The organism is Butyricimonas sp. Marseille-P3923 (genome assembly GCF_900184685.1).
Taxonomy (GTDB): Bacteria; Bacteroidota; Bacteroidia; order Bacteroidales; family Marinifilaceae; genus Butyricimonas; species Butyricimonas muris.
Genome location: NZ_FXXL01000006.1, coordinates 288357 through 403699 on the forward strand (window position 1 = coordinate 288357; position 115343 = coordinate 403699).

85 protein-coding genes, 1 tRNA gene and 1 pseudogene (2 of these 87 cut by a window edge) are annotated in these 115343 nt (G+C 45.6%); 38 read left to right on the forward strand and 49 right to left on the reverse strand.

The features are described from left to right. From CS948_RS07135 to CS948_RS07185, 11 genes are all read right to left on the reverse strand, one after another. Positions 1 to 897: the beginning of a hypothetical protein gene (locus CS948_RS07135; RefSeq protein ID WP_099291028.1), read on the reverse strand. 2445 nt of this gene lie to the left of the window's left edge; the window shows 897 of its 3342 coding nt (coding positions 1-897); the start codon lies at positions 895 to 897; its stop codon lies off the left edge, out of view. Between the two features lie 133 nt (positions 898 to 1030). Further along, the gene (locus CS948_RS07140; protein WP_141560903.1) at positions 1031 to 4063 is read right to left on the reverse strand and encodes a hypothetical protein; all 3033 of its coding nucleotides are present in this window, start codon (positions 4061 to 4063) and stop codon (positions 1031 to 1033) included. Between the two features lie 321 nt (positions 4064 to 4384). Beyond that, the gene (locus CS948_RS07145) at positions 4385 to 4750 is read right to left on the reverse strand and encodes a hypothetical protein (protein ID WP_141560904.1); all 366 of its coding nucleotides are present in this window, start codon (positions 4748 to 4750) and stop codon (positions 4385 to 4387) included. Between the two features lie 328 nt (positions 4751 to 5078). Further along, positions 5079 to 7439: a Gldg family protein gene (locus CS948_RS07150; protein ID WP_099291031.1), complete on the reverse strand. Its 2361-nt coding sequence runs from the start codon at positions 7437 to 7439 to the stop codon at positions 5079 to 5081. Between the two features lie 24 nt (positions 7440 to 7463). Next, positions 7464 to 8384: an ABC transporter ATP-binding protein gene (locus CS948_RS07155; RefSeq protein WP_099291032.1), complete on the reverse strand. Its 921-nt coding sequence runs from the start codon at positions 8382 to 8384 to the stop codon at positions 7464 to 7466. Between the two features lie 62 nt (positions 8385 to 8446). Then, a complete protein-coding gene (locus CS948_RS07160) occupies positions 8447 to 10132 on the reverse strand; it encodes a PKD-like family lipoprotein (protein ID WP_176554964.1) in 1686 nt (561 codons plus the stop codon). A gap of 20 nt (positions 10133 to 10152) precedes the next feature. Then, a complete protein-coding gene (locus CS948_RS07165; protein WP_099291034.1) occupies positions 10153 to 10899 on the reverse strand; it encodes a DUF4843 domain-containing protein in 747 nt (248 codons plus the stop codon). An 18-nt stretch (positions 10900 to 10917) separates the two neighbouring features. Beyond that, complete coding sequence (locus CS948_RS07170; protein ID WP_255301897.1) at positions 10918 to 12558, reverse strand: RagB/SusD family nutrient uptake outer membrane protein; 1641 nt, start codon at positions 12556 to 12558, stop codon at positions 10918 to 10920. A 20-nt stretch (positions 12559 to 12578) separates the two neighbouring features. Next, positions 12579 to 15941, reverse strand: a complete 3363-nt coding sequence (locus CS948_RS07175; RefSeq protein WP_255301898.1) for a SusC/RagA family TonB-linked outer membrane protein — start codon at positions 15939 to 15941, stop codon at positions 12579 to 12581. 148 nt (positions 15942 to 16089) lie between these two features. Further along, positions 16090 to 17298, reverse strand: coding sequence for a FecR family protein (locus tag CS948_RS07180; RefSeq protein ID WP_099291036.1), 1209 nt, complete (start codon positions 17296 to 17298; stop codon positions 16090 to 16092). Between the two features lie 160 nt (positions 17299 to 17458). Continuing rightward, the gene (locus tag CS948_RS07185) at positions 17459 to 17995 is read right to left on the reverse strand and encodes an RNA polymerase sigma factor (RefSeq protein WP_099291826.1); all 537 of its coding nucleotides are present in this window, start codon (positions 17993 to 17995) and stop codon (positions 17459 to 17461) included. Between the two features lie 403 nt (positions 17996 to 18398). On the opposite strand from CS948_RS07185, the gene CS948_RS07190 reads away from it, so the two are divergent. From CS948_RS07190 to CS948_RS07220, 7 genes are all read left to right on the forward strand, one after another. Continuing rightward, the gene (locus CS948_RS07190; RefSeq protein WP_255301899.1) at positions 18399 to 19295 is read left to right on the forward strand and encodes a TatD family hydrolase; all 897 of its coding nucleotides are present in this window, start codon (positions 18399 to 18401) and stop codon (positions 19293 to 19295) included. Between the two features lie 3 nt (positions 19296 to 19298). Continuing rightward, complete coding sequence (locus tag CS948_RS07195) at positions 19299 to 20339, forward strand: asparaginase (RefSeq protein WP_099291037.1); 1041 nt, start codon at positions 19299 to 19301, stop codon at positions 20337 to 20339. A 127-nt stretch (positions 20340 to 20466) separates the two neighbouring features. Further along, positions 20467 to 21276, forward strand: a complete 810-nt coding sequence (locus CS948_RS07200) for a MotA/TolQ/ExbB proton channel family protein (protein WP_099291038.1) — start codon at positions 20467 to 20469, stop codon at positions 21274 to 21276. A gap of 3 nt (positions 21277 to 21279) precedes the next feature. Continuing rightward, entirely contained in the window at positions 21280 to 21726 is a 447-nt protein-coding gene (locus CS948_RS07205; RefSeq protein ID WP_099291039.1) for a hypothetical protein, read from the forward strand. A 5-nt stretch (positions 21727 to 21731) separates the two neighbouring features. Continuing rightward, positions 21732 to 22319 (forward strand): biopolymer transporter ExbD, encoded by a 588-nt coding sequence (locus tag CS948_RS07210; RefSeq protein ID WP_176554965.1) that lies wholly within the window; start codon positions 21732 to 21734, stop codon positions 22317 to 22319. Further along, on the forward strand, positions 22319 to 22783 hold the full coding sequence (locus tag CS948_RS07215) for a biopolymer transporter ExbD (RefSeq protein ID WP_099291041.1): 465 nt from the start codon (positions 22319 to 22321) through the stop codon (positions 22781 to 22783). Before CS948_RS07210 ends, CS948_RS07215 begins: the two co-directional genes overlap by 1 nt. An 87-nt stretch (positions 22784 to 22870) precedes the next feature. Then, positions 22871 to 22942 (forward strand) — tRNA-Arg (locus CS948_RS07220). Positions 22943 to 22982: 40 nt separating this feature from the next. Here the strand turns inward: CS948_RS07220 and CS948_RS07225 are convergent. After that, on the reverse strand, positions 22983 to 23543 hold the full coding sequence (locus CS948_RS07225; protein ID WP_255301900.1) for a flavodoxin: 561 nt from the start codon (positions 23541 to 23543) through the stop codon (positions 22983 to 22985). A gap of 398 nt (positions 23544 to 23941) precedes the next feature. Here CS948_RS07225 and CS948_RS07230 point away from each other — a divergent pair, with 398 nt between their 5' ends. After that, positions 23942 to 26413: an ATP-binding protein gene (locus CS948_RS07230; RefSeq protein ID WP_141560905.1), complete on the forward strand. Its 2472-nt coding sequence runs from the start codon at positions 23942 to 23944 to the stop codon at positions 26411 to 26413. A 142-nt stretch (positions 26414 to 26555) separates the two neighbouring features. Here the strand turns inward: CS948_RS07230 and CS948_RS07235 are convergent, their stop codons facing one another. From CS948_RS07235 to CS948_RS07270, 8 genes are all read right to left on the reverse strand, one after another. Beyond that, positions 26556 to 27887 carry a sigma-54 dependent transcriptional regulator gene (locus CS948_RS07235; protein WP_099291043.1) on the reverse strand — a complete coding sequence of 444 codons (1332 nt, stop codon included), beginning with the start codon at positions 27885 to 27887 and terminating at the stop codon, positions 26556 to 26558. A 354-nt stretch (positions 27888 to 28241) separates the two neighbouring features. Then, positions 28242 to 29579 carry an argininosuccinate lyase gene (gene argH / locus CS948_RS07240; RefSeq protein ID WP_099291044.1) on the reverse strand — a complete coding sequence of 446 codons (1338 nt, stop codon included), beginning with the start codon at positions 29577 to 29579 and terminating at the stop codon, positions 28242 to 28244. A 224-nt stretch (positions 29580 to 29803) separates the two neighbouring features. Further along, positions 29804 to 30859, reverse strand: coding sequence for a M20 family metallo-hydrolase (locus tag CS948_RS07245; protein WP_099291045.1), 1056 nt, complete (start codon positions 30857 to 30859; stop codon positions 29804 to 29806). Next, positions 30859 to 31635: an acetylglutamate kinase gene (gene argB / locus CS948_RS07250; RefSeq protein WP_099291046.1), complete on the reverse strand. Its 777-nt coding sequence runs from the start codon at positions 31633 to 31635 to the stop codon at positions 30859 to 30861. The genes CS948_RS07245 and argB overlap by 1 nt, the downstream gene beginning before the upstream one ends. Before the next feature lie 27 nt (positions 31636 to 31662). After that, complete coding sequence (locus tag CS948_RS07255) at positions 31663 to 32775, reverse strand: aspartate aminotransferase family protein (protein WP_099291047.1); 1113 nt, start codon at positions 32773 to 32775, stop codon at positions 31663 to 31665. Between the two features lie 10 nt (positions 32776 to 32785). Beyond that, on the reverse strand, positions 32786 to 33748 hold the full coding sequence (argC, locus tag CS948_RS07260) for an N-acetyl-gamma-glutamyl-phosphate reductase (protein WP_176554966.1): 963 nt from the start codon (positions 33746 to 33748) through the stop codon (positions 32786 to 32788). A 157-nt stretch (positions 33749 to 33905) separates the two neighbouring features. Next, positions 33906 to 35090 carry an argininosuccinate synthase gene (locus CS948_RS07265; RefSeq protein ID WP_099291048.1) on the reverse strand — a complete coding sequence of 395 codons (1185 nt, stop codon included), beginning with the start codon at positions 35088 to 35090 and terminating at the stop codon, positions 33906 to 33908. 11 nt (positions 35091 to 35101) lie between these two features. Beyond that, complete coding sequence (locus tag CS948_RS07270; protein WP_099291049.1) at positions 35102 to 35794, reverse strand: GNAT family N-acetyltransferase; 693 nt, start codon at positions 35792 to 35794, stop codon at positions 35102 to 35104. Between the two features lie 356 nt (positions 35795 to 36150). Between CS948_RS07270 and CS948_RS07275 the strand changes: the two genes are divergently transcribed. Then, positions 36151 to 37500, forward strand: a complete 1350-nt coding sequence (locus CS948_RS07275; RefSeq protein ID WP_099291050.1) for a S41 family peptidase — start codon at positions 36151 to 36153, stop codon at positions 37498 to 37500. On the opposite strand, the gene CS948_RS07280 is transcribed toward CS948_RS07275, so the two are convergent. From CS948_RS07280 to CS948_RS07345, 14 genes are all read right to left on the reverse strand, one after another. Next, on the reverse strand, positions 37487 to 38203 hold the full coding sequence (locus CS948_RS07280) for a head GIN domain-containing protein (RefSeq protein ID WP_099291051.1): 717 nt from the start codon (positions 38201 to 38203) through the stop codon (positions 37487 to 37489). The genes CS948_RS07275 and CS948_RS07280 overlap by 14 nt on opposite strands. 166 nt (positions 38204 to 38369) lie before the next feature. After that, the gene (locus CS948_RS07285) at positions 38370 to 39782 is read right to left on the reverse strand and encodes a TolC family protein (RefSeq protein WP_099291052.1); all 1413 of its coding nucleotides are present in this window, start codon (positions 39780 to 39782) and stop codon (positions 38370 to 38372) included. Between the two features lie 12 nt (positions 39783 to 39794). After that, positions 39795 to 42926, reverse strand: a complete 3132-nt coding sequence (locus tag CS948_RS07290; RefSeq protein ID WP_099291053.1) for an efflux RND transporter permease subunit — start codon at positions 42924 to 42926, stop codon at positions 39795 to 39797. A gap of 220 nt (positions 42927 to 43146) precedes the next feature. Next, complete coding sequence (locus CS948_RS07295; RefSeq protein WP_099291054.1) at positions 43147 to 44226, reverse strand: efflux RND transporter periplasmic adaptor subunit; 1080 nt, start codon at positions 44224 to 44226, stop codon at positions 43147 to 43149. Positions 44227 to 44286: 60 nt separating this feature from the next. Further along, the gene (locus CS948_RS07300; RefSeq protein ID WP_099291055.1) at positions 44287 to 47799 is read right to left on the reverse strand and encodes an ABC transporter permease; all 3513 of its coding nucleotides are present in this window, start codon (positions 47797 to 47799) and stop codon (positions 44287 to 44289) included. Between the two features lie 199 nt (positions 47800 to 47998). Further along, the gene (locus CS948_RS07305; protein WP_099291056.1) at positions 47999 to 49411 is read right to left on the reverse strand and encodes a TolC family protein; all 1413 of its coding nucleotides are present in this window, start codon (positions 49409 to 49411) and stop codon (positions 47999 to 48001) included. After that, on the reverse strand, positions 49408 to 52539 hold the full coding sequence (locus CS948_RS07310) for an efflux RND transporter permease subunit (protein ID WP_099291830.1): 3132 nt from the start codon (positions 52537 to 52539) through the stop codon (positions 49408 to 49410). Before CS948_RS07310 ends, CS948_RS07305 begins: the two co-directional genes overlap by 4 nt. A gap of 141 nt (positions 52540 to 52680) precedes the next feature. After that, positions 52681 to 53748, reverse strand: coding sequence for an efflux RND transporter periplasmic adaptor subunit (locus CS948_RS07315; RefSeq protein WP_099291057.1), 1068 nt, complete (start codon positions 53746 to 53748; stop codon positions 52681 to 52683). Between the two features lie 42 nt (positions 53749 to 53790). Beyond that, a complete protein-coding gene (locus CS948_RS07320) occupies positions 53791 to 54981 on the reverse strand; it encodes an ABC transporter permease (protein ID WP_099291058.1) in 1191 nt (396 codons plus the stop codon). Positions 54982 to 55080: 99 nt separating this feature from the next. Next, positions 55081 to 56253 (reverse strand): ABC transporter permease, encoded by a 1173-nt coding sequence (locus CS948_RS07325; protein ID WP_099291059.1) that lies wholly within the window; start codon positions 56251 to 56253, stop codon positions 55081 to 55083. Positions 56254 to 56326: 73 nt separating this feature from the next. After that, positions 56327 to 57322 carry an HlyD family secretion protein gene (locus CS948_RS07330; RefSeq protein ID WP_099291060.1) on the reverse strand — a complete coding sequence of 332 codons (996 nt, stop codon included), beginning with the start codon at positions 57320 to 57322 and terminating at the stop codon, positions 56327 to 56329. 42 nt (positions 57323 to 57364) lie between these two features. Then, a complete protein-coding gene (locus CS948_RS07335) occupies positions 57365 to 58816 on the reverse strand; it encodes a TolC family protein (RefSeq protein WP_176554967.1) in 1452 nt (483 codons plus the stop codon). A gap of 75 nt (positions 58817 to 58891) precedes the next feature. Then, on the reverse strand, positions 58892 to 59494 hold the full coding sequence (locus tag CS948_RS07340) for a TetR/AcrR family transcriptional regulator (RefSeq protein ID WP_099291062.1): 603 nt from the start codon (positions 59492 to 59494) through the stop codon (positions 58892 to 58894). Then, entirely contained in the window at positions 59491 to 60090 is a 600-nt protein-coding gene (locus tag CS948_RS07345; protein ID WP_099291063.1) for a TetR/AcrR family transcriptional regulator, read from the reverse strand. The genes CS948_RS07340 and CS948_RS07345 overlap by 4 nt, the downstream gene beginning before the upstream one ends. Positions 60091 to 60312: 222 nt before the next feature. Between CS948_RS07345 and CS948_RS07350 the strand changes: the two genes are divergently transcribed. Beyond that, entirely contained in the window at positions 60313 to 60933 is a 621-nt protein-coding gene (locus CS948_RS07350) for an ORF6N domain-containing protein (protein WP_099291064.1), read from the forward strand. 91 nt (positions 60934 to 61024) lie between these two features. Here the strand turns inward: CS948_RS07350 and CS948_RS07355 are convergent, their stop codons facing one another. From CS948_RS07355 to CS948_RS07375, 5 genes are all read right to left on the reverse strand, one after another. Beyond that, entirely contained in the window at positions 61025 to 61384 is a 360-nt protein-coding gene (locus CS948_RS07355) for a hypothetical protein (RefSeq protein ID WP_099291831.1), read from the reverse strand. 8 nt (positions 61385 to 61392) lie between these two features. Continuing rightward, a complete protein-coding gene (locus CS948_RS07360; protein WP_099291065.1) occupies positions 61393 to 61794 on the reverse strand; it encodes a VOC family protein in 402 nt (133 codons plus the stop codon). A 223-nt stretch (positions 61795 to 62017) separates the two neighbouring features. Continuing rightward, on the reverse strand, positions 62018 to 62815 hold the full coding sequence (locus tag CS948_RS07365) for a hypothetical protein (RefSeq protein WP_099291066.1): 798 nt from the start codon (positions 62813 to 62815) through the stop codon (positions 62018 to 62020). Between the two features lie 1122 nt (positions 62816 to 63937). Then, positions 63938 to 65320, reverse strand: coding sequence for an MFS transporter (locus tag CS948_RS07370; protein WP_099291832.1), 1383 nt, complete (start codon positions 65318 to 65320; stop codon positions 63938 to 63940). Between the two features lie 132 nt (positions 65321 to 65452). Then, the gene (locus CS948_RS07375) at positions 65453 to 66016 is read right to left on the reverse strand and encodes a cysteine dioxygenase (RefSeq protein WP_099291067.1); all 564 of its coding nucleotides are present in this window, start codon (positions 66014 to 66016) and stop codon (positions 65453 to 65455) included. A gap of 154 nt (positions 66017 to 66170) precedes the next feature. On the opposite strand from CS948_RS07375, the gene CS948_RS07380 reads away from it, so the two are divergent. Next, complete coding sequence (locus CS948_RS07380) at positions 66171 to 66707, forward strand: TlpA disulfide reductase family protein (protein WP_099291068.1); 537 nt, start codon at positions 66171 to 66173, stop codon at positions 66705 to 66707. Positions 66708 to 66757: 50 nt separating this feature from the next. Here the strand turns inward: CS948_RS07380 and CS948_RS07385 are convergent. Then, positions 66758 to 67570 (reverse strand): annotated as a pseudogene (locus CS948_RS07385) (KilA-N domain-containing protein). 167 nt (positions 67571 to 67737) lie between these two features. Beyond that, positions 67738 to 70092 carry a DPP IV N-terminal domain-containing protein gene (locus CS948_RS07390; protein WP_369689226.1) on the reverse strand — a complete coding sequence of 785 codons (2355 nt, stop codon included), beginning with the start codon at positions 70090 to 70092 and terminating at the stop codon, positions 67738 to 67740. Positions 70093 to 70335: 243 nt separating this feature from the next. Here CS948_RS07390 and CS948_RS07395 point away from each other — a divergent pair, with 243 nt between their 5' ends. Both CS948_RS07395 and pckA read left to right on the forward strand, forming a co-directional pair. Beyond that, the gene (locus CS948_RS07395; RefSeq protein ID WP_099291069.1) at positions 70336 to 70908 is read left to right on the forward strand and encodes a DNA alkylation repair protein; all 573 of its coding nucleotides are present in this window, start codon (positions 70336 to 70338) and stop codon (positions 70906 to 70908) included. Positions 70909 to 71041: 133 nt separating this feature from the next. Next, a complete protein-coding gene (gene pckA / locus CS948_RS07400; RefSeq protein WP_099291070.1) occupies positions 71042 to 72649 on the forward strand; it encodes a phosphoenolpyruvate carboxykinase (ATP) in 1608 nt (535 codons plus the stop codon). Positions 72650 to 72724: 75 nt separating this feature from the next. On the opposite strand, the gene lpxA is transcribed toward pckA, so the two are convergent. Genes lpxA through lpxD form a run of 3 tightly spaced genes read right to left on the reverse strand, consistent with a single transcriptional unit; the run spans position 72725 to position 75995 of the window. Further along, positions 72725 to 73504 carry an acyl-ACP--UDP-N-acetylglucosamine O-acyltransferase gene (gene lpxA, locus CS948_RS07405; protein WP_099291071.1) on the reverse strand — a complete coding sequence of 260 codons (780 nt, stop codon included), beginning with the start codon at positions 73502 to 73504 and terminating at the stop codon, positions 72725 to 72727. 53 nt (positions 73505 to 73557) lie between these two features. Next, positions 73558 to 74961 carry a bifunctional UDP-3-O-[3-hydroxymyristoyl] N-acetylglucosamine deacetylase/3-hydroxyacyl-ACP dehydratase gene (locus CS948_RS07410; RefSeq protein WP_099291072.1) on the reverse strand — a complete coding sequence of 468 codons (1404 nt, stop codon included), beginning with the start codon at positions 74959 to 74961 and terminating at the stop codon, positions 73558 to 73560. 2 nt (positions 74962 to 74963) lie between these two features. Beyond that, complete coding sequence (lpxD, locus tag CS948_RS07415; RefSeq protein ID WP_099291073.1) at positions 74964 to 75995, reverse strand: UDP-3-O-(3-hydroxymyristoyl)glucosamine N-acyltransferase; 1032 nt, start codon at positions 75993 to 75995, stop codon at positions 74964 to 74966. Between the two features lie 276 nt (positions 75996 to 76271). Between lpxD and rimP the strand changes: the two genes are divergently transcribed. The 24 genes from rimP (at position 76272) to CS948_RS07530 (ending at position 111075) form a co-directional block, all read left to right on the forward strand. Further along, entirely contained in the window at positions 76272 to 76736 is a 465-nt protein-coding gene (rimP, locus tag CS948_RS07420; RefSeq protein ID WP_099291074.1) for a ribosome assembly cofactor RimP, read from the forward strand. 15 nt (positions 76737 to 76751) lie between these two features. Then, positions 76752 to 77990: a transcription termination factor NusA gene (gene nusA / locus CS948_RS07425; protein ID WP_099291075.1), complete on the forward strand. Its 1239-nt coding sequence runs from the start codon at positions 76752 to 76754 to the stop codon at positions 77988 to 77990. Positions 77991 to 78031: 41 nt separating this feature from the next. Further along, a complete protein-coding gene (gene infB, locus CS948_RS07430) occupies positions 78032 to 80920 on the forward strand; it encodes a translation initiation factor IF-2 (protein WP_099291076.1) in 2889 nt (962 codons plus the stop codon). Positions 80921 to 81020: 100 nt separating this feature from the next. Then, positions 81021 to 81482, forward strand: a complete 462-nt coding sequence (locus CS948_RS07435) for a protein-disulfide reductase DsbD domain-containing protein (RefSeq protein WP_227216927.1) — start codon at positions 81021 to 81023, stop codon at positions 81480 to 81482. 43 nt (positions 81483 to 81525) lie between these two features. Further along, positions 81526 to 82632, forward strand: a complete 1107-nt coding sequence (locus tag CS948_RS07440; protein ID WP_099291835.1) for a CapA family protein — start codon at positions 81526 to 81528, stop codon at positions 82630 to 82632. Positions 82633 to 82838: 206 nt separating this feature from the next. Beyond that, a complete protein-coding gene (locus CS948_RS07445; protein WP_099291077.1) occupies positions 82839 to 83216 on the forward strand; it encodes a methylglyoxal synthase in 378 nt (125 codons plus the stop codon). Positions 83217 to 83302: 86 nt separating this feature from the next. Next, positions 83303 to 83731 (forward strand): DUF6769 family protein, encoded by a 429-nt coding sequence (locus CS948_RS21450; protein WP_141560906.1) that lies wholly within the window; start codon positions 83303 to 83305, stop codon positions 83729 to 83731. Between the two features lie 102 nt (positions 83732 to 83833). Next, complete coding sequence (locus CS948_RS07450) at positions 83834 to 85102, forward strand: efflux RND transporter periplasmic adaptor subunit (protein WP_099291078.1); 1269 nt, start codon at positions 83834 to 83836, stop codon at positions 85100 to 85102. 124 nt (positions 85103 to 85226) lie between these two features. Then, positions 85227 to 88331: an efflux RND transporter permease subunit gene (locus CS948_RS07455; protein ID WP_099291079.1), complete on the forward strand. Its 3105-nt coding sequence runs from the start codon at positions 85227 to 85229 to the stop codon at positions 88329 to 88331. A gap of 17 nt (positions 88332 to 88348) precedes the next feature. Then, positions 88349 to 89536: a TolC family protein gene (locus tag CS948_RS07460; protein ID WP_099291080.1), complete on the forward strand. Its 1188-nt coding sequence runs from the start codon at positions 88349 to 88351 to the stop codon at positions 89534 to 89536. Positions 89537 to 89648: 112 nt separating this feature from the next. After that, a complete protein-coding gene (locus tag CS948_RS07465) occupies positions 89649 to 90215 on the forward strand; it encodes a sigma-70 family RNA polymerase sigma factor (protein ID WP_099291081.1) in 567 nt (188 codons plus the stop codon). A 90-nt stretch (positions 90216 to 90305) separates the two neighbouring features. Continuing rightward, positions 90306 to 91469 carry a FecR family protein gene (locus CS948_RS07470; protein WP_099291082.1) on the forward strand — a complete coding sequence of 388 codons (1164 nt, stop codon included), beginning with the start codon at positions 90306 to 90308 and terminating at the stop codon, positions 91467 to 91469. 80 nt (positions 91470 to 91549) lie between these two features. Continuing rightward, positions 91550 to 95032 (forward strand): SusC/RagA family TonB-linked outer membrane protein, encoded by a 3483-nt coding sequence (locus tag CS948_RS07475; RefSeq protein WP_099291083.1) that lies wholly within the window; start codon positions 91550 to 91552, stop codon positions 95030 to 95032. Between the two features lie 4 nt (positions 95033 to 95036). Further along, positions 95037 to 96665, forward strand: coding sequence for a RagB/SusD family nutrient uptake outer membrane protein (locus CS948_RS07480; RefSeq protein WP_255301901.1), 1629 nt, complete (start codon positions 95037 to 95039; stop codon positions 96663 to 96665). Between the two features lie 10 nt (positions 96666 to 96675). After that, a complete protein-coding gene (locus CS948_RS07485; RefSeq protein WP_099291084.1) occupies positions 96676 to 97305 on the forward strand; it encodes a fasciclin domain-containing protein in 630 nt (209 codons plus the stop codon). Positions 97306 to 97326: 21 nt separating this feature from the next. Next, positions 97327 to 97755: a hypothetical protein gene (locus CS948_RS07490; protein WP_099291837.1), complete on the forward strand. Its 429-nt coding sequence runs from the start codon at positions 97327 to 97329 to the stop codon at positions 97753 to 97755. 15 nt (positions 97756 to 97770) lie between these two features. Continuing rightward, positions 97771 to 99051, forward strand: coding sequence for a thioredoxin family protein (locus CS948_RS07495; RefSeq protein ID WP_099291085.1), 1281 nt, complete (start codon positions 97771 to 97773; stop codon positions 99049 to 99051). A 450-nt stretch (positions 99052 to 99501) separates the two neighbouring features. Then, complete coding sequence (locus CS948_RS07500; protein ID WP_099291086.1) at positions 99502 to 100062, forward strand: RNA polymerase sigma-70 factor; 561 nt, start codon at positions 99502 to 99504, stop codon at positions 100060 to 100062. A 531-nt stretch (positions 100063 to 100593) separates the two neighbouring features. Next, positions 100594 to 101736 (forward strand): FecR family protein, encoded by a 1143-nt coding sequence (locus tag CS948_RS07505; RefSeq protein WP_099291087.1) that lies wholly within the window; start codon positions 100594 to 100596, stop codon positions 101734 to 101736. A 95-nt stretch (positions 101737 to 101831) separates the two neighbouring features. Beyond that, positions 101832 to 105422: a SusC/RagA family TonB-linked outer membrane protein gene (locus CS948_RS07510; protein ID WP_099291088.1), complete on the forward strand. Its 3591-nt coding sequence runs from the start codon at positions 101832 to 101834 to the stop codon at positions 105420 to 105422. Between the two features lie 18 nt (positions 105423 to 105440). Next, positions 105441 to 106826 carry a RagB/SusD family nutrient uptake outer membrane protein gene (locus CS948_RS07515; RefSeq protein ID WP_099291089.1) on the forward strand — a complete coding sequence of 462 codons (1386 nt, stop codon included), beginning with the start codon at positions 105441 to 105443 and terminating at the stop codon, positions 106824 to 106826. 24 nt (positions 106827 to 106850) lie between these two features. After that, positions 106851 to 107045 (forward strand): hypothetical protein, encoded by a 195-nt coding sequence (locus CS948_RS07520; protein WP_099291090.1) that lies wholly within the window; start codon positions 106851 to 106853, stop codon positions 107043 to 107045. 27 nt (positions 107046 to 107072) lie between these two features. Beyond that, positions 107073 to 108323: a Calx-beta domain-containing protein gene (locus CS948_RS07525; RefSeq protein WP_099291091.1), complete on the forward strand. Its 1251-nt coding sequence runs from the start codon at positions 107073 to 107075 to the stop codon at positions 108321 to 108323. Between the two features lie 142 nt (positions 108324 to 108465). Continuing rightward, entirely contained in the window at positions 108466 to 111075 is a 2610-nt protein-coding gene (locus CS948_RS07530; RefSeq protein ID WP_176554968.1) for a zinc-dependent metalloprotease, read from the forward strand. A 66-nt stretch (positions 111076 to 111141) separates the two neighbouring features. On the opposite strand, the gene CS948_RS07535 is transcribed toward CS948_RS07530, so the two are convergent. The 5 genes from CS948_RS07535 to CS948_RS07555 form a co-directional block, all read right to left on the reverse strand. Next, positions 111142 to 111777: an HAD family hydrolase gene (locus CS948_RS07535; protein ID WP_099291093.1), complete on the reverse strand. Its 636-nt coding sequence runs from the start codon at positions 111775 to 111777 to the stop codon at positions 111142 to 111144. A 17-nt stretch (positions 111778 to 111794) separates the two neighbouring features. Next, positions 111795 to 112277, reverse strand: a complete 483-nt coding sequence (locus CS948_RS07540; RefSeq protein WP_099291094.1) for a PaaI family thioesterase — start codon at positions 112275 to 112277, stop codon at positions 111795 to 111797. A 55-nt stretch (positions 112278 to 112332) separates the two neighbouring features. Further along, positions 112333 to 112725, reverse strand: coding sequence for an HIT family protein (locus CS948_RS07545; protein WP_099291095.1), 393 nt, complete (start codon positions 112723 to 112725; stop codon positions 112333 to 112335). An 83-nt stretch (positions 112726 to 112808) separates the two neighbouring features. Beyond that, positions 112809 to 113285: a transcription elongation factor GreA gene (gene greA / locus CS948_RS07550; protein WP_099291096.1), complete on the reverse strand. Its 477-nt coding sequence runs from the start codon at positions 113283 to 113285 to the stop codon at positions 112809 to 112811. A 223-nt stretch (positions 113286 to 113508) separates the two neighbouring features. Continuing rightward, positions 113509 to 114246: an ATP-binding protein gene (locus tag CS948_RS07555; protein WP_099291097.1), complete on the reverse strand. Its 738-nt coding sequence runs from the start codon at positions 114244 to 114246 to the stop codon at positions 113509 to 113511. 85 nt (positions 114247 to 114331) lie between these two features. On the opposite strand from CS948_RS07555, the gene CS948_RS07560 reads away from it, so the two are divergent. Further along, positions 114332 to 115343 carry the 5' portion of a YfcC family protein gene (locus CS948_RS07560; protein ID WP_099291098.1) on the forward strand. It continues 587 nt past the right edge of the window, so only the first 1012 of its 1599 coding nucleotides appear in the window; the start codon lies at positions 114332 to 114334; the stop codon falls past the right edge of the window.

Consider the following 115343-nt stretch of genomic DNA (forward strand, 5'->3'; position numbering starts at 1 on the left):
TGACCAATAACGCTTGAAACTATCTCGAAGCTCCCGACGCATGGAGCGAACGTTTGCATAATCAAGCTCCACGAGGTAAAGGCTGCAAATCCCAACCAGCAAAAGGGACGAACCACTCAATCCGAAACGTCGTTTTACAGAGTCCTCGTTCGGGATACGAGTCATTCGACGAACGCAAAGAAACAACAAACCTAACCCCACCAGCAACCAACCGGCACGCTGCAAGAAGTACAAGCGCAGGTTCACGTGCCCCACCAAGTCAGAGAACAAATTCGGGATCCCGCTACCCATGTAATCCAACGTACCGTGAAAATGATAGGGTAACCAAAACAGGCAACCCAACCACCACGCCACCGACAACAAGATCGAGAATCCCCTGGAACCCGTAAGGTAACTCGTCCAAACTCCAAATCCCGCCACAACCACCCACGAGGGAAAATTCAACGTCAATAGGTAAAACAAGTAATAACCAGGGGTATATTCCGCCAAGCTGGTCAAATGCACTAGGAACACCGTCACCACGATCACCACCACGTTCAAGCAAATGAACAACAACCACGTTCCCGCCAAACTACCCCAAAAAAACACCACGTTGGACACCGGGCGAACGTGTAGCACCGCCATCTCACCCCGACCGAACAAACGAGCGGGAAAATCCGAAATCATTACCGATAGGAATAACCCCTGCACCAGACTGAAAAGGTAAGCGTTCATCAGGGGTATGGAGCAGGGGAAAGCCACCATCCGCCAGTGATGGCAACTTCCCTGCCCCTGCCAGTAAACGTGACAACCGACAATAAAGACCAAAGAGAACAACACGAGAACTCTAAACAGCCAGCCCCGGTTTTGTAATCTCGCCTCGTGAAGTGCTACATGGAAAAAGTCCCGCGTGTTCATAATTTAAGCATTCATATCCGGTTTTAACATATACATCTCTTTCCTATAAAATAAAAATATACCCTCTTTCCCGAAAATACCGAGATTATCTAGTGTCTGTTGGTCTGTTACAAATGCCATAATATCAAATATATTATTCCAATTTCACCCATTTCACCGCATCAGCAACAATCGCCACCTCTTTCCGATGCTGCACCTCCTTATCCGACAGTATCACGCTAGCCTCCCCCGCAGAGAAATAGTGTTCTCCAAGAGAAATCCAACCAGTAAACATATCTTCACTCTCCAACACTTCATCTAAATTCACTTCCACACTGATTTCCTTCCCGTTACATACCACGGTATAATAGTAAACGACACCTTCTGGTTTCTGAAAGGTAGAAGAAAGCAATGATCCCCGGTACACTTTAGCCATAACATTATACTTTCCCGTTTCCGGCAAAGTTATACTCCAAATCGCTTTTGAACGCCCAACACCACCACTTTTACAATGGAAACTCCTAATCGAATCCCCATGAGCGTTCACGTCTATCACCGAAGTCCAGTAAGGAACCTCTGCGTTCACCATCTTAAACTCTTCCCGAAATAAACTCTCTCTCTTTATCCATTTCTGAACTAAAGTCATCCTATCATCTTCTATCTTGAATCCCACACCCGCATCATCCACAACAATTTCATTGGCATCGGATTCAAATTCTGAGGACGAGATATCTTCCCACGTGTTACCTAAAACAAGTTCCTTATCTTCTATACCCGTGGCATAAGCGATATTAAAATACGGTGGACGGTTAGCGGATAATGACGTTTTCACGCTCACCGGATTAACATCTGTCACGATTTTAAATTCTTTTGCCTCTCCCGCATTGAGAAAATGACAATAACGTCGAGAGTTCAAGAATGAACCGCACTCCACGGAAACGATTCCACCCTCTTCTCCTATATTTTCTATTTTACCCACGATCTCGTATAATCCTTTTTCCGAGTAATAATAAGCCACCACATCTTTTATCTTGAAAAATTGTTTATGCTTTGCTGACACCCACTCTTCCATCACTCGATGCACGTCCACCCCGGAAGTAGCCTTTATATCCCCACAAATAGAATCATAATCCACTTCCCCGTCATAACCAGAAAAAATTGTATCAAGCATAACTTCAAACGCTCTAGCAGATATTTGCCACGTCAATCGATCCCACAAATCAGCTATTCCCAGGTCAAGCACGCGAGACAAAAAAGCTTCCCCAGCTGAACTATTCTCCAACGCCTCCGACAAGGTACTTCCCGTCAAGTAATCGTATTCTCGATTACGTTTATTATTTCCCTCTCGCTTAAGATCTGCCCGTGAAAATCCTCCCGCTCTCAATCTATCAAAGACTTTACCCATAAAAGGGTATTTCGATGAACTCACCCAAATGTCATCATCCGACAGCAAAGAATAATAATTATACACGTTAGTGTAATGTTCACTATCAATACCTGTACCTATCCCGAGCAAAGGATGAGAGTTACGGACTTTACAAGTCGGATCTCTCAAGTTTGCTTGCAACACGGCACAGATAGACGATAATTCTTCCTTGCTTCGCCCCTCACTCTCCACGATGTCCGCAATATCCATGTCAAATCCTCGTTCTGGGATAAAAACCATTCCCGGTTCCACTTGCCCCTGTTCCGTTTTTCCCTCGTGCGATTCCAATCGAAACGCCAAAGGTGTTTCTAGGAAACATAAACGAGAAGCTCCCTTTTCACACCAGCGTTTCGATAAAAGTAAACCAAAGTCATCTAATTGAAACAAAGGCTGATGCAATATCCTCATCAACAATCTATCATCCACTTTCGCAAATCGACGTAACAATATGTCATACCCTCCCAATGACAAAAATTCAACTTCTATCCCCTCTATATTCAAATGATACCTATTAAAATTTCCACCACACAAAGAGATACCTGTCAACTCTCTACTCGGCACAAAAAGCATTGTATCTTTCATTTTTTTTACATTCCCTTGCGAGTACAACACGTTCTGTTGCGATTGAACAACAGCAAGCCGGAATCGGGTAAAATCTCTCCCCGTGAAACTGGGTGACAACGGGTTCACCGGGGGAACAGCCACAGGATACCATATACTCGCCGGAGATAAAAGCAAAAACTCATCACTCACGAAAGCCCCTCTACGCCCTCGGGCAAAAAAACGATCTCCATAAAACGTATTTTCATACTCCTCCTTTGGTAAATGCAAATCACAAATACGCTCATCTATTTTACCCTCGTATTCCAAGCACATCTGCAAAGAGTCCCCCACCCCCAATCCCTGGTTGATCACGATGACCTGTTCATCCCTCGTGTATGACAAACGATCCTTTCCGACAACAATCTGTTTCACTCGCAACCCGGGGTTTAGAAAAAAATATATCTTCTCTATAGACTCATGTCCGGGGTTATAAACTATCATCTCGCTATGCAAAGTCAATCTCTCTCCCGATTGAGCGAGAGTAATCGCATGACTTTTCACCCGGCAAGTTTTCTCGCTCCAGTTACGAGCAAAACATTCTCGGTACTCGAGTCGAATCTGCAGATCCCGATAATAAACATATTCCAAGGCGACACCACACCCGACTCCCATTACCACCAGCATCACTCCCCATAAAACATTTTTTTTCAATACATCTACACGATTTGGCAATCTCTCCACCCAACTTACACCACACACTAATAATCCCATCCCCACAAAAAAATAAAGTAGCCGATGAATCAAGTAACGCCACAAATCCACATGTCCCGTCACTTCCGAGAACACGTTTGGCACCCCACTCGCCAAATAATCCCATGTTCCATGTTGCCAATAAGGTAAATAAAAAATACCCCCGAACCACCAAATCACACTAATCGTCACAGCCCAAAAACGAAACTTGGTTGCGTAACTCAACCACAAGGTGACCCCTGCCACGAATACCCACACAGGTATATTCAAAGTCAACAAGTAAAAAATATAATACCTCCACCCAACGGGAGCTAAACTCGTTAAGTTCACGACGAACACGGACACGAGAACCTCCACTACATTCAAAATCAAAAAAAGCAAGAAATTCCCAATAATCACTCCCCAATAATACGACACATTATCGTATGAGCGTGTTTTAATTGCATCCGAAGCACCACTTTGCCTCATTCGCAAGGGGATTACTGACACAATCAATATCAAAAACAAAGATTGTATCACGTTAAAAAGATACGCATTTACTAGTGGCATTGCACAAGGCAATGCCACCATTTTCCAATTTTCACAATTCCCTTGTCCCTGCCAATAAATATGACATAACAAAATACTTAACAATGAAAAGAGAGCGAATAATCGAAACCCCAAAGTTCGATATTGCTGTTTCATCTCATAAATTACTACGTAAAACATATCATTTATAAATTTAAATCATTCAATTAATTGGTTTTATCAATTACTCAAAAACTCTCTTTAATCATATTTTCAAACAATCTAATTTTCTAGATAAATCACGTCCCGTCTCATTGATACTTTAACATGAAGAATATTATATTCGTTACTGCTATTTAAATAATCCCGTTTATCCATAAAATAATACTCTCCAACATTCTCTGCATTAAAACACGCTAATGTGTATGCAGAAACACATCCAAGTTCTCTTTTCTCTATCGGTTGATTAGGTTTTTGAAAAAGTAATATAATCTCTTGATATCTTCCATCAAAAATACCACTAAAACTGATATGTAAAGTCTCCCCAGATTTAAGACTCGCTGTACGTTCATAAATTTGTCCAATACCTATTACCACCATTCCTATAATAAATGCCAATGTTACTGTTAAAATCTTTATATTCTTCATGATATCAAAATTTAAACGTTTACTTAATATACTTTTACTCTCTATTTCTAATATTAAAGTCACGACCTTATACATCAGAAAATTGCCCAAAACACTCATTCCGTCCCCCTATCCAACAGAAGACCGATACCACGAATAAAATCATCATTTTTTTCATAATTCTAAAATTTAAATGTTTAACATGAAGTAGTTCATATTGCAATAATAAACTTTCAGCCCTTAAAGAGTGCATCTAAAAAACACCCTAGCTTAATAAAACACAATCAGGTAACGGGGCATTCTTGCCTCATTACCTGATTGACACTTAAAAAACAACACTCAACAACTACTATCTGCCTCTTCTCCTTAACCAGATAAACAAAGCAAGACAAAGCAACAACCCGGGGAACCCGCCAAGCAACGCGTAATTAAGTACCTCGACTCCCGTATCACTCACTAATAATCTCCTGTCGATTGCCCCCGGACGCCTCACGTCAATAGGCACCTCGCCATCCGACAACCAAAAGAAACCACCTTGAATAATCACGTAATTAGCAGCCCACAATGGATTTCTGTTGCTCGTAAGCTCCCCGTCACTCAAGCAATCTGCATCACCCAATATGATGACTTTTTGTTCTCGAGCACCCATTTTACGAGTTAATGCCAAAGCTAACGGGTAAGACTTCTGCACCTCACCCACCTTCGGGTTACACACCACCTCTTGATCCACGATATCCGTGTTTTCCAACTCATTCCAGCAAGTCGAATCAGACATAAACAACGGTATCACGTCAAATCCTTTATCCGTCGTGTATTCCAACCCGGCGGCAGTAGGCATAACCACCACGTAATTAGGTCTCATGTAACGGAAAGCAAACGACAACTCCTCAGCCTCCGGTGTCGGTTGTGAAACAATCAAATCAATCGGCTGTTTCGGGGCTATAAAACCGGCAAAGGGCCCAAGATTCGCGTTATCCAATTTCTCCTGCTCGGGATCCTTCGGTTTCTCCGGCTGAATCAAAAAACCATCCACCAGTTTCACCCCGAAAGGCTCCAACACCGGACTCATCACCTCCTGTCGTCCGGGTTCCCCGATAATCACCAGATTACCACCTCGGGCAACATACTTATCGAAATTCTCCTTTTCCGCTTCCGTCATCGCCTCCCTCATCTCTGCAATCACCAAAATATTGATCTCAGCGGGAATCTCCTCCTCCAAAGTGACATCCTTATAATCAAATCCTTGATTCACCAACGCTTGCCGCATCATCGGCAAGTGAGTAAACATACAATAATTACGATCTCCCGGACGATCCGTTTCACGCTCCCCGTGCCCGGACAAGAACCCGATTGTGGGCAACGTCATCACCACACGCTTCAAAGCTGCCGTAATCTCCGATTCCGAGGGATATATCATGTGATCATCATACAACCTCAAGAAAGTCCTCTCCCCGGATTCCCGCTCCAACAGACGTACAGTACGATTCCCCTCTGTGCTTCTCAAATCAATTCGCGCACGAATCTGTTCCGGGTTCAAAATCTTCCTTGGGTTCAACTCCTCCCTCTCGATCACCTTCTTCGCCTTCTCCTCGTAACTCATTCCCGGGTATGCCCGTTCCAAATAATCATTCTTAACCGTGTCATAATAAAGCACGTACTTCATTTCAATCTCCGGCTTAAAACGAGTATACTGTTCAAAACGACGTACATCATCATTATAATTCTTCGGGAATCCCACCCAATTATTTTTATCCAAAATATTCACGTAAGTCGTGATCGTCAACCCGCCATCCAATTCATTGATAATTGCCTGACTATTGGGTGTCAACGTGTTCATTTTCGTGTGAGTCGCATCATAATAGTACTTAAAAACAGGACGGGAAGAAACATACGCCAACACCACAGCCAAGCCCCACACCCCGACATATTTGCCCAAAGATCTCACGAAACCCACTTTCTGCCGCCTTCCCTGCAATCGAATGATTGTCATTAACAGGAACAACATCACCACCACGACAAAATAAAGCACATCCTCGCTACAAATCATCCCGATCATAAAATTATCGGAACGCCCCGTCATACCGAACCAGTAAGTAATCTCCCGGACAAACGGGACAGCCTGCCACATCCCCTTCACGTACGTCAAAACGGCAAGAATAGCCAACGTCCCTACCGCCGCCACGATCTGGTAAGAAGTCAAACTCGACATAAACAACCCGACCGCCACATAAGCACACAACAAAAGGTAACATCCCAAAAGCCCCGCCAAAATAACAGGAATATCCACGTTCTCGATCGTACAAATCCCGTAAATAGCGTAAACCAACAACACCCCGATCAACACCAACCCGTATGCCAACATTGCGCAATACTTACCCAAAATAATCTGGGCATTCGTGATCGGGGAAGAATAAAGCAACTTAATCGAACCGCTTCCCAACTCCCGGCTCATCAACCCCATCGTCAACAACGGAATATACAAATACAAGTAAGACTGCACCGCCACGAACAAACCTCGCTCTCCGCCAAAAATCCCCAACGTTCGGTTGGCTCCCACGCTACCCATGCTCTGGTATCCCACGATCTCCGAGATCGTCCCGGCAAACAACATACCGGTCTGGAACGTGAATATAATCAAAATCAACCAAGCGATCGGGGAATAAAACAAATCCCGTAACTCCGTCTTTGCTATCTTAAATATCGTCTTCATCTCTACTGCAAATAAAATTTAATACTATTTTTTGGACAACTCGGCAAAAATGGTATCCAGCGAACTCTTCTCCTGTTGCAACTCGGTCAACTGCCATCCCCGGGTATAGCTGGCTTCCACGATACGATCCATCGCCTCCCGGGCATCCGAGAACTGGATGCGGAACCTGGGACCTCCCAATTCTTCCACCCGCACGATTCCCGGAAGAGCCTGTATATCCGCTACCAACGGAACCGCCGCCAGAGAAACCACCAGCGTATTAGGCTGCAAATAGTTATCAAATTCATTCACCGTTCCGGAAAAAACTAAGGACCCCTGCTCAATCATCCGGATATAATCACAAGTCGCCTGCACCTCCGTCAAGATATGTGTCGACAGAATCACCGTACGCTCTTGCGCAATCTCCTTTATCAAATGGCGCACCTCCACGATTTGATTCGGGTCCAAACCGTTCGTCGGTTCATCGAATATCACCAGTTCCGGTTTATGGATAATTGCCTGAGCAATCCCCACCCGTTGTTGATAACCTCCCGATAAATTATGAATCACCCGTTTCGCAAAATGCGAAATACCGCAACGTTCCATCACCTCCTTGATCGCTTTCTTCACCTCCCGATCCGGAATATGACGCAACTCTGCACAATACTCAAGATATTCCTCGACTGTCAAATCCGGGTGCAACGGCGGCACCTGCGGTAAGAATCCGATATGCCGCTTCGCCTCAACCGGATTCTTGCTCACGCTGACCCCCTTTATAAACACATCCCCTTCCGTCTGCTTCAACACCCCGCACATGATATTCATGGTTGTGGATTTCCCGGCTCCATTGGAGCCGAGTAATCCGTAAATACCATTTTTAGTTATCTCGAAATCAATATCCCGTATCGCCCATTGCACGCTGTAACGATGAGATAAATGTTCCACTTTTACAATTGCTTCTTCCATACAATAATTTACTTTTCAATTTTATCAATACGATCTACCAATCCCGGCAAATCTTGACACTATTAATACCAATCTTCATTACTAGTATGCCATCCGATCTGCTTCATGGAAACCACCTTACCTCCAAGATTTTTCTCGAACACTAACTTCGGCGAATTAATATTCCTTATATCATAAGCAAACATACTTCCGTCTTCACATCCTACCCACAATTGATCCAATGAAGCAAAAGCGTAAGCCAACGCCGTGATCTTGGAAGGGAACGAGGCATTAAACTCAAGGAATCTCACCGTCTTATCGCTCCAATCAGTCCCTCGCTGCACGTAATACAATTTATCTCCTACCGTATAAAAATCCCGATATTTAGCAGCATTTGCCGTTTCACTAATATCTCTATTAGATGCACTAACAAGAATTACCGATGAAGCATCCAATTTCACGGGCAAATAAAACCAACGCTCCATTCCCATGTAAGTCAACACTCCATTTCTATTATCAAAAGAGAAATCATCAACTAAAGTTTGAGGCTTAGACGAAGTCGGATCATTATAATATATTGTGAAAAGTTGTGTTGTCCCGCCATATCCCCAGCTAATATGGTTTTTAGCAGTAAGAAACAAAACCTCCGTACCTTCCGGGAATCCGGACACCGCCGGAGCCCCGTAATCTCTATTAATAGGAAGCACCCTTGTTTTATAAACAGAAGTCCACTCATGCTCTCCATAACTAATATCTTCTCTCCACGTCGTTGCCATCACCACTCTCCGATTCTTTTCATCATAACAAGGAATAAGTCCCCCGTATCGAGTATGCCCGATTTTCGTGATCTTATACCCTTTGGCATCAATATAATAAGGCTCCGTTAAATACTTACCCGTCAAATAATTCGCTGACCTCATTCTGGTAAACAAACGCCCGTCTTTCGTGGCAACAAAAGAAGCCGAACCTTCCCCGAAACTAGGACTCTGCGGAGCCTTTTCCTTCATGGCTATAATGTTAAAATCTGCGGGTGTCCCGTCCAAAAATTGATCCTTCACCTCGCTCACCTTCTCGAGATTCTGCATATTCACCTCGTAGGCAACTTGATCGGTCAGTATCACGCACGCACCACTGGCACTCACGTCCCGGGAAGTCTCCATCACCAGATCAAGCGGACTACCCGGAATCTCGTGTCCATTAATATCCTTATAGGCATCATCCCTAAACTCGTACTTGATAACCTTTTGCCCCTTCTCCTCTACAACACGCAAGCGAACAACTGAAAGTTTAGCGTTTTTACCATTTTCCGACAGAAGAAACCAATCATCCGGGGCAAACGTCGGATAAATCCACACGTAAAGCCGAGCCGGAAAAACAATTCCCGTCTTTTTCTCAATAATATTAAACGTCCCCCACTCCCCTTGACTATCACTATAACGTTTCAAATCTATTTTTTCAACCAACTCATCCGTCGGTATCTCAAAATCCAACTCTTCACTAATAACCACATCCCCAATCTTCCACTCGTAACGCACCTCTTCGGCACGTGCCACGGAATCCCCTTCCCATCTAAACATACTACTTCCCGTGAACTTCATCACCTCGCCCTTTCCGGCATACCCGTATATATTTTTAGGCGTACGATCATTGAACTCCTGTTCCCATGTCGGGGGATTGATTTCCACGTAATCATAATTTCCCTCGTCTTCAAAACATCCGGCTAACAAACCGAACATCAATAATACAAAATACAACCTTATATATTTCATAATACATCTTCATTTATTGATTAAACTTCCACTGCCATCCACTCGTAATTCTCTTCGTCATATATCGGATTTTCAGCCAAATATTGTTTAAACGCTTTCGTCAACTTAATAGCCTCGTCCGGATAATTCTTTATCATGTCACCATCCATATCATACGCCCCCGGTACATTCTCCAAAAACGTCTTATACTTCAATGAGGAATAGGGACCCAACAATCCGGCTTCCACCTCCCGCGTCCACCACACGGGACGTACGGCATCCTTTGTTAAATGAATCACCGCCCGAGACCGCTCGAATTGCCCGACCTGCACCTCGTCCGTTGGCACAATTTGTACCGTCAACCGAATCCCTTCCTCCAACTCATCCAAACGGGAACTCTTGTTCATTCGAATCTGTATCGTATCCAAAATCAATTTCGCATCCTCCGAAATAGGACGAGCCCGAAACGTGTACACATCTTCCAAGACGTATTCATTCGGGGTTGCAGTTGTCATCTCGTCCACCACCTTCAACCCGAAATGTAGATCCTCCGTTATAGGTCTTCCAGCCAACGCCACAACCACATCTGCCATCACGTACTCATCCGTTGGCTTGGCAAAAAAGAAAGTCACATCCGTCGAATCCGCTTTAGCTGTACCGGGAGCCTTCTCGTCCATAAAAAACTTATAAAAATAAACTTCATGACGTCCCCCGAACGGCTTAATATCCTGCTCGGAACAAGACCAAAATACGACCACACAAATAGCGAACAATAATATCTTTTTCATACTCATTCAATTTATCGATTACATACTCTGATCATCCGGCACGGGCAACATATACTCGGACTTGTTCAATTCCCGAATCTCGTCCTCTTTAAAATAAATCTTTGTCCCCAAGCGCTTATACAAATAAAATAGCTGACCTTCGGAAATCCACTCCCGCTGTGCGTCACGAATCAAATCCCGTTGGAACCCTTCATAATTCTGAGCCACGGGCAAATCTTCCATCGTCTTCCACTCCATATTTCCACCCTCACCCGGTACTTCCGCGTAATCCGAACGCTCCCGGCGAATATCATTCAATATCTTGTAAGCCTCCTCCATACGTTGATTTCTGGCATAATATTCCGCCATGATATAACGCATCTCTGTTGCCCGAATTACCGGTAAAATCTGCACATTCTTTTGACGTGTCGTCGCATCATCACTACAATACCATTTTGCAGAAATCTTATAATCCCCCCAAATACTATGATCTTCCGGTTTATAAAGCAAACACTTAGAACGAATATCCATCTGTGCCTCATCCATATTCCCGTCCGGTCTTTGGAATATCTTTTGTTTTTCCAAATCAAGCATCAACCAATTCCCTTGATTCATCCCATTCGTTTTTTTCTGGAAAAAATTTGCCAGACCATAATCATTATATGCCTCTTCATTATAAATGGCAAAAATCAAACCGGATACATTCTTTAAATCATTCTTTTCCTCGTAATTACTCCCTCGAACCCCGTTAAAATCATCCCTGGAAAACATATCATAAGAATTACCCGAAGGTCCCGTTGCTTTAAATTTCATCACCGCCTCTGCCATATGGAACGCCTCCTCCTGCATTCCCGCATACTGGTATGCCCTTGCCAACAGAGCTGTAATTGCGTAATAACTCAAACGATAACCTCGTCCCAAATAAAAACCGTCTATAGAACTTTCCTTTTGGTATCCTTCCATTCCATACTCCAACTCTCCATAGAAACGAGTTTTTCCGGAAGCACTCATACTCATCCCCAGAGCCGTGGTATCAAACTCGATCGTCAACTCGCGAGCCTTATTCAAATCCCGGATCACCTTCTCCATAAAAGGCTTCACCCCAATCCCATTCGGCTGAATATTAGGATACTCCTCCACGTACGGAACCCGCTGTTCCCCATCATCATGAATCAAAGCAGGAGCAAAAAGGCGCAACAAATCGAAATGCATCAAAGCTCTACAAGCGTACGCTTCTCCCAAAATCATCTTACGTTCCGGCTCTCCCCCCGCGAACAAATCCGGGGACACATCCTCCAGATTCTGAATCAAATTATTAGCGTTAGCCACCACATTAAATCCATCCTTCCAGATAGCATTAATCGTGGGTCTCAAATCGGCATGATAATAATCAAAATTCCGAGCCAGTTTATACATATTGGTACCTTGCTCCCCGTATTTCCAATCCCACGTGTACTGCCGTGAAATACAATCGACAATCCCGAATTGCAATTCCACCCCGTACAAATTCTTAGACGCCATAGCCTCGTAAATCCCGGCCAAAACGGAACGATAACCGTCGCCCGTGGCGAACAACTCCTCGCTAGTTGCCTGTCCTTCCGGTTGCAAATCCAACCAATCCTTACACGAACCAAACGAAAGCAAGGACAACAAAAGCATCATTTGTAAATATATCTTCATATCCTAAATCATTAAATATTTTAAAAACCAAGTGTCAACGTAAAGCTGTAATTTTTAGCGTAAGGATAACTCGTCCCCCGTTCCTGCTTTATAGAAGACCAACGGCACACATCATTCATGTTGAACCGCAAACCCAACGAAGTCAAACGGTATTTTCGAATCAACTCTTGGCTAAAATCATATCCGCAAGAGATACCGCTAAATGCCAAGTAGTTATTATCCTGCACAAAACGAGAAGTCGGTTGTGTTTTTTGCTTCCTTGCCAAATCAAAGAAAGGTGCGATATCTCCCGGCTTAATCCAACGTTGTGTCAACACCCTCCTATCCACGTTACTCCCGTCGATATCAGCCTCCTCCACCTTATTCTTGAGCGTTTCATTATAATCTTGAGCCCCCCATTGATACAAGAACGTCGTGTTCACGTAAAACCCTTTCCACGCGACATTGATACCAAAAGACCCCTGCGCATCCGGGCTCCTGTCACCCACTACAATCTCGTCGGCGGCATCCCACACGTAAGTACTCTGTCCATTACGTTTCCGGAACAACTCCTTACCATTAGACGGGTCAATTCCATAAGAAGGCACCGCATAAATAGCCGTCGTCGACGCCCCCACGTAATATTGAGTCAATGGGATATAAAGCAACTCGCCATACGCCTCTCTATCCTCGGCACTCATATTCTCGTCACTTTCTTGTTTTTTTCCATTATGGAAATCTTGGATATTTTGATTGTATCTCTCTGCCTCCTGCCCCAACTTCGTGATCTTATTCGTGTTGGAAGCCAGCGTGGCATTCAGTGCCACCGTCCAATCTTTGCTTTGCAACACTGTGGCATTCAACTTCAACTCAAACCCCTTATTCAGGATAGAACCCGCATTCGTGTAAAAACTGGAGAACCCGGATGAAGAACGAATTGTCAACTGTTCCAATTGATTTTTCGTCTCTTTCCTATAATAGGTTCCCTCCAAGACATAACGGTCATTAAAAAATCCCAAATTGATACCGACATCCACCGTATGCGTTTTCTCCCAAGTCAACTTAGGATTTCCCAACGCTATCAACGTATTCGACGGAGTATTATAATACCACTTATCCGAAGTCTGATACGTGGAAATAGCGGCATACGCAGGGAAATTCACATTACCCGTCACTCCATACGTACCCCGTAACCGCAAGGTACTCACCAACCAATGATCCTTCAACCATGAATAATTATGCACATTCACCCCGGCACCGACAGACCAGAAAGGAGCGAAACGCTTATCTTTCCCGAATTTAGAAGAACCATCCATACGGAAAGAAGCATCAAACAAATAAACATTATTAAACGAGTAATTAACAGAAGCTAAAATTCCCAACAAACGACTTTTATCGGAAGAAACATCAGCCTTTCGAGTTTGTTCCGCGGCGTATGTCGGCGAATGCAAATTACTCAACTGGAACCCTTGATACTCCAATGTTGTCATTTTATTATGCGACTCCTGAATATTCAAACCTGCTGTGGCATTTATAAAATGATCTCCTACCGATTTATTGAAATAAAACATCGCATTCGTGTTCCATGTAAAAGATTTATCGGAAATCGTTGTCAAAGCACCTCTTTCTCTCGTGGAAGTCGAGCTATACGCGGGGTCTTTCGGATCCGAGAAACTCTCCGTCTCCGAATCGGTCTTGGTTACAGAAAGCTGTCCCTTAAACGAAAACCCCTCTGAAAAATAAATATTCACACTAAAATTATCGGTCAAATCATTCAATTTCATCTTTCCCGCGTAACTGCCCAACATTTTAGCCCGATAAAGCGGGTTGACAGTCTTCCCGTCTTTCAACGTTTCCAACAGCTCACCGTCATTCGAGTAAGGAGCCCAGTAAGGCTGCAACTTCGCGTACAAATCAAAAGAACCGTATGGAGAATCCGAAGCCTTCGTCACATTAAAAGTAACAGAATTCATCACCTGTAACCACGATTTGTGCCGATAATCCAAATTCAAACCCACACCCATGTTATCCCGGTACGAATCGATCATAGCCCCGTTATGCGTCCCGTAATTCAAATCCAAACTGTAACGAATACTCTCCACACCACCGGAAACATTTAAACTATGCGAATGATTGAACACGTTATGCAACGGCTGAGCCAACCAGTCGGTTTCCACGCCCCTCCGTACCTCATTCACCAAATCATTATACGCGATATCTTTTATCAATTGTACACCGGGATCTCCATCCTCTGAAATATACTTTCCGGACAACCGTTCCACTTCCACCTTCTCCCAAGCATTACACAAATTATAATCGGACAAATCAGGAAACTCCGCTCCGGCATTAAAATTATACATTACCCGCAACTCTCCCGGCTTAGGCGCAACCGTCGTCACCACAACCACACCGTTAGCCGCACGAGAACCGTACATTGCCGTGGCAGCAGCATCTTTCAAGATTGTCATACTCTCGATTCGGTTAATATCCATGTCATAAATCTTCTGCACGGACACCTCGAAACCATCCAAGATAAAAATCGGCAAATTCGGGTTATCCTTCAAACTCGTTCTCTGTGAACGTCTAGCCTTCTCCATCTCCAAGCCGCGGTTCATACCGATACTCCCTTCCCCGCGAATCGTGAACTCGGGCAACGAGTTCGGGTCTGAACCGAAAAGCTTATTCTCCTTAATTCGAAAAGAAGGATCAAACGCCTGCAAAGCGGCAATCACGTTCTTGTTATTCGTCTTCAACAACTGGTCCTTATTCACCGTCGTAGCATTCCCGGTAAAACTCTCCTTACGCACGTTCATGTAACCGGTCACCACTACCTCGTCCATCTTCACCTTATCCTCCTTCATCACCACGTTGATCGTGTCCTTGCCCGCATACTTCACCTCTTGGGTAACCATCCCCACGAACGTGTATACCAGCACCACGTCCTTCATCTCCGGCAATGCCAACGAATAGCGCCCCTCGGCATTCGTGGCAGTACCAAGCCCAGTTCCCTTGATCCGAACCGTCACCCCCGGTAAAGGTTGTTTTGCCTCGTCCGTCACCCGTCCTGCAATACGGATTTCCTTTTTCTTCTCGTCCTCCTTCATGGGTTTCAGCACGATCACCGCCTCCTCGATCACGTAAGTCAACCCCGTGCCCTTCAAACACGCTTTCAATATCTCCTCGATACCGGAAGCTTTGACATTCACGCTAACCTTCCCGACCTTATCCAAGTCCTCCTGGTTATACATGAAAACAAAAGTAGTCTGGCGCTCTATCGCCCATAGCACATCTTTCAAATAAGAATCCTTCATCGAAAGAGTAATCTGTTGCCCCGTTTGGGAATACACCGACGCGTTCGTGCTCAATAATCCCAAAAGAACAAATAATAGTGTAAACTTCGTCATAAGCCATAGCTTTTTAAATTTCCCGAGGTTCTCCCGGAGAAAAATTGCTTTTTTTTCCATAAATTTGTTCACTAATTACATTAATAATTATCTCTGTCTCAACGGTGATAATTTCGGCAGGAAATGTTACCGGCATTTCCTGCCATTTTTATCTGCCGCGTTTAACCTTTAACATGTTTCCATTTCTCTCTATTTCTACCTTACCGTTCAACTCGAAAATGCGCAACAGAGGCTCTATCGTCTCGTGGCGGCTCATGTTAAAACCGAACCGGAAATCTTTCACCTCGTCACTGTCATACTCCACCGTCACATCATACCAGCGTTCGACATCCCGCATGATCTCCTCCAAACGCACGTCCCGAAAGCGAAATTTCCCCTCCTTCCAAGCTGTGTCATAACTCACATCCACCTTTTCCACTGTCACCTTGCCCGTCACCTTATCCAGCACGAAACGTTCATCCACCCGCAACCTTCTCGCCTCGGCAATACCCTTGCCGGAAACCTCGACAGCCCCCTGCACCAACGTCGTGCTCGTCATGTTATCATTCCGGTAAGCGGCTACATTAAAGCACGTTCCCAACACGGTTACATCATAACACGCCGTCCTCACGACAAACGGCTTCTCCTCGTCTCGTGCCACCTCGAAATAAGCCTCCCCTTCCAGTTCCACGTCACGGGTATCCCCGGTAAACCGGACGGGATAACGAATCCGGGTCATCGAATTCAAGTACACTTGCGTCCCGTCACTCAACACCAGTTGATATTCCCCGCCTTTCGGTACCGTTACCACGTTATACATCAAACTATCCGTCGGAACCTTCCCTGCCGTGTCTTGATAAGAAAGCATATTTCCGCAATTCTGTATAACCATTCCATCGTTTACCCGGATGGCACCGGAAGTTGCTGCCAAATCGACAACGTCCCCGGTGGACAAAATCAATGAAGCTTTCGCCCCTCCCGGTTCAATCGTGTGGCTCGCCATTACCGGTAACACGGACTTATCTTCCGTCTGTCCTTTCCACAGATACAGCGCCACGCACAAGGGTACCAGCAACACGGCAGCGTAACGCACGAAGCGTACCCACCCGCAGGAAATCCTTCTCTCCCGACTCCGTTTTTCCTTGTATCCCTTCCAGCCGCTCTCCTTGTCAAATGAATCGAACTGCAGCTTTTTCCACCTCCGGCTCTCCTCGTCCAACAACCGTTCGTACAAGCGTTCGTGTTTAGCCGAACTCTCCCGCCACGCCGCCAGCTTCCGTTCCTCCTCCCCCGACAATTCCCCCGTCAACGAGGCTGCTATCCATTGAGCGATAACAAAAGGATCGTATTCCATATCATTTTTTCCTTGCTTCATCATAAATAAATTTTTCCTCTATAAAACCGTCTGTTATTACAATCGTTTTAATATATAACACGAAAATCAATTTTTATGGGGAACGGAAAATTCATTTTATTCCATTTATTTTTCCAAACAGAATAAAACACACAGATTTACAAAAACTTACATTCTTGAAAAATCAATGAAGAAATACAAATACCAAGTAATAATAATCTTTCAGCATCACACGCAGTTTCTTGTAAGCAATTTTTTTCAACGTGTGCACGGAACTCTCGGCAACACCTAAACGTTCGGCGATCTCTGAATTTTTCAAACCGTCCAAGGACAACTGTATGACTTGACGTGTTTGCGGGGGCAACGCATTCACCGCCTCGTAAAAAATCCTGTACGCTTCTTCCTCGATCAATGTCTCCGTGTAAAATTCCTCCGACATCACGACAGACAAATCTTCCCGTTTCAATTTGTTATCCCGTATCGAATTCAGACAATGATTGCGCACGATCGTGTAAAGAAAAGACTTTATATTAAAGGTATCATTAAAATCCGCACGACGCTTCCAAAACTTCACGAAACTCTCCTGCACGATATCCGCGGCCAAAGTGTCATCCTTCAAGTAAGTCGTGGCGAACACGCACAAAGCCTGATAGTACTCGTCGAACAACTCCTTAAAAGCCAACTCGTCACCTTGTCTGATTTTTTCAATAGATAATCCCATTCTAGCCTGTTTACGGAATGAATCAAACACAAAATTATAAAAAATCGGGAAATTATTCCGTTTTACAAAAAAAATCAAGAACAAAATAAATATTCCAACATTAGATGTTGTATCAGAACAAAACGGGCTATCTAAAATTTCAATCGCACAAGGCTGTTTTCAATTTTCAACACAACACGAAGAAATCATCTACAAGTCAAGTCAATAACCTATATTAATACAACTATACTTCCATATCAATTCCGGTTCAATTCCGTCATGAACGCTATACGAACCCTATATGAACCCTATACGAACCCTATTATAAATAGCGTTCATAAAGGGAAGTAAAAGCTTATCTAAAGTTTTTTATGTACTACTAAACCGGAAGTCATATGGAAGTATAGTTTGATTCTTTCAGGTTATGAGTATATACAGTATTTATACTAATCCCGTGAAGAAAACCTGCAACCGGAAACCTTTGCATTCCCCCGAATTATTCCCTATATTTGTCCCGCAAGATAAAGGAAACATGTACATAGATACTCATTCGCACATTTATGCGGAAGAATTTGACAATGATCGGGATGAAACCGTGCGACGGGCTTTTGAAGCTGACGTCCGGTATATCATTTTACCGGATATAGATAGAACTACACGGCAATCCATGTTGGCGCTTGCCGGGCAATACCCGGATAACCTGTTCCCGTTGCTGGGAGTCCACCCTACCTCGGTCAACGCTTCGTACAAGGAAGAGATGAAAGCCTTCGAGAAACTTCTCGGGCAAACGACGATATACGGTATCGGGGAGTGCGGGATTGACCTCTACTGGGACAAAACTTATTACAAGGAGCAAATCGTCGTTTTTGAACGGCAACTGCATATCGCCCGTGAAATGGATCTTCCCGTGGTGATTCATTCAAGGGAATCCTTGCCGGAAATTTTCGCCGTGTTGAAAAAGCAACATTATAATATGAAGGGGATACTCCATTGTTTCCCCGGCAACGAGGAAGACGCCCGACGGGCGATAGATCTCGGGTTCCGATTAGGTATCGGCGGGGTCGTCACCTTCAAAAAATCTTCTATGGCCGAAGTCGTCGGCAAAATAGAAACGGAACACCTTGTTCTTGAAACGGACGCACCCTACCTCGCGCCTGTCCCTTTCCGGGGAAAACGGAATGAAAGTAGTTATATTCCGTGTATAGCCGCTAAAATTGCTGAAATTAGAGGTGTCGACACGAAAAAAATACAGGAAATAACAACGAATAATGCGATGAATTTATTTAATTTGCATAGCAAAAGCGTGGATAATAAATTTTGATTTATGACAAAACCCGTGTTGATTATATATACTGGCGGAACCATCGGGATGGTGAACGATCCCGAAACGGGGGCGTTATGCCCGTTCAATTTCGACCAGATTGCCTGTGAAGTTCCCGAAATCAAAGAATTCGGCTTCACGATCGATAGTTATACATTACCGGAAATCATCGACTCCTCGGATCTGCAACCGAAGCTGTGGAAAGATCTATGCGAGATCATCCTGAAGAATTACGACGATTACCGGGGATTCGTGATCCTGCACGGAACGGACACGATGGCATACTCGGCAGCGGCATTGAGTTTCATGCTGAACAACCTGACGAAACCGGTCGTGTTTACCGGATCGCAATTGCCGATCGGGAAAATTCGCACGGACGGGAAAGAAAATCTGATCGCCGCCATCGAAATCGCGGCGGCTTATGACCAAGAAAAAGCTATCGTACCGGAAGTATGTATCCTGTTCGGGGCTAAATTATTCAGGGGAAACCGAACGACCAAGATAAACGCCGAGAGCTTCGATGCGTTCCAGTCATTCAATTATCCCCCTTTAGCGAGCATAGGTATTCATATCCATTACGATTACAGTGCGATTGATTACACGCCGAGGGTGGAACCGGTGGAGGCATTCTGCGACGTGGACACGAATATCGCCATATTGAAAATATTCCCGGGTATGCGTCCGGAAGTGATCGACGCCGTAACGGGTATCCCGGGACTGAAAGGAATCATACTCGAAACTTACGGTTCCGGGAATGCCCCGACAAATAAAGTTTTTCTTAACAAAGTAAAGGATGCCCTGTCGAAAGGTATCTTTATATATAATGTTACCCAATGCCAAGGCGGAAGCGTGGAAATGGGTAAGTATGAAACAAGTAGAGAATTACTTAACGCCGGAGTTATCAGCGGGCATGACATCACGACGGAAGCGGCAGCGTGTAAAATGATGTACGTGCTGGGCAAATATAAAGACCCTAACGAAGTGAAAAAATATTTAAATAACGCCTTGAAGGGAGAAATATCACCCAAATATATTGGCTTTTAACGTTTTTTTTATACCTTGGTGCCCGATTTGGACTCAAGGTGGTGCAAATTGAAAAATATAACAGCTTAAAACAAAATATAGAGTTAAAATTTAATTATTAATAAACTAAAAATCAGTTAAATTGATCATGAGAAAATTATTTGCACTAATAGCAGTTTTAGGAATGCTTACTATTGGAGCATCATCTATGCTAATGGCTCAAGAGGATGAAATGACTCAAACAGAGACCACAGAAACTTATCAAGACGAAGAAACTACAACAGACCCGACCGTTCTGGAAGATGAAGACGCCATCGAAAGCTCTTCTTTCCACGCCGTTGTAAAACAAAAATTCATCGAGGGTGGTGCCATGTTCATGAGCTTCGTTATCTTGGCTTTGATCTTTGGTTTGGCTATCGCTATCGAGAGAGTTATCTACTTGAACTTGGCAGCTACTAATAGCAAGAAATTAATCGCGAGTGTAGAAGACGCTTTGGAAAACGGTGGTGTTGAAGCAGCGAAAGAAGTATGCCGCACGACCAGAGGTCCTATCGCAAGTATTTTCTATCAAGGATTATCCCGTTATGACCAAGGAATCGAAATGGTAGAGAAATCCGTTGTTTCTTACGGTTCCGTTCAAATGGGACTTTTGGAAAAAGGAATGTCTTGGATCGCTTTGTTTATCGCTTTGGCCCCGATGTTGGGATTCTTGGGAACAGTTATCGGTATGATCGACGCCTTCGATAAGATTCAGGCTGCAGGTGATATCCAACCGTCATTGGTTGCGGGAGGTATCAAGGTTGCGTTGATCACGACCGTTGCCGGTTTGATCGTTGCCATGATTCTTCAGGTGTTCTACAACTACTGTGTTGCAAAAGTTGAAAGTATCGTAAACGATATGGAAGATGCATCCGTAACCTTGTTAGATATCCTTGTAAAGTACAATCAAAAACACTAAACCATGCTTAAAGTAACCAAGTTATTAAATATCCTAACCATTGCAATGTTTGCCATTACAGTGGTGTTAGTTGGGTTATTTTTCTTCGGGGGAGAGCTTCCGAACGCCCAATATAGCACGCCTGTATACACAGACCAATTAATATGGTGGGCATATATATTGTTCGGGTTGACAGCCCTTGCTGCTTTAGTATTCCCGATTGGTCGCCTGTTGACCAACCCGAAACAGGCAGTTAAAACGCTGATTGCGCTCGTCGGAGTATGTTTACTCGTTTTAATCGCTTATTCCATGTCAGACGGAACGATCATGAATCTTCCGGGATACGACGGACCGGACAACGTGGAAGGCACTTTGAAATTTGCCGATACGATGTTGTTTACCATGTATTTCTTGGGAATCGGAGCCGTGTTGGCAATTATTGTAACTGAAATTATCAGACGCTTTAGATAATTATTATGGCAAGAAAAAAGACACCGGAAATTAATGCCACTTCAACGGCGGACATCGCATTCTTGTTGTTGATCTTCTTCTTGGTATCAACAACAATGGACGTCGATTCCGGTTTGTTCAGACGGTTGCCGCCCATGCCACCCGAGGATAAAGTACAGATTCCTCCCGTTGCCAAACGTAACGTTTTACAGGTGATGGTAAACAAGGATGATATGTTGGCTGTAAATTCCGAGATGATGGACATTTCCCAGTTGAAGGCAAAAACGATAGAATTTATCCTGAACAAGGATAATAAACCGGATCTCCCGAGCAAGAAATTGAAAGAGATTCCTTTCTTCGGGCAGGTCGAGATCTCGAATGGTATAGTTTCCCTGCAAAGTGACCGCGGTACGTCTTACAAAATGTATATTGCCGTTCAAGATGAATTGACGGCAGCGTACGATGAAGTAAGAGATATGAAGGCCATGGAGAAGTGGGGAAAGAAGTATAGTGAACTCACGGAAGAGCAGATGGATGCGGTAAGAAAATACATCCCGACAGCTATTTCCGAGGCAGAACCTAAGAATGTTGGACAGAAAGGAGGAGGTAAATAATGGCTAAATTCAGAAAAGAAGGCTCGAAAGATGTACCGGCAATTTCAACGGCATCTTTACCTGACATCGTTTTCATGTTGTTATTCTTCTTCATGGTAAGTACAACGATGCGCGAGGTTACCCTTATGGTCAACAACGGTATGCCCGAGGCAAGACAAGTTTCAAAATTGGAAAAGAAATCCTTGGTTAGTAATATCTATATCGGGAAACCGAAAGATCAGTTTGTCGGGGTATACGGTAGTGAACCGCGTATTCAGTTAAATGATAAACTTGCCAATTTAAATGAAATCAGTGCCTTCGTGATCGCCGAGCAGGAAACTCGCAAGGAGGAAGAGCGCAACATGATTACCAACAACTTGAAAGTTGATCAATTTACAAAGATGGGTATTGTTACCGACGTGAAGCAAGAACTGCGTAAAGCGAATTCGCTTCGTATCAGCTACGCGACACGGAAGAAAGTATAATACTTTTATCAATTATAATTTAAAAAAAGGGGGCAAATGCTCCCTTTTTTTAAAAAATTGATTAGCTTTGCACTCGGATAAAACAATGGTCCCCTAGTTCAATGGATAGAATGAAGGATTCCGGTTCCTTTGATATGGGTTCGAGTCCCGTGGGGATCACATAAAAGAATGTGTGTCAGTTTTGACACACATTTTTTATTCACCGGATTACCTTAATCTCCCGCAACCATTTCAATATATCCTCTTTCGCTTTCTTCACTTGGCTGCCTCGTACCGGGAAGCCGTCCAGTACCTTTGATTTCGGGCAAAGTTTCTTGATATCATCACCCGTATGTCCCATGCGGCTACCCTCGTGTGTCATAAACGGGATGATTGTTTTTCCCGATAAATTATACCCGGACAAGAATGTTGCCACGGGAGGGGCAATCGTCGCCCACCAACAAGGCGAACCCACGAATATGGTATCGTACTGCTCGATATTTTCGATCTTTCCCTTTATTGCAGGTTTATGTCCTTCCGCGATCTCTTTCTTTGCCTGATCGACTACCGCCTGATAGTTGGTCGGATAGGCTTTCTCCGGTACGATTTCAAAAACATCGGCACCCGTGGCTTCTTTTATCTGGTTCGCCACCTCTTTGGTATTCCCGCTATGGGAATAATACACGACCAGTACTTTTTTCTTTTCCGCTGAAGGCTGTGCTTCCAATCCGACGCCGGTGAATACCGCCGCTAACATGAATAAATAACATTTCTTGCTCATACTATTCTATTTTTGTGGTTATTATATTGTATCTCGTTTATTCGATAATACAAAAATAAGGGGAAACGATAAACCGTTCGTTATACGAATTACGGATATATATACCCGTATTACTGATCAGGGCAAACGCGTCAAAACGCTTTTGCCCTTTTAGTCAAAAGTTTATAAAGTCCATAAAGTTCATAAGGTTTATGGACCCTAGCGGGCGCTTTGTCCACGGCAGCATGGCTGCCGGTAAACCTTGTCCGAAGGACGCCCAGTACTTTATGAACTTTATAAACTTTAGGAGCTGAAAAGCTCAACTTTATGAACCGGGCGAAAAGCGTTTTTAACGCATTTGCCCTGTGTTACCGATTCGGATTATCGGGATTTTTATACCTTTGTACAAACTGATAGTTATGCAAAGACCGTTTAAATTTACCAAATTCAAACTGATCACGGGGTATATTCTGATACTCCTTCTCGGTGCTATTGCCATCATTTTTATTTACAAGCAGACGATAGCTCTCACGGAGAAAGGGAATGACGAGATTGTCATGCAACAGAAATTATTCATCATCGGCAACACGCTGACAAAATTATACGAGGCAGAGAATACCGGGTTGTCTTTTTCCCAAACCGGCTCGGAAAAGAATTTCAACAGGTATATGCAATTGATTCAAGATATCCGGTATAATATGGATACCTTGAAATATCTGTCCATGAGCGAGGAACAAAACATGCGGATCGACACGGTTCACGCGCTTTTGAGCGACCGGATACAGAATTTGAAAGATTTACTCTATGTCAAGAAATACGCTATCCCGGAGGATTTTTATAATAAGACAGTTGAAAAGATTGAATTTCTGAAAGACTCTATCGGCAAAGAGCCTAAAATCAAACACCGGATTGTCGCGACAGTGGATAGCAGTAAGATTATTAAAGAAAAGAAAGGATGGCTCGGCATCCGTACTAAAAGGGATTCCATTTTAAGAGTGGACACGACCTATCACTATTTCGCGGACACGGTCGGGATATCCAATAACACGGATTCACTCATGAACGTGATTCGCGATTCGTGGAGTCAATACCAGCAAGAGAAAGAAGAAATCGATGCAGAGATTTACAAGCGGGAAAAGATTGTCATACAAAGCGGACAAAAGATCACGGAACGTTTGAAACGCATATTAAAAGCCCTCGAAAAAGAGGAAATCGAGCACACCCGCATCCGTTTGGAACAGCAGCAAACAACCACCGAACAGCTTACCCAAACGCTCTCGTGGGTGGCAATCATAGCCTGCTTGCTGGTGGTGTTTTTTGTTATTCTTATCATCAATGACATCAGCCAAAGCCAACGATACAGGCGGGAACTGGAAGCCGCCAACGCTTACACGGAACGTTTGTTGCACAACCGGGAAAAGTTGATGCTTACCGTTACGCATGATATAAAATCACCTCTAAGTTCTATTATCGGGTATATTGAATTACTGAGCAATACACCCTTGGAGGAACGCCAATATTATTTCCTCCGGAACATGAAAGGCTCTGCCGAGCATATATTGCATCTAGCTAACAACCTACTGGATTTCTCCAAGTTGGAAGCCAACAAAATGGAGATTAATACCGTTCCGTATACTCCCGGTCGCCTCCTGCAAGAGATTGCAGACAGTTTTCTGCCCTTGGCCGGAGAAAAAGGATTGGAATTAAGGAGTGATATCAGCAACGCACTGAACGAACATTTCTTGGGCGATCCCATGAAAGTAAGGCAGATCGTGGTGAATATCCTCTCCAACGCCATCAAATACACTCAAAAAGGTAAGATTTCGCTCTCCGCCTTTATCCCCGGAACCAACAACGAGCAACTGATGATCGTTATCAAAGACTCCGGTCCCGGCATGACGGAAGAAGAACAGGAACTTATTTTCAAGGAATTTACCCGACTTACGCCACAGCACAATAACGGCGCGGAAGGAACCGGATTGGGACTCACGATCACGATGCAACTCGTACACCTGTTAGGAGGAGAACTCTCCCTCAACAGTAAAAAGGGGGAAGGAAGCACATTCACCGTGAAACTTCCTCTCGTGAAAGCGCCCATGCAAGAAACAGCCGCGACAGAACCGGGACAAATCGCTCCCGTTATGCACGAGGGAACAAAAGCCTTCCTCGTGGATGATGATGAATTACAGCTTACCGTCAATTCGGAATTTTTGCGTAAAGTAGGTATTAGCAGCGACACGTGCACCCATCCTCTTGAAGCGCTGTCCATACTCGAAAAAGGGAATTACGACCTTGTTCTCTCGGATATACAGATGCCTGATATGGACGGGTTCGAACTGGTGAAACAGATCAGACAGTCAGCATCGGAAAAGATAAAAGACCTTCCTGTCATCGCGCTGTCGGCACGAGCTGACATGCAGGAGCAGGAGTACCTTGATGCCGGGTTCTCTGCCTACCTGAATAAACCGTTTACCCCGGAACAACTTTACACCAAGGTAAACGAGTTATTGGACTGGGACATCAAAATAGCTCCACCCACGGGTGAAGACCATGACACGAACGCACCTTTTGACCTAAGTATGATCATGGTCTTCGCCGACAACGATAAGGATGCCGCAAACCAGATCATTCAATCCTTTGTTTCGGATTGTGTCCAGAATTTCCAACATCTTGAGGAACACGTGCAGCAACACGAGATGGAACAAGTCAAGAAACTCGCTCACAAGATGCTGCCTATGTTCAAACAATTGTCAATCCATCAAGTTATACCGCTATTACTCTCCCTCGAGAGAATGGATCCCGAACAAGTGGAAGAAGCACAGGTAGCTGAAACCGTGAGAAAAGTCGTTCAAACGGGGAATGAAGTAATACAGTTGCTTCGGAGTTTATAAAGTTCATAAGGTTTATAAAGTTACGGGTGTCCTTCGGACAAAATTAAAACGGCAGCACAAGCTGCCGTTGATATAATATCTCGTTGATTTTTTTAAACTTTATGAACTTTTTAAACTTTATAAACCTTATAAACTTTACAAACTATAAATCCTCCAACCCATAGTTTTTTAGCTTATTATACAGGGTTTTTCGGTCGATTTGGAGCATCCGGGCAGCCTCGCTCTTGTTATTCCTGCACTTTTGCAGAGCTTCCTTTATTAATTCGATTTCCATCTCCCGGCGGGTACCCATCGTCTTTTCCGGTTCGACAGGCTTTTGTGATAATTCCGGTGGCAAGCATATCTTGGTGATTAATTTTCCTTGGCAAAGCAGGGTTGCCCGTTTCACGATATTACGCAATTCACGAAGGTTACCCGGCCAAGCGTAAGTATTAAATATCCGCATCACCTCATCATCAAATCCTGCCACTTGTTTACCCAATTCTTCGTTCGCCTTGTCAAGGAAATGATTGGCAAATACCATGATATCCTCTTTCCGTTCTCTTAACGGCAAAGCTTGGATGGAAAACTCGTTGAGACGATGGTATAAGTCTTCCCGGAAACGCCCTTCGGCAACAGCTTCTTTCAAATTCTCGTTTGTAGCCGAAATAATACGCACGTCAAAAGGCACATCGACACTACTTCCCACGGGATGTACCTTGCGTTCTTCAAGGGCTCGCAACAATTGTACCTGCACGTCATAAGGCAGATTACCTATCTCATCGAGGAAAATCGTTCCCCCGGATGCCGTCACAAAATATCCTTGTTTATCACACGCTGCCCCCGTAAAAGCACCTTTCACGTGTCCGAAAAGTTCGCTCGTGGCAATATCTCTCGGGATAGCCCCGCAATCCACTGCCACGAAAGGCCCGTCTTTCCGGGCACTCGTCAAGTGAATCAGACGGGCTATATATTCCTTACCGGTACCGCTCTCGCCGTTAATTAAAACGGTCATCATGGTCGGTCCCACCAAACGGATATACTCGTACTGCTGATCAGCACTCTCACTTACCCCTTTTATATAAGCGAAAGCCGTTGTTTTAACTTTTGCCTGAACCGGCTTGGCAGGTTCCGTTTCCAGCTTCAACGCTTCCTGCAATTTCTTCAGAATTTCGTCCGGGATAACCGGTTTTGCCACGTAATCAAAAGCCCCCAACTTCATCGCCGTCACGGCTGTCTGAATATCGGCGTATCCTGTCATTAGCAACACCTGTGTCTCGGGTGTTTTCTCTTTAATCAACCGCAACAAATCAATCCCGTCCTTATCGGGTAAACGCAAATCCGTCAGCACAAGATCAAACGTCTCCTTGTCCAATTTTTTCACGGCTTCCTTGTACGAGAATGCATTCTCCACCTCGAATCCCCGTTTCCCTAACCAATTCTTCAACATGATACAGAAAGTCGTATCATCATCAACCACTAAGATTTTTGCCATACGTCGATTATTTTACACACGAAAATAGTTTTAATCGACTAAAGAAAAAAGTTTTTAACGCAATTTAGGATAAAGGGGAGTTTTCTTTATTCCGCTTCATGTTCGGGGTCACTTAAAAAGTGCGGTAGTAAAAGTCCCGAAATAGCCATCACGATGAAAAATATATACGTTACCATAATTCCTCCTTTTTTATCATTCAATCCTTTACTCTTATAATAGAGAATTGTATGCCATATCGGTAAACAGGGTAATACTATCACACAGATATCTAATTATCAACGACATGCTATAAAACTACAATTCCCCGTGGAATGTATTCCATGGGGAATTATGTGGAAAAAGTGTAGAAAAAGACTACAATTTCAACAAGCGTTTTTCAGCTTCCCGAACGGCAGAAATATCCCATGCGGCCATTCTTTCGTCAAACCTGTCCTTTATTTTGTTCAGACAAAGATTCCCGATACTCCCCTCGTGCGTGTGATGAATCTCATGCGTCCCCGCGTGATACTCCCCCTGTTGGACTTGCATTCCTATTTTTCGATAGGCTTCCCGAAAAGGTACTCCCGCCATCACCATTTCGTTTACATCTTCCACGGAAAAAATATACCCGTAGCGGGGATCTTTCAGTATATCCCGTTTTAACGCCATGTCTTTCAGCACGAGATGAGCCATAAAAAGACAATCGTTCAATTCACGGAATGCGGGTAAATATAATTCCTTCGTTAATTGCATATCCCGGAAATAACCGGAAGTGAGATTCCCACACAACATTGCCATTTGGATTGGCAATGATTGTAAGCGATTACACTTCGCCCGAATCAGTTCAAATATATCCGGATTTTTCTTGTGCGGCATAATGCTTGAGCCTGTCGTGTATTTATCCGGCAAATGTACGAAACCGAAATTTCCACAGGCAAACAGACAGACATCGGCAGCTAGCCGCCCCAAAGTTGTCGCCACGGCAGCCAACCCGAACAACACGTTCTTTTCCATCTTTCCTCTTTGCATCTGAGCGTACACGACGTTATACGCCAGATCGGCGAATCCCAACAACCCGGTTGTCATTTTCCGGTTCAAGGCTATCGACGAACCGTAGCCTGCACCCGACCCAAGCGGATTGGTATTTACCATATCGTACGCCGCTTTCAAGAGCAACAAATCATCTGTCAACGATTCGGCATAAGCGCCGAACCACAATCCGAATGAAGAGGGCATCGCTACCTGCAAATGTGTGTATCCCGGTATCAGTATATCCTTGCTTTCCTCCGCCCGCTGTATCAACAAACGGAACAAGCGTTCCACGCTTTCCAATGTCTCGAAAATCGCTTCCCGCGAAAACAATTTCAAATCAAGTAATACTTGATCGTTCCGGGAACGTCCCGTGTGGATCTTTTTTCCCGCATCCCCACATTCCTCCACCAGCATCAATTCTATTTGCGAGTGTACATCCTCAACCCCTTCTCCTATCACAAACTCCCCCTTTTCCACCCGTGCATGAATACCGATCAATGCCTTTCGTAGTTGTCTGTATTCTTCGTCACTTACCAAACTCACGTGATGTAACATTTCCAAATGTGCCAAACTCCCCGTCACGTCAGCTTTCGCCAACATCACGTCCAATTCCCGATCTTTCCCGATGGTGAATGATTCGGTAAAATTGTCTATATCGTATCCTTTATCCCAAAGCCGCATGAATTTTAGATTTTAAATTTTAGATTTTAGATTAAACTTCTCCGTCGGCTACGCCGCCAAGTGAGCCCGGAAGCCGGTCTCGAACCAGCTCACACTCAGCAAACCGAGAGCAAGCTCTCTTTCTGCCCTCGCTTAATCGCTGGTTTCCTCTATAAACAGAGGAGGAGCCAGAATAGTCTTTCGTTTCGGAAATCTTTTCATTTTCAATTTTCAACTTTCAATTTTCAATTATCAATTATTATCCCGTCCAATATTCGAACAAACGTTTCTATTCCTCGCTCTATTTCATCCAAGCGAATATATTCATTCGCCGTATGGGAACGGGCACTATCTCCCGGACCGATCTTCAGTGAGGTGCATGGAATCACAGCTTGATTCGAGGTCGTGGGCGAACCGTAGGGTTCTAATCCCAACTCCCGACAACGCCGAACGACCGGATGATCCGCGGGTACCGATGATGAATCGAGGGAGATAGAGCGGGGGGATACCTCGCATTTCACGTGGCGACGGATTGTATCAAGTATCTGTAAGTTCGTGTAAAGTTCATTTACCCGTACGTCCACCATGAAACGACAAGTCGCGGGAACCACGTTATGTACCGTTCCCGCCTCAATCCCCGTAACGCTCATCTTTACCGCTCCCAATAGTTCCGACACCCGTTCGAAACGATAGGTGCGAAACCATTCTATATCTTGCAATGCCTCGTAAATAGCATTCACACCTTCCTCCCGTGCAGCATGTCCTGATACTCCCGCAACATGGCAATCCAATACCATAAGACCTTTTTCGGCTATCGCGGGACGCATTCCGGTAGGCTCGCCCACGAGGGCAAAATCAATTCTCCCCAATTCCGGGAATACGCGTTGTATTCCCCCGGCTCCCGTGTTTTCTTCTTCCGCGGAACCCAAATACACCAGATTATACGCTTGTGGCTTTCTGTTCAACATGATGAACGCTGCCAACATAGACACGATACTTCCGCCCGTGTCGTTACTTCCCAAGCCGTACAATTTTCCATCTCTTACCGTCGGGGTAAACGGATCGGTATCCCATGCCCCACCGGGACGTACCGTGTCCAAGTGTGCATCCAGTAATAACGTGGGTTTCGCCGCGTCGAACTCCGGCGAGCGACTCCACACGTTATTACCTTGACGATGCACGTCGAACCTATATTTTTGCAGTATTCCGGTTATAACATCTGCCACTTGCCCCTCCTCCCCGCTAAAAGAGGGGATGGATATAATCCGTTTTAATACTTCTATTGCCTCCTTTGTATCCATTATTCTTCTCCGGTTATTCGAGTGCCTGCCTCGGGATTATCCAATTCATCGGGATGAACCAATCGCACGGATTGTACTCCCGCGTGTATTGCAGCAAATGAATACTCTAATTTTGGAATCATTCCAGCATGAATAGGTCCTTCCTGTCTGAGTTTGTCATACATAACGGGAGTCAAACGAGGAATCACGGAATTTTCATCTTCTATATCTCTTAATACTCCACGTTTATTGAAACAATAGATTAATTCGACTTCTACACGGGAAGACAAGGCTTTCGCGACAGCCGATGCGATTCCATCGGCATTGGAATTTAATAATCCTCCCTGCCCGTCACACGTGATCGGTGACAGGACTGGCACAACCCCACTTTGGAACAACAATTCCAATACAGTACTATTTACATGTACAACATCTCCCACATGTCCCCATTCTACACCTTCTTGCACTCTCTGTTTCGCACCCACCAAATTCATATCGCAACCGGATAACCCGCAAGCGTTTACACCAAGTGCCTGCAACCGGGCTACCAATATCTTGTTCACCCACCCGGCGTATGCCATCACGGTTACACGCAACATCTCATCGTCTGTTACCCGACGCCCGTCAATCATCCGGCAGGGTATTCCCAAACGTTCCGCCAATTGTCCGGCAAATATTCCTCCCCCATGCACAATCATGAAAGGAGGTTCTATTTTCGCCAGTTTCCGACAGAGCAGCTCCAACCGCCCCTCGTCTTCCAACAATGCCCCGCCAACTTTTATTACTTTATATCTCATGTCGCATTCATTTTCAACTTTCAATTTTCAATTGCCTTTAAAGCTTTCCGTGAAATAATCCACTTCCTCCTTTCTCATGCACAACGGGGGAAGTAACCGTAATGTATTTTTCCCGCTGTATCCCGTGATAATCCTGTAATTCGCCAACAAGCGGCGACGGAATATAGTATGCGGAATATCAATATCCACTCCTATCATCAATCCCTTTCCCCGTACTTCAATTACCCCGGGTAATCCTCTCAGTTGTTCGGCAAAGTATTCTCCGACCTGCAAGGCGTTCTCTATCAGATTTTCCCGCTGCATCACGTCCAACACGGCAATGGCCGCAGCACACGCCAAGTGACTTCCCCCGAAAGTGGTTCCCAGTATTCCTTTCCTTGCCTCTATCCATTCGTGAACAAGTACTCCCGCCACTGGGAATCCGTTCCCCATGCCTTTAGCCATAGTAATCATGTCGGGTTTTATCCCGGCATAGCGATGTGCAAAAAATTGTCCGCTCCGCCCGTACCCGGATTGTATTTCGTCAAGTATCAACAGAGTCCCGCGATTGTTACAACATTCTCGTGCCAATTGCAAAAAAGCAGGTTCCGCTACCCGGATTCCTCCCACACCTTGGATTCCCTCGATGATAACAGCCGCATACTCTTCGCTTGCCAATTCCCGTTCGAGAGCTTTCTCGTCATTCAACGGGATAAACTTCACTTGATGCCCCATATTCCACGAAGCCCGTATTTCGGGATTATCGGTCACCGCCACGGCTCCGCTTGTTCGCCCGTGAAAAGCCCCGCACATGGCAAGCACCTTTGCCCGCCCGGTCACGAACGAAGCAAGTTTCAAAGCGTTCTCGTTCGCCTCAGCCCCACTATTACAGAGGAACAGGTTGTAATCCATACATCCCGAAAGGTGTTTCAATTTCTCCTCCAACTCTCCTTGCAAATGATTCTCCACCGAATTGGAATAGAAACCGATCTTTTCCAACTGTTCCGTGATTCCCGCCACGTACCAGGGATGGGTATGCCCGATGGAAATCACGGCATGCCCGCCATAGAGGTCAAGGTATTTGTTTCCTTCCTTATCCCAAAAATACATTCCCTCTGCCCGGACGGGCTCTATATTTATCAGATTATATACTTCAAACATTTCTTGATCATTAAAAATAATTTGCTTTCAATCGCAATCCTGTCATTTCGTCTAAACCGAACATCAGGTTCATATTTTGCACCGCCTGTCCGGAAGCTCCTTTTATCAGATTATCAATCATTGATGTCACGAGCACGTTATCCCCCTCTTTATCCGGATGAATAAAACAATAATTCGTGTTCACAACTTGTTTCAATGACACCGGCTCATCGCTCATGAGTACAAACGGATGTTGCTCATAATACGTTTTATAAAGAGTTGTCAATTCCTCTAACGTGGCTTTACTTTGAAACACAACGTTCACCATAATTCCCCGTGTATGACATCCTCGCACGGGTACAAAAGCGATATCGGGTTCTGTTTTTGCTCCCGCCTCCTGCAAGGTTTCCCGAATCTCGCCCAAATGCTGATGCGTGAAAACCTTGTACACGGATAAGTTCTGCGCCCGGTTACTGTAATGCGTTTCTTCTGTTGGCCGTTGCCCCGCACCTGTCGCTCCGGTTATGCCGAAGACCGTAATTCTATCTGTCAACAATCCACCCTTCGCGAAAGGCAACAAAGCCAACTCTATCGCAGTCGCGAAACAACCCGGATTTGCAACACGTTGACATTCCATGATCTTGTCCTTATTTAACTCCGGTAACCCGTACACGAAATTACCTGCCGACGCCCGTAAACGAAAGTCATTACTCAAATCAATCACCCTCACGGATGGCGGTATCTTGTTCTCCGATAGAAAACGGGCAGAAACTCCATGCCCCATACACAGGAAAAGTACATCTATGTCATCAAAATCCAAATCCGTGAAAACCTGTTTTGAATACAACAAATCCCGATGCACCCGTCCTATCGGTTCTCTCCGGTGTGATTCACTCTGCAAATACCGCAATTCCACGGCGGGATGATTCACGAGAATCCGAATCAACTCTCCCGCCGTGTACCCGGCAGCACCTGCTATTCCAACTCTTATCATGACAATTAGTTTATAAAGTTCATAAAGTTCATAAGGTTTACAAGGTTTTAATAACTCACGAGATACCATATCAACGGCAACACAAACTGCTGCTTTAATTTTGTCCGAAAGACACCCGTAACTTTATAACTTTATGAACCTTATAAACTTTATAAACTCATTTATTAACCGCCTCGTGTATTCTCAACGGCATTGACAATATTCGGGTAAAGCCCTTCACGTCTTCCGCTGTCCATGCGTTGTTTTCCTCCCCGTATCTGGCAAAAGAGGCATTCATTAGATCATGCGGAGAATGGCATCCCAACAAATCAAAGTGATAGGGACGCATCAATACCCGTACTTCACCCGACACGTTACGTTGCGAGTGTTCCAGAAATTTCTCGATATCCCGCATCACCGGTTCCCCGTACATCGCCTCGTGCAGAAACATCCCGTACCAGTTGCCCAATTGCTCCTTCCAGTACGACTGCCACTTCGTCAACGTGTGTTTTTCCAGTAATTCGTGCGCCTTGATAATAATTAACGGTGCAGCAGCCTCGAAGCCCACGCGACCTTTAATCCCTACAAGCGTGTCGCCCACGTGCGTATCCCGCCCGATAGCCCAAGGGGCAGCCAAGGCTTCGACCACACGGATAGCCTCGATTTTATCAGCATACGTTTTCCCGTTCACCGCACACAATTCTCCCTGTTCAAAGGCGAGAGTCAATTCCTCTTCCCCCACCCGCTGCAACGACGAGGGATAAGCCTCTTCGGGCAACGGCTGGTCAGACGTCAGAGTTTCCCGCCCACCAACGGAAGTACCCCAAAGTCCTTTATTTATGGAATAAACCAATTTTGTCCAATCACGTTCCACTCCCTTTGCTTTCAGATAAGCGATCTCGTCCTCCCGGCTCAATCGCAAATCACGAGTCGGCGTGATAATTTCCATATCGGGAGCGAATACCGAGAAACAAAGATCAAAACGTACTTGATCGTTTCCCGCCCCCGTACTCCCGTGTGCTAACGCATCGGCACCGATTTCCTTGGCATATCGCACGATTGCCAACGCTTGAAATGTCCGCTCGGAACTTACCGAAACGGGATAAGTTTTGTTACGCAACACGTTCCCGAATACCATATAGCGAATACACTGTTCGTAATACTCGCCCGTTACATCGAGCGTCACGTGACGTTTCGCCCCAAGGGCGTACGCTTTTTCCTCGATCACGACCAACTCTTCCGGCGAGAACCCGCCCGTGTTGGCAATCGCCGTGTAAACCTCAAGCCCCAGTTCATCGCTCAAGTATTTCACACAGTAGGAGGTATCCAATCCTCCACTATACGCTAAAACAACTTTTTTCATTTTTCTGTTATTTACAAACGACAAACAACTCCCCCGTATTCCTGCTTTCCACCGGGATGATTTCCCGGTGCCTTAAAAGCAGCAAGCATAACACTCACCACCCGACGCAATTTTCGGAAGATTCTACCGGGTAGGTTCCCGCTCTTTTCCCCCGCTGCATCCCGAACACGGGCATGTACCTCTGGATCATAAATCATTCCCGTGCAAAGGCATTTTGTCATGTTTGTCCGTTGTAAGATATCGTAATTTACGCATGATTTGCAACCTGCCCAAAACTCCTCGTCATCGGTCAACTTGGCAAAAGTAACAGGCACGTAACCCAACGAAGTATTGATACGCATCACTTGCTCGCCCGTGGTCAGACCAAACAATTTCGCCCGCGGGAATCGCCTTCGCGACAAATCAAAAGCGGCTTTCTTGATGCGTTTTGCCACTCCCAATCCCCGGTATGCCGGTACAACGATCAACCCGGAATTAGCCACGAATTTCTGGTGTCCCCAGCACTCGATATAACAGAAGCCCACGAACTCTTCTCTGTTCAAAGCAATAATCGCCTTGCCATCCCGGATTTTCCCGGCGATATACTCGTTCGTTCTTCTTGCTATACCTGTTCCACGCGCTTTTGCAGCGTTGTCAATCGCATCATTTATCGCCGTCACGTATGACAGGTGTTTCTCGGACGCAACCAATACTTCAATCTTCATCTTCGTACAATTTAATCTAAATCATTCAAATCATTTTCCGTTTTCTCTATATGCATATTTATTTATTGAGCTTGCAAATATATGCATTAATATTCCAAACGAACAAGTATTTATGCCATTTTTTTGAAGAAAAATAGAATTCTTATGCACGACATTATAAATCAAACGCTTCCAAAACAACCAAGCGTCACGTGGACACTTTACAGAGAATCTCTCGGGAATCACAAAATATTAGCCTCGCTTGATTATTGGATAAATATGCACAAATATAGACCAATAAAACTTTCTTACTTTCTCGTGCATGGAAATTCATCAAAATTCCGTAATATTGTGTTTTGTAATTAGAACGATGAAATATGTATAGAATTTGCTTCTTTCTGGTTCTTATCGGTCTTCTGATCGGTTGCGAGGACACATCAGTCCGACCGTCGCCCCCATCTCGTACCTACGAGCGCATCAACACGTTCACGAAAGACAAGATGACAGACCAGTATTTCTGGGCAGATGAAGTCAAGGATAAAAAGATAGAAGCAGATTTGGATCCGTTAACCTATTTCGCCAACATGAAATACGAGAAAGATCCATGGTCACGTATCACTAAATCACAGGGATTCGGTGAAATTGCCGATGCCAGCGGATACGAGAACGGATTCGGTTATCATCTCAATTTTTGGGAAGACAAGGGGTACATCATTGCCGAAGTGAATTTCGTGTATGACAATTCTCCGGCAGCAAAAGCAGGAATAAAACGAGGCGACCTGATTACCCGAATGGACGGTAAGAAGATTACCACGGAAAACTATACAAATCTTTATTACAAGAGTGTTTTATCTATCGGGTTGTCCGAGGATGAAGTATCGGAACCTTACAAGACGATAGAACTGACCGCACAGAATTTCACTATCAATCCTATACTCGCGTACGGCGTTATCGACCACGAGGAACGTAAGATCGGTCATATTGCGTATTCCAGTTTCGTGTACCGTAACACCACTTCACTACTTCAATTGAACAACGTTTTCCAAAAACTAAAAGAAGAAGGTATCGAGGAATTAATTCTTGACTTGCGCTATAATTCCGGCGGATATATGCTTGCTGTTAAACGCTTGTGTTCACTTATAGCCCCGGAAAGTGTCGTGGAAAGTGAAGAAATTCTGATACACAAAAGATGGAACGACGTGTATCAAGAGAAATATGCAGATATACCGGAACAACTGGAAGAACGTTTCGACAAAACGGTTCCCGCCGATTCCCGCTTGAACTTATCGCGCTTGTGGGTAATTACAGGAAAAGAAACCGCATCAGCTTCTGAATTGCTTATCAGTGCTTTATCTCCTTACATGGAAGTTAATGTCATTGGTGTTCCCACTGTCGGGAAAAACATGGGAGGTATCACGTTTACCCCGACGGAAAGTGACCTGCAAGGTTGGAATATCACGTTGATATCCCTGCTCTACACGAATAGCCGCGGCGAATCCGTACGTGGAGGTATTCAACCGAAAGAATATATACCCGAACCATTCCCGCACCGGTATGAACTGGACGATGTAAACGATCCGTTGCTTGCCGCGACTCTCGCTCTGATTCCCGGGAAAACTCCGGTAGTACTAAAATCCAGAAGTATGTCCGTGGAGAAACACAACCGGATCATTCCCGAAAAAGCCTCATCCGTCGTGATATTCGAAGACCACATTACTTCCTTTTGACAAGAGCGCCCCGTCCACTTACATCTTTTTTCGTGATACGGGGATTGCCGTCATACATAAGCAATCCGGCCGATGACAATTGCACTTCCAGCGTGCCCGACACGTATACCTCTGCTTTGGCTGCCCCGCTGACTCCCGCTTCGCAATCGGTTACCCGTAAATCCCACGCTTTTAAAGTTGCAGCGGAAGAAAGTTCCAGTTCCAAGTGATCGACCGCTCCCTTCAATTCCAATTTAGCGGCATTAGAGGCTTCCACGTCTAACTCTTTTCCTTCTACTTCCAATTTCACGACTGCTGCCCCGGAAGCATTTATATCCAATTTATTCACTTTCAACGGGGAACTTCCGATTAATCTTGCCGCCGATTCCACGTTAATATCAGTTATATCGGGCGCCGCCACGGATACATTCATAGCGGTAAAACTACGAATGATGACATTAGGATCAAGGAACACGTTTAGCTGACCGTTCTTTATTTCCGTTTTCACGTACGAGATGATATTATCATCCGCTTCAATCGTGATCCCGAATTCCGTACCTTGTTTGAGGTACAACGTGATTCCCTGCTGCACGGAAACTTTCGTAAAAGATTGTTTGGCATCCCGCGCCTGTACTAAAAGATACCCTGTTCCTTTAATTCGTTTGACTTGCGCGACGGCAGTCCCGACAATCAATAACGCTAATAGTAATAATAAGTTTTTCATGGTGTTTAGTTTATCAGGTTCATAAGGTTTGTAAAGTTTATAAAGTTCATAAAGTAACGGGTGTCCTTCGGACTGTGCTTATCGGCAGCTCAAACTGCCGTGGACAAAGCGCCCCGCAGGTGTCTATAAACCTTATAAACTTTATGAACTTTACAAACCTTACAAACTACTCTAATTTTCCCAACGATTTCAAATACTCCGTTTCACAAACCTTCAAAGCCGCTTTGGCATCCACCCAGTCACTCCATGCTTGTTGCCATTGCGCTTGAGCCTCAAGAAGATTGGTCAGACTCTCCATGCCGACGTCATATTGGTTGCGGGAAACTTTCAAGTTTTCCTCCGCCTGTGCCAGAGCCGACCGGGTAAGGTTTACACGAGTCTGGGCGTCGCTCAATTTAAAACGATTACCGGATATCTCCAGTTGCATCATTTCGCTCATCCTCTCTTTATTCAAACGGGTAATCTCTTCCTCGGCTTTCGCTACCCGCACTTTGTTACGTCCTTCCCCCCAGTTGAAAATCGGTATTTGAACCGAAGCCATAGCACTGAAAGAGGCAGAGTTGGAATTATCACCGTTCAATTTTAAACCGCCCCCGTAACTGTAACCTGCCATAACACCCACTTGCGGAAGGAAATCGGAACGGGTAACATTCACCTCTTTACGCTTCATTTCAACCTGTTTCTCAAGCATATTATAATCGGGACGCTGACTAAGTTCATCCGGTAATGACAAAATACCCGGTGTTATTGTCCCCGAAAGAGTATCGGTCAATTCCAAAGAAGTATTCAACTCCAACCCGATCAAACGGCACAGATTCATGCCTGCCAGCGTCCGACCGTGTTGTGCTTGTTGCAGTTGTAACAAGGCATCGTTGTGTTTCACTTGCGCTTTCAATACATCATTCAACGGAGCCATACCCGCGTCACGGGCATCCTCTAGGTTTTTCACCAGTTCACCCGTGACCTCTTTGTATTTCCGAGCCACAGAAACCAGCTCCTGCACACGGACATATTGCCAGTAAGCCTGCTCCAGTTCGACAAGCACTTCCGAACGATTGAGCCGGATATTCTCATCCGCCAACTCTTCACCGAATTTAGCCGCCTGATGTGCCGCCCGTATTTTACCCCCCATGAAGATCGGTTGCTGTAATTGCACTCCCGCCATATATACCCCTCTCATCGAAAGGGTAATCGGGATATCGGGCAAAAAGGCATACTCGTGAAAAAGGGGCTTGCCGTCAGTACCCATGACCGGTTTGCCGTCACCCCCCATGATCACGTTCGGCTGCAACTTGCCACTCTCGTCCGGCACATAAGTGGGGAGGTATCCCCCGGATAATTTGTACTCCTGTTTTTTCTGATAGTAGAAATACGTTCCCGAAGCAGAAAGACGAGGATAATAGTTCGCCCGGTACTCTTTCTTTGTCCAAATCGCTTTCTCTTTCTGCCGCTCGGCGATGGAAAGTTGTTTGCTGTAATCAAGCGCCATAGCCCGGCATTGCTTCAAATCCAGTTTCTGCTGGGCACGAGATGTCTGAAATGCAGCCAAAAAGATTATTATAATGATACAATATTTCATGATACTATGATTTTAATTTTTCCGCTCCATTTTTATCTTGAAAAAGAGAGAATACAACACGGGCAGGATAACGAGCGTTACCACCGTACCGATAAACAATCCACCCATGATAGTTACCGCCAACGAGCCGAACATATCATCGTTAATCAAGGGAATCATACCGAGAATAGTAGTCATTGCCGCCAGAAATACCGGACGCAAACGGGAAGACGAAGCATCAAGTAAAGCGAGCACTTTATCTTTCCCCGATCGAATCTGGATATCCACCTCATCGACAAGTACAACGCCATTCTTGATCATCATACCGACCAACCCGAGGGCTCCCACGATAGCCACGAATCCAAATTCCTTGCCCGCCAGAAGCATCCCGAGTACCACCCCGGTAATGGCAAGCGGCAAACAAAGAATAATCATTAGCGGACGACGGAAGTCCTTGAACAAGGCAATAAGAATTGCCAACACGAGAACGATGCCGAGAGGCACATTCTTGAACAGGTATTGCTTGGATTGCGTACTCGCGAGGTATTCCCCCTGCCATTCCGTGGAATAACCCGGCGGGATATTCAATTGCTCGATCTTGGGCAAAAGACTGTTACGCACGTCGTTTGCCGTGTATCCCGGGGCATTGTTACATTCGGCCGAGATGGAACGCTGCCCGTTGTAACGACGCACCACGGGAACCTCCCACGAGGCCGTAATACCGTTTGTAGCTTGATTCAACGGGGTAGAACCCGCCACGGCTGTCATCACTTCGTCGGGAGATATCATCCCCGCCATCAGTTCTTTCACCGTTTCAATATTCAACATATTGGTCGAGGGCACCAGACTCCACACCGGAACGCTATTCAACTTTCCGGGACGTTGCCGATCCTTCCCGATACTTTTGATATATATGGGCAAATCATGCTCTCCCTCGTAATAGGAACCCACGGGCAACCCGTCGGTCGTTGCCAATAAAGCCAGTCCCACGTCCTCGCGGGAAAGATTCGCCACCCGGGCAATCGGCTGATAGTAGTCCACGTTAAGCACGGGGGTGGTAGGTCCCCAGTTATTCGTCACCAATACCGTGGTTGAATCCTCTTTCATGATCTCCTCCACTTGGGCACAAAGCCTTTTCAACACGGCGGGATCGGGTCCCGTAATCATAAACTGCACGGGAAAATCCATGTACATGAGGTTGTACTGCTTCATCCGCACGTATGCCTCCGGGTAATGCTCGGAAAGGTAACGCTGCAAGGTATCGAGATTTGCTTTCAGGGTTTCGGGGGAAGTGAAGTCCACGATCAACTCCCCGTAACTGAGCGCGGGTTCGGCGACCGTACGTACCAGATTGTAACGTGACGGGGTTCCCCCAAGACTCGTGGTTACGGTCGTGACTTCCGGTTGACTTGAAAGGTAACTTTGTATCGACGCCAGATCACGTTTCACCGTTTGAGGGTTCGTACCGTATGGCATCTTGTATTCTATATACAATTGATTGTAACTCAAATCGGGGAAAAAGCCCTGTTGTATGAATCGGAACAAATATACACTGACGGCAAGTACAAGAATCACCCCGCCAAGTACCCACACCCGATGGCGTACCGAGAATTGCAGCGTGGAACGAAACGCCCGGTACGTCCGGGTACTGTACATCTTCTGCTCGTCCTCCACCTCGCCCGGTTTCACCCGCAAAGCCCGATCGGCTTGGATTGGCACGAAAGCAAGGGCAAGAATCCAACTCAACCACAGGGAAACTGCCAGCACGATAAACAAATCCCGAACGTATTCACCCGTCGTGTCGGGAGAAAGGAATATCGGCAGGAAAGTCAAGATACCGATTGTTGTTGCCCCGAGTAACGGCCAAGCGGTCTTCTTCGTGATATTAACCAGCGCAGCGGGTTTCGGGATTCCCTTCTTCAAATCGACCAGAATACCGTCCGTTATCACGATAGCGTTATCGACAAGCATTCCCATCGCCACGATAAAAGAAGCGAGCGAAACCCGCTGCAACGTACCGTGCATCATGTATAACACGAGCAACGATCCTAAAACCACGATCACCAATCCTGTCCCGATAATATATCCGCTCCGGAAACCCATGAAAAGCATCACGACAAGAATCACGATTATCACCGATTCGATCAGATTGACCATAAACACGTTAATGGCACTCCGTACTCTGGCAGGCTGAAAGAAAACCTTCTGGAAATCTATCCCCGCCGGAATAATCTCTTGTTTCAATTCTGCCAGCTTGTCATCCACTTTTTTACCCAGTTCGAGAATATTTCCCCCGGTTTCCATGGCAATGGATATAGCTATTGCCGGTAAAGTATCATATATCAAGCCTTCCCGTTGGGGTTCCACGTATCCTTTCGTGATTCGCGCCACGTCCGAAAGCCGTATCTGATCTTCCTCGTGCCCTTTAATAAGCAAGTTCCGGATGTCGTCGATCGCCTTATACGCCCCGTTCACGTTTACACGTACCCGCTTCTCCCCGCTGTCGAAATAACCGGAGTACACGGTTTTGTTCTGTCCGTTGAGCGTCATGATTATCTCTGCCGGGTGAACTCCCATGTTTGCCATCTTGTCTTCCAAGAACTCGACATTAATACACGATTGCCGTTCCCCATACACGTCCACACTGCTCACCCCGTCAATATCCAGCACGGAACGCCGGACGAGTTCGGCGTAGTCGGACATCTCCTGATAATCAAAACCGTCGGACGTCATGGCATAAAACATACCGTACACGTCCCCAAAATCATCCATAACAATAGACGGTTGGGCACCATCCGGGAGTTGGGATTGTACACCCATCACTTTTCTTCGTAAAATATCCCACTTCTGCTGCAATTCCGCTAACGGAACCGTACTGCTCAACTCCACCATAATCTCCGACACGTCGTCCATCGAACGTGAGGACACGTGGTCCAAATCGCCCATGGAACGAATCGCTTTCTCCAGTACGTCCGTCACTTCCAACTCCACTTGATAGGCAGAAGCCCCCGGATAGGCCGTCACCACCATAGCCTGCTTCACGGTAATCGCCGGATCTTCCAACTTACTCATCGTGAAAAACGAGTATATTCCCCCCACTACCAAAACGAAAACGAAGAAGAAGACAAAAGCTCTATTCTTTAATGCATATTCCGTAAAGTTCATAATATATTGTTGCTAGGCAACGTTGCAAGTTATCAGGTTGCAAGTTGCAAGTTAATTTCAAACTCCCTCCCCCTTCGGGGACTCCCTCTATAAACAGAGGGAGAGCTAAAATACTCACCGTCTTCGGTAAGATTCACCGCTCCTCCTCTGTTTATAGAGGAGGAGGCGGCTATGCCGACGGAGGAGTTCAATCTAAAATCTAAAATCCTTAAATCTAAAATTAAAGCAGTCCTCCCACGTTGGAAGAAGACACGGGAGTCAATCGCCGTACTTTCTGTCCGTCTTTAAGGGTATTGGTTCCTGCCGAAACAATCACCGTCCCGTCCGACAGATCGGATTCGACAATTACCTGTCCGTCCTTATGCAGTTCCACAATCTGAACAGGATGCATCCCCACGACCTCTTTCGCGGTGTCATACACCCATACATACGACTTATTCTCTTTCTGGAAAAGGGAAGAAATGGGAACAACAGCAAGACCTGCTTGCCCGGGAGTAAAACGAATCGTCACGCTAACGCTCATCCCTGCCGCCAGACTCAGATCGGACTCCGGTTTCATCCGGAAACGTACCTTGAACAATTGATTGTAATTCGCCTGTTGTGTCATATCCAGCAATTCCAAAGGAATCTTTACCCCCGGGTACACGTCCGCCTCGCAATAAAATTCCTCGAAACTCTCCCGACGGATAAAATCACTGGAAGGTATATCTATATTTACCTCGTAGTAATCATTATTAATCATGGACAGCACGGGAGTCCCCGTGTTCACGATCTCGTGGGCATCAAAGAATTTCTTTTGAATATACCCGTCAAACGGGGCTTTCAGTTTCGTATCATTCAAGGCATTCAAGTGGGCATGATACAATGCCGCGATTCGTTGCTTCGCCGCAACCGCCTTGTCATAATCATTTACAGGGACACTTTTCCGGTGATACAACTCGATCACCCGATCCGATTCTCCCGTCACCTGCTCGTACTCCGCCTTCGTGGCGTCATACTGCAACTTGTAATCCCTAGGGTCTATCTCTGCCAGCACTTGCCCCTTCCGCACATACTCTCCCACCTCTGTGTTGAAACGTAAAATAGGACCCGCTACCCGGAAAGCCAGCTGCACGTCGGAAGCCGCTTTTATCTTCCCCGGAAAAGTCGTACTACTTTCCCCTTCATACTTCTGCACCTCCGCTGTCTTTACCAGTTGCGCTATCTCCAAACCGGGCGTAGCCCTACGGCAGGAAAACACGAGCAACAAAAGTCCCGACACGGAAGCCCATTTCAATACCGAAAACACTGTCTTGTTCATATATATGTCATTTAAATCGACTATATATACTCAAAAGCCCGTGTTAAAGTTTCGATAAAATCATTTATCCTCTATATATTCCCACTTGACGGCATCACCTAAAAGCACCTGATCCGCCTCCCCCTCGTCAGTCAGCACGACTTTACATTCGCCCGGAGAAAGCCGGTATCGTCCTAATAATATCCAACCGAATGTCCCGTCACACTCCCCGACAACCTCTTTTTCCTCATTGCCATTTGTCAAGGTATAATATTGCCTAAATCCCGCATCACTCTCTGTTGTCGAAAATGCGGTCACCATGGAAAAACCGGCGGTTATACCTTTTCCCTGCTTTTCCTTATCGACTCTATAAGCACTCATCTTTGGCGGAATATAAGCATAAACATCATATTCGCCCTCCTTTTCGATCCGGGTAACCCACTCCATACTTGCACCCCCGCCTTGCATCATAAAGGCATGAGTACGTTTGGAAAGCCCGTAGGCACTCTCATTTTGTACGTATCCCGGTCGTACTTCCACTCCATCCATGAGCTGTATCGACCTATTCTGGCGCAGATATTTACTCTCCGGCTCCTTGGCGAACAAATCGCGTAACCGCTTCTTGGATGAAGACTGTACAATACGGAAACCCTCTTCCTCGTTATCTACCACGGTCACGTTTTCACCGAGGAGAAAATAAGAGCGCCCGAGCTCTCTCTCGTTATCGCCGGTTTTATCATCTGTCGTACCCCCTCTCTCTCCACTCAGAGTTGTCGGAATATTCAAAGAAAGATTAGTATTCAAAGTAATCATACCCTCGTCAAAATTAGTCACGATCTCCTTCCCGCTCTTTGCTTTTATCAAATAATTACGAGTGATGGTAGACTCTTCCATTCTTCTTCCGAAATTCCAAGCGGAACCGCCGGAAGAGGGACGCCCCTCTGTCTTCCGGGCTTCGATAGATACCACCCCGTCCACATCACTATCATTAAAAATAGTAAGACGCACCCTCGAGGCACTACCGCCCAATCCATCTATATACACGCTTCCATTACCTATAAGAGATAAAATTCGATTCATCTCATCCGCCTTTTCTTTATCTACACCCGCGGACTCCGCTTTAAAATCTTTTATCCAAAATTCAGGCAATCGCTTATTCGTGTACCAAGAAGGCAATACATCCCGCCAACGGACGCCAAATTCCCGTGCAAAGGTTTCATCAAACTGGTCGAAATCAATCTTTTGGAAACGATGCGTCGCAATATATCCATCCAAGAAATCGACGACCTGCTCTTCTGTCATATCTCCTAAAGCCAATCTCCTGACCAACTCTTTTGATTTCATCCGTAATACACGAAACAAAACAACCGGATCAAGTTCTCCGTCATGGAAAGCCTCTTCAAAACTATGAGAAGAAAGGTAATTCAAAGCACGTTCTTCCGCCATCTGGCCGGAATAATCTCGTGAGCGACTCTTTAATATGTTCAATAATACCGCGTTAATAATCGGATAATCACCTGACCGGAAACAAAGCGAATAATCGTAAAACATAGAAGCGGCATAATACAAACTGTTGCGTGTCGAGTAACTGTTTCCTGCCACATTCTTGATTGCCGAAGGACCAAACCACCGCATAAGTATCTGCCCCCGATCATAATTCATGGTTGTGGCACTTGTCAATAAATTCGTTAACCTCCCATGAACCGTCTGCCGGAGTCTGTCCATCTCGGATATATTATCAAAACCGGCGACGGAAGCCAGCATCTTCATTGTCCTTTCCATTACCGCCTTGTGATCAGACCAAACCCCGACTCCCCGTTCCGGCAGAAAAACCATCTCGGGTTGGATATATTCACTCGTCCCTTTTTCCTGCCGAAAAAAACTCGCTAAAGTTATCGGCGTTTCAATCAACTTCAAACCGGAATAAAGATAAGAATGACGCATCTGATACTCGACAGTTTCCCGCATCTCCCGGATTAACCCGGGCAATGAATCAGACAACGCCTCCAAGCCCCTCAAAATATCATCATGCCCTTTGAAAAGATAAAGTTCATACCGCACGGAATCAACGGTTATCTCCCTTTTCTCGTAACCGCCGATACAAAGTGAAATTCCCGGCAATGGAAGGTGATTCGTGAAATGTAACCCGTTATCCGTTTTTTCCTCATCCCCTTGTGCAATAACCGTCCGTTCGCCCGGGTTCGATACTTGCAACGAATAGAACGTGAACTCCGGAGATACGTCATACGGGTGAGCCGGATTCACGGGCGGTGTCGTTGTCGGATACCACAGACATTCCGGTGTCAGAAAAGTGAAATTCTTATCCAAAAACATGAACCTCTTTCCGTAGCGGCATTTCAAATAAGCATTACTTTCCTGCTCGAACACGATATCATCAGGCACTCCCAAGTAACATATCCGCTCGTCTATTCCACCCCGGTACACTACCGTCAGCACGATCTCCTCGTCAGGTTGCAATTCCCTTCGTACCCGAATCACTTGTTGCTCCCGCTCGAACGATAAATCCGAATCCCCCTTGATCGAAAGCACCTCCAAATCCGGGTTCAAATAAAGAATAACCTCCGGTAATGTTTCCCGTGTACGGTTCTGTATCAATAGAGTACTTTTCGCGCTCATTTCATCACCTTGTTGTTCGAAACGTATATCATGACGTGTCACGCTGCCTTTCGGCACGTTATTATATTTATTGTAAGTCTCCGTGTAAACCTTTCTCACGGAGATTTTTTGGGAGTGAAAAGAATAAACAAGACCTCCCGCCATAACACCCGCTATCATGCAAGCAATAGAAAGTCCCATCACGCGTACCCGGTTCACCGGACGATTGGAAAGTCGCTTGAACAAACACACCGTGAATCCGAGCAAACCGAAACCGACAAGTAACCAACACAACCGCTGTAAAAGATAACCGGTCAAATCCGAATGTCCCGTCACGCTCGAGAAAGTATTCGGCAAGCTATGCCCGAACGGGTCGAAAACACCTTGTCCCATGCCCCCGGCATAAAAAATCGTAAATCCGACAACCATCAAAAGGAGTAAAATACTCAAAGCCTGATTACGTACCCAAGTATGGATAAAGAAAGAGAGTCCAACCATGAAAATCAATGCCGGAATAATCAAAGTAACCAGATAAAACAAATATATCCACACGTTCATCGGGGAGCTACTGGCAAAAAGATGCAGCAAAGAACCGAAAAACAAAGATACAATCGCCATCACGGTAAACACCCCCGCGAACCCGGCAGCCATGCCCAATACATACTCGGCATTACTCTCCGGACGATAATAGATCGTGTCCATCGAATCCAGCTTCCTCTCCTTCGTCAGAAACATTCCCGCCAGAAATATCAACGGAATAGCCTGCAATCCCGCGAACAAATAAGCATTCATGTAAGGGAAAAACGAAGACAGGCTAATTAACCCGCTATTCGATAGCATAAAAAGATTCGACTGAATCAATATTTGGTATAAAATAATACAACAGAACGTCAGTAAAAAGAAGATTCGAAACAACCAACTCCGCAGCAATAACCTAGAGTTGTAAGCGGCAACCGTTCTCAAATTGTGAAGATTCATGATGACAGCATTTAAAAGTTCTTATTAGTCAAGGGCTTCGCGCACGTTTTCACAATGATAGGAAGAATAAAATACAATTGCAAGTAAATGAGCATCTTTCTTCATAAATCACGATGTACTCTTCTTGCATGATCACACGTTACTTTCCCCTCACACGGCTGTCAGCAATCACCGAATCACGGAATCATTCAATCCAAAATCAGTTCAGTCTTCCCGTCGCCTTCAGATATTTCGTTTCACTCAATCTCAATTCGGCCTTGGCATCGATCCAATCGCTCCACGCCTTCTGCCATTGGGCTTGTGCTTCCAGATAATTGGTAATCGTTTCCATTCCCACCTCGTACTGGTTTTTGCTCACGGTCAGGTTTTCTTCCGCTTGACTCAAAGACTTGCGAGTCAGAGTCACCCTCGTTCGGGCATCCTCGATATTATAACGGGCACGGGCTATTTCCAGCAACATCAATTGAGTCATCTCCTCTTTTTTCAATCGGCTCATCTCCTCTTCTGCCTTCATCGCCTTGATTTTACCTCTTCCTTCACCCCAATTGTATATAGGAATCTTCAATGACGCTATCGCGGAAAAAGAAGAAACATCCGTGGACTTCCCGTTCAACGAGATACCCCCGTGATACCCGTATGATGCGGATACCCCTAATTCAGGCAAGAAATCGGAACGTGTCAAGGCAACCTCCCTGCTCTTCAACTCGACCTCTTTTTCCAACAAATTATATTCCGGGCGTCCTTCCACCCCTTCATTGCTGTCCAATACCCCCGGCGTCACGTTCTCCTGCAAAGAATCATTCACCAGCAACGCGGAATGAAGATCTATGCCTATCACCCGACAAAGATTCATACCCGACAAAGCTCTCCCGTTCTCCGCCTTTTGCAACATTAACTCCGCCTCATTCAGACGCACCTGTGCTTTCAGCAAATCGTTACGGGAAGCCATCCCCGTTTCAAAAGCATCCGTCAGGTTGCGCACCAGCTCGGATACCACCAATTTATATTTCCCAGCGGAAGCCACCAACTCCACCACCCGCAAATATTGCCAGTACGCCTCGTCCGCCTCGGTAATCACTTCCGCCCGACTGTACTCTTTATTAATCTCTGCCATTTCTTTACCGATAGAAGCCATACGATAAGCAGAACGTACCTTTCCACCCATGTAAACGGGTTGTTCCAACATCACTCCCGCCGAATACGCCCCCCGCAAGCCTAATTCCAAATCAATATCCGGCATAAAAGCATATTGATTAAATATCGGGTTCCCGTCCGGTCCGATCAACGGCTCGTTCGTCAACGGGTTCAACAAATAATTCGGCTTCAACGTCCCGTCCAATTGAGGCACGAATGTCGGCAAATACCCCCCGTCAATCGTGAACGAAGTCTTTTTCTGCATGTAAGCATACAAGCCCGTCGCCGAGATTTTAGGCAAGAAATTGGCTCGATATGACTTCTTGTCCGCTTCCGCCTTTTCCTCTTGCTTCACGGCAATAGCCATTTTCTTGCTGCTCTCCAATGCCATTTCCCGGCATTTCTTCAAATCCAGATGTACCTGTCCGAAAACCGAACTACAGGCAACCGACAACAATATTACTAACGCGTATCTCATAACTCTTTACCTGTTACTTTTTTATCCTTGAAAAATACGGCATACAACACGGGGATAAACACCAGCGTGATCACCGTCCCCACCAACAAACCGCCCATAATCGTCACCGCCATCGAGCCGAACATATCATCACCCAGCAACGGTACCATTCCCAGAATCGTGGTCAGCGACGCCATCATCACCGGACGGAAACGAGAAGAAGACGAATCGAGCAATGCCTGTGTCTGAGCCTTCCCGGAAGCAATTTGCAACCCAATCTCATCCAACAGCACCACCCCGTTCTTAATCATCATACCGATCAACCCCAACGCCCCGACTATCGCCACGAAACCAAATTCCTTGCCACTGATCAACATTCCCAAAACGATACCGATTGCCGCCAAAGGCAAACAACAGAATATAATGACGGGTTTCTTGAAATCCTTGAATAACATGATCAATATAGCGATCATCAAAATTACCGCCAGCGGGATATTGGCAAACAAGTAACGCATGGAATCCCCGCTCGCCTTATGTTCTCCCAACCATTGCATCGCGTAACCCTCCGGCAACGCTATCGTGTCGATTTTCGCCAATAACAGCTTCCGGGCGCTCTCGGCTGTATACCCGGGGGCATTATTACATTGCGCCCGCAAAGCACGCTGCCCGTTATAGCGACGCACCACGGGATCTTCCCACTTCATCGTGATTCCCCGCGTAGCTTGATTCAACGGAATCGAACCGATCGTCTGTGACAACAAATCTTCACCCGAAGTCGTCCCCATCAACAAACCTTTCAGCGTTTCTTCATTCAAAGCGGCAGTCGAGGGCAACATACTCCACACGGGAATATTATCCAAGGCTTCCACCTTCTCGCCCTTACTATCCAGACTCTTCAGATAAATCGGTTTGGCATGCACCCCCTCGTAATACGAGCCGATAGGCATTCCATCCGTGGCGGAAAGCATGGAAAGTCCCACGTCCGAACGGGAAAGACCAATCGCTCGGGCAATAGGCTGGTAATAATTCACCATCAGAGTCGGCGTCATCGGCTCCCAATCATTCGTCACCAGCATCACCGCGGGTTCATCCCGCATGATCTGCTCCGCCTTCTCCGTCAACTCCTTCAACACCGCCGGATCAGGTCCCGTGAACATCAACTCTATCGGGTATTTCTTGTACATCAGGTTATACCGCTTCATCCGCACGTAAGCGTCCGGATAATTCGCCGTGAGATAATCCTGTATCTCCTCCATCGTTTCTTTCAACGCCTCCGGGGTCGTGTAATCCACGATCAACTCCCCGTAACTCATCGACGGTTCGGCAATAGACCGTACCAGATTGTAGCGGGCAGGAGTACCCCCTATACTCGTCGTCACGTGTGTCACCTCGGGGCGGTTCATCAAATAGTCCTCGAGCTCCGCCAAATCGGATTCCACCCGCTCCACTCTCGTGCCCTCCGGCATCTTGAATTCTATATATAACTGCGTGTAACTCAAATCCGGGAAAAAACCCTGCGGGATATACCGGTACAGGAAAGCCGTGATCGCCAGCAACACCACGACCACCCCGATAGCCATCGACTTGTGCCAAAGCATAAAAGAAAGGAATTGCCGGAACAAACGATATATCTTACTGTCATACAACTGCTCTCCGCTCTTCTTGGCTTTTACCTTCAAAGAATGATCCGCATGAATCGGTATATGCGTCAATGCCAGCACCCAACTCAACAACAACGACACCGCCAGCACGATAAACAAATCCCGCACATATTCCCCCGTCGTATCCGGGGATATAAATATCGGGAAAAACGCCAGTATCGCTATCAACGTGGCTCCTAACAAAGGCATTGCCGTCTTCTTCGCTATATTCGTCAACGCCGCCGGACGCTTCACCCCCCGTTCCAGATCGACAAGGATACCGTCTACAATCACGATTGCATTATCCACCAGCATCCCCATCGCCACGATCAAAGAACCCAACGACACCCGTTGCAACGTCCCGTCAAACAAATAAAGCACCACGAAAGAACCTAGCACGATAATCACCAACCCGGTACCGATAATCACACCGCTCCGGAATCCCATCGTCAGCATCAGCACCAGAATCACGATAACCACCGACTCGATCAGGTTAACCATGAACACGCTTATCGCGTCATTCACCCTGTCCGGCTGAAAAAACACCTTGTGAAACTCAACACCCGTGGGAATCCTCGATTCTTTCAGTTGTTCCAGTTCCCGATCCACCTTCTTTCCCAGACTCACGATATTCCCGCCTTTCTCCATGGACACGGCAAGCCCGAAAGCCCGTTTCCCGTCATAGCGCATCTCGTTGCGGGAAGGTTCCTCGTATCCTTCCGTCACGCTGGCAATATCCCGCAAGCGCAACTGATCGTCCTCGTGTCCCTGTATAATCAGATTCTTTATATCCTCTACCGAATGATAACTATCATTGACCGCCACCCGCAAACGCTGATCCCCGCTGTTAAAATAACCGGGATACACCGTCTTGTTCTGGTTATTCAACGTGGCAAGCACCTCCATCGGATGCACTCCGAGATTTGCCATTCTATCCTGCAAAATCTCTATATTGATACACGCCGTCCGGTTCCCGTAAATCTCCACCCGACGGACACCTTCTACTTCCTGCAATTCACGTTTCACCAGTTGGGCATAGTCCAACAATTCCTCGTCACCAATACCGTCCGTCGTAATCGCGTAAAACATCCCGTACACGTCACCGAAATCGTCCATCACCACGGAAGCCCGTGCCCCATCCGGCAATTGCGCCTGCGCGTTAGTAACCTTGCGGCGCAAAATATCCCATTTCTGTTCCAACTCATCCGGTCCCACGGTACTCTCCAACTCCACCGTAATCATCGACAAATCAGCCATCGACTTCGACTCTATACTACCGATAGCCCCCATCGAACGGATGGATTTTTCCAACACGTCCGTCACTTCCAATTCCACCTGATGCGCCGAAGCCCCCGGGTAAACCGTCACCACCATAGCTTGTTTCACCTTGATTTCCGGGTCTTCCAGCTTACTCATCGAGATAAAAGCAAAAATACCCCCAATCACCAGTACGGCAATAAAAAACTTCACCAGCGCCTTATTATTCAATGCATATTCCGCGAGATTCATCATATTTTGTTGCTTCGCAACGTTTAAAGTTCATAAAGTTTATAAAGTCCATAAAGTTTATAAGGTCAATGGGCACCGCGGGACGCTTTGTTCACGGCAGCATAGCTGCCGAATCTTAAATCTAAAATTTTAAATCTAAAATTAAAGCAGCCCCCCCACGTTCGTCTTCGATACCGGCTTCAACAACTCCACCTGCATCCCCTCCTTCAAACTATGCACACCTGCCGAAACGACAATCTCACCGGGAACCAATCCCTCGGAAACGATCACTTCACCCGTCCTCAATAACTTCTTCAACTGCACGGGACGTTTCTCCACGGCCTGTTTCCCCGGATTATACACCCACACGGAAGCCTGTCCGTTATCCTCGAAGATCGCGGACAACGGCATAATCACCAGTGCATCCATGTTAGGATTATAACTTATCGTCACGTTCACGCTCATTCCGGCAGCAATATCCAACCCCTCCACCGGCTTCAGACGCAACCGCATCCGGTAAAGCTGATTCAAATTAGCCTTTCTCGTGATTTCTATCAATTCAAGAGGAAACTCCTTTCCCGGAAATACATCTATCGTGCAAAAAAACTCCTTAAACTGATCCTGCCGTACAAAATCACTTGACGGAATATCAATCTCCACGTCAAAATAATTACTGTTAATCATCGACACTACCGGATAACCCGCCGCTACCGTTTCATGCGCGTCATAATATTTATGCTGTACATACCCGTCAAAAGGAGCCGTCAGATGCGTATCCTCCAACGCATTTTTATGCGCGTTATACTTCGCCGTAATCTGGTTGATTCCCGACACCGCCTTGTCATAGTCATTCACGGGAACACTTCCCCGCCGGTACAGTTCCATCACCCGCCCGGCTTCCTCCTTCACCTGCTTATACTCCGCCTCGGTCGCCGACAACTGTATCTCGTAATCCCGAGGGTCTATCCGCGCAAGCAACTGACCTTTTTTCACGAATGCCCCCACCTCCGGGAACACGTTTTTTATAGGACCCGCTACCCGAAATGACAATTTCACCTCCGAAGCAGCCTTAACCTTCCCCGGATAAACAACAGACAATTCTCCCCGGTAATCTCTCACCGTATCGGCTTTCACCGTTGCTCTCGTACGCTCTTGTCCGGACTTATTATTCCCGCAAGCACACAACAATAAAACGATCCCCAGCAGGGGAAGCACAACACCTTTCATCATCTTTTCATTTAAACATTCAGATTCAGTATCTTTCTGTCCCGGTTACGAAACCACTAAATCTTTTTTATTTTTTAGCTTTCTATACTCTATTTTATACAACAAACATGCCACAATAAAATAAACCGCCACTAAAATCCACAATCCCCAGAACTCCGGCAATACCTCTGACAAGGTGGCACCCGTGTTATTAATTTTCACGAAACCGTCTATCCCGAACGACGAGGGAAACAACTTGCCGAACCATACCCAATACTCCGGGATAGCCGACTTCGGCCACGAGATCCCCGAAATAAACATCAACGGTACCGACGTGAATACAAATATCAGAAACGGCATTTCCCGTTCCCGGCTCAAGAATGACATCGCGATCGCGAAAAAGACACACGCCAACAAGAACGGGAACAAAAACAACATCAATTCCCCCCGTTCCCCGATCTGTGTCATCCCAAACAAACGGGGCACGATAAAAAATACCCAATACCCCATGACAAAATAAACCGGGAGATAAGCGAACGCCTTACCCAACACTACCCGCACGGGACGACAGAAATGACATCCCACGGGCAACTGGCTTCTTTTGCGACGCCTGTCCCGTTCCGTCCCGGCAATCGTTCCCACTCCCAGCAACAAAGATTGTTGAATCACCAGAATCAATACCGCCGGAATCAGGAAAGAAGTAAAACCACCCTGCGGATTAAACAACTTCACGTCCTGAATCTTCACGGGCGACGCTTTAATCTCTTCCGTTATCTTCGTGGCATACTCCATACCCCGTATCTGGATATCCTTACTCATTTGCAAAGCCACATCCGTTGCCGCCATAAGCAAAGCCTTGTAATTTAACAAAGCCCCCATATCACAGAACAGCGACACGTGCGCCTGCTCCCCGAGAGCTATATTCTTGCTAAAATCCTCCGGTATCTCCAGAACCCCGTAAATATCTTTTTTATACATCAAAATCTTCGCCTCTTCCATATCCGCACAACGTGCCACGACATCCACGCTTGCCGTCGCATCCCAGTTCCGGATAAACTCCCGACTCGCCGCCGACTTCGAATGATCGACCACGGCAACAGGCACCTCCCGTGCGATCTCGTTACTATAAATGAACGTGTACACGATCGGGTAACCCAACGTCAACGCCACAAAAAACGTCAACACGGCATGATCCCGAAAAATCGAGTAAAACTCCCGTTTGAAAACGTAATATATATCTGTCCAAAAAATCATCATTCCATTTTAGATTTATGATTTATGATTTTAGATTTCAACCTGCAACTTGCCGCAGGCAAATGCAACCTGTAACCTGCAACCCGTAAGCCGCTCCGCGGCTTACGGCATATATTTAAACTCCAACAAATCCAACTTCAATTTCGGCAGGATAAACAGGGGCAAAAACAGGAACACAACCAATGCCGCGTAATTCTGCCATGAATAGATCATCGGTATACCATTCAAAGCTTGATCCACGTAAATCAAAAAATAGTGACGCATCTGGAATAGGTTAGAACCGAGCTGCGCCAATTCCGGCATCGAACGTACCGGATACGTGAAACCGCAAATAGAGAATGACAACACTCCCCACAAGGCACATACACTCAATGCTATCCGACTGCGCCGACTAATCCCCGTCACGAACAACGCGAAACACTGCGCCGAAAGAATCATCAGCACCATCGCCAGAAACATCGGGAAGTAACCGCTATTCAACGGGAAATGAGCGTAACCGTACAGGATAGACAGATACAACATACCCATAATCGTGAAAATAATCGCCTGCGGGAGCAATTTACCCAACAACGCCACGACAATCGAGTTGTTCCCGACACTCAACCACTCCCTCGAAGTCCTCTGCTTAATCTCCTCGCTGATACTATACACCGTGGTAAACATCACGAACATACACAGGAACGCGGGCAACAGGAAATTCGCCAGATAAATGGCGTAACTCAACCACGGGTTATTCAACGGGTGAGTATCCAACACCACCGGCATCAACTTCGCCGTCAACACGGGTTGATTCTCCCCTCGTGCCAACAATAAAGTTTGTTGCACCGCCCCGTTCGCCAGATTCGCCTGCATACGCATATCCTTGTAGAGCAGCGAACCCGCCAAAAAATAGGTATCATTCGTGTAGAACGACAACACGGGTTCGCTCCCCGTCGAGGCATCCCGCCGGAAGTTCGCCGGGATATAAAATATCCCGTACACATCCCCCCGTTGCAAAGCCTCCCTCGCCTCACTGAAATTCGCCGACCGCATCACCACATCCGTCTGGGCAAAAGCATTCAGCGAACGCACCAACGAACGTGAAGTCGTCGTGTTATCCTCATCCACGACCGCCACGGGCAACTTCTTCGGCAACCCGTCCTTCAACAAATCCATGAAAAACAAAAAACAAAACAGCGGGGCAAAAACCATCACGAACCAGTAAATCCGATGCCCTGCCAGCATCCGAATCTCCCGCTTCATCAGCGCCCCCACCGCCTTTATATTTTCACGCATAGTTTAAATTTTAAATTAAAGATCAAATATTCCTTCCATCCGAAAAGTAGTATTCATTTTCAATTTTCAACTTTCAATTTTCAATTTTTTTTAAAACGCTCATCCCCGGCCTCAGCCCTTCCACCTTCTCCATCGGCACCGCCTTCACCTCAAAGGTCTTCGCGTCATACTGTCCGGTTGTCTTCGTCGCCCGCCAAGCGGCATAAGTTCCCATATTCTTCAAATAAGTCACTTTCAAACGAACCTCTTTATCCCCCAACGCCGGAATATAACCCGTGAACTCGGCACCCATCTTCAAATCTCCGAGCAAATCCTCCCGCACGTTAAACACCACCCACATATCCTCCAAATCCAACACGTTCATCACCGGAGAACCCGTTCCGACCAACTCTCCCACTTTCGGGTAGCGTTCCGAAATCTCCCCGTCAATCGGGGATACCAAAAAAGTTTCCTTGATATAGGAACTCACCTCCTCGACTGCCCCTTTCGCCCGATTTACCTGAGCCTCGGCAGCCATTTTATCTTCTTTCTCCGCCCCGTTTCTAGCCATTTCGTACTGGGCTTTAGCCGCCTGTTCGGTTGCCAGCATAGCTTTATAATTAGCTTCCGCCTCATCCCGTTTCTGGGCGGACATCACCTCACCCTCGTACAACTTTTGCACCCGTTCATACGATTTCCGGGCAACCTCAAGAGCCGCCTGTGCTTTCTTCCAAGTTTGATAAGCCATCGCTTTTTGCTCCTCCCGAGCACCTTTCTGAGCCTTATTACTCATCGCTTGGGCTGCATCCTCCGCCGCCTGTGCCTGACTCAACTTCGCCAACACCTCCGGACTATCCAGAATCGCCACCGTGTCCCCCTTCTTCACCCGGTCGCCCTCGTTCACCAGAAACTTCTCGATTCTCCCCGGCACCTTACCGGAAATCCGAACTTCCGTCGCCTCCGCTTCCCCTTGTATCACCTCCGGCACCGGCTCCCAGAATATAAATCCAAAAATAGCCACTAAAAATACGATAATCACAATCCCCGTGAACATCAATACCTTCCCGCTAACCTTTTTTTCCTCTTTCATAACTTCCTTATATATTATAATCTCTCAATCAAAAATCTAAAATCATAAATCCAAAATTCCATACGCTTTTTCCAAATAAACCTTACACAACCTTGCCTCAATCCTCGTGTCTATCAATTCGGAATTAGCCGTCAGCCATGCCGTCTGTGCTTCCAGCACGTTCAACACGGGAATCGTACCCTCTTTAAAGCCAAGGTTAGCGAACTTCAGATTCTCCTCCGCGCGTTCCAGATTCTTCTCCGCCATTTTCAACTTCTTCGCGACCTCCTTCATCTTAAACTCCGCTTGATTCACCTGCAACTCAATCTGTTCCTTCGCTTCCTCCAACTTGTAATTCATAACATTGGTCTGTGCTTTCGCGTTCCGCAGGCTCTTGCGGGAAGCCCCCCAATGAAAGAGCGGTGCTTTTATTCCCACTCCCACGCTCCACATTCCCTCGAACTTACTACGCACCCCGTCATAAAAAGAAGGCGTACTGCTCAAGTAATTTGCCGTCAGTGCCACCGTCGGCAAATACTCTGAAAGTACAATCTTTTCCTTTTTCTTGTATATATCCGAGGCAAATTGCAGGCTCGCCACTTCCGGGCGACGGCTATACACCTGTTCGAGAGATTCCTCCGGCACCATTTCCACTTCCGTTTCGGTCATTTCCTCTTGCAACGCCACGATGGTATCCGTCGGCAAACCGCAAATCTGGTTCAACAACATCCGGGACAAACTCAACCCGTTATCCACCTTCGTCTGCACCATCTCCCCCTCGTTCAACTTCACCCGCACCGAAAGCACGTCCGCTTTCGTCGCCACTCCCGTCGAGTGCATCAATTCAACATCGTTCACGAACTTCTGCAACGTCTGCACGTACTTGTCCGCTAACTTTTTCCGGTTAACCAGCGATATAATCTGCCAGTACGCCTCGTCGGTCGCCAGAATCACGTTCTGCATCTCCTGCGCGCGCTTGCTTTTCGCCAATTGCTCGGACAACCCCGCTATCTGGTTATATGCCCTAATCTTTCCGCCCATGTACACCGGCTGCGTCAACCCCACCTGCACGATTCCCAAGTTACGGGCATCCACGGACATCGCCTCCTTCGGCAGAAGGGCGTAATCCTTCGGCACGTACTGCCCGTTCACCATAACCGGCTTACCGTCCGCACCGACCATCAACTGATCCGGACGAAACGTGAACTTCCCGTCCGACCCGATAGTCCCCACGGGCAAATGCGCATCTTCCGACAAAAGATTAATCTCTTTCTGGTTACGCAGGTACACCCCCATGGCATCAATGCCGGGCAAATATTTCGTGAAAGCCTCGGCCTTTTGTGCCTCACTCGCTTTCACCTCCTCGTCTGCAATTTTCAGTTTTTTGTTATTCTCCACCGCCAAGCGTCGGCAATCCTCCAAACTTAACACTTGCTGCGCATTCGTTGCCAATGTAAAGCACAGAAAAACAACACTCCAACCGATTCCTAATTTACATACTGTAAACTTTTTCATCACCTTATCGTTTTTATTTTCCTCTTTCAATTCTATCAGTTTTTATACTTTTCGGTATGTTCTTTTATAAAAATCTCACCCCACTTTCACGAGCGAATAAAGCTGCTCGTACTGGTAACGCACGGACGACAAAGCGTAAGCTATATCTTGATGCATGACCACGTAATGAATCAACCCAACGCTGATATTCAGCAAATTCTTTGCCAAAATAGACGTATCCACGTCATCCCGTATCTCTTTATTTTTCTTGGCCTCCAGAATCACCCCTTCCAACTTCGACATCCACGAGATTTTCGTGTTACTCACCATCTGTTTAAACTCCGGGTAAAGCGAAATCACCTCCACCATCAGCGACAGGCACAAAATCTCCGGGATATCGCTATCAAACCGCTTTGCCCCGTAATTCTCTATCTCCAGCAAATTATGTATCGTCAAATCAATAAACTCCCTCAAGGAATGTACACGCCCAATCTCCTCCGCCCTCCGGCAATTCAACATCCGGTAATACCTCGTGACACCTTCCTTCAATACCTCCTCCTTGTTCAGAAAATGATAATAAAAAGTACCTCTCGTCATCCCCACGGCTCTTTCCAAATCCGTGAGAGTAACCGCCTTGTATCCCTTCTTGAGGAACAACAGGAAAGCGGTCTCGATAATGGTATCCCTCGTTCCGTTCATTTTTTTATCAACATATAATATTGCTCGAACTGCATCCGCATATCGGAAAAGACATACTGCAAATTCGGCTCCTCAAATTCAATATTCAACATACTGCTCGACACCGACATCAAGTTACGCGCCAACACCGAAGTATCCAGCGTTTCCCGAATCTCCCCCTTTTGCTTCGCTTTCAGAATCACGCGCTCCCAGTGTGTCAAACGAGTTTTCGACAACGTGTAAATCCGTTCCCTGAAAGCGGGAAACAACGGCGCCACCTCCAGCACAAGCTGAAAAAACAACACTTCCAGAATGAAACACCCGAAAAACTTCTGCGCCAAATCGGCACCTTCCTCCTTGTTCCGAATTACCAAATCAATATACTCCCGCAACGTCGCCACCCGCTCCGCGTCCTCGTCACTCTCCTCCCGCGTGATACTGAAATAACGTTCGATTCCGGCCTCCAGAATCTCCTTCTTATCCTTGAAATAATAATAAAACGCCCCCTTCGTCAACCCTGTCGCCTGCTCCAAATCCTTCAAAGACGTACCTTTATACCCCCGGTTCAAAAACTGGAGTAACGATTTTTTCACTATTTCATCCCGAAGTTCAGCCATAAAACTACTTGTTACTCTTTGCAAAGATAAAGATAAAAATTGAAAGATAACTGTAGTACGTTAAAAGTACAAAAAGTGTTACCAACGGGAAAAGATATACAGTATAAAATAAACAGAAGAGCAAGGGAAAAACTAAACTTTTCTAAACTGAAAAAAGGAGTTCTTTAAATTAATTTCGTAATATTGCACTTACTGATTGACTCTACCATTAAAAACAAACATATGAAAAACAATGATATAGAAAAACAAAATGGGAACGTACTCCCGAATACCAGCCTGCTATTCGAACAAGTACGACAAAGAATCATACCGTTTAGAAATAGCGAGGCGATATTAGATGCGGACGTTGCCGAATTGTATGGCGTAAAAACGAAGGAAATAAATCAAGCCGTTCGCAACAATCCGGAAAAGTTTCCTGTCGGGTATATTTTAGAACTTAGCGAACAGGAGTTTGCCGATTTGCGGTCAAAATCATTGACCGCAAACATATCTCCCAAATCCCGTGTGCTTCCCAAAGCGTTCACGGAAAAAGGACTTTATATGCTTGCCACCATATTGAAAAGTCCGAAAGCTGCACAAGTCACCATTGCCATCATAGAAACATTTGCCATGGTACGCCAGCTCAAGCGTGAACTCCGTGCTCTTCATAGTGAAACGGATGATAAGAAGCAGCAATCAAAAATGCGGCATTTCGGAGAAATGCTTTCCAATATCGTCATGCCCGATTTGGAAACATCCGAAACGGAATCAAGCCTAGAAATCAACTTCTTGATAGGCAAAATCAAGCATACCGTGAAGCGTGTAAAAAGACAGAACGATTCGGACCATACGGAAATGGAATAAATTATCGTTATCATGTGTAGCACATTAAAAGTATAAAAAGCAACTTAAAAGAGAAGAACTCTTTTTTGGGGCGTGTCAATCTAATCCGGTCTTACTCCACGGTTACCTTAAAACGACATTTTTCCGCGCCCCCCAAAACGGTTTCAATTATTTCCACACGGATATTTTTATCGGGCAACAAATTTCCGATAATATACAATACACTCTGGCGTGAACATTCGCAATGTGACACGTCTTTTATTTTTCCGCTTACCACTTCCGGACAAACACACGCCGGGTAACCAATTTCATAAACGTGTCCTTCTTCAATTATTTCCGCGAAAAGCCATTCCGTATTCCCGTATCGTTTATACTGTTCGTCTAAACAACAGCCACATTCTTCAAATTGCTTTCTTTGCATTGGCAATACCGTATCCTTGACACAATGTATCGCCTTATCTCTATAATCCAACAATAACCCTATTTAGCATGAAGAGGAGTATAAAGCTCTATTAAATTTTCCTCCGGGTCACGAAAATGAACCACACTCATTCCCCACTCAGGCATATCGGTCGGCTGATTGACAAATTCGATTCCTTTCAATAGAAGCGCCCGATAAGCATCATCCACGTTTTCCACCTCAAAAGATACCATTGATTTTTCACGATATCCCACGGGCTGTTCTTTGTCCGCGTTACCCACCGCCGGAGCCATATCATCAGATACAAATATAGCAAACCCTTCTATCCCATCGGCTACTTTGAACGAAGCATAACCACTCTCCTTGTCCCCCCAAAGAGGTTCAAAACCAAGTTTTTCCGTGTAAAACTTGAAACATTTCTTGTAGTCTTTAACTAACAATCTTACCCCTGCAAATTTCATATCATGTAGTTTCTTGAAATTAGTTTACTCGATTTGACATTCAACATTTAAAATTTCGAACACTCCTTTTCTGTCATCGATAATAAAATTTCAGGAGCATGTACTGACAAAGATAAGCGTTTATAAGTTTCTTACAACAATACCCGGGATTTATATTTCCCTCTCCTGAAAAATTAAAAAACTGACATCATACTTGATTAACACTTCCGCAAAACCAAGTTCATCAATTCTCCTTACGGCATTTACCGGCATCCTGTAATATTCTTTCCATCTTCTTCTCCATGTAACAATTCGTGATATGCCAACGATGCTCGTCAAGCCAATACCTGTCCGCTTCGCGAGTTCCGGGATTCAAACCGTAATCTATACAGCCGAAATCCACCAAGCAAGTGACATCCCGGAACAAGCGGCTCAATTCTTTCGCCGACAAATCGTTGTAACAACACTTCACGGTATGAATCTTTTCCGCTCTTTCGGCAACCCGCAATTTTTTCAACCTGTTGAAACGGCAGGCGAGCGTGTGCAACTTGAAACAACGGGACAAATTCAATTCCGTCAAGTAATTGCAATCACATTCCAACCCCATCAAACCGGAACAACCCGACAAATCCAGTTTACGCAAATTGTTACAAGAACATTTAAGGTAATACAAACGCGGGCTATCGCCAAGGTACAATTGCCTCAGACCACAATCTATACAAAAAAAATGACCTAAATGAACGCAATCCCGAACCCTGACACTCGTCACGGGAATATGCTCGATTATAAATTCCGATAACCGCATGGCGGAAACGGTCACCGTGACCACGCGATTAACCCCGCGGTACGAGTGTTCACAATAGGGTCTTTTAGGTGTCCGCCAGTAATCCGAATCCTCAATACCCGGCTTGGGTGTGGCGTAACGCTCACTGCTCCCGTCACCCCAATCCACGACACACTCGTCCGCGTACACGTAAAATCTTATTTCCTTGGTTTTTCGCGTGTTGACGACTATCTCGATTTTTTCTTCCTGTTGTTCCATACTTCGTTATTTAAGTTAGTAAAAACGGGAGAGGGCAAAACGTCTTACCCTTCTCCCTTAACGCGGGTGGTAGTCGCGTATTGATTACCCGCGTTCCTGTATTCCAAGTTTGTCGAGGTGTGCACCTGCCGGCTCTTCCCTCCTTTGTTTTTCAAAAAAGGAAAGGGGAGGAGCTAATTTCCCCCTTTCCGGGCACGGGTTCAAATAGCTGGTTGCAAACATTGTAAATTCAATTTAAAACCCGCGCCAAAAAAATTCTAATTTGTCTACTTTGTTGAAAAATAACCCGATGCTAAAATCATCCGGTTATCCAGTACTTATATTTCAGCCGGAGTCCTCAAAAAACGAACTCCGGACTGAACAAGTCAACCCGGAGCTGTAGTATAACGGCAAAGGGGTTGACTTAATCGTGTGAAGTAGGAACGCCACCACGAAAAAGCAACCCCACGCCGCTATATTATATATCCATAAAGAATATACGAATACAACGACATGAGTGTTGCAATCCCGTTTCCCGTGACTAATCGTCTTGAATCCTACTTCAAGGAAACGCAAATTATAACCTCAACATCGTAAACAGGACATCATCAGCGGCTCTCCGCACAGTCCATAATACAAAGGTAGAAAAAATTTTCATTCTTTTACAACTTTCCGCGCGAAATTATATTCCTGTTCACACGTGAACAGCCTTATACCCAAAAAACAAAGAAGCTGTTTCCACTATCGGAATCACGGTAAAGAGCAGCACGTTTATCTCCACACGACCTGTCAATTAACTGAAATTAACAAGGAGAGAACAGTTCTGAAAAAAGTATTATCATATAATCTAAGTTATACTTTCTATATACCAACTCCTATTCATCTCCTATTCAACTCCCATTCAACTCCTATTATAAAAGTAAAAAAATAGTATTTGAATAGGAAATAAATTGAGATTCATTTATCGCTAATATTTAGTAAAACCATATATTATGTTAATTATTAATTTATCTTATACAGCTAATAGAGAGAAACACTACTATTAAACGTCCGTGACACAAGCCATAACCATGAATATCACGAAAACAAAAAACGCCTCCCGCGAAAGCGGAAGACGTCTTATATCTAATTGGGAACAATTCCTTATGCCACAGCCTTTTGGGCATCCATGCGCCGTACCACCCGACCGTAAATAATCAAGGCAATAGCCGACACCAAAGCGATAGCGGCAAAATAATACCATATGTAATGCGCGTTAGCCGAAGCGGCAGCCCATTCTGCCTCGCTGCTGAACAAAGCTCGATCGGGACAATACTTGCTCAAGAGGAATCCCGACAACCCGAACCCGAAAATGGATGACAAAAAGGAATGCAGATGGCTAAAACCGAGGTACATTCCCTCCTCCCCTTTCGGTGCCTGTAACGAGAAATATTCCAGAAAACGGGGTGAAATAAACACTTCCGCCAATCCTTGGAACACGATACCCACTATCATCATAAACGCCACCGGGTGCAGCCCGAGGATTTCCCCGCCTCCCAGCATATTCCCGGACGCCATGCACAAGGCGGAAACGGGCATGATAAACATACCGCAAGTCATCGAGAACAAGGCCGATTTCTTCCGCATCAATGAAGTTACCAGATTCACGGTCAACACGACCACCAGCGGGTTCACGTTAGCGTACCAACCGATGGCACTCGCCTCTCCCGCCAAGCGCGTCACGTATTTCGGCATCGTGGCGTACAACTGGTGTTGCACCATCCAGAATCCGGTGATAATCAAGATCAGCACGATCAATCGCCCGTTGGAACACACTTTTACCAAACCCGTCCATATTTGCCGGAAAGTTTTCCCTTCCCCGGCGTGTTTATCACTCTTGTAAAACAAATAAATCGCTATCAAAGCCAGAAAAGTCATCGCCGCCGAGAAATAATTCAACACGATCATTCCCTCGTGCCCCATGGCATCCCGTAAGGGAGTCACCAGCACTTTACCGGAGAACGCCCCGATATTCACCATCCCGTAAAAAATAGCGAACCCGCGGGCACGGTTTTTCTCGTCCGTTTCCTTCGCCACCGTACCGGAGATCACGCTCTTGATAAACGAGCCCCCGACGATAATCAGTATCATAACCGGAATAATCCCGTAACGATAAGCGCTTTCCTGCAACCCCGTGAACTTGGTCACGTAGCCGTATTCAACCAACCCCGTCGTGGACAGGAAACTCGGGAACAACCCCAGCCCCAAATACCCCAGCGACAGCAGGGCAAACGCCAACAACATTGATTTCCGGAAGCCGATCTTGTCGGCAAGAGCCCCCGAAAATGTCGGCAATAAATACAAACAAGCGGAAAAAACTCCCGCGATCGTGGCAGCCTGAATATCCGTGAAACCCAGCACGTTGCTCAAATACAACGTGATCACGACAAATACCCCGTAATAGGCGGCACGCTCCAGCAACTCTACCGTGTTGGCAACCCAAAACGCTTTACTAAACTTTACTCTCTCTTTCTTTTTTGTTGTCACACTCATACAATTAATTTATTACTAACATTTTCACACGCCTGCAAAAATAATATTTTCTGGTTATCTACCAAATGACTCATGTCAACTTGAATCACTGAATCATGATAAACAAGCGCGGTTGATTAGTTAATTTCAATTGTAAAAGATTTTCACCCCATCCCATTTTTTACCCTTTAATGCATCGTCCGAATACACGTGCAGGCTGTGTGCCGTATCGCTCAGACAGGTGATACGATGGATATGATTGTCGAATTTTCCGGCTTCCCCGATGGCGTATAATCCTAAAACATCATTGATTCTCAATTCATCGACCAAACGGATACCCCCTTCACAAGGTTCAAATATCTCGACAAGGAACTCCCCGTCGGCAAAGGTATACCCGGCAAACTGCGGGTGCGAGTGAATGGCGGTACGATTGCCCTTCTTCCACGACATCACGATAGCTTCCCATCCCGTGCGGGCATCCCGTCCGATATAGTCGCGAACATACGTATCATCCGCGAATCGGTCAAATGCAGCCAACGGGTTATTCCTCACGAAATCCAACACGTACGTTTTCACCTGTTCGCCCATTGTTTCGTCTATCGTACCGGAACGCACGATGTCCAGCAATCCGTCCATAAAGTTCTCGTACCCGGCAACCAGACAAGGAGCAGCCGCGAAATCCTCTCGTAAAATATTCTCTTTTTTATCCATAATAAGTAATCGTTTATTTTATCACACGCAAACATACAAGAATTTCCGCTTTCGTTTTTATGCATATATACTTACTTCTCGATGCATAAAACACGTAATATTTTTATAATTCCATGTAATTCACTATCTTCACGCTGAAATTAGAAACAAGATTATGAAGATTATATCTGTTATATTGCTTACGTTATTCGCGTTGCTCTTTTCTTCTTGCGTGAAAGATAAAGACCAAGAGGGCGAAATTGAAAACTATATCGAGGCAGGTGACAAACTGCCGGATTTTACCGTGAAGAACGCTGCCGGGGAAGAATTGAACAGCGAGGAACTGGAAGGACAGGTGACTTTGCTCGTGTTCTTCGTGACCACTTGTTCGGATTGCGAACGGGAATTACCGAAAATCGAGGAAGTATGGGAAAAATTGAAAGAGAACCCCGATTTCAGGCTTGTCACTGTTTCCAGAGAAGAAACCGTTTCTACGGTCAACAAATACTGGGAAAAGGAAAAATTCACGATGCCATTCTTCCTCGACTCCAAGCGGGAAGTTTTCTCGCTTTTCGCCAATAGCACGATCCCCCGCCTCTACTTGTCGAACCGGAAAAACATCGTAACTTGGATGGCAATTGAAGAAATGGAGTTAACCACAGAACAATTGATAAAGAAAATAGAAGAATTGATAAAAGAGAACGCCGTCTAAGCGAACCGAAAGCATGCCAGACACCTATTATTCAAATTAGCGACACAGTTCTATTTCAACATTTTTCGACCCTCAACCTCTGTCAAAACCTGCATTTGCTGAATGGCAATCCGGTTCAACTTTATTAGCCGTTCACGTTGCGGAAGTCCCTCATTGATAAATACAGCATTAAGGTTCTCCATATTTGACAGACAAATTAACTCATTTATCGTTGCGTAATCACGGATATTACCTTTGAGGTCTGGATTAGACTCCCTCCAATCCTTTGCCGTTATTCCGAATAGTGCTACATTCAGCACGTCGGCTTCGTTGGCGTAAATAATCGAAGTTTGCCTTGCAGTAAGTTCCGCGGGGATCAAATTGTGCTTAATAGCATCTGTATGAATATGATAATTAATTTTCGCCAATTCTCGCTTCGCAGACCAACCTAGCGTTTTTTGTTCCTCTATTTTCAGTCTCTTAAACTCCGTAACAAGGTATAACTCAAACTCCGCCGAAATCTATGCTGCAAATTTGAAGGCAATATCTGAATGGGCATATGTTCCGCCACCGTAGCGCCCGGCCTTCGATGTCATTCCAATGGCATTTGTTTCGCAGATCCACTTTTGGGGCGACATCCAAAAATGTGGCTTTGCCGATTCATTTTTAAACCCCTCATAAATGTGGGGTTTAAAATTCGGATTATTCAGCATTTCCCACAGACCGATATATTCAATTGTACTGTAAGTCCTTAACCACAAACTGATTATCTGTGATGGATTTTCCGCATCTCGAATTTTGGCAATGTCTGTCAGCGAAATATAATCTTCTTGATCTTTCTTGTAAAAGACTATTTCTGTATTCTTTACTGTTATCTTAGCCATACTATAGTCGCAATTTTTCACAAAGGTATAAATTTCTATTGTTCTGACAACAAGAGATTCTGATTACATTTTGCGACCACTTTTGAGAGGGGCAGAGTGTAACAAAACCTGTCTATGCTAATTCGCTACACTCTGCCTAAATCTGCTTTTTTAATTAGAAATTTATTTTATAATCGCATGAAAGCGTCAATCTCCCGGAACTGATCGGAAGAAAAATCACCCAACAGGTACTTGGCAAAATGGAACCACATTTTCCGTTGGTAAAATTCTTGCGGCATCCCAGAGAAACCGTGACTCTGACCGGGTAATATCACCAAATCGAAATTCTTTCCGGCACGCAAAAGGGCATCAGCCATGCGAAGGGTGTTTGCCGGATGCACGTTATTATCCGCGTCCCCGGTCACCAGCATCAAATAACCTTTCAGATTTTTCGCCAACTCGATATTCGTGGGAATACGGGTTTCAAATTTCACTTTCTCCACCGTGGTCGTGGTATCTTTTCCCGTCACGGAATCTTTCACGGTCTTTTTCTCGAACGATTTGATTTCCCTTATCCCGTGATGTGTTTCCCCCCACCACTGGTTGTATATATTATTATCGTGGTTCCCCGCGGAAGAAACTGCCGCCGTGTAAAAATCCGGATAGGTACATATTGCCGCCGTGGACATAAATCCGCCGCCGGAATGACCGAAGATACCCACTTTCGTTTTGTCGATGAAAGAGAATCTATCCGCCAATTGCTCGATCCCGAATTTATCATCCGCCAAAGGATAATCGCGAAGATTGTTATAACCAAAGGTATGATACCACTTGTCCCGTAGCGGGCTGCCACCCCGGTGCCCGAAAGTCACCACGATAAAACCTACTTGCGACAACGCGGTATTATAAGCCGATTTCACGCTAAATTTCAAGGGGATAGCTTCCGTCTGGGGACCCGGGTAAACATACGAAATGACAGGATACATCTTCGTGGAATCGAAATCAGCCGGTTTCCACATGTAACCGTACAGATCGGTTACCCCGTCCGCCGCCTTGATTGTAAACGGTTCCGGCATCCGCCATCCCGTCTCGTAAAGAGCCGTTAAATCGGGCGAAGCCAGATCGAGAATCTTCTTTCCCTTGTTATCCCTCAGTACGCTCGCAGGTTCCAGATCGACACGGGAGTAATTATCCACGAAATAGCGTCCCGACTCGGAGAAAGCCGCCTCGTGAGTCGCCTGCTCCGGCGTCAACATCTCCACCTGACCGTTCCCGTCCAGACGAGCCTTGTTTATCCGGGCGAAATAAGGACATTCCCCTTTCACCTGACCGTATCCCTCGAAATAAATGGTACGCCCGACGGTATCTATCTTAACCATCTTCCCGGAAGTCCATGCACCGGAAGATATCGCGTTCTTCAAATTACCTTCCCCGTCGTAAAGATAGAAATGACCGTGCCCGGTACGCTCCGACCACCAGATAATATCTTTCCCGTCATTCAATAATGACAAATGGAAGAATTCATTATTGAAATAAGGCTTGCTAATCTCGTTAAACAACACCTTAACCTCTCCCGTTTCAGGGTTTACCCGACAGAAGTCGATCTCGTCACACGTTCTTTTCTTCCGCAAGAAATAAAGACTCTCCACTTTCTTCCCGGGAGTGAACAAACGAATAGTCTGATCTTTCCATTTCTCCACGGGGACTTTGATCTCTTTCTTGTTCAGGGTATCGAAAAGATAAAGTTCTTCCTGTTGCACGTTCTCGTCACCCGCCATCACGTATTGGTACTCGTTGAGCGCGGGACGCTGGCTCAGGGAATTGACGATAAACAAGGATTTAATCTTCCTGCGGTCAGTACGGCGCACGTAGAAACGTTCGGAATTTTCGAACCAAGTTACACGCGCCGACTTTCTTGACGTAGAAGTATCCGAATCCGAAACGGCATACGAGTACTTCAACTCCCCATCGGTAGTCAATTGTGTTTCAACCGAATCTTTCACGCGCAACATGTACAAATTATGTCCCTTGGCATACACGATATAGGTACTATCCGGGGAATACGCCCCGAACAATCCTGTTCTTTTCGGTTTAGCGGGTGGAGTCGGCTTCTTCCGGGCGGAATCAATTTTGACAAGTTGCTTCGTGTAAATATTGTACTCGAAACGGAACGTGTCAACCATGAATTTCATCGTCTTCTGATCTTCCTTGAAAGAAATGCCCGTGATCGGGAGTTCGCTTTTGTTCACGGGTTTATGAGTCACTTTACTGATCTCTGCCGCCATAAAATCCCGGTCGAACATCTCCCGTTGTGATTTTGCCTTGGGGTCCACGAAGAAATAGCGTGTCCCGTCCGCCTTCCGGTACGAGTACCAGAATTTGTCACTCTTTTTCAAATAATTCGGATAGACAACCGTCGAACCGGTCAGATTCTTCGCGTCCATCTTCATAAACCTCTCTGCCTGCTTGAAATTCGCCTTCTGACACACACCGGTCAAAACAAGAAAACAAAGCAATGCACTCGTGAAAAACTTTATCATCATTCGTATTATTAAAATATTGATATACTCATATTACAACTTCACCGCACGAAATTAGCGATATCTCGTGATAGAACGATTGCACGTCCAAATCTTAATAAATATTTAACACATTTAGAAACTTTAATATAAGCAACTTCTACACAAACGTTTGTATATGTTGTAAAATATATAATTTCTTTCCCCGAATCATTTATTTATCTCTACTTTTGCGATGCGAATTTTTCATTAATACACCGAGGAATAATGGAAGTATACCCGATAAGCAAAGAAACGGAACAAACCTTCAAGGAAATCAGCCGCCGTATTTTCCGCCTGCAAAACGGAAGAAGCCTCGACAGTATGGAGAACGTGGGGGCTGACACCCGAGGACAAATCGGGGCTAGTTATCTCTCTTTAAAAAATTTGGCCACCCGTTACCCTAAAGAACAAAAATTGGCACAACTCTTGTGGGGTACAGGAAGACGGGAAGAACAAATCGTTGCGTGCTTTTTGTTCCCCGTCGAGGATTTGATTACTGAAAAAATTACACAATTGTTAGAGCATTGTCATAGCTTCGAGATCGCCGAATATTTCGGGACGCTGGTGCTTGCAAAAGGTAAAGATTTGAAAAGCCGGGTAGACGGATACCTGCAATCCGACTCTCCTTTCCTGCAAAGCGCAGCACTGACCGCTATCGGGCGAAACCGGATAGACAATAAATTAAATCCCGTATTTACCGACAGTTACATACAGGAGATCGACCCGAACAAATTCATCGACCCTCACGTACAAATGGTATACAACAGGATAAATACAGTACGACACAGGGACGGATAAGATGAGGTGTTAATTATATATAAAGACTCGCTGGAGTGGGAATCTTGATTGTTTTTATAAAAATGTTTCCTATTTTTGTGGTCTGATTACAGAAAAAAAGAATTAATTAATTTACAAACATAAATTTATTGCCATGGCAAAATTAGATTTAAGCATTTATGGAATTACAGGGGTAAAAGAAATCTTACACAACCCCTCGTACGAAGAATTATACAAGGCTGAAACAGACCCTACTTTGGAAGGGTACGAAAAAGGATATGTAACCGAACTCGGAGCCGTGAACGTGATGACCGGTATCTATACCGGACGTTCTCCCAAAGATAAATTCTTTGTGATGAATGAAGCCAGCGCAGACTCCGTGTGGTGGACGACTGACGAATACAAGAACGACAACAAACCCTGCTCGGAAGAAGCATGGGCTGACCTAAAAGCAAAAGCCGTGAAAGAATTGTCCAACAAGAAATTGTACGTGGTGGATACGTTCTGCGGGGCTAACGAAGGTACTCGTCTGAAAGTGCGTTTCATCATGGAAGTTGCATGGCAGGCTCACTTTGTAAAGAACATGTTCATTCGCCCGACAGAGGAGGAATTGGCAAACTACGGTGAACCCGATTTCGTTTCTTTCAATGCCGCTAAAGCAAAAGTGGATAACTTTAAAGAATTAGGATTAAATTCGGAAACCGCTACCGTTTTCAACTTGAAGACCAAAGAACAAGTTATCTTGAACACTTGGTACGGTGGTGAAATGAAGAAAGGTATCTTCTCTATCATGAACTACTTGAACCCGTTGCGCGGCATCGCTTCCATGCACTGCTCCGCCAACACGGATATGAACGGTAAGAATACCGCTATCTTCTTCGGTTTGTCCGGTACGGGTAAAACCACCTTGTCTACCGACCCGAAACGTCTTTTGATCGGTGACGACGAGCACGGATGGGACGACGAAGGCGTGTTCAACTACGAAGGCGGATGCTACGCCAAGGTTATCAACCTGAGCAAAGAGGCTGAACCGGATATCTACAACGCTATCAAACGTGACGCGTTGCTGGAGAACGTAACGGTAGACGCTAACGGGAAGATTGACTTCAACGACAAATCGGTTACTGAAAACACCCGTGTTTCTTACCCGATCTATCACATCAAGAATATCGTGAAACCGGTATCCAAGGGCCCGGCTGCAAAACAAGTTATTTTCTTGTCTGCTGACGCGTTCGGAGTATTACCCCCGGTATCTATCTTAACCCCGGAACAAACGAAATATTACTTCTTGTCCGGATTCACGGCTAAGTTGGCAGGTACGGAACGCGGTATTACCGAACCGACCCCGACCTTCTCCGCTTGCTTCGGTGCGGCATTCTTGTCATTGCACCCGACCAAATACGCGGAAGAGCTGGTGAAAAAGATGGAAAAAGAAGGAGCGAAAGCCTATTTGGTGAACACCGGATGGAACGGAACCGGAAAACGTATCTCTATCAAAGATACCCGCGGTATCATCGACGCTATCCTCGACGGTTCTATCGACAAAGCCCCGACCAAGGACATCCCGTACTTCAACTTCCAAGTTCCGACCGCATTGCCGGGAGTTGACCCGAAAATCCTTGATCCTCGCGACACGTATAGCAACGCCAGCGAATGGGAAACAAAAGCAAAAGACTTGTCTGAACGCTTTATCAAGAACTTCAAGAAGTTCGAAGGCAACGAAGCCGGAAAAGCATTGGTTGCAGCAGGTCCGAAATTATAATTATCAGGATTAGCACAATAAAAAAAGCACTTCCCGCAAGAAGTGCTTTTTTATTGTTCTAATCTATAAATAAGGCTATCCCATATATCCCTTCATGATACCCCGTTTGCTATTCCGCACGAACATGATGATTTCATCACGCTCTTTTGATGCCGGCATTTCTGCCTCAATCCGTTCGATAGCGTCTGTATTATTCAGACCGGACTGGAAAAGAATCCGATAGATATCTTGAATCTCATTGATTTTCTCGTTGGAAAACTCGCGGCGACGTAACCCGATAGAGTTTACACCGGCATAAGACAATGGTACTCTTCCGGCTTTCACGTACGGGGGCACATCTTTTCCGATCAATGAGCCACCGGAAATCATCACGTGACGTCCGATATGCACGAATTGATGCACGGCACTCATTCCGCCCAGAATAGCGAAATCGTCCATTTCAACCTCTCCGGCCAACTGGCAGGCATTCGTTACAATACAATTATTTCCAATTCGACAATCGTGCGCCACATGCGCGTAAGCCATTATCAAACAATTATTACCAATTTGGGTAATGCCCTTTGCGGCAGTACCTCTATTTACAGTAACACATTCACGTATGGTTGTGTTATCTCCAATAACGACAATTGATTTTTCCCCTCTAAACTTCAAGTCTTGGGGAATAGCGGAAATAACAGCACCCGGAAATATCTTGCAATTCTTCCCGATATGTGCCCCTTCCAGAATAGTAACATTCGAGCCAATCCTTGTTCCTTCCTCGATGATAACATTCTTGTCAATTGTCACGAACGGATCAATCACCACGTTATCAGCAATTTGTGCTTCAGGATGAACATAAGCTAACGGTTGTTTCATTCGTTTTTTATTTAATAGTATATATTATTTTCATTTTAGCGGGTGCAAGTTTACTAATCCTTCTTGGTTTTTGCAACTTGCGCCATAAATTCTCCTACTTCACAAACTAAATTTTTACCAACGAAAGCATATCCCCTCATCGTCACGATACCGCGCCGTATGGGAGCAATCTTGACTAATTTGAACACTAAAGTATCTCCCGGAACTACTTTACGACGGAATTTAATTCCATCAATTTTTACGAAATAAGTGGAATAATTCTCCGGGTCTTCCACTTGATTCAATACAAGGATACCTCCACATTGTGCCATGGCTTCCACGATCAGCACGCCCGGCATAACAGGTTCTTCCGGGAAGTGTCCCACGAAGAAAGGTTCGTTCATGGTCACGTTCTTGCAACCGATCACGATATCATCCGTTACCTCGTAAATCTTGTCCACCAACAAGAAAGGAGGACGGTGAGGCAATAAAGCACGTACTTTGTTCACATCCATCATAGGCTCGGAATCCGTATCCACATCCGGACGAACATCCTCGCGTTCCGCTTGTGCTATCGCTTTATACATTTTCCGAGCCATCGTCGTGTTTGCCTTATGTCCCGGTCTTTCAGCTATAACACGTCCTTTGATAAAACGTCCGCATAATGCCAAATCCCCGATAACATCCAATAATTTATGACGAGCCGGCTCGTTATCGAAATACAAGGTCAAGTTATTCAACACTCCTTGTTTTACCTCTATGGAATCATGATTGAATAATTTCGCTAAATGATCTACCTCTGACTGAGAGATTTCCCGGTCTACAATCACGATAGCGTTATCCAAATCTCCTCCCTTTATCAAGTTATGTTTTAACAACATCTCCAATTCCCGCAAAAACACGAAAGTACGACAAGGAGCTATCTCCTTGGCAAAATCCGTCGTCTTGTCGGAATAGGCCGCATATTGCATCTGCAAATAAGGAGAATCGTAAGCCACCACCAGATTCACGTTATAATCCGTATCCGGCAACAAGGTCAATTTGGTTTGCCCGTCTTCACTGCAATATTCCATTTGTTCCTTCACCACGAAATATTTCCGTTCTGCCGATTGTTCCTCGATTCCGGTTTTTTCAATGGCTTCCACGAAATATTTTGAACTCCCGTCCAGTATCGGAAATTCCTCCCCGTTCAACTCGATCAGGCAATTATCAATACCACAACCGTAAAGAGCAGCCATGGCATGTTCCATCGTGAACACGCAAATCCCGTCTTTTTCCAGACAGCTGGCACGATCCATCAATTTAATATATTCAGCCAAAGCGGGAATTTCAGGGGCTCCTTCCAAATCTACCCGATGTATTTTGTACCCAAAGTTCTCTTCCGCCGGCTTAAAAGTAGCCGTTACCATTTTACCGGTATGCAAGCCTTTTCCGCTCAAAGAGAATTCACTCTTCAAAGTTCTTTGCTTTACTGACATTTCTATTTTGACTTTAAATTTGCAACTTCTTTCTCTAAATCTCTCAATAGCCCGTACATTTCCGGCAATTTCCGGAACATCACGTAACATTTCTGATATTTCGGGTAATCAAAAGCAGGCGAACCGCGCAACACGGATTTCTCCGGGATATTGGAAGTGATACCGCTCTGCGCCGCAATTTGAGTACCCGCCCCGATTGTCAAGTGACCGACAAGTCCCACCTGTCCGCCGAACACGCAATTCTCACCGACTTTCGTTGTCCCGGCAATTCCCGTCTGGGCGGCAATAACCGTGTTACCTCCCACGACAACATTATGCGCGATCTGTACCAGATTATCCAGTTTCACGCCTTTATGAATAAGCGTAGACCCCATCGTAGCCCTGTCTATACAAGTATTGGCACCAATCTCTACGTTATCCTCGACCACCACGTTTCCGATTTGCGGAACCTTTTTATAATGATCGCCTTCCGGGGCAAAACCGAATCCATCAGCACCCAGAACCACTCCCGCGTGCAGGATACATGATTTCCCGACAACACAACCGGAGTAGATTTTCACCCCGGCATAGATAATCGTATCGTCACCGACGGTCACCCCGTCACCGATATAAGCCTGCGGGTATATTTTAACGTTATTACCTATTTTCGCACCTTTTCCTATATAAGCAAATGCCCCGATATAAGGCTTTTCTCCTATCGTGGCACTTTCACTAACATAAGACGGTTGTTCTATCCCCTGTGGTTTCGGGCGCATATCCTCGTACATCTGCAACAAGGTCGCGATTGCATCATAAGCAGACTCTACACGAATTAATGTACAGGCGTACTCGTGGGCAGGTTCAAAAGTCTTGTTTACCAGAACGACTGAAGCCTGTGTCGTGTAGACATAGTGCTCGTATTTGGGATTGGCAAGAAAAGCCAGCGTACCGGGTTTTCCTTCCTCTATCTTGGAAACGTTATTCACAATAACTTCCGGATCTCCATCCACAACCCCGCCAAGCAGAGCTGCTATATCCTTTGCTTTAAACTCCATAATTCACAAAATTTCGGCAAACTTACAAATTTTATTTGGAACAACAGACGGAATGTGACAAATATGTTTCACTTTTTCAACCATTTTCTTCCGTAAGCCGCTAATCTACTGCATTCTTCCGGAATCCGCTCGTTTTACGCGACGAATAGCTATTTTTCTTTAGATTTTTCAGCGAACCCTTTGGAATAAAAAGAATTAATTGTATCTTTGCAAGCGGTTATTAACACTGAGGGGGCGAGACGTCCCCTCTTCTGTTATCTTAAACTAAAGGATTGAATGAAAAGCACAAAGGAAATAAAAGAAATTATCAAATCCATTCTGGAAGGAAGCGAATTGTTTCTGGTGGATGTATCCATATCCGCAGATAATTCGCTCGAGGTCTACATCGATTCGTTGACAGGTGTCAACGTGGGCAAGTGTAGAGAGGTTTGCAAAAAATTGGATGCCCAACTCGACCGGGAGACCGAAGATTTCGCCATAACCGTTGCAAGTGCCGGAATCGGTTACCCGTTCAAAGTAGCACAGCAATACGAGAAGAACCTGAACAAAGAAGTTGAGGCAAAGCTACTAACGGGAGAAAAAATACAAGGCATATTAAAATCTTATTCAGACGAAGGCATCGTACTTGAATGTGAAGAGAAAGTCGCGGTTGAAGGGAAAAAGAAAAAGAGCCTTGTAAAAATAGATAAGAGCATTCAGTTCAAAGACATAAAGGAGGTAAAAGACATTGTTATTTTCTAAAACACACGAGATAAAATGGAAAACATTAATTTGATTGATTCATTTGCAGAATTTAAAGAGCTAAAAAATATTGACAGAGCTACCTTGATGAGAGTGTTGGAAGACATTTTCAGAAATATGCTCATCAAGCGATATGAGACGGACGAAAATTTTGATATCATTATCAATATAGACAAAGGGGACTTGGAGATCTGGAGAAATCGTGTCGTGGTTGAAGACGAAGAATTTGAGAACCCGAATACACAGATATCATTGACCGAAGCGAAGAAAATAGACACGGATTACGAAGTGGGAGAAGAAGTAACCGACGAGGTGAAATTCAAAGACTTCGGACGCCGTTCGGTTTTGGCATTAAGGCAAAACCTTTCTGCCCGTATCCTCGAGCTGGAGAAAGACCACATCTTCACGAAATACAAAGAGAAAGTGGGACAGATCGTGACCGGGGAAGTTTACCAAGTATGGAAAAAAGAGATTCTGGTACTGGACGATGAAGGCAACGAATTGATATTACCCAAACAAGAACAAATCCCGAGTGATTTCTTCAAGAAAGGTGACACCATTCGTGCCGTGGTAATCCGGGTGGAGATGAAAAACGCTTCTCCTTACATCATTCTTTCCAGAACATCACCCGTGTTCCTTGAAAGATTGTTCGAGAACGAAGTACCGGAAATATTCGACGGTCTGATCACCATTAAAAACGTGGTTCGGGTGCCGGGCGAACGTGCAAAAGTGGCCGTAGAGTCTTATGACGACCGTATCGACCCCGTTGGAGCCTGCGTGGGAATGAAAGGATCACGTATCCACGGAATCGTCCGGGAATTGAGAAACGAGAATATCGACGTGATCAATTACACGAATAATATACAACTTTATATAACCCGTTCTTTGAACCCCGCCAAGATCAACAAAATTGAACTTGACGAAAGCAATAAAAGAGCAAACGTATACCTTAATCCGGAAGAAGTATCACTGGCAATCGGTAAAGGCGGTTTGAACATCAAACTGGCAAGCCAACTCACGGGATACGAGATCGACGTGTACCGCGAATTAGAGAAAGAGGAAGAAGAAGACGTGAAGCTGGAAGAATTCTCGGATGAAATAGAACCGTGGATCATTGCAGAACTGAATCGCGTAGGTTGTGATACAGCCAAGAGCGTACTGGAATTAAGTGAGTCGGAATTAGAGAGCAGGACTGATCTTGAGATAGAAACCATCAGGGATGTTCTCAGAATTTTAAGAGCTGAATTTGAATAAGGACGCTCAAGATTATGAATGCTTGTAAATAAAATCTTAATATGGCAGTTAGACTAAGTAAAGTTGCTAGAGAATTTAACGTAGGCTTGTCCACGATAGTGGATTTCCTACAAGAGAAGGGGATTAAGATTTCATCTGATCCAAACGCAAAATTAACTGATGACCAATACTCTTTGATTGCCAAAGAGTTCTCCACGGATAGCGAGGCTAAAAAAGAATCCAATCGCGTGGACTTGAAAAATACCCGGCTAAAAAAAGAGACCGTGAGCATCGACAATATGGGAAATACGGAATCTCATCAAACGGAATTTATTTCCGTGAAAGACGAGATAAAACTGGAAAGCAAGATAAAAGTCGTGGATCACATCGACCTGAATAAACTGAATAAGCCCAAAAACGAAGAAAAGGTCGAGGAAAAGCCTGTCGAGAAAAAAGAAGAAAAAAGAGTGGAGAAAATAGAAGAAAAAAAAGAGGAAACACCTGTTGAAGTTCCGGTAAAAGAAACTCCGGTTCACGCACAAAAGCAAGAGCGTGAAGAAAATCAAGCTCCTTTCAAATCTTCCCCGAAGACTCTTATAAAACAACCGAAAGAGGAAGTAAAACAAGAGGCCGCACCGGAAATAGAGGAAGAAAATACCTATACCGGAAGACAGGAAGTCAACTATAAATCTTCCACCCCGACTATAAAGGACGTGAAAGTAGTGGGTTCCATTGACTTGGATGCCATCAATCAACGCACCCGTCCCCCGAAAAAAAGCAAACAAGAGCGCGAAAGAGATAAACGGGAACTTAAAAAGAAATCACTTGTTCCACCCAAGAGCACGGATGAACTTGCTCTCAAGAAGAATATTCCGGTCAGTGGAGACGGAAAAGAAGATTCTGATGATACGGAGATCCGTAAAAAACGGAAACGTATTCTGAAAAAGGATGAAAGAATCACTATTGATGCTCCTAAAACAGCTAAACAGGAAGAGAACAAGAAGAAACTCAAAAAAATCAAGAAGAAAAAAGCCAGCAAGGCTGAGATTTCGGAAGAAGATGTTCAAAAACAAATCAAGGATACGTTTGCGCGTCTGGGAAGTAAGGGAAAAACCAAATCTTCCAAGCACCGGAGAGACAAACGGGATGCCGTGCATCAAAAAATGCAGGCTGAAATAGAACAAGCCGAACTGGAGAAGAATATTCTTAAACTCACGGAATTTGTTACGGTTAGCGAGTTAGCTACCATGATGGATATTTCCGTGGCGGAGATCATTTCGGCCTGTATGTCACTCGGTCTGTTCGTATCCATCAACCAACGTCTGGACGCAGAAACCATCAATATCGTGGCGGAAGAATTCGGATTCGATGTTGAATTTGTCAGTGTTGACATTCAAGAAGCCATTGATGAAGAGGAGGAAGAAACAGAAGACATGCTGGAAACCCGTCCCCCGATCGTTACGGTCATGGGACACGTTGACCACGGTAAAACATCTTTGCTCGACTATATCCGTAAAGCAAATGTAATCGCCGGAGAAGCGGGAGGAATCACCCAGCACATCGGGGCTTACAGCGTAAAACTGGCAGACGGAAGAACGGTAACTTTCCTTGATACCCCGGGACACGAGGCATTTACCGCCATGCGCGCCCGCGGAGCTCAAGTAACCGATATCGCTATCATTATCATCGCTGCCGACGACAACGTGATGCCGCAAACCGTTGAGGCCATCAACCACGCAAGTGCGGCAGGTGTTCCGATTGTATTCGCTATCAACAAAATTGATAAACCGGGAGCCAACCCCGACAAGATTCGCGAAGAACTGGCAGCCATGAACTATCTGGTAGAAGAATGGGGCGGTAAATACCAATGTCAAGAAATCTCCGCGAAGAAAGGCTTACACGTAGAGGAACTTCTTGAAAAAGTATTACTCGAGGCTGAAATCCTTGAACTGAAAGCCAACCCGCATAAAAAAGCCACGGGGTCTATCATTGAATCCTCTTTGGATAAAGGACGGGGATACGTGGCTACCGTACTCGTGCAAAGCGGTACTCTCCACGTCGGAGACGTTGTGCTTGCCGGACAATATTTCGGACACGTGAAAGCCATGTTCAACGAACGCGGCGCCAAAATGGAAGAAGGCGGACCTTCATGCCCGGCATTAATCCTCGGGTTGAACGGTGCTCCGCAAGCCGGTGACAAATTCAACGTGATGGCGAACGAAAAAGATGCGCGTGCATTGGCAAACAAACGCGAACAATTACAACGCGAACAAGGACTGCGTACCCAGAAACATATCACGCTGGACGAAATCGGAAGACGTATCGCTATCGGAAACTTCCAAGAACTGAACATCATCGTGAAAGGAGACGTGGACGGTTCTATCGAGGCATTATCCGATTCCTTGATCAAACTATCGACCCAAGAAATACAGGTGAACGTGATCCACAAAGCGGTAGGACAAATTTCCGAAGGCGATGTCATGCTGGCTGCAGCATCCAACGCCATCATCGTCGGATTCCAAGTTCGTCCTTCCTTGAGTGCCCGCAAACTGGCGGAGAAAGAAGAGATCGACATCAGACTCTACTCCATCATCTACACGGCTATCGAGGAAATCAAGGCTGCCATGGAAGGTATGCTTTCACCCGAATTCAAGGAAGAAATCACTTCTACCGTGGAAGTACTTGAAACATTCAAGATTACCAAGGTGGGCACCATTGCCGGATGTCTCGTGAGAGACGGAAAAATCACCCGTAACTCGAAAGTACGCGTGATCCGTGATGGTATCGTGATCTTTACCGGAGAACTCGGTTCATTGAAACGTTTCAAGGATGACGTGAAAGAAGTCAGCAAAGGATTCGAGTGCGGTTTGAACATCAACAATTTCAACGATATTCAAACGGGAGATTTCGTGGAAAGCTTTGAACAAGTAGCAGTGAAAAAAACATTATAATTTTTTTAACTATAAGCTAAGACAAATTCTCTCGATAATTTTGTACTTTGCGTCACTAAATATTAGAGAGGAATTATTTTAAAAACTAATTGATTTACTCATGAAAAGACTTTTAATTCTTACAGCAATATTAACCATGATGGTTGGAGCTGCAAACTCACAGGTTTTAAAACCGGTGAAATGGCAAATTACTTTCAAGAAAGTCAGCGAAGGTGTTTATGACATCATCTGCAAGGCTACCATTGAAAGCGGCTGGCACCTGTATGATACGAAACTTCCGGAGAATGGTCCTCAACCAACCGTTTTCATCATGGACGAAGACGAATCATCCGATATTGAATTAGTTGGCGAATTCAAGGCTACCACAGAAGCGAAAGTAGAAAAAAGCGAAGCATTCAACATGGAATTGAAATATTTCGAGGAAACAGTTACTTTCGTTCAACGCGTGAAATTGAAAAAGGACACCGGTAAACTGGTAGGTACTGTTGAATACATGGCTTGCTCAGGCTCTCAATGTATTCCTCCCGCCGAAGAAGAATTTGAATTTGAATTGAAGAAATAAATTGAAAGCCGTCTTCGGACGGCTTTTTTTATACCTCTCTCGTATGGCATCGAGGATTCGACATACCCTCATTCTGATCACATGGATTACCATCCTTCTTCTCGCCTGCAAAGAGGAGAAGAAACCCGCACGAGCAGATCATGCTATACAGATACCGGCAACACCCGACACCGTTTCTTTATTCTTTTGCGGGGATATCATCCAACATCTACCCCAGATATACGACGCACACAACCCGACCGAGAAAGATTACAAATACCTGAAATGCTTCCGGTATATCGCACCTTATTGGCACGACTCGGATTTTGTAATCGCGAACTTGGAAACTACCCTCTCCGATAAAGAATACTCCGGGTATCCTCGTTTCAGTTCTCCTTGGCAAATAGCAAGAGATCTGCAACGTCTGGGAGTAACGACGTTCGTCACGGCGAACAACCATTGTTGCGACCAACTGGCTCGAGGCATCACGAAAACAATTTATTACCTCGATTCGCTGGGCATCGCCCACACGGGCATCTTCATGGATACGTTAAGTTATAAAAAAAGGAATCCGCTCTACCTTCGGAAAGACAATTTCAAAATCGCACTGTTAAACTACACGTACGGTACAAACGGACTTCCCATCCCGAAAGGTTTTGTCGTTTCCCTCATCGACACCACGGTTATCAAACGGGATATTCAGCAAGCCAAACGAGATTCGGCGACCAATATCATTGCTTTCATGCACTGGGGATACGAGTATCACACCTCCCCCAATAAAGAACAGAAAGCCCTCGCCACATGGCTACACGCACAAGGGGCAGACATCGTCATCGGTTCACACCCCCACGTGGTACAACCTATCGAATACATCTTATCGGGCAAAGACACCGTTGGAGTTACCGCCTATTCACTCGGTAATTTCATTTCAAACCAATCTTATAAAGGTACCGACGGAGGTATTTGTATCCGCTTAACTTTAACCCGCCCGGAAGCAAAAACCACCCGTTACACCATGGAAACAATCAAGTTCTACACATACCGCCCGTTCGAGGAAGGACGCACCCGCTATTACGTCGTCCCCGAAGCCCTCTCCGACAGCATCATAAAAGATTACCACCTCATCAAAAGCAAACGCTTTTTCAAACAAACCGACTCCATACTGAATTAGTTTATAAGGTTCATAAAGTCTATTACACCCGCAAATGTTTCGTCTACAGCAGCAAAGTTGCTGATTAATAATACCCGAAGAACTCCCGTCACTTTTAAACCTTATAAACTTTACAAACCTTATAAACCCTATAAACTTTCCCCCGAATCATTTCATTTTTGCCCGACTTAATTATATATTTGCTGTAACGTAAAAAAAATCACACTATGAAACTAGCAGTAATTGCACACGACGGGAAAAAAGCAGAAATGGTCGCTTTCCTAAACAGGCATTATGATTTCATGCATTCGGCAAACATTGAAATCATCGCAACCGGAACCACCGGGAAACACGCTCAAGACGCGGGATTAAAAGTTGAACGTTTGCTTTCAGGCCCTATCGGGGGAGATGCACAGATAGCGGCACAGGTTGCGGAACATAAAGTACAAATGGTCTTCTTCTTCCGTGATCCGCTGGACAAACATCCACATGAACCGGACGTACAAATGCTCATGCGTGTCTGCGACGTACATAATGTACCATTGGCAACCAATCCCGCCTCGGCAGAATTGATGCTTCGCGGATACGAAACCATGAACAAGTAATTGTTAATAATTTATTAAAGCTCACGCAAACATTTGCATATCTGCATTCTATACCCTAAATTTGCAGATAGTTAATAATATGCGCCATGAGAAAACGCCAGTTAGCAATTATACCGCTTCTTGTTGCCTGCATCACGATGCTGGCGACAACGGTTTTACCTCACCACCATCATGGCTCTCTCATCTGTTTCACCACAACACATTGCATCGAACAACAAGAAGGGAATACTTGTCAACACAATCATGGTTCCAACTCTTGTGAAAAAGAATGCGAAGTAAAACAACTTTTTGAAACAGATATAATAAAAGAACATAATCATAAATGTTCATGTTGTCCGGAACTGACTCCGGAGCATCTACTTCTCCCGTTATTTATCATTGCAGGAGAAAACTATTTATTCTTATTCCCGGAAGACACGCGAATAACACCGCCCACATTCTATCGGGAACGACTCCACGCCATCACGTGGAGCATGACTTCTGCCGGACGTGCACCACCTACCGTATTAGCTTAAAGAAATCGTTCCGGATTTCATTCTTTGTATTTATCGCAATCCGGTAAAATACATTACCTACATTTATTCGATTTATATACTCATAACAAATAACTTATTCATATGAGAACATTTTTTTATGCTATTACAATATTAGCAATCTCACTTGTCGGATGCAAGAGTAACTCATCACAAGACAAACACAAACATTCCGAAATGGAAACCCATGCAGGACACGACCATGCTCATGACCACAACCATGACAAGGATCACGATCATGATCCGAAACACGATCACAGTCACGACCACGAAACCGCGGAAGAACACGCCGCACACAGCCACGAGGCAGAAGAAGCAAAACATAGCGACGAGATAATCTTTTCCAAAGAGCAAGCCGCTAAAACAAATTTCGAAGTACAAGAGATACAGCCCGGCAGTTTCAACCAAGTGGTAAAAACCTCCGGACAAATAATGGCAGCCCCCGGCGACGAAGCAGTTGTCGTTGCCACCAGCAACGGTATAGTATCCTTTACCTCCAACAAATTGAGTGAAGGTACCGCCGTCAAAAAAGGGCAATCCCTATTCCAAATATCGTCCAAGAACATGGCAGAAGGAGATTATTACACGAAAGTAAAAGCCACCTACGAAACGGCAAAAGCCAATTACGACAGGGCTGAATCGCTCGTGAAAGATAAAATCATCTCTCAAAAAGAATTCGAAGCCGCCCGTTTGGAATACGAGAACGCCAGAACAGCATACGAGGCCGTATCGGGAGCCAAAACAGAGAAAGGTGTAAGTGTAAACGCCCCGATCAACGGGCATATCAAAAACATACTGGTAAAAGAAGGAGAATACATCACAGCCGGACAAGCACTGGCAACCGTTTCACAAAACCAACGGTTAGTACTCCGTGCCGAGGTATCCCAAAGATACTACAACGCGCTGAAGAGTATCAATAGCGCCAACTTCAAAACCCCATATGACAACCACGTGTACGAACTGGCAGACCTGAACGGACGCCTGCTCTCTTTCGGAAAGACTTCCGACAACAACTCATTCTTCGTACCCGTGTCATTCGAATTTGACAACAAGGGAGAAGTCATCCCCGGCTCATTTGTTGAAGTATATCTTATTTCATCCCCGATAGAAAATACCTTGAGTATCCCCGTTTCCGCGCTGACAAATGAAATGGGCTTCTTCTACGTCTACGTGCAAATCGACGACGAAGGCTACCGCAAACAAGAGGTTACCCTTGGCGCCAACAATGGCAAAGAAGTACAGGTACTGAAAGGACTGCACCCCGGCGACCGCGTCGTAACTCAAGGAGCCTACCAAGTAAAAATGGCCTCCGCGTCAGGTGCAATACCTCATGGACATAGCCATGAACATTAATCAATTGAAAATGGAGAATTGAAAATTGAAAATGAAAAGATATACAGCGTTATCAATTGTCTGCAAGAGGAGTTAGAGAGGGAAATTCTTCAATCTAAAATTTAAAATCATAAATTAATTTCGGATGTTAAATAAGATCATACAATATTCATTACACAACCGACTGGTGGTAATGATCGCGTCGATTGTCCTGCTTTTGTGGGGTTCTTACACGGCGCACAAAATGGAAGTGGACGTATTTCCGGACTTGAATGCCCCGACAGTGGTAGTCATGACCGAGGCACAGGGTATGGCACCCGAAGAAGTAGAACGGATGGTAACCTTCCCCATCGAAACAGCGGTAAACGGAGCAACCGACGTGCGCAGCGTGAGATCATCCTCCACGACAGGATTCTCCGTCGTGTGGGTGCAATTCGACTGGGGTACCAATATATACACGGCACGGCAAATTGTTTCTGAAAAACTATCTACCCTCGGAGATGCCCTTCCGGGTAACGTGGGAAGTCCCACTCTCGGTCCGCAATCCTCCATCTTGGGAGAAATGATGATTTTCGGATTGACCTCCGACACGACCTCTTTACAGGACTTGCGTACCATTGCCGACTGGACAATCCGTCCCCGCCTGCTCTCCACGGGGGGCGTGGCACAGGTAACCGTTATCGGCGGCGATATCAAAGAGTACCAGATACTTCTCGATCCTACCCGTATGAAACACTACGGCATCACCATGGACGAAGTACTGGCCGTGGTGGATAACATGAACCAGAACTCCACGGGAGGCATCCTCTACGAGTACGGTAACGAGTACATCGTGCAAGGTATTCTCGCAACCGACAATGTTGAAGAACTCGGCAAAGGAGTCGTGAAAACAGTAGACAATATACCTGTCCTTTTATCGGACATCGCCACGGTACAAATCGGGCAAAAAGAACCCAAACTGGGACTGGCATCCGAAAAGGGACATCCTGCCGTGTTAATCACGATCACTAAACAACCTAATTCCAACACGTTGGAATTAACGGACAAACTGGACAACGCCATCTCGGAATTGCAAAAGACATTGCCCTCGGACGTGCAAATCTCTTCCGACATTTTCCGTCAATCCCGTTTTATCGAGAGTTCAATCTCCAACATACAGAAAGCCCTGTTCGAGGGGGCAATCTTCGTGATTATCGTACTCTTCTTCTTCTTGATGAACGTACGTACCACCATTATATCGCTGGTAGCATTGCCCTTGTCATTACTCGTGGCAATTCTAACCTTACACGCCTTGGGATTAACCATCAACACGATGAGTTTGGGAGGACTCGCCATAGCCATCGGATCCTTGGTCGATGATGCCATTGTCGATGTCGAAAACGTGTATAAACGACTGCGGGAAAATCAACAAAGACCGACGGGCGAACGTCTTTCTTCCCTAAAAATCGTGTTCGAGGCATCCAAAGAAGTACGTATGCCCATTCTGAACTCCACGCTAATCATCGTGGCTTGCTTCTTGCCCCTGTTCTTCCTTTCCGGCATGGAAGGACGCATGTTGATACCGCTGGGAATCGCTTTCATCGTGGCCCTTTTCGCTTCCACGGTAGTAGCTTTGACCTTAACCCCGGTATTATGCAGCTATATCCTCACCACCCCGAAAGCATTGAAAAAAAGCGAGAAGGAACCCATTGTTTCCCGCACGCTGAAAAAATGGTATAAAAAAGCCTTGGAATGGGCTCTCCGCCACAAGAAAGTGGTTATCGGAACCAGTGCCGCCCTGTTAATCTTCACGATCATCATCATGACCGGATTGGGACGTAGCTTCCTGCCCCCGTTCAACGAGGGGTCGCTCACCATCAATACCAGCACCATGCCGGGTATCTCACTGGAAGAATCCGACAAGATGGGACGGATGGCAGAAGAAATATTACTGGGCATCCCGGAAATACAGACTGTTGCCCGCAAGACCGGACGTGCCGAATTGGATGAACACGCCTTGGGAGTCAACGTATCGGAAATCGAAGCTCCTTTCGAACTTGACAAACGCTCCCGGGAAGAATTTCTTGCCGACGTGCGCGAGCAATTGGGTAAACTACAAGGCATGAACATTGAAATCGGGCAACCGATCTCCCACCGTATCGACGCCATGTTGTCCGGAACAAAAGCAAACATAGCCATTAAGCTATTCGGTAACGATTTGAACAAACTGTACACCATCGGGGGGCAAATCAAAGACGCCATTCAAGGCATCGACGGCATCGCCGATCTGACTCTGGAACAACAAATCGAGCGCCCGCAACTACAAATCAAACCGAAACGGGATATGCTCGCCAAATACGGCATTACCTTGCCCGAATTCTCCGAGTTCATCAACGTGGCACTCTCCGGTAGAGTCATATCCCAAGTGTACGAGGGCGGTCGGGTATTCGACCTCACCGTGAAAGTACACGACAACAACCGGGTAAACATGGAAGAAATCGGTAACTTGATGATTGACGCCAACGGACAAAAAGTACCGCTTCACTACGTGGCTGAAATACTCCCTTCCGTGGGACCGAACACCATCAGCCGGGAAAACGTGCAACGAAAAATAGTCGTATCCGCCAACGTGGCAGGACGTGACTTGAACGGTGTCGTGAAAGATATCCAAAAAACAGTAGACGAACAAATCTCCCTGCCCGAAGGCTATCACGTGGAATACGGCGGTCAATTCGAGAGTGAACAAGCGGCTTCACGTACCTTGTTCCTTACCTCATTGATCTCTATCATGTTGATATTCCTGTTATTGTTCAACGAATTTCACAGTATGCCCTTATCCGGAATCATCATGCTGAACTTGCCCTTGGCTATCATCGGGGGAATCATCAGCATCTGGTTTACCTCGGGAATCATCAGCATTCCCGCTATTATCGGGTTCATCTCGTTATTCGGTATTGCCACCCGAAACGGAATCCTGCTCGTGTCGCACTACAACCACCTGCGGGAACAAGGTTTTTCATTATACGAGAGTGTTATTCACGGCTCTCTCGATCGGTTGAACCCGATTCTGATGACAGCCTTAACCTCCGCCTTGGCATTGATTCCGCTTGCAGTCGGGGGAGACCTTCCGGGCAATGAAATCCAAAGCCCGCTGGCTCAAGTTATCTTGGGTGGATTATTAAGCTCCACCTTGTTGAACGGCTTCGTGGTTCCGATCATGTACATATTGCTTAACCACAAGCAAAAAAATATCGAAAACTTGGAAGCGTAACCTTTGAAACAAACAATATGAATACATATAAATTATACATATTAAGCATCATGCTGTTGGGCATCCTCTCCGCGAGGGCCCAAAGTAGCATCGACGAGGTTCTGAAAAGCGTCGAGAACAACAACAAATCGTTGCAAGCCAACGTGAAGATGACCGACGCCCAAAAACTGGAATCCCAAACCGGCAAATTTCTGGCTAACCCGACATTCGAGTGGGAACAAATGTGGGGCAATCGGAATAACCCCGGTTCGGAATATTCATTCACGGTAAAACAATCGTTGGACTTTCCCAACACGTACGCGAACAAGAACAAAATCGCCGCGTTAAAGTCCGGTACATTCGACCTTCAATTCGCGGCTTACCGTCAACAACTTCTTCTGATGGCAAAACAAACCTGCATCGAAATCGTTTATCTACGCAAACAAAAAGTCCTGCTGGACGAACGATTAAGTAATGCCGAGTCCATGTTTACCCTCTATCAAAAACGGTTAGCATCAGGTGACGCAAACCAATTGGAATTAAATAAAATCCAATTGGAATTACTCAACGCCCAGAACCAAAGCCGCTTGAATCAAGCCGCACTGAACGCCGCGTTGGAACAACTGCAAAACTTGAACGGCGGTAACCCGCTCCCGTTCCAAAACACGGAATACCCGACAGGGGAAAGCTTAATCGACTTCGAGCAATTGCAAGCCGATTTCATCGCCGCCGATCCGAATTTGAAAGGCTTAGCCGAAGAGCAAGAGATTGCCAAACGGGAAGTGAAACTCAACCGCTCCCTCTCCTTGCCCAAATTCGACGTCGGTTACAAACGTAGCGCCTCATCGGGTAACGTCGCGTCCAACGGTTTCGTCGTGGGAGTATCCATCCCCCTTTTCGAAAACAAAAACACCGTCAAAAAAGCCAAAGCCCAAGCAGAATTCGCCACAGCCTCTCTCGAAGACAACCGGCTGAATCTTCGCACCAGCCTGCAACAACTCTACCATCAGGCAGAAGCCTTGCAGATCTCCCGTGAAGACTACGCCAAAGTCCTTGAACAACAGCGCAACGTGGAACTGCTCAACAAAGCCCTCAACGCCGGACAACTCTCCGTGATCGACTATTTCGTCGAACTCACCACTTTCTACGACAGCCAACAAAGCTATCTGGACGTGGAAAAAGAATACCACAACATTTTGGCTCAATTGTATCAATACAAACTATAGAGCACAGGAAACTCAACTAAAACAAGGAGGAATTCAGCAAGGTTGAATTCTTCCTTATTTTATATTCTGAATTTTATTATCTACCTTTGAGGAAAATAAAATAAGGAACTACATGCAAATCGCGGACACGGATATCCTCAATACATTCAAACAGAATGTCAATAAAGGAGGAAATCTCCTCTTTCGGCGTTATTATAGACCTCTTATTCTATTTTCCAACTCCCTACTCAATGATGATACTTTTTCAGAAGATATCGTACAAGACGTTTTTTACCATTTCATCAACACCCATGCATACACCCGCGTCACCCCGGACACGTTAGCCGCGTTTCTCTTCCGGGCCGTGCGCAACCTCTGTGTAAACAAAATTCGAAATACCCGCGAATACACCTATGCCGAACTTCTCTCGTTCGAAGCCACCGAGGAAGAAGCTATAACGTTCTCCCCCGAACTCGTCGAGGCTATCCGCGAAGCTATCCGCCAATTACCTGAAAGAACCCGTGCCGTTATTCTCTCCATTATCGTGGAAAAGAAAAAATACAAAGAAACAGCGGAGTCCTTAAACGTTTCCGTCAATACAGTCAAAACCCTTCTCAATCATGGACTGCAACAACTTCGCCGACAATTTCCCGACCCGGCAATATTCCTTTTCATGCAATTCCGACAATCCTGTTTATAAGCAAGATATAACTTTTTCAAAAAAAAACGAAGAAATACATTCACCCATTTTCACTTTTCTACTATTATCTTATAGACAGAAACCAAAGCTATGATGACAATAGAAGAAAAACGTACACGAATACATGACTACCTGACCGGAACCATGGATGAAGAAAAACAGCAAGCATTCAATCATTGGTTAAAGAAAGACGAAGAAGCACAACAGCTCTTCCGGGAAGAAGTTCGAAAATTCAGGCGTGTCGAATGGGCTGAACGGTGGGATCAGGTAAACGACATGCAAGCGGAAAAACGAACCATGCAACGAATCCGCTCCCGAAGATTACAAAGATTACAGGTTCGCTACGCGGCAGCAGCTATCGTATTCATAGCCATCGGGATAACCACATGGTGGTGGTCAACAGCGAAACAGGAAGTCCGTCGTCCGGTAACAATACCTTTGACAAGCCGGCAAATGCCGGTATTAACCCTAAATAACGGGGAAGAAATCATTCTTCCCCTTGGTGATTCCACAACACTGCGTTCCGATGAAATAGATATCCGGCTGACCGATTTCGGGCGACTAGAGTACACGAACAAAACAAATAACGACAAAAAACAGATACGTTACAACAAATTGACCGTCCCTTATGGCTGTGAATTTAACGTAATGTTATCAGACGGTAGCCGAGTGTGGCTGAACGCGGGAAGCTCGTTACGGTATCCCGAAGTTTTTAGTGGCGAAACGCGGGAAGTATTTCTGGAAGGAGAAGGTTATTTTGAAGTAGAACGAGATGAACAAATCCCTTTTATCGTACAGACAAAAGAAATGAACGTACAGGTACTAGGTACAAGTTTCAATATACGTGCCTACGAGGACGATCAAAACGTAATTACCACACTCGTGACAGGCAAGGTCATACAACACTATCCGGGTATCGACACAAGCCTCGTGTTAACACCTTCCCTTCAAGCAGTGTTTAACCCGGAAAGCGGTTCATTGTCGGTTCAAAAAGTGAAAGTTCACACGGTACTCGCTTGGCACAATGGAAGAATCGCCATCAGTGATGCCCGTCTGGAAGACATTTTCAAAGAACTCTCCCGCTGGTATGATTTCGAGGTAATCTACTCGGATCCGTCATTAAAAGATGTTCGCTTTTACTTGCACTCTAATCGCTATGCAGAAATAGAGGGTGTACTGAAACACCTTCAAGCAACTTGCGGTGTACGATTCACTTATGTCGGAAAAACAATTTACGTGTTAGATAAAAAGTAAAGGGATGTCCCCACATCCCCTTACACGTTAGTAACTCCACGATACTAACGAAATGTTAATTAAAATAGTAGAACAAAGTTATGAAACAAAAACCAAAAATTCAACAAACGCTAAGAGAAATGAAATTATTAGCGTTATTTACACTTTTGGGCTTGTGTTCCGTCCGCGCGGTAGCACACGGACAGGAAACACGCATCGATTTACAGATGTCAGGCGTAACCCTGAGCGAAGTATTTCAACAAATCGAAGAGTTGACGGACTACATGTTCGTGTACAAGAGCGAAGACATACGTGCCGCAGGCAAAGTGAACGTGAACGCTCGCCAAATGATGGTAAAAGACGTGCTGGCACATTGCCTGCAAGGAACCGGATTAATATTTTCATTCCAAGATAACGTGATTGCCATCAAGCAAAAACTCGCGGATGAAAAAAAATCCGTGACAATAAAAGGATTTGTAACAGACGGCCAAGCCGTTCCGCTTCCGGGAGTAACCGTGAGAGTCGCCGGAACCACCGTGGGAACCGCCACGAACGTAAACGGTTGGTTCTCGATCACCTTGCCGATGACAAGCGGAGCTCTGGAATTTTCGTTCGTGGGATACCGGAAACAATCCGTGCCTTTTACCGAAAAGACAGACACGATACGCGTCAAACTCGAGGAAGACGTTGCCGATCTGGACGAAGTTGTCGTGCGGGCCTACGGTTCCCAAAACAAACGGGAAATGATCTCGGCCATATCTTCCGTGAAAGCGGATGAAATGAAAGAACTTCCGTCTGCAAGCATCACGAACATGTTGCAGGGACGTCTGGCAGGAGTCAACATTATCCAGCAATCGGGAGCCCCCGGCAGTGCCTCGGTTATCGCCGTGCGAGGCTTCAACTCCCTGCTCGTGGACGGAGCCAGCGACGGGCAACCGCTTTGGGTAGTTGATGGAGTACCCATGCACTCGTTCGTTTCTCCGGTAACAGGAACCAATACACTGGCAGACCTCGACCCGAGCATGATCGAATCCGTCGAAGTATTGAAAGACGCGGCTGCAGCCTCTATCTACGGTTCCCGTGCGGGCAACGGGGTCATTCTGGTAACCACTAAAAAAGGAAAAGCCGGGGCGGCAAAATTCGCTGCCAACATATCCTACACTTGGTCTAAAGTCATGGAATACCCCGTGCAAACCGGGGGACGCATGGATCGTTACCTGCAACTTTTAAACCGAAGAAACCAAACAAACTATTACATGGTATTCGGGGTAAACAGAGGCTTCTACTGGCCTACCTCCTACGAGGAAATCTGGAATAAAGCCGGCGTGTACGACGCTTTTTGGCAAAACGGACAGACGTCAAACGTTCGGGTAGAAATGAACCTGCAGGACAGCTTGGACCCTTACTACAACAATTGCACCAACTGGTGGAAATACGCCTTCCGCACGGGAAAAGTCCTGAATGCCAACATTCAGGCTTCGGGCGGTTCCGACAAATTCCAGTACATGATCGGAGCCGGGATCTATGACGAGAAAGGTATCATGGTCAATAGCGGTTATACCCGGGGCAACCTCATATCCAACACAACCGCTCAACTCACTCAAAGCCTGCGTTTAGACTCTCGTATCTATCTGGCATACGTCGACAGAACCATGAACAAATCGGGCAGCGGAAGCAGCCGCTACGAGAAAATGAGCGTCGTCCCCGAACAAATGAAAACTTATGAAGGAGCCAGCGACGAAATCGTCAGTGAATGGCTGGATGCGACCAAGGGCATCAAGGACAGAACTGACGACTACCGGGCTATGGCCAGCCTTTTCCTTGAATACAAATTCCTCAAAGGATTCAGCCTCTCCGCGTCCGGTAGTATAGACTACTCCCAAAACAACATGAACAAATTTACGCCCAGCACTCTGGACGAATCCTATCACGAAAACAAATCCCAAGGAGCTATCATGCGTAACTTAATGATCTCCACGGAAGAACTGTTCAAATACAACCGCAGCTTCAACGAAATCCACAACATTGACATCATGCTCGGTTTAAACATCAACAAAGAACAAAACCATTACATCGGGGGATACGGGAAACGCGGCAGCAGCGACAACGTCAACTACTACGACCCCTCGATCAACTCCCCGATTTACAATTACGGGACAGAACAAAGTCCGAGATGGGAATCAACTACCAGTTATGAATCCGACTTCGAAGAAAAAGTAATGGTCAGCTACTTCGGGCGTATCGGCTACAACTTCAAACAGCGCTACTTGATGGAATTTACCTTCCGCCGCGACGGCTCATCCACATTCGGTGAAGGCAATCGTTGGGCAAACTTTCCCTCCATCGCCTTGGGATGGAGCTTCTCGGAGGAACCATTTATAAAACGCTGGACAGGCAATTGGTTAAACTGGGGAAAACTTCGGGGAAGTTACGGAACCTCCGGACAAATATTCTCGGATGCATACCTCGCCCACGGCTTGATGAGAGCCAACATGACCTCCTTCCAGTTCCGCACGGGCGTGTACACGGGTACACCTGTGGCACCGGACTTGACTTGGGAAAAAACCGAACAATACGACTTGGGATTAGACCTCGATATGTTCAACTACCGCATCAACCTGAAACTGGACTATTACTACAAATATACCAGTTCATTAATCATGAACGTCGGGTTACCCGGGGGATTCCTTCCCGTGAGCTCCCGCAAAGAAAATGCTATTGCCGTTTCCAACGAAGGTATCGAACTTGAAATACTGGCAGATATCCTGCGCGATCGAGCCGTAACATGGCGCACGAGATTCAACGTGGCTAAAGTATGGAACCGCTTGGAAGACTCTTACAGCGACAAAGACATCTCCATCCTGCGCAACAACCAACAAGACTGGTTTGTCATCGGTCGTCCGCTATTCGGGATGATGGTGTACAAACACAACGGCTTCTATAACTCGGATGATGAAGTACCCGTCTACTACAAGATAAACGGAGACGCCACCTACATCGGCGGAGTCACCAATCGCAGCAAGACAAGCGGCAAAGTCGGGGACTACAACCTAGCGGACTTCGATCATGACGGCTCGGCTGACAAATACAACGCGGGCTCACCCCTCCCTATCGCTTACGGGGGCTGGGTAAACGAACTTAAATGGAAAAACTTCGACATCAACATGTTATTCAGCTTCACGTTAGGCAGAAAAGTCATTCGCACCGCGGGCAACCAACTCTACGCCAATATCCCGCAAGCCTTCTTCGACAGTCGGGACGTGACCTTTTGGACTGCTCCCGGGGACAAGGCGGATTTCCCGAAATACGGCAAAATAATAGAGCCCATGCTGGATAGCAACATCGAAAAAGTACACTCCCTAAGTATGCGTCAATTAACCGTGGGTTACAATTTCGAAGACAACTGGATACGCAAAGCCGGACTCTCCGGTATGCGCTTCTTCATGACCGTGGAAAATCTATTCTGCTGGAGCAACTATTCATACGGCAACCCGGAAACCATCGACGTTTACACGGGATTGGACGACGGCAAATCATACCCTCTGCCGCGAAAATGGACATTAGGTTTAACCCTTAATTTTTAATCTGATGATGAAACAATTCTGTATTATATTAGCCATCGTGTTAGGACTCAACAGTTGCACGGACTTAATCGACGTTCAACCGGAAAACGCGACCACATATACCAACTACTTCCAGACACGCCAAGACGCCGAAGCCCTGTTGACCGAACTGCTGCTTCGCCTGCGCAACGGAGAATCCAACAGGTTAGGTCTGGGCTTGATTATCGACGAAGACAGCCGCTACCAATCCATGCGCAACATGGCAACAGGACTCACGGCTGACGGAAGCTCCGTCTATCGGTTGATCTATCAAGCAAGCCTGATCATTGAAAACGCTCACCGTTTCCAAATCCCGGAAGAAGAACTGAAACCCTACCTGTTACAAGCCTACTTCGCTAACGCCGTCGGGTATTGGCGACTGGCACGGGATTACGGGGAAATGGTTATTCTCCGCTCAACCACGGACTTCACCCCTCTCGCTAAAAGTTCCCAAAAAGAACTCCTTGACGAAGCTGAAAAATGGGCACTGAAAGCGATGGACCTTCCCGTGTACGATGAACTGGCAGGTCTGGATGGCCCGATCATCAAAAACTACGGGAGCAAAGGAGCTGCGGCAGCCTTGTTAGCTCACCTGTACGCTTGGAGAGCCAGCGTGGCAAACGAACCCGAATACTGGGCTAAAGCGGAAGAATACTGCACGATGATTATCGACCAAAAAGTAGGTTCCTACCAGTTGGCCATCAACCCCGAATCAGTCGTGCTGGACGTCATGAAAGGCAATAACCGCGAAAACATCTGGGAACTCGAAAACAACGCGCAGGAAAGCAGATACTTAACAAACAACTTCGTCGGCTTCCCCATCATTACCTCCTCCGGCTATGCCCCCGTCGGGGGATACAGTTACGGGTGTAAAATCCACAAAACAACCGTGAACAACATGTATTCCCGGAACGACCAACGCCGTGAAGCCTACTTCTACGGTTTGGATGCCGACTTCCTCTACCTGAAAAATGTAAACGGCAACATCGTGGCAGATACCTCGCGCAAGGATGGCGACAACATCGTGAAGAGCTACGATAACAAAACAATTAAACAAGCCTTCATCTATAAATTCAGGTATCCCTACTTCCATGTCACCGACAACACCCCCGAACCGCAATATCGCGGTCTGAATCAAAACGAAATCGTCTGGCGCCTTGGAGGAATCTACCTGTTGCGTGCGGAATGTCGCGCCCGCCAAAACAAACCCGACGCCGTGGACGACCTCAACCTGATCCGTCGCCGGGCATACGGTAACATGACCGCCTCCGGAGGAATCGTCGATGCGGCCAAAGAGAGCGAATACGCCTATCCCTGTGCCGAAGACGTGGAAAAAGGATTGGCAAACAACATTCAGTTAGCCATCTTCCGGGAAAGAGAAAAAGAACTATTCCAAGAGAACCATCGCTTCTACGATATCGTGCGCAACGGCTACTGCTTCTTGCACGATAAAGACAGTTACGACTACATCCGGAAAGAACTGCCCGCCGCCTTCTCGTACTTGACGGACAAAGACATCGAGGACGGGGCTTTACTCTCGGAAGTATCCTCCAACTTCTTCACTAACAACGACCTGATGAGACAGAATCTATTTTGGAACAGATATAACCAATAATCTTACAAGCATGAAACTCAATATATTAATAGTATTAATAATATTCGCGGGAGCAACCTCCTGCACGAAAGACAACTTCTACTACTCCGGGATCAGCGACGGTCGGCATGAAGGCAAAAACATGCTGGAATACATGCAGGCACACCCTTACGACTGGGATTCCACGCGGGTAATGATCCACCACGCCGGCGACGACATGGTCAAATTATTCGAGGGTAAAGACGAGCGGCACAAAGAATTCACTTTCTTCGGGATGACCAACCATTCCATCCGCCGTTATCTACTGCAACACAACCTGAAACAAGTCAGCGATCTGGATGCCGAGTGGTGCCGCACCATCCTCTTGAAGCACTTGATCGACGGTAAACTCTACCGTAAAGAAATCCCCGCAGGTGAACCGGGCTTGTATGAAACCGTCGGTACCGGAGGAACAACCCTCACCACGCTAGCCGGAACCAAAATCTGGACTTACGTCGTGGTAGAAGAAAAAAACGGAGTGGTACAACACGCCTCCCGTCCCATCTACATCCGCTTCGAGGAATCCGGACGGCTGCTGCAAGTTGTTTCCGGGGACATCGAACCGGATAACTGTCTGGTTCACGCCTTGGATTACAGATTCACGATAGGAGAAGAAGAATAAAACATGACAAAAAACAATACTATGAAAAAAATAATACTATTCGCCGGAATACTATTAACGATAGCCCTATCCTGCCACGAGAAAACGGAAGGATACCTCATCACGAAAAACGCCGCCTACGTCCCGGACACCATGTACGTTTACAAAACACCCGATCCCGTGACCGATGCCTTGAGAATACAGAACAAAGCCCCGTGGGTAAGCATTGCCATGCAAGGATACGAGGGAACGGAGGAAATCTATTTCACCATAGAATCCGTCACCTCCACCCTCGGCACGGAAGCCATTAAAACATTCCGTGACGAAATATCCATCCGGGGCGGCGGAATCTTGGAATATCCCTTGGAAAACAACGCGCAACCGGGAGCCTACACCATATCCGTGCGCCTGACAAACCCGGGATACAGCCAAGTTGTAGAAAACGCGATAACTGTCATCATCGTAGAATAAATCAAATAAAAAATCATGCTAGTAAAAAAGTTTTTAATCTTAATCCTTTGTTGCCTCGGGACATTAACCTCCCGGGCAGAAGGCATCAACTTTTTCAACGGCAACTTGCAAGACGCCTTGAAAAAAGCCAAAAGTGAAAATAAACTCGTGTTCGTGGACTTCATGGCAACGTGGTGCGGCCCGTGCAAGACACTCGCCACCAAAGTATTCCCGGACAAAGAAATCGGCGACTACTTCAACGCCCGTTTCGTGTGCGTGCAAATCGACGTGGATAAGGAAAAAGACCTTGCCCGCAAATACCGGATTCAAGCCATGCCCACCCTCGTGTTCATGGACAACAACGGGAAAGCCGTCACCCGGGTAACGGGAGCCGCCTCCAAAACCCGCTTGCTGCAAAAAGCCAAGGAAGCCACGGGAGAACTCCCCTCTTTCGACGAATTGTGGAACATGCACAAGAAAAACAAAAACGACGTGAACGTCATGCAGCAAATCCTGCATGAAGCGCCTTATATCATACAGGAACGCCGGGGACAAGGTTGGGAAGCCCGAGTCAAGAAAATATTCGAACAATACATGCAAACCAAACCCCGGGAAGACCTCTTGAATCCCACCGATTTCACCATCATCATGGGATATTCCGAAATGGAGAAAAACAACGAGCATGTGGAATTTGTCATCAGTCACCTGAACGACTACTTGAAAATCATGCCCTTCCGCCGTGTAGCCAACCCGATGTTCAGCTATACCATGAGCCTGATCAACAAACTGGCCAAGGAAAACGACCTCGATTACAAGAAAGAGATCGCACGCGCGGACGGGGACATGAAAGTCATCTTCGATTCGTTGCGTCACAGCACGTATTCCCCCGTTGAATTCCTGACAATTTTAGGCGATGCCTACAACGCACTTTACGGTCACAAGGATCAAGCAACCTATGTCCAACTCATTGACAACTATCTCACGCGAACGGGAGACAACGTCATGTTGCAGGAATACCAAAGTTTCATATCCGATTTATTAGCGGCAACCAAAGGGGATTTGAGCGACGACGCTGCCCGTACCGTACTGAAATGGCTGAACGCTTACTTGACTCTCGGTCAAAAAGCCGGAGAACAGCTTCAACCTCAAAATCTATTCTGGTACTACCTGACAAGCGGCGACTGCCTCGTCACTTTAAAGGAAATCACCAAAGCAAAAGAGGCTTACACACAAGCCTACATGCTGTCCATGCAATCGGGAAACCCCAACCTGCAAGCCCAAGTAAAACAAAAGTTAGACGCTATAAACGAGAAATAAACAAGCAACACGCGGAACTAACCACCTGCGACGAGCCAGCCAAGTGACAAAACTCCGGCTGGCTCGTTTTATTTTTAATACCGATATTTACGGGTTATCAACCACCACTATTTAGGAACCTTAAGCGTAACTTTACCTATTCCGAATAGCAACAGAATTATCCCCGTATAATCCTGATCCAGATAGACAAAGAGAGGTAGCAATAAACGAACGTTTATTAAATGCAAAATTAATCAAAATCTATCAAAGAGAAAATGATATTGTTGATTCTTTCATTTTCGTGGAAATCAATTGATTAACAATATTACCTTTTCAGAGGTAAAATCTTTCGATTGCCGTAAAATCCACTATCATTAAACGTTGGATTAATAAGTTTCAATCAACAAGCTATACCGCTCATATACGGTACTATTGATACTTATAAATCCACTATAATTATAAGGATGCTTTATGCCGAGGGGAAGTAAACATATACATTTTACGAACGGGGAAAGTATTATATTCGACGAATACTTTAGAAGTAATTTCAACAAATTCGTGGCTTTCACCTCTCGTTTTCTCGTTGATACTCAGCAAGGAGAAGACGTGGTACAAGATACATTCGTGCAGATGTGGGAAACGGCAGACCTAACTTTCGAATCGGAACCGGCACTTTCCGCTTACATGTATCGCGTGATACGCAACCGTATTTTGAATGACCTGAAACATTTAAAAATACAGGAAAAATACAATGAACGAATGCGCAGGGAAATGGAGAGTGAAAGTTTTCTCGTGAAATCCGTGTGGGATGAAGAAACCCGCCATTTACTTTACAAGGCCATAGACACGCTTACCCCGCAATGCAAAGAAGTGATTCGTTACCACTTGGAAGGGAAAAAGAACCAAGAGATAGCGGAACTTATGGAGATTAGCATCGTGACTGTAAAATCCCACAAAATGGTTGCTTACAGACAACTACGAGAAAGTTTATCCAAAATCATATTCTGTCTTTTCCTCACGTCCCTGCACTAATCACGAACAAACCGACCAAGAACAATCAACATATCCCTCTGGTTTTAAGTCGTTTTCAAAATATAATCATACCGAATATATGTTGAAGAAATACATGAATCAATGATGAATCTCGTATCAATTCCGGTGCAGTAGTACTTGAAAAGTTATTTATACCCTTTTAATAAGCTATTAAAACGCTATTATAGTATAGGGTTTTAATAGCGCTTTAATAGGGTTCTAATAGCGTTTTATACGGAAGTGAAACGGAATTCATATGGAATTCATACAGAATTTATTTAGAAATAATATAGGTTCTCACCTCATCAAATCAATGTTTTCCAACCATAGGATACAGGACAGAAACCGATAGAAATCAATCCATTACACCAAATTCTATATTTTCACATCAACAGCAATACTGGTAATCAATTCATCACGAAACAATAACTATTGAAAAAATATTTCAAAAAAAACTCATACCCTTCCAAAATTTAGTTGTTCTATAGTCAAACGGGAGCATCAGATCAACCTCCCCATGAAAAAAGACCTATGGAGAAACTGGAAAAATATATCAAAATGTGCCGCTTGGCTATCAAACGACGACTTACTCAAACCGACAAACAAGAAGAGGAAAAGTTGGACGCTTGGCTACGGGAGAGCGAGGAAAATCGTGAACTTTACCATTCAACCAATTATATCGATCTGGCAGAACTCAACGATTATTACTCTAAAACAGACGTAGAATATCAATTATCTCGCTTTCACAAAGGCCGTAAACGTACTACACGTTCCATTGTTTGGCGTTGGAGTGCGGCAGCAGCCATCCTTCTGGTGGGAGGTTTATCATTATACATGATGAACAAGACGGAACCGGTCATGATTTCGTCCATGAAACCACTCCCCGCGGGGGTGAGCCTCGTGTTGTCGGACGGACGTCAAGTTGACCTCTCGACACCCTATCACCCCGACACCGTCGAGATGGGAACAGCCATCGCCAATATACAGCAAAATACACTCATTTATACCCCATCCGACACGTCACGTGAAGTCAAGTTCAATACATTGATCGTTCCCAGGGGAACCTCTTTTCACCTTGTATTGAGTGACGGCACACGGGTATGGCTGAATGCCGACAGTAAAATCACGTACCCGGTTGCTTTCACCGGTAACACGCGGGAGGTGCGTTTAGAGGGAGAAGCTTTTTTTGACGTGAAAAAGAACGGGCAGGCACCCTTCACCGTAAATACCGACCGACTGAAAGTGCGTGTACTAGGCACGAAGTTTAACGTGAATACCTTCGCCGATGCCGGCTATGTTTCGGCAGCTTTGGTGGAAGGTGCGGTAGAAGTCTCCGGAATGACAGGAGAGCCTTGTCGACTGGTACCGGGACAAGTGGCAATGATCGACACGATCGGTAAAATCCGAATCACGAATACAGAACTAAAAGCCTATACCGCATGGATCGATGATATGTTCTGTTTCAGAAACGCTCCCCTGTCGGAAATTCTGAAACAAGTAGAACGTTACTATAACGTGAAAGTCATTTATGACGCGGGGTACCGGGAAGAATATTACACGGGTGATATCTATCGTAACAAACCGTTACAAACTTTGTTGGATGTACTGGAGATGACCATTCCCGTGAAATTTGAATTGCTTGATCAAGTTGTACATATAAGAAGGAAAGGATAGGTCGGTTGCAGACTAAATCCGTGAGGAAAAAATGTCTAACGCAAAAAGAAGAAAAAGAAGAATACAAACATTACTAAACCTTTATTGACAAAGAAATGAACAAATTGGTAAGTCTGTTTTTTCTGGTGTCGGTGACACTGGGATTAACTTCTCTACCCTCTACGGTAACGGCTCAGGCGCAAAAAATCACACTAAACGTGAGGCATGTGAAGCTGGTCACAGTTTTGGAGGAGATACAAAAACAATCCGGTATTAATTTCATTTACAATGAAAAAATCATCAGCGAGGTGAACGACATCACGCTGGACGTGAAAGACGCCCCGATCGATACCGTGATGACACGTGTACTCAAAGGGACAAATTTACAATATGAAATTCACGAGAAGATTATTGTCATCACCGAAAAGCCCGTTAGGGAAAAAGACTCCCGTAAGATAAGCGGAATTGTCCGGGACGAGAAAGGGGAAGTGTTACCGGGTGTAACCGTACTGGTGAAAGGAACCAGCGTGGGAACCGCCACGGATATTAACGGACGGTTCACCATCAATGTCCCCGAAGGAATCAAACAACTGCAATTTACCTTTATCGGTATGGCATCTCTGGATGCTGACATCCCGACGGACGGGAAAGAGATGCAGATCGCACTGCAACCTCAAGCCGACCAGTTGGATGAAGTCGTGGTGACCGGATTCCAGACAACCACAAGACGGAAAGCCACGGGATCAGTGGCAGTGGTACCCATGGAAGTTTTCGCCAATAAAGCTCAACCGACAGTAGACCAGTTACTGCAAGGGCAAGTCGCTGGAGTCAGCGTGCAGGCGTTGTCGGGACGTCCGGGTGAATCGGCCAAAATACGTATCCGGGGTACCAGCAGTCTGACAGGCGACGCCGAACCCTTGTGGGTAATAGACGGGGTACCGATGCAACGCAACGTACCCAAGATTAACTCGGGACAAATCAAATCCGGTGATTTTAATGACATTTTCGTGAATGGTGTCGGGATGATTAACCCGAACGACATTGCAAGCATCACTATATTGAAAGATGCTTCTGCAACCGCTATCTACGGTTCCCGAGCAGCAGGCGGGGTTATCGTGGTTACAACGAAAAAAGGACAAATCGGGAAAATGACCGTGAATTATTCGGCAAACGTATCCATCGGACTGAAACCTCAACGAAGTGTAAAACTGATGAACTCTGCCCAAAAATTAGCTTGGGAACAAGAGTTATGGGATGAATTCAGTGCACCGGGATACTCCCAGCCGAACACGTATTATCCCGTCGTCGGTATCGTCGGTATGATGCGGGCAGGCAAATTGATGGAGAAGGACGGGCAATTAGCTTTACTGGAAACCGGAGGAACAGCCTTAACCACGGAACAACAGGATGAATATATAAAAAAATTATCCGGTCACACGACAGATTGGTTCAATGAGTTATTCCGTAATTCAGTGTCCACGAACCATCACCTCTCTCTGTCCGGAGGTAGCGCAACGAATACTTACTACGTGGCTTTAGCCTACACGAAAGACAACGGGTTGATAAAAGTAAACGACTATGACCGGTACAACCTAACTTCCAACCTAACGCTGACACCCAACGAACGGGTGAAGGTAGAGTTCGGTTTTGACTTGTCCAAGCGACATTCCAATGATTACCCGAGAAAGTTAGACCCGTTCACGTACGCTTACTATGCCAACCCGTACGAAACTCCCTATAACGAAGACGGCAGTTATCGTCCGGATTTCACTTACTATTCCCTAGCAGCGGCGAACGGTTATCCCGATAAAGACAAACTCTTGCCCCCGGACGGATTCAATATCATGCGTGAAATGAATGAAAATTCAACCAAGGCGGACAACGTGTCCACGGGCTTACGGGTCGGTTTCGACTACGATATATTGAAACAATTGAAATTCTCGGGCTTAGCATCTTTCGCGTTCACGAATAACAAAACGGACGATATTTACGGGGAGAATACGATGACGGCATTCAATGACCGCTTGGATTTTGATAAATCAACCACGAGGACGTATGGTTCGATCACACAGACCTCGTCCAACAACGAGAGTTATAGCGTGCGGGGATTCTTGACTTACGCGGACGTGTTCAACGACATTCATCGTCTCTCGTTGCTGGGAGGGGCCGAGTTACGCGCAGAAAAAACGAAGAGTATCTTCGAGAAAAGATACGGGTACGATGCCGTAACGGGCAACTCCGCTATGCCTTACCCGGATAATATCACCCCCCAATCCATGGCGGCTATCATGGATGATTTATCCGGACAGGAAATTTCGGAAAATCGTTTTGCCTCTTTTTTCGCATCGCTGGATTATTACTTGATGGAGAGGTATATTTTCAGTGCCTCTTTCCGGACGGATGGTTCCAATCATTTCGGTAGTGACGAGCAATTCAATCCGACTTGGTCTGTCGGGGCATCCTGGCATCTCGGGGAGGAGCGTTTCATGGAGCCTCTGAAGACGTTTCTGGATTACCTGACTCTGCGTGTGGCAATGGGATACACGGGAAACGTGAATCCTTACACCAGCCCGCAACTGATTATGACATACACGGGAAAATACAGAACTACCGACAATAATGACAGGTACCGTATCGGTAACGTATACGTGGCTCCCAACCCGAAACTACGTTGGGAAAAAACCAAAGATATGAAAATAGCGTTGGAATTCGGCGTGCTGAATGAACGAATTACCGGTTTAGTGGAAGGATATTACCGATTGACAACAGATGCGGTAACGACCTCCCGGATTATTTCCAGCGTGGGGTTCACGTCGCAAAAGTATAATTCATCCAAAATCGAGAATAAAGGTATCGAGGCAACCCTAAAATTCGGCATTCTGGATAGTAAAGACTGGAAACTAACGCTATCCGCCAATTTCGCATGGAACCAAAACAAGTTGAAACGGTTTAAAGATTTATCCGGTAAAATATCGGGAGGATACGATAATTATGAAGGCTACCCGATGGATGCAATCTTCACGGGCAAGCCTATCGGGATTGATCCCTATGACGGCGTGTACAAATTTGAACTCCGGCCGGATGCCGTGATTAACAAAGCCACGGATCTGAACGATCCGGATAATTACTTGTTCTACCGGGGAACTTCCACGGCACCGTACACGGGTGGTTTCAATTTGCGTTGTTCGTACCGGGGGATGACACTGAACGTGGGAGGTTCCTACGCACTAGATGCCAAGATATACAACAGCATGAAATCTCCCGCAACAGCAGAAAGTGCACGCCAAGGTACCGGGAACAATTCTTACCAGACTTATTACAGCGATTTGTACCGGAATCACTTGAACGTGGAGAAAGATATCACGAATCGATGGACAGAAGACCACACGACAGGGGTGAAGTATCCGCGGATTACCGATTATTACGGTGCTCCTTTGAACCTGAATTATTACAACCCGTTCTACACGGAAATAACGCGTGGAGTAATGATAGAGAATACTTCTTACTTGAGAGTTTCCAATATCAGTCTGGCATATCAGGTCCCACAAGACATTGTCCGTAAACTGCGATTATCTTCACTGAACGTGATGTTCACGCTGAATGATTTCTTCACGTTCACGAATTATAGCGGTATTGACCCGGAAACACCGGGAGCAACATATCCCAAGACTCGCTCGATTACTTTCGGGTTGAATTTAGGATTTTAATTTATAAATCATAGAACCATGAAAAATATATTCTACATACTGGTACTAGTCGTCAGCGTTTGCACTTCCTGCAAAGAGTACTTGGACGTAAAACCGAAAGGACAGACGATTCCCGAGACTGCCGAGGAATTCTCTGCCATGTTGCAATACCATCTCGACCGCATTGATTACGAAGACGTGGGGGATTACGAGATTATGGGAGATGCCGTGACTGTTTTGTATTACGAGTTTTTCTCCGACAATCTGGACGCCAGTCTAACGTTTTACCCGGACGGAGAACGCTCTCCGGTGTATATCGGGAGTAAAATCAACACTTTTCAAGACAAATACGAGGATTTGTACAAGGTGATCGGAGATTGTAATATTATTATTGATAATTTGGATGAAAAGGAAACCGAACTGGGAAAGAAAGTACTGGCGACGGCTTATGCCTTGCGCGGGGTTTGTTACTACAATCTTTTGCGCCTGTTCTGCGAGCCTTATGACAAGCCGAGAGAACAAGAGATGCTAGGATTGTCAATCGTGGATCGCTTTGACGTGGAAGCAAGACCTATCCGGAATAACATGAAAGAATCAATTGATTTTATTGAAAAGACCTTGAAGGATGCCATTGCATTCAAGCAAACAGACCGGACTTTCCGCTTCACCGAGGATGTGGCAAAAGCTTATCTAGCAAAACTCTATTTATGGGTACAGAAGTGGGACGAAGCGATTGCCGTGTCGGAAGAGATTCTGGAGAAATACCCGTTACTGGAGGGAGCCGCTTACACGGATATGATTCAAGCGCGTTATGACCAAAAGGGAAGCGTGATCTTGAAATCATACGTTTATGGCCCGCGGGGAGATTGGAGTTACGGGTTATCCGTGGCTGAGGCAAAAGTACGTCCGGTGAGTGAGGAGCTTGTAAATCTTTTCGTTGAAAAAGAGAATGATGTTAGATACGGGTTGTCATTTGACAAGAAGAGGTTGAACGTGAAACGGATATGTTCCTGCGTACGTAGTGACGAGATGTGCTTGATCATCGCAGAAAGTTACGCACATAAAGGGGATGTGACAAATGCCTTGAAATACTTGAATTTACTACGTTCGAAACGAATAGCAAATTACGTCCCCTACACGGAAAGCAATCTACCTGTTGTGGACGCAACAGCCCTGATTAAAGTCGATGCCACGGGCAAAACCTTGACACCCCTGATCGCCACTATCTTGAACGAACGACGGAAAGAGCTTTACATGGAAGCCGACCGCTGGTTTGAATTGAAACGCAACGGAAGACCCGAGTTTTGGGTGGCAGCTAACGGATCAAAATACGAAACGCTCAAGTATTTCTACACAGCCCCCCTCCCGAAAGAAGATATCGACTTCGGGGCGGGAATTATTCAAAATGAAGGATACACGGAATAGTTTAACTGTTAAAACGACAAGATCATGAAAAAGATAGGATATTTATTTGTAAGCGGCTTTTTGCTGGCACTATGCGGATGTGGGGACGTGGATGAAGTCCCCCCGAAGACCAATAATTTGACCACGAATTACCTTGTTCCGAAACCCAAGTTATTAACGGCGGAAGAAAGGGAAGCGATAAGTGAACGGATTGCCCGGTATAACGAAGCGATCAAGTAAAAAGTATTAAACGATAAAACAAGAGTTATGAAACATAAGTTATTTTTACTCGTGTTATGGGCAATAGCTTGTTTAAGTTCAGCTTGTAGCGATGACGATAACGACAGAGCAACCTTGTCGTTCGGACGGGCGTATTACGTGCTGCAAGCCCAAGCGAACTTGGAAGTAGACCTGCGAGCCAGTAGCCCCGTAGAGAACGCACTCACGGTGAAGATAAACGTGAGCGGTTCTGCCGTGGAAGGAGAAGATTACAGTATCTCCGCCAAAGAATTCGTATTCCAGCCGGGAGAGGATATTGCGAAAATCACCATTATACCCTTGAATAATTATACCGAGGAACGAGAAATTAAATTGTCCGTGGAACCGGTAACCGGTTTTTCCCTGTGGAATAACAAAAGTACCATCATTCCCATAGAGCCAAAGGAAGTTCTGATATGTTCATTCTCGAAGAGCTGGGTCGAATTGGAAGCCATGTACAAGGCCGGTGTTGAAGTAAAAGGATCTGTTAGCGGAAAATTCAATTCCATTGTTGATTTGCATTTGCCATTTGAAATCGTGGCAGACGGAACAACCGCCATTGAAGGCAAGCATTACACGATAGAAGGCGACGCACGAGAATTCGTGATTCCTGCCGGGAAAAATAAGGCAGAGATTCAGTTGAATTTCCTTGAACGGGAAATCGGGAAGGACAAGATTACGTTTAGACTGATATTACCGGATGATACCTACCGCTACGGGAATTATGCCGATATGCAGGTACAAATTGTTGGTCCTCTGTCTTTTGAAAAGTTAGCCGGGAAATGGGAATATAAAACGTTCGCCAGTGAAACGGCTATTCGTGATATATTGGGTACCGACCCCGACTTCGCAACAGACCTTGATGAATTGCCAACCGCCAATTCCTCTGCCGGAACAATCGAATTTATCGAAGGAGCGGAAGAAGGTAAGGGACAAATGATATCCAACCTAACCGGAGATCTTGCCAATTATTTCCGAAATTGTGAGATCGAGTTCTCGGATCCCGAGTACCGTTATTTAGGAGATTTGAATACCAGCGCATGGGTATCGAATGCCTATTTCGATCCGGTAAATGCTTATTTTTCGGCATCAGCATCAGATGAAAGAAGTGCAAAAGTCGGGTTAAGATTATTAGACGGAGGGGAAACCTTGGAAGTTCGCATCGAAGACTGCGAACCGCAAGATTTCTTACAACTTATTTTCATGTTTGAAATGCAGGAACTGACACCTATCGTATTCCACTTCACCCGGATTGAATAGGAGCATGGCATATTTTTAATTATAAATGAATAAGGGTGTGTCGGAAGTAGACTTTTTCTACAGAAACTCCTGTGGCGGCAAATCCGGAAGAGAGTTTTGATATCTACTTTCGACACCCCTTTTTAACTTTAAATATTATTGCATGAGAAAGTATTGTATGTTAATTGTAAGCCTGTTGATGATTTATCCTTTCACGGAGGTGAGCGCAACAAGCAGGAAGAAGAAAGAAAAAGAACAAAAAGAAGTAGTAAAAACCAGTAAATATGACAAACTGGTACAGAAAGCCGGGCGCGTAACGGCAAAAGGAGATTTTATCTCCTTGCATAAGGTAGGGGGAAAACTCTATATCGAGTTACCCGTAGTGTATCTTGGACGGGATATGTTACTGGCCTCCACGTTAACCAGTGCCAGCGACAACCTGCTTTGTGAGGTCGGTTACAAGCCGGAAGACCCGCTGCACGTGAAATTTACGCGAACAGACAGCTCTATCTACCTGAGGAGGGTTAATACCAAGGCAACCTATAATGAGCGGGAAGAGGGGATGAAGATCGCGTTGGAGCGGAGTCTTACCGATCCGGTATTGAAAAGATTTAAAATCGAAACGTATAATAACGACAGCACCGCCGTGGTGTTCGACGTGACGGATTTCTTTGCCCGCCATAATGATATGTTACCCTCTTTACCCAAGAGTTACGGTGGATTTATCTCTATCAAATCCAGTCCTAACAGCGAGGGAGAAGCCCTGCGGGAAATCAAAGCTTTCGAGGATAACGCCACGATAAAGACGGACTTAGCCTACAAGGTGACCATGACGGTATTCGGTATTTTCACGATACGCGCGGACGAGCCCACGAGTATACAAGTTACCCGTACCCTGCTATTGTTGCCGGAAGAGAAAATGCGTCCCCGTATCGCCGATACCCGTATCGGGATATTCCTGACAGACAAACAACATTTCTCGACGGAACAAGACGAAGTGGGGATTTATTCCATGATCCACCGCTGGCGATTGGAACCGAAAGATGCTGAAGCGTATGCACGGGGAGAATTGGTTGAACCCGTGAAACCGATCGTGTTTTACGTGGATGACGCGTTTCCCGAATTGTGGAAACAACCGATAAAGGAAGGAACGGAACGCTGGAATAAGGCTTTCGAGAAAATCGGGTTCAAGAACGCAGTGCGGGCATTGGACTTCCCGAAAGATGACCCGAATTTCGATCCGGATAACTTGAAATATTCCTGTATCCGGTATATACCGTCAACCACAGCCAATGCCATGGGCCCCTCGTGGATAGACCCGGCAACCGGAGAGATCGTGAACGCATCGGTACTGGTGTACAACAACGTGATTCAATTGATCAACCAATGGCGTTTTATCCAGACAGCACAAATAGACCCGTCCGTACGCGACAAGAAGATGCCGGATGAGATCGTGAAAGAGTCTATCGCTTACGTGGTAGCACACGAGGTGGGACACTGCCTCGGGTTCATGCACAACATGGCCGCATCGGCTGCCTATCCGGTGGACTCGTTGCGTTCCGTCACGTTCACGCAAAAATACGGGACCACTCCTTCCATCATGGACTACGCGCGTTACAATTACGTGGCACAACCGGGGGATAAAGGCGTGAAACTTACACCTCCCGACTTGGGAATTTATGACGAATTCCTAATCCGCTGGGCATACCAACCGATACCGGAAGCCCGCACGGCACAGGAGGAAGTCCCCGTACTCGAATCATGGCTCGACGAGAAAGCCGGAGACCCGTGCTACCGTTACGGACGGCAACAATTACTGGAACGCTATGACCCGAGTGCTATCGAGGAAGATTTGGGTGATGACCCGATGAAGGCGGGAGATTACGGCATCCGTAACCTGAAATATATTTTATCCCACATGGACGAGTGGATCGCGGATGACCCGGACGGCTCGCACAAGCAACAATTGTTGGAACAGTTGATGGAACAATATTACCGGTATATCACGAACGTGATGTATAACGTGGGTGGTATTTACTTGACTGACGTAAAAGAGGGAACCCCGGGTGACCGTTACCGTTCCGTGCCGAAAGAGGTGCAAAAAGCTTCTTTACAATGGGCGTTGAAACAATTCCGGGATTGCGACTGGCTGTACAATAAACCGTTGAGCAAGAAGTTGACCCTTCGGATCAGCGAGGCGGATGTCGTAAGATCGGTGCTTGCTCAAAGTCTGCTGTCCTCTTATCAACGGGTAATTCTTTCTGCCCACGTGTCGGACGATCCTTACACGTTGAAAGCGTATTTCGACGACTTGTATAACGGGATATGGGAAAATACCATCCGGGGGAAGGCGTTGACGAACGGGGATAAATTGCTGCAAACGAACTCTATCGTGATGATCAATGATGTTGTCGGGAATAGCATGAAAAAGAAAGGGAAATTTTTCCTGACCTCTCTGGACGAGTTGAAGAACTATGGGCTGGACGAATCGGGTATGGTTCGGAAATTCTACAAAACGTTGAAGTCTATGGAACAGGAGTACGGGGACAGCTTCGTTGCCGAACAGCTACGCCTGCACGGCATTGGTTATGGCTATAACTGGCAAGACGAGGTGGATGTAGAAGCGATTGACAATTCCAAGCAGTATTTGTTTACCATGGCAAATAAAGTGAAAACGCTACTTGAAAGTAAAATCCCCACATCGACAGGAGAAACACGGGAACATTACCGGATGTTGTTGTTCTCTCTGAACAGAGCATTAGAGGGGAAATAAAAAACAGATTAAAAGCCTATAAAGTCAAAAGAACTCAGTCTGACTTTATAGGCTTTTTCATTTCAATTATCGAACTTCGTGTAACAACATATCCATCCGTTCCAATACAATTCCTTTTTCTCGCAAACGTTCGGCGCTATTGTGCCCTCCGGCGTACAGCCTGATATTAAAGCCTAGTGCCTCGGCAACTTCCGCGTCATGTAGCGTATCTCCCACCATTAAAGTTTCACGGGGCTCTATCGGATACACGTCCAACATTCTTTCACCTCTGGCAATCTTACCGTCGGCATAGATATTATCTGACCCGCACACACCCTCGAAATAATCGCGGATACCGAAACGTTCCAGCATATCTTCCAATAAGTTTTCCTGCAAAGCCGACAATATATATTGCCGTACACCCATTTCTTTCAATCCCGATAATACAGACACTACCCCCGAAGTCAACACGACATCTTTTGCCAACTCCTCGTAAGTGTCGACAAAATCAAGGGAAACAGCTTCCCAATCATCATGTTTGAAATCGAAACCGATTCCCTCGTAGTAGTCCTTCACCGGAAAACCGAATATGGATTTATATTCCTCCACGGTCAGTTCATTCAACCGTTTTTTTCTCAACATCCGGTTAATCGTATTTACACTAATCTTCACGTCATCCAACAATGTCCCGTTCCAATCCCAAACCACGTTTTTATACTTCATATTTTCCCTATATAAAATTAATTTTGATGAAAAGCCTCGATACCCGTCCACCCAAGACGCTCTTTGGCCACGTTTTCAGGAAAAATCCGATAAGTAACTTCCGCTTCACTTCCCAAGGAGCCGTCGGCATTGAATATCTCGACATGCATTTTGGCAACACGGGCATTCTGTTCCACGATACGGGAGCGCATGAAAATTTCGCCCCGGTCCGTGTACACGGTTGAACGATATTTCATATCCAGCGCGATAGTAACTCCCGCACTCTGTACCTTGGCGAAAATGTTCCAGCAGGCAATCTCATCCGCTAAAGTAGCTTGGATTCCTCCATGCAAAACATGAAAAAATCCTTGAAACTCGGGACGGGGAGTCCAGTAACAAGTAATATACTCCCCCTCCTCGTAGAACTCGCATCGCAACCCATGCTCGTTACCGGACGCACAACCGAAACAATTGTATCCCTCGTGTTGCTCGTAGGCGTTATATAATTTTTTCTTTTCCATTTTACAAAAAAAGGGACGTTTAAATGCGTCCCCGGTAATAAATTGTCTAATAATGTTACAAGTTACTATGAATCAACTTGGCACAAGTTTCCATTTCCTCTTTCGGGAATTGTTTCTTCGGGTTACTGAAATTCAATTCGTTTCCCTCCACTAATGGAACCAGATGCACGTGAGCATGTGGGACATCCAGCCCTAACACACCAATACCAACGCGCTTGCACGGTACACTTTTCTCGATAGCTTTTGCCACTTTCTTGGCAAATACCATCAAACCCGCTAATTCATCATCTGTCAAGTCGAAGATATAATCTTCTTCTCTTTTCGGCACCACTAACGTGTGCCCTTTTTGCATCGGCGCAATATCCAAAAACGCGTAATAGTTCTCGTCCTCCGCCACCTTGTATGACGGGATCTCACCATTTATAATCTTCGTGAAAATTGAAGCCATGTATTAATTTACGATTTTAGATTTATGATTTTAGATTTCACACACACAAATTCTCTCGCTCATTTTCAATTCTCCATTTTCAATTAGATTGAGATGTCCATAATCTCGAATTCCATCATTCCTGCCGGCACTTGTACTTCAACTTTATCACCCAGCTTTTTGCCGATCAGAGCCTTCGCGATAGGAGTCGTGATGGACAATTTCCCTGCCTTAAAGTCAGCCTCACTCTCGGACACCAACGTGTAAGTCATTGTCGCTTTCGTTTTCACATTCTTGATGGTCACCTTGTTCAAAATCTGTACCTTTGAGGTGTCAATTTGGGATTCGTCGATAATCCGGCAACTGGCAATTGTATCTTGAAGCTGTGCGATTTTTGCCTCAAGCAAACCTTGAGCATCTTTCGCGGCGTCATACTCTGCATTCTCGGAGATATCTCCCTTTTCAATGGCTTCACCGATTGCCTTGGAGATCTTAGGGCGCTCCACGTTTTGCAGATTGTCCAGCTCTTCCTGCAATTTTTTTAGCCCTTCTTTAGTTACATAAGATACCTTCTTTGTCATAGCATATAATATTAAAATCTTAAATTCATATATAAAAAAATAAATGACACTTATCCTCCAATAAGTGCCTTTATCTAGTAAAGAATTCCATAAATTAGAATTCCTCTCCTCTTGCAGACAAATTTATGACCTTTTTTTGAATTAAACAATTTTTCCCCGCAAATATTTTATAAACAAAAAAAACGTCATATATATCTGATAGAAAGTCTATCACCCCAAATGCTCAAGGAAGATATTCCTCACGTATATTCCGCATCGAGGCAAAAAGATTACTCCGGGCATGAGGAGATACGGCTTCCATCCGGTCAATCAATTTACTCACCGCATCCCGATTTGTCGCTTTCTCGTGAGGACAATGCTTCTTTTGTTTCTTGAACTGTCGCATTTCGGCATAGCGCAAAGTCTCATCATTGGAAAGATAAATCAACGGACGAATCAACGTGAAAGTATTCTTGAACATCTCCAACCGGGGCGGCATACTGCAAATCGTTCCGTTAAAAATCATGCTCATCATAAGGCTTTCCACCGCGTCATCCCGATGATGCCCGAGAGCCAGTTTTTTACAGTCGTATTCCTTGGCAATATCGAAAAGCATTTTACGCCGATGCCACGAACACACGAAACAAGCAGGTTTCTTCGGGTTTACTGTCATATCCAACCGAATTGTCCGATACACGTATTCCACACCCAAGCGTTCACAAAAGGCTCGCAAGTAATCGCTATCCACCTCGTATGACACATCCTCGACGGCAATATGGGCGGCTATCACCGTGTAATCCTGCTTCGGATCCTTTGCCCGCATCGCCAATACCTCCAACAACGCCAAGGAATCTTTTCCCCCGGATATGCCCACGAGTACCCGATCCCCGTCACCAATCAAGCGATAATCATGTATCGCTTTCCCCACCTTCCGGAAAAAATCCCGGGTGAATACTTTATCTTGCTTTTCTTCTGTTATCATCTACTTGTTTATTACCCTACCGCAAAAATAATTAAAATCTTCTCTTTTTTTTGTATGTTTGAAACCTCAATCAAAAATACCACTTATGCTAAAGAAAGTTCCGCACACTTACACTATTGTATTCTCGATTATTATCATCTGTGCTATCCTGACATGGATTATTCCGGGGGGTGAATACGCGCGGGAAACCATCGATGTAAACGGCGTGGAACGCACGGTTATCGTGAACGATTCATTTCATGAGGTTGCCAAGAGCCCGCAGACATGGCAAGTATTCTCCGCACTCTTCAACGGGTTCGAGAAACAGGCGGGTATTATCGCGTTTATATTGATCATCGGCGGAGCTTTCTGGATCATGAACAACAGTAAAGCAATTGACGTGGGAATTTTCTCTTTCCTGCGTTCCACGCGAAAACTGGAACACATCGGGATTATACGCAAACTAGGTGTAAACAATATTATTATCACGATGGTCATGCTACTTTTTAGTAGTTTCGGTGCCATATTCGGCATGAGCGAGGAAACACTGGCTTTCGTTATTATCATCGTTCCTTTGGCGATATCCATGGGGTACGATTCCCTCACGGGCGTATGCATGGTGTACGTTGCCGCTCATGTCGGTTTTGCCGGGGCCATTCTCAACCCGTTCACGATAGGCATAGCACAAGGGCTATCCGACTTACCGTTATTTTCCGGGTTTGAATATCGCTTGTTCTGTTGGGCGATTCTCAACGTGATTATGATCGCTTGGGTACTGCGTTACGCGGCAAAGGTGAAAAAGAACCCGAAAGCATCATTAGTCTACAATCTCGACAGTCACTGGCGTAAAGAGAAAGTAGCTACCACCGAAGAAATAGAATATAAAACCTATTCCTCCTCTTGGATGGTTTATCTTTTTATCCTTTCGGGACTTACCATTTTCTCGTTCTATTTCCCCCGCACCACGTTATCTATCGGAGAACACTCCAGTTTGACCACCTTTGTACTCCCCGTCCTAACCATATTATTCGCATTGATCGGTTTTTTCTCGCTACGAAAATCCTATCACTTTTTTATATTGACTATTCTGGGCTTCACGATTCTTTTCCTGATCGTGG

Coding starts and splice junctions, on each gene's coding strand:
- CS948_RS07175 (WP_255301898.1), bottom strand. CDS start 15,941: ATGACGAAGTTTACACTATTATTTGTTCTTTTGGGATTATTGAGCACG.
- CS948_RS07215 (WP_099291041.1), top strand. CDS start 22,319: ATGGCTAAATTCAGAAAAGAAGGCTCGAAAGATGTACCGGCAATTTCA.
- CS948_RS07340 (WP_099291062.1), bottom strand. CDS start 59,494: ATGAACGGAACGAGGGATACCATTATCGAGACCGCTTTCCTGTTGTTC.
- CS948_RS07465 (WP_099291081.1), top strand. CDS start 89,649: ATGCAAATCGCGGACACGGATATCCTCAATACATTCAAACAGAATGTC.
- infB (WP_099291076.1), top strand. CDS start 78,032: ATGGCAGTTAGACTAAGTAAAGTTGCTAGAGAATTTAACGTAGGCTTG.
- CS948_RS07225 (WP_255301900.1), bottom strand. CDS start 23,543: ATGAGCAAGAAATGTTATTTATTCATGTTAGCGGCGGTATTCACCGGC.
- lpxA (WP_099291071.1), bottom strand. CDS start 73,504: ATGAAACAACCGTTAGCTTATGTTCATCCTGAAGCACAAATTGCTGAT.
- nusA (WP_099291075.1), top strand. CDS start 76,752: ATGGAAAACATTAATTTGATTGATTCATTTGCAGAATTTAAAGAGCTA.
- CS948_RS07180 (WP_099291036.1), bottom strand. CDS start 17,298: ATGATGAAGCAAGGAAAAAATGATATGGAATACGATCCTTTTGTTATC.
- CS948_RS07365 (WP_099291066.1), bottom strand. CDS start 62,815: ATGGAACAACAGGAAGAAAAAATCGAGATAGTCGTCAACACGCGAAAA.
- CS948_RS07390 (WP_369689226.1), bottom strand. CDS start 70,092: ATGATGATAAAGTTTTTCACGAGTGCATTGCTTTGTTTTCTTGTTTTG.
- CS948_RS07540 (WP_099291094.1), bottom strand. CDS start 112,277: ATGGAAAAGAAAAAATTATATAACGCCTACGAGCAACACGAGGGATAC.
- CS948_RS07530 (WP_176554968.1), top strand. CDS start 108,466: ATGAGAAAGTATTGTATGTTAATTGTAAGCCTGTTGATGATTTATCCT.
- CS948_RS07320 (WP_099291058.1), bottom strand. CDS start 54,981: ATGATGATTTTTTGGACAGATATATATTACGTTTTCAAACGGGAGTTT.
- CS948_RS07150 (WP_099291031.1), bottom strand. CDS start 7,439: ATGAAGACGATATTTAAGATAGCAAAGACGGAGTTACGGGATTTGTTT.
- argC (WP_176554966.1), bottom strand. CDS start 33,748: ATGATAAGAGTTGGAATAGCAGGTGCTGCCGGGTACACGGCGGGAGAG.
- CS948_RS07480 (WP_255301901.1), top strand. CDS start 95,037: ATGATGAAACAATTCTGTATTATATTAGCCATCGTGTTAGGACTCAAC.
- CS948_RS07345 (WP_099291063.1), bottom strand. CDS start 60,090: ATGGCTGAACTTCGGGATGAAATAGTGAAAAAATCGTTACTCCAGTTT.
- lpxD (WP_099291073.1), bottom strand. CDS start 75,995: ATGGAGTTTAAAGCAAAGGATATAGCAGCTCTGCTTGGCGGGGTTGTG.
- CS948_RS07445 (WP_099291077.1), top strand. CDS start 82,839: ATGAAACTAGCAGTAATTGCACACGACGGGAAAAAAGCAGAAATGGTC.
- CS948_RS07535 (WP_099291093.1), bottom strand. CDS start 111,777: ATGAAGTATAAAAACGTGGTTTGGGATTGGAACGGGACATTGTTGGAT.
- CS948_RS07185 (WP_099291826.1), bottom strand. CDS start 17,995: ATGGGATTATCTATTGAAAAAATCAGACAAGGTGACGAGTTGGCTTTT.
- CS948_RS07505 (WP_099291087.1), top strand. CDS start 100,594: ATGGAGAAACTGGAAAAATATATCAAAATGTGCCGCTTGGCTATCAAA.
- CS948_RS07375 (WP_099291067.1), bottom strand. CDS start 66,016: ATGGATAAAAAAGAGAATATTTTACGAGAGGATTTCGCGGCTGCTCCT.
- CS948_RS07275 (WP_099291050.1), top strand. CDS start 36,151: ATGTATAGAATTTGCTTCTTTCTGGTTCTTATCGGTCTTCTGATCGGT.
- CS948_RS07285 (WP_099291052.1), bottom strand. CDS start 39,782: ATGAAATATTGTATCATTATAATAATCTTTTTGGCTGCATTTCAGACA.
- pckA (WP_099291070.1), top strand. CDS start 71,042: ATGGCAAAATTAGATTTAAGCATTTATGGAATTACAGGGGTAAAAGAA.
- CS948_RS07155 (WP_099291032.1), bottom strand. CDS start 8,384: ATGGAAGAAGCAATTGTAAAAGTGGAACATTTATCTCATCGTTACAGC.
- CS948_RS07265 (WP_099291048.1), bottom strand. CDS start 35,090: ATGAAAAAAGTTGTTTTAGCGTATAGTGGAGGATTGGATACCTCCTAC.
- CS948_RS07475 (WP_099291083.1), top strand. CDS start 91,550: ATGAAACAAAAACCAAAAATTCAACAAACGCTAAGAGAAATGAAATTA.
- CS948_RS07205 (WP_099291039.1), top strand. CDS start 21,280: ATGCTTAAAGTAACCAAGTTATTAAATATCCTAACCATTGCAATGTTT.
- CS948_RS07255 (WP_099291047.1), bottom strand. CDS start 32,775: ATGTTTGAAGTATATAATCTGATAAATATAGAGCCCGTCCGGGCAGAG.
- CS948_RS07295 (WP_099291054.1), bottom strand. CDS start 44,226: ATGAACAAGACAGTGTTTTCGGTATTGAAATGGGCTTCCGTGTCGGGA.
- CS948_RS07140 (WP_141560903.1), bottom strand. CDS start 4,063: ATGAGGCAAAGTGGTGCTTCGGATGCAATTAAAACACGCTCATACGAT.
- argH (WP_099291044.1), bottom strand. CDS start 29,579: ATGCGGCTTTGGGATAAAGGATACGATATAGACAATTTTACCGAATCA.
- CS948_RS07515 (WP_099291089.1), top strand. CDS start 105,441: ATGAAAAATATATTCTACATACTGGTACTAGTCGTCAGCGTTTGCACT.
- CS948_RS07395 (WP_099291069.1), top strand. CDS start 70,336: ATGGAAGTATACCCGATAAGCAAAGAAACGGAACAAACCTTCAAGGAA.
- CS948_RS07160 (WP_176554964.1), bottom strand. CDS start 10,132: ATGAAATATATAAGGTTGTATTTTGTATTATTGATGTTCGGTTTGTTA.
- CS948_RS21450 (WP_141560906.1), top strand. CDS start 83,303: ATGAGAAAACGCCAGTTAGCAATTATACCGCTTCTTGTTGCCTGCATC.
- CS948_RS07290 (WP_099291053.1), bottom strand. CDS start 42,926: ATGAACTTTACGGAATATGCATTAAAGAATAGAGCTTTTGTCTTCTTC.
- CS948_RS07450 (WP_099291078.1), top strand. CDS start 83,834: ATGAGAACATTTTTTTATGCTATTACAATATTAGCAATCTCACTTGTC.
- CS948_RS07190 (WP_255301899.1), top strand. CDS start 18,399: ATGAGTATATACAGTATTTATACTAATCCCGTGAAGAAAACCTGCAAC.
- CS948_RS07520 (WP_099291090.1), top strand. CDS start 106,851: ATGAAAAAGATAGGATATTTATTTGTAAGCGGCTTTTTGCTGGCACTA.
- CS948_RS07510 (WP_099291088.1), top strand. CDS start 101,832: ATGAACAAATTGGTAAGTCTGTTTTTTCTGGTGTCGGTGACACTGGGA.
- CS948_RS07440 (WP_099291835.1), top strand. CDS start 81,526: ATGGCATCGAGGATTCGACATACCCTCATTCTGATCACATGGATTACC.
- CS948_RS07305 (WP_099291056.1), bottom strand. CDS start 49,411: ATGAGATACGCGTTAGTAATATTGTTGTCGGTTGCCTGTAGTTCGGTT.
- rimP (WP_099291074.1), top strand. CDS start 76,272: ATGAAAAGCACAAAGGAAATAAAAGAAATTATCAAATCCATTCTGGAA.
- CS948_RS07485 (WP_099291084.1), top strand. CDS start 96,676: ATGAAACTCAATATATTAATAGTATTAATAATATTCGCGGGAGCAACC.
- CS948_RS07280 (WP_099291051.1), bottom strand. CDS start 38,203: ATGAAAAACTTATTATTACTATTAGCGTTATTGATTGTCGGGACTGCC.
- CS948_RS07470 (WP_099291082.1), top strand. CDS start 90,306: ATGATGACAATAGAAGAAAAACGTACACGAATACATGACTACCTGACC.
- CS948_RS07500 (WP_099291086.1), top strand. CDS start 99,502: ATGCCGAGGGGAAGTAAACATATACATTTTACGAACGGGGAAAGTATT.
- CS948_RS07545 (WP_099291095.1), bottom strand. CDS start 112,725: ATGGCTTCAATTTTCACGAAGATTATAAATGGTGAGATCCCGTCATAC.
- CS948_RS07350 (WP_099291064.1), top strand. CDS start 60,313: ATGAAAAACAATGATATAGAAAAACAAAATGGGAACGTACTCCCGAAT.
- CS948_RS07200 (WP_099291038.1), top strand. CDS start 20,467: ATGAGAAAATTATTTGCACTAATAGCAGTTTTAGGAATGCTTACTATT.
- CS948_RS07460 (WP_099291080.1), top strand. CDS start 88,349: ATGAATACATATAAATTATACATATTAAGCATCATGCTGTTGGGCATC.
- argB (WP_099291046.1), bottom strand. CDS start 31,635: ATGAGATATAAAGTAATAAAAGTTGGCGGGGCATTGTTGGAAGACGAG.
- CS948_RS07555 (WP_099291097.1), bottom strand. CDS start 114,246: ATGATAACAGAAGAAAAGCAAGATAAAGTATTCACCCGGGATTTTTTC.
- CS948_RS07195 (WP_099291037.1), top strand. CDS start 19,299: ATGACAAAACCCGTGTTGATTATATATACTGGCGGAACCATCGGGATG.
- CS948_RS07335 (WP_176554967.1), bottom strand. CDS start 58,816: ATGAAAAAGTTTACAGTATGTAAATTAGGAATCGGTTGGAGTGTTGTT.
- CS948_RS07410 (WP_099291072.1), bottom strand. CDS start 74,961: ATGTCAGTAAAGCAAAGAACTTTGAAGAGTGAATTCTCTTTGAGCGGA.
- CS948_RS07525 (WP_099291091.1), top strand. CDS start 107,073: ATGAAACATAAGTTATTTTTACTCGTGTTATGGGCAATAGCTTGTTTA.
- CS948_RS07380 (WP_099291068.1), top strand. CDS start 66,171: ATGAAGATTATATCTGTTATATTGCTTACGTTATTCGCGTTGCTCTTT.
- CS948_RS07235 (WP_099291043.1), bottom strand. CDS start 27,887: ATGGCAAAAATCTTAGTGGTTGATGATGATACGACTTTCTGTATCATG.
- CS948_RS07325 (WP_099291059.1), bottom strand. CDS start 56,253: ATGCGTGAAAATATAAAGGCGGTGGGGGCGCTGATGAAGCGGGAGATT.
- CS948_RS07300 (WP_099291055.1), bottom strand. CDS start 47,799: ATGAATCTTCACAATTTGAGAACGGTTGCCGCTTACAACTCTAGGTTA.
- CS948_RS07245 (WP_099291045.1), bottom strand. CDS start 30,859: ATGGATACAAAGGAGGCAATAGAAGTATTAAAACGGATTATATCCATC.
- CS948_RS07310 (WP_099291830.1), bottom strand. CDS start 52,539: ATGAATCTCGCGGAATATGCATTGAATAATAAGGCGCTGGTGAAGTTT.
- CS948_RS07170 (WP_255301897.1), bottom strand. CDS start 12,558: ATGAAGATATATTTACAAATGATGCTTTTGTTGTCCTTGCTTTCGTTT.
- CS948_RS07145 (WP_141560904.1), bottom strand. CDS start 4,750: ATGAAGAATATAAAGATTTTAACAGTAACATTGGCATTTATTATAGGA.
- CS948_RS07455 (WP_099291079.1), top strand. CDS start 85,227: ATGTTAAATAAGATCATACAATATTCATTACACAACCGACTGGTGGTA.
- CS948_RS07315 (WP_099291057.1), bottom strand. CDS start 53,748: ATGATGAAAGGTGTTGTGCTTCCCCTGCTGGGGATCGTTTTATTGTTG.
- CS948_RS07210 (WP_176554965.1), top strand. CDS start 21,732: ATGGCAAGAAAAAAGACACCGGAAATTAATGCCACTTCAACGGCGGAC.
- CS948_RS07495 (WP_099291085.1), top strand. CDS start 97,771: ATGCTAGTAAAAAAGTTTTTAATCTTAATCCTTTGTTGCCTCGGGACA.
- CS948_RS07165 (WP_099291034.1), bottom strand. CDS start 10,899: ATGAAAAAGATATTATTGTTCGCTATTTGTGTGGTCGTATTTTGGTCT.
- greA (WP_099291096.1), bottom strand. CDS start 113,285: ATGACAAAGAAGGTATCTTATGTAACTAAAGAAGGGCTAAAAAAATTG.
- CS948_RS07270 (WP_099291049.1), bottom strand. CDS start 35,794: ATGAAGATTGAAGTATTGGTTGCGTCCGAGAAACACCTGTCATACGTG.
- CS948_RS07330 (WP_099291060.1), bottom strand. CDS start 57,322: ATGAAAGAGGAAAAAAAGGTTAGCGGGAAGGTATTGATGTTCACGGGG.
- CS948_RS07360 (WP_099291065.1), bottom strand. CDS start 61,794: ATGAAATTTGCAGGGGTAAGATTGTTAGTTAAAGACTACAAGAAATGT.
- CS948_RS07490 (WP_099291837.1), top strand. CDS start 97,327: ATGAAAAAAATAATACTATTCGCCGGAATACTATTAACGATAGCCCTA.
- CS948_RS07435 (WP_227216927.1), top strand. CDS start 81,021: ATGAAAAGACTTTTAATTCTTACAGCAATATTAACCATGATGGTTGGA.
- CS948_RS07230 (WP_141560905.1), top strand. CDS start 23,942: ATGCAAAGACCGTTTAAATTTACCAAATTCAAACTGATCACGGGGTAT.